General features: G+C 70.1%; 102 protein-coding genes, 2 pseudogenes and 1 riboswitch (1 of these 105 running past the window's edge). Of the genes and pseudogenes, 58 read left to right on the top strand and 46 right to left on the bottom strand.

Annotated elements, in window-relative coordinates; all coding sequences use genetic code 11:
- Nucleotides 1-52 precede the first annotated feature (52 nt).
- Nucleotides 53-457, bottom strand: coding sequence for a YchJ family protein (locus DNK54_RS09190; protein WP_110206673.1), 405 nt, complete (start codon nt 455-457; stop codon nt 53-55).
- A 79-nt stretch (nt 458-536) separates the two neighbouring features.
- Between DNK54_RS09190 and DNK54_RS09185 the strand changes: the two genes are divergently transcribed.
- From DNK54_RS09185 to DNK54_RS09175, 3 genes are all read left to right on the top strand, one after another.
- Nucleotides 537-1,943 (top strand): AAA family ATPase, encoded by a 1,407-nt coding sequence (locus DNK54_RS09185; protein WP_110207030.1) that lies wholly within the window; start codon nt 537-539, stop codon nt 1,941-1,943.
- On the top strand, nt 1,940-4,075 hold the full coding sequence (locus tag DNK54_RS09180; protein ID WP_110206672.1) for a vWA domain-containing protein: 2,136 nt from the start codon (nt 1,940-1,942) through the stop codon (nt 4,073-4,075). The genes DNK54_RS09185 and DNK54_RS09180 overlap by 4 nt, the downstream gene beginning before the upstream one ends.
- Before the next feature lie 175 nt (nt 4,076-4,250).
- Nucleotides 4,251-6,629, top strand: coding sequence for an outer membrane protein assembly factor BamB family protein (locus DNK54_RS09175; RefSeq protein ID WP_162602377.1), 2,379 nt, complete (start codon nt 4,251-4,253; stop codon nt 6,627-6,629).
- 107 nt (nt 6,630-6,736) lie between these two features.
- Here DNK54_RS09175 and DNK54_RS09170 read toward each other — a convergent pair whose 3' ends face one another.
- Nucleotides 6,737-7,285: a hypothetical protein gene (locus tag DNK54_RS09170; RefSeq protein WP_110206670.1), complete on the bottom strand. Its 549-nt coding sequence runs from the start codon at nt 7,283-7,285 to the stop codon at nt 6,737-6,739.
- A gap of 9 nt (nt 7,286-7,294) precedes the next feature.
- Nucleotides 7,295-9,397: a glycosyltransferase family 39 protein gene (locus tag DNK54_RS09165; protein ID WP_110206669.1), complete on the bottom strand. Its 2,103-nt coding sequence runs from the start codon at nt 9,395-9,397 to the stop codon at nt 7,295-7,297.
- Nucleotides 9,398-9,616: 219 nt separating this feature from the next.
- On the opposite strand from DNK54_RS09165, the gene DNK54_RS09160 reads away from it, so the two are divergent.
- Complete coding sequence (locus DNK54_RS09160) at nt 9,617-11,962, top strand: outer membrane protein assembly factor BamB family protein (protein WP_110206668.1); 2,346 nt, start codon at nt 9,617-9,619, stop codon at nt 11,960-11,962.
- A 27-nt stretch (nt 11,963-11,989) separates the two neighbouring features.
- Here DNK54_RS09160 and DNK54_RS09155 read toward each other — a convergent pair whose 3' ends face one another.
- Genes DNK54_RS09155 through DNK54_RS09145 form a run of 3 tightly spaced genes read right to left on the bottom strand, consistent with a single transcriptional unit; the run spans nt 11,990 to nt 15,081 of the window.
- A complete protein-coding gene (locus DNK54_RS09155) occupies nt 11,990-12,499 on the bottom strand; it encodes a nitroreductase family protein (protein WP_110206667.1) in 510 nt (169 codons plus the stop codon).
- A gap of 45 nt (nt 12,500-12,544) precedes the next feature.
- Nucleotides 12,545-13,582: an SMP-30/gluconolactonase/LRE family protein gene (locus tag DNK54_RS09150; protein ID WP_110206666.1), complete on the bottom strand. Its 1,038-nt coding sequence runs from the start codon at nt 13,580-13,582 to the stop codon at nt 12,545-12,547.
- On the bottom strand, nt 13,579-15,081 hold the full coding sequence (locus DNK54_RS09145; RefSeq protein WP_110206665.1) for a flavin monoamine oxidase family protein: 1,503 nt from the start codon (nt 15,079-15,081) through the stop codon (nt 13,579-13,581). The genes DNK54_RS09150 and DNK54_RS09145 overlap by 4 nt, the downstream gene beginning before the upstream one ends.
- 64 nt (nt 15,082-15,145) lie before the next feature.
- Between DNK54_RS09145 and DNK54_RS09140 the strand changes: the two genes are divergently transcribed.
- Genes DNK54_RS09140 through DNK54_RS09130 form a run of 3 tightly spaced genes read left to right on the top strand, consistent with a single transcriptional unit; the run spans nt 15,146 to nt 17,402 of the window.
- Nucleotides 15,146-15,811 (top strand): TetR/AcrR family transcriptional regulator, encoded by a 666-nt coding sequence (locus DNK54_RS09140; protein WP_162602376.1) that lies wholly within the window; start codon nt 15,146-15,148, stop codon nt 15,809-15,811.
- Nucleotides 15,808-16,467, top strand: a complete 660-nt coding sequence (locus tag DNK54_RS09135; protein WP_110206663.1) for a class II aldolase/adducin family protein — start codon at nt 15,808-15,810, stop codon at nt 16,465-16,467. Before DNK54_RS09140 ends, DNK54_RS09135 begins: the two co-directional genes overlap by 4 nt.
- On the top strand, nt 16,464-17,402 hold the full coding sequence (locus tag DNK54_RS09130; RefSeq protein ID WP_239460008.1) for a carbohydrate kinase family protein: 939 nt from the start codon (nt 16,464-16,466) through the stop codon (nt 17,400-17,402). Before DNK54_RS09135 ends, DNK54_RS09130 begins: the two co-directional genes overlap by 4 nt.
- 9 nt (nt 17,403-17,411) lie before the next feature.
- Here DNK54_RS09130 and msrA read toward each other — a convergent pair whose 3' ends face one another.
- Nucleotides 17,412-18,050: a peptide-methionine (S)-S-oxide reductase MsrA gene (msrA, locus tag DNK54_RS09125; RefSeq protein ID WP_110206662.1), complete on the bottom strand. Its 639-nt coding sequence runs from the start codon at nt 18,048-18,050 to the stop codon at nt 17,412-17,414.
- A gap of 244 nt (nt 18,051-18,294) precedes the next feature.
- Here msrA and DNK54_RS09120 point away from each other — a divergent pair, with 244 nt between their 5' ends.
- A complete protein-coding gene (locus tag DNK54_RS09120) occupies nt 18,295-19,623 on the top strand; it encodes a hypothetical protein (RefSeq protein WP_110206661.1) in 1,329 nt (442 codons plus the stop codon).
- A 9-nt stretch (nt 19,624-19,632) separates the two neighbouring features.
- Here DNK54_RS09120 and DNK54_RS09115 read toward each other — a convergent pair whose 3' ends face one another.
- Nucleotides 19,633-20,550 (bottom strand): DUF5995 family protein, encoded by a 918-nt coding sequence (locus DNK54_RS09115; protein WP_162602375.1) that lies wholly within the window; start codon nt 20,548-20,550, stop codon nt 19,633-19,635.
- Nucleotides 20,551-20,641: 91 nt separating this feature from the next.
- Here DNK54_RS09115 and DNK54_RS09110 point away from each other — a divergent pair, with 91 nt between their 5' ends.
- From DNK54_RS09110 to DNK54_RS09100, 3 genes are read left to right on the top strand one after another with little or no spacing between them, the layout of a single operon-like run.
- Entirely contained in the window at nt 20,642-20,842 is a 201-nt protein-coding gene (locus DNK54_RS09110) for a ribbon-helix-helix protein, CopG family (protein WP_204164491.1), read from the top strand.
- Nucleotides 20,839-21,195 carry a type II toxin-antitoxin system death-on-curing family toxin gene (locus DNK54_RS09105; RefSeq protein WP_110206659.1) on the top strand — a complete coding sequence of 119 codons (357 nt, stop codon included), beginning with the start codon at nt 20,839-20,841 and terminating at the stop codon, nt 21,193-21,195. Before DNK54_RS09110 ends, DNK54_RS09105 begins: the two co-directional genes overlap by 4 nt.
- A gap of 46 nt (nt 21,196-21,241) precedes the next feature.
- On the top strand, nt 21,242-22,405 hold the full coding sequence (locus tag DNK54_RS09100) for a cystathionine gamma-synthase (protein ID WP_110206658.1): 1,164 nt from the start codon (nt 21,242-21,244) through the stop codon (nt 22,403-22,405).
- A gap of 154 nt (nt 22,406-22,559) precedes the next feature.
- Here the strand turns inward: DNK54_RS09100 and DNK54_RS09095 are convergent, their stop codons facing one another.
- Both DNK54_RS09095 and DNK54_RS09090 read right to left on the bottom strand, forming a co-directional pair.
- Nucleotides 22,560-24,212 carry a dolichyl-phosphate-mannose--protein mannosyltransferase gene (locus DNK54_RS09095; protein WP_239460007.1) on the bottom strand — a complete coding sequence of 551 codons (1,653 nt, stop codon included), beginning with the start codon at nt 24,210-24,212 and terminating at the stop codon, nt 22,560-22,562.
- A gap of 61 nt (nt 24,213-24,273) precedes the next feature.
- Nucleotides 24,274-25,404, bottom strand: a complete 1,131-nt coding sequence (locus DNK54_RS09090; protein ID WP_162602374.1) for a ScyD/ScyE family protein — start codon at nt 25,402-25,404, stop codon at nt 24,274-24,276.
- A gap of 229 nt (nt 25,405-25,633) precedes the next feature.
- Here DNK54_RS09090 and rsmI point away from each other — a divergent pair, with 229 nt between their 5' ends.
- From rsmI to DNK54_RS09050, 8 genes are all read left to right on the top strand, one after another.
- Nucleotides 25,634-26,482: a 16S rRNA (cytidine(1402)-2'-O)-methyltransferase gene (gene rsmI / locus DNK54_RS09085; RefSeq protein ID WP_110207026.1), complete on the top strand. Its 849-nt coding sequence runs from the start codon at nt 25,634-25,636 to the stop codon at nt 26,480-26,482.
- Between the two features lie 7 nt (nt 26,483-26,489).
- The gene (locus DNK54_RS09080; RefSeq protein WP_110206656.1) at nt 26,490-27,329 is read left to right on the top strand and encodes an alpha/beta fold hydrolase; all 840 of its coding nucleotides are present in this window, start codon (nt 26,490-26,492) and stop codon (nt 27,327-27,329) included.
- Nucleotides 27,326-28,204, top strand: coding sequence for a TatD family hydrolase (locus tag DNK54_RS09075; protein WP_110206655.1), 879 nt, complete (start codon nt 27,326-27,328; stop codon nt 28,202-28,204). The genes DNK54_RS09080 and DNK54_RS09075 overlap by 4 nt, the downstream gene beginning before the upstream one ends.
- Nucleotides 28,205-28,624: 420 nt before the next feature.
- Nucleotides 28,625-29,752, top strand: coding sequence for a resuscitation-promoting factor (locus DNK54_RS21690; protein ID WP_110206654.1), 1,128 nt, complete (start codon nt 28,625-28,627; stop codon nt 29,750-29,752).
- Nucleotides 29,753-29,877: 125 nt separating this feature from the next.
- Entirely contained in the window at nt 29,878-30,765 is an 888-nt protein-coding gene (gene rsmA / locus DNK54_RS09065) for a 16S rRNA (adenine(1518)-N(6)/adenine(1519)-N(6))-dimethyltransferase RsmA (protein ID WP_110206653.1), read from the top strand.
- Nucleotides 30,758-31,654 (top strand): 4-(cytidine 5'-diphospho)-2-C-methyl-D-erythritol kinase, encoded by an 897-nt coding sequence (locus DNK54_RS09060; RefSeq protein ID WP_110207025.1) that lies wholly within the window; start codon nt 30,758-30,760, stop codon nt 31,652-31,654. Before rsmA ends, DNK54_RS09060 begins: the two co-directional genes overlap by 8 nt.
- Nucleotides 31,654-33,468, top strand: coding sequence for an ABC-F family ATP-binding cassette domain-containing protein (locus tag DNK54_RS09055; RefSeq protein ID WP_110206652.1), 1,815 nt, complete (start codon nt 31,654-31,656; stop codon nt 33,466-33,468). The genes DNK54_RS09060 and DNK54_RS09055 overlap by 1 nt, the downstream gene beginning before the upstream one ends.
- Nucleotides 33,469-33,626: 158 nt before the next feature.
- Nucleotides 33,627-34,316 (top strand): hypothetical protein, encoded by a 690-nt coding sequence (locus tag DNK54_RS09050; RefSeq protein ID WP_110206651.1) that lies wholly within the window; start codon nt 33,627-33,629, stop codon nt 34,314-34,316.
- Between the two features lie 27 nt (nt 34,317-34,343).
- Here DNK54_RS09050 and DNK54_RS09045 read toward each other — a convergent pair whose 3' ends face one another.
- Both DNK54_RS09045 and DNK54_RS09040 read right to left on the bottom strand, forming a co-directional pair.
- Complete coding sequence (locus DNK54_RS09045; protein ID WP_162602373.1) at nt 34,344-35,168, bottom strand: NPCBM/NEW2 domain-containing protein; 825 nt, start codon at nt 35,166-35,168, stop codon at nt 34,344-34,346.
- Nucleotides 35,169-35,230: 62 nt separating this feature from the next.
- Entirely contained in the window at nt 35,231-35,716 is a 486-nt protein-coding gene (locus DNK54_RS09040; protein ID WP_110206649.1) for a MarR family winged helix-turn-helix transcriptional regulator, read from the bottom strand.
- A 90-nt stretch (nt 35,717-35,806) separates the two neighbouring features.
- Here DNK54_RS09040 and DNK54_RS09035 point away from each other — a divergent pair, with 90 nt between their 5' ends.
- Both DNK54_RS09035 and DNK54_RS09030 read left to right on the top strand, forming a co-directional pair.
- A complete protein-coding gene (locus DNK54_RS09035) occupies nt 35,807-36,577 on the top strand; it encodes a methyltransferase domain-containing protein (protein ID WP_338036275.1) in 771 nt (256 codons plus the stop codon).
- Nucleotides 36,577-36,951 carry a VOC family protein gene (locus DNK54_RS09030; RefSeq protein ID WP_110206648.1) on the top strand — a complete coding sequence of 125 codons (375 nt, stop codon included), beginning with the start codon at nt 36,577-36,579 and terminating at the stop codon, nt 36,949-36,951. The genes DNK54_RS09035 and DNK54_RS09030 overlap by 1 nt, the downstream gene beginning before the upstream one ends.
- A 47-nt stretch (nt 36,952-36,998) precedes the next feature.
- Here the strand turns inward: DNK54_RS09030 and DNK54_RS09025 are convergent, their stop codons facing one another.
- Nucleotides 36,999-37,625 (bottom strand): TetR/AcrR family transcriptional regulator, encoded by a 627-nt coding sequence (locus DNK54_RS09025; protein ID WP_338036274.1) that lies wholly within the window; start codon nt 37,623-37,625, stop codon nt 36,999-37,001.
- Nucleotides 37,626-37,648: 23 nt separating this feature from the next.
- On the bottom strand, nt 37,649-38,596 hold the full coding sequence (locus tag DNK54_RS09020; RefSeq protein WP_110206647.1) for an acyl-CoA desaturase: 948 nt from the start codon (nt 38,594-38,596) through the stop codon (nt 37,649-37,651).
- 139 nt (nt 38,597-38,735) lie between these two features.
- On the opposite strand from DNK54_RS09020, the gene DNK54_RS09015 reads away from it, so the two are divergent.
- From DNK54_RS09015 to DNK54_RS09000, 4 genes are all read left to right on the top strand, one after another.
- Nucleotides 38,736-39,206, top strand: coding sequence for a hotdog fold domain-containing protein (locus DNK54_RS09015; RefSeq protein ID WP_110206646.1), 471 nt, complete (start codon nt 38,736-38,738; stop codon nt 39,204-39,206).
- Between the two features lie 65 nt (nt 39,207-39,271).
- The gene (locus tag DNK54_RS09010; protein ID WP_204164490.1) at nt 39,272-39,733 is read left to right on the top strand and encodes a MarR family winged helix-turn-helix transcriptional regulator; all 462 of its coding nucleotides are present in this window, start codon (nt 39,272-39,274) and stop codon (nt 39,731-39,733) included.
- A 213-nt stretch (nt 39,734-39,946) separates the two neighbouring features.
- Entirely contained in the window at nt 39,947-40,327 is a 381-nt protein-coding gene (locus DNK54_RS09005) for a Fur family transcriptional regulator (RefSeq protein WP_275426255.1), read from the top strand.
- 49 nt (nt 40,328-40,376) lie between these two features.
- Complete coding sequence (locus DNK54_RS09000) at nt 40,377-41,000, top strand: heme-binding beta-barrel domain-containing protein (RefSeq protein WP_110206643.1); 624 nt, start codon at nt 40,377-40,379, stop codon at nt 40,998-41,000.
- 28 nt (nt 41,001-41,028) lie between these two features.
- Here DNK54_RS09000 and DNK54_RS08995 read toward each other — a convergent pair whose 3' ends face one another.
- A complete protein-coding gene (locus DNK54_RS08995) occupies nt 41,029-42,219 on the bottom strand; it encodes a lipase family protein (protein WP_110206642.1) in 1,191 nt (396 codons plus the stop codon).
- The gene (locus tag DNK54_RS08990) at nt 42,219-43,790 is read right to left on the bottom strand and encodes a M28 family peptidase (protein ID WP_110206641.1); all 1,572 of its coding nucleotides are present in this window, start codon (nt 43,788-43,790) and stop codon (nt 42,219-42,221) included. The genes DNK54_RS08995 and DNK54_RS08990 overlap by 1 nt, the downstream gene beginning before the upstream one ends.
- A 72-nt stretch (nt 43,791-43,862) precedes the next feature.
- Between DNK54_RS08990 and DNK54_RS08985 the strand changes: the two genes are divergently transcribed.
- Nucleotides 43,863-44,531 (top strand): TetR/AcrR family transcriptional regulator, encoded by a 669-nt coding sequence (locus tag DNK54_RS08985; RefSeq protein ID WP_110206640.1) that lies wholly within the window; start codon nt 43,863-43,865, stop codon nt 44,529-44,531.
- Here the strand turns inward: DNK54_RS08985 and DNK54_RS08980 are convergent.
- Nucleotides 44,482-45,417 carry an EamA family transporter gene (locus DNK54_RS08980; protein WP_110206639.1) on the bottom strand — a complete coding sequence of 312 codons (936 nt, stop codon included), beginning with the start codon at nt 45,415-45,417 and terminating at the stop codon, nt 44,482-44,484. The genes DNK54_RS08985 and DNK54_RS08980 overlap by 50 nt on opposite strands.
- A 78-nt stretch (nt 45,418-45,495) precedes the next feature.
- Between DNK54_RS08980 and DNK54_RS08975 the strand changes: the two genes are divergently transcribed.
- The gene (locus DNK54_RS08975; protein ID WP_110206638.1) at nt 45,496-46,419 is read left to right on the top strand and encodes a LysR family transcriptional regulator; all 924 of its coding nucleotides are present in this window, start codon (nt 45,496-45,498) and stop codon (nt 46,417-46,419) included.
- A gap of 65 nt (nt 46,420-46,484) precedes the next feature.
- Nucleotides 46,485-47,978, top strand: a complete 1,494-nt coding sequence (gene miaB / locus DNK54_RS08970; protein WP_110207022.1) for a tRNA (N6-isopentenyl adenosine(37)-C2)-methylthiotransferase MiaB — start codon at nt 46,485-46,487, stop codon at nt 47,976-47,978.
- 145 nt (nt 47,979-48,123) lie between these two features.
- Here the strand turns inward: miaB and DNK54_RS08965 are convergent, their stop codons facing one another.
- Nucleotides 48,124-48,666 (bottom strand): TIGR03086 family metal-binding protein, encoded by a 543-nt coding sequence (locus DNK54_RS08965; RefSeq protein WP_110206637.1) that lies wholly within the window; start codon nt 48,664-48,666, stop codon nt 48,124-48,126.
- 60 nt (nt 48,667-48,726) lie between these two features.
- On the opposite strand from DNK54_RS08965, the gene DNK54_RS08960 reads away from it, so the two are divergent.
- From DNK54_RS08960 to lhgO, 4 genes are all read left to right on the top strand, one after another.
- Nucleotides 48,727-49,560, top strand: coding sequence for a helix-turn-helix domain-containing protein (locus DNK54_RS08960; protein ID WP_204164488.1), 834 nt, complete (start codon nt 48,727-48,729; stop codon nt 49,558-49,560).
- 69 nt (nt 49,561-49,629) lie between these two features.
- Nucleotides 49,630-50,808, top strand: a complete 1,179-nt coding sequence (locus DNK54_RS08955; RefSeq protein ID WP_110206636.1) for a thiolase family protein — start codon at nt 49,630-49,632, stop codon at nt 50,806-50,808.
- Between the two features lie 2 nt (nt 50,809-50,810).
- Nucleotides 50,811-51,566, top strand: coding sequence for an enoyl-CoA hydratase/isomerase family protein (locus DNK54_RS08950; RefSeq protein ID WP_110206635.1), 756 nt, complete (start codon nt 50,811-50,813; stop codon nt 51,564-51,566).
- 10 nt (nt 51,567-51,576) lie between these two features.
- Nucleotides 51,577-52,788 (top strand): L-2-hydroxyglutarate oxidase, encoded by a 1,212-nt coding sequence (lhgO, locus tag DNK54_RS08945; protein WP_239460006.1) that lies wholly within the window; start codon nt 51,577-51,579, stop codon nt 52,786-52,788.
- Nucleotides 52,789-52,942: 154 nt separating this feature from the next.
- Here the strand turns inward: lhgO and DNK54_RS08940 are convergent, their stop codons facing one another.
- Together DNK54_RS08940 and DNK54_RS08935 are read right to left on the bottom strand one after the other, a co-directional pair.
- The gene (locus DNK54_RS08940) at nt 52,943-53,221 is read right to left on the bottom strand and encodes a hypothetical protein (protein ID WP_110206633.1); all 279 of its coding nucleotides are present in this window, start codon (nt 53,219-53,221) and stop codon (nt 52,943-52,945) included.
- Nucleotides 53,222-53,279: 58 nt separating this feature from the next.
- Entirely contained in the window at nt 53,280-53,498 is a 219-nt protein-coding gene (locus DNK54_RS08935) for an antitoxin (protein ID WP_110206632.1), read from the bottom strand.
- Nucleotides 53,499-53,563: 65 nt separating this feature from the next.
- On the opposite strand from DNK54_RS08935, the gene miaA reads away from it, so the two are divergent.
- The 3 genes from miaA (at nt 53,564) to DNK54_RS08920 (ending at nt 56,046) form a co-directional block, all read left to right on the top strand.
- Nucleotides 53,564-54,496, top strand: coding sequence for a tRNA (adenosine(37)-N6)-dimethylallyltransferase MiaA (gene miaA / locus DNK54_RS08930; RefSeq protein ID WP_110206631.1), 933 nt, complete (start codon nt 53,564-53,566; stop codon nt 54,494-54,496).
- Between the two features lie 66 nt (nt 54,497-54,562).
- Nucleotides 54,563-55,516 carry a helix-turn-helix domain-containing protein gene (locus tag DNK54_RS08925; RefSeq protein WP_110206630.1) on the top strand — a complete coding sequence of 318 codons (954 nt, stop codon included), beginning with the start codon at nt 54,563-54,565 and terminating at the stop codon, nt 55,514-55,516.
- Nucleotides 55,513-56,046: a dihydrofolate reductase family protein gene (locus tag DNK54_RS08920; RefSeq protein WP_110206629.1), complete on the top strand. Its 534-nt coding sequence runs from the start codon at nt 55,513-55,515 to the stop codon at nt 56,044-56,046. The genes DNK54_RS08925 and DNK54_RS08920 overlap by 4 nt, the downstream gene beginning before the upstream one ends.
- Nucleotides 56,047-56,067: 21 nt before the next feature.
- On the opposite strand, the gene DNK54_RS08915 is transcribed toward DNK54_RS08920, so the two are convergent.
- On the bottom strand, nt 56,068-56,583 hold the full coding sequence (locus tag DNK54_RS08915; RefSeq protein WP_110206628.1) for a gamma carbonic anhydrase family protein: 516 nt from the start codon (nt 56,581-56,583) through the stop codon (nt 56,068-56,070).
- Nucleotides 56,584-56,693: 110 nt separating this feature from the next.
- Here DNK54_RS08915 and dapF point away from each other — a divergent pair, with 110 nt between their 5' ends.
- The 3 genes from dapF to DNK54_RS08900 all read left to right on the top strand — a co-directional run bounded on the left by dapF (nt 56,694) and on the right by DNK54_RS08900 (nt 60,133).
- Nucleotides 56,694-57,551: a diaminopimelate epimerase gene (gene dapF, locus DNK54_RS08910; protein ID WP_110206627.1), complete on the top strand. Its 858-nt coding sequence runs from the start codon at nt 56,694-56,696 to the stop codon at nt 57,549-57,551.
- 98 nt (nt 57,552-57,649) lie between these two features.
- Nucleotides 57,650-59,236 (top strand): hypothetical protein, encoded by a 1,587-nt coding sequence (locus DNK54_RS08905; RefSeq protein WP_162602372.1) that lies wholly within the window; start codon nt 57,650-57,652, stop codon nt 59,234-59,236.
- 120 nt (nt 59,237-59,356) lie between these two features.
- Nucleotides 59,357-60,133, top strand: coding sequence for an SDR family NAD(P)-dependent oxidoreductase (locus tag DNK54_RS08900; RefSeq protein WP_110207020.1), 777 nt, complete (start codon nt 59,357-59,359; stop codon nt 60,131-60,133).
- 103 nt (nt 60,134-60,236) lie between these two features.
- Here the strand turns inward: DNK54_RS08900 and DNK54_RS08895 are convergent, their stop codons facing one another.
- Nucleotides 60,237-60,803 (bottom strand): hypothetical protein, encoded by a 567-nt coding sequence (locus DNK54_RS08895; RefSeq protein WP_110206625.1) that lies wholly within the window; start codon nt 60,801-60,803, stop codon nt 60,237-60,239.
- Between the two features lie 105 nt (nt 60,804-60,908).
- Here DNK54_RS08895 and hflX point away from each other — a divergent pair, with 105 nt between their 5' ends.
- Nucleotides 60,909-62,423 (top strand): GTPase HflX, encoded by a 1,515-nt coding sequence (hflX, locus tag DNK54_RS08890; protein ID WP_110206624.1) that lies wholly within the window; start codon nt 60,909-60,911, stop codon nt 62,421-62,423.
- Between the two features lie 14 nt (nt 62,424-62,437).
- Here hflX and DNK54_RS08885 read toward each other — a convergent pair whose 3' ends face one another.
- Nucleotides 62,438-63,895 carry an MFS transporter gene (locus DNK54_RS08885; protein WP_204164487.1) on the bottom strand — a complete coding sequence of 486 codons (1,458 nt, stop codon included), beginning with the start codon at nt 63,893-63,895 and terminating at the stop codon, nt 62,438-62,440.
- A 166-nt stretch (nt 63,896-64,061) separates the two neighbouring features.
- On the opposite strand from DNK54_RS08885, the gene secD reads away from it, so the two are divergent.
- Nucleotides 64,062-66,395 carry a protein translocase subunit SecD gene (gene secD / locus DNK54_RS08880; RefSeq protein WP_110206622.1) on the top strand — a complete coding sequence of 778 codons (2,334 nt, stop codon included), beginning with the start codon at nt 64,062-64,064 and terminating at the stop codon, nt 66,393-66,395.
- A 185-nt stretch (nt 66,396-66,580) separates the two neighbouring features.
- A complete protein-coding gene (locus DNK54_RS08875; RefSeq protein WP_420846375.1) occupies nt 66,581-68,569 on the top strand; it encodes an ATP-dependent DNA helicase in 1,989 nt (662 codons plus the stop codon).
- Between the two features lie 47 nt (nt 68,570-68,616).
- On the opposite strand, the gene DNK54_RS08870 is transcribed toward DNK54_RS08875, so the two are convergent.
- From DNK54_RS08870 to DNK54_RS08830, 10 genes and pseudogenes are all read right to left on the bottom strand, one after another.
- The gene (locus DNK54_RS08870; RefSeq protein WP_110206621.1) at nt 68,617-69,990 is read right to left on the bottom strand and encodes a hypothetical protein; all 1,374 of its coding nucleotides are present in this window, start codon (nt 69,988-69,990) and stop codon (nt 68,617-68,619) included.
- Between the two features lie 38 nt (nt 69,991-70,028).
- The gene (gene lexA, locus DNK54_RS08865) at nt 70,029-70,754 is read right to left on the bottom strand and encodes a transcriptional repressor LexA (RefSeq protein ID WP_110206620.1); all 726 of its coding nucleotides are present in this window, start codon (nt 70,752-70,754) and stop codon (nt 70,029-70,031) included.
- A 117-nt stretch (nt 70,755-70,871) separates the two neighbouring features.
- Complete coding sequence (locus tag DNK54_RS08860; RefSeq protein WP_110206619.1) at nt 70,872-71,192, bottom strand: LysM peptidoglycan-binding domain-containing protein; 321 nt, start codon at nt 71,190-71,192, stop codon at nt 70,872-70,874.
- Between the two features lie 202 nt (nt 71,193-71,394).
- A pseudogene (locus tag DNK54_RS21770) lies at nt 71,395-71,901 on the bottom strand (thrombospondin type 3 repeat-containing protein); the annotation flags it as partial.
- A 21-nt stretch (nt 71,902-71,922) separates the two neighbouring features.
- Nucleotides 71,923-72,357 (bottom strand): annotated as a pseudogene (locus DNK54_RS21765) (hypothetical protein); the annotation flags it as partial.
- 301 nt (nt 72,358-72,658) lie between these two features.
- Nucleotides 72,659-74,389: an ABC transporter ATP-binding protein gene (locus DNK54_RS08850; protein WP_110206617.1), complete on the bottom strand. Its 1,731-nt coding sequence runs from the start codon at nt 74,387-74,389 to the stop codon at nt 72,659-72,661.
- Nucleotides 74,386-76,059 carry an ABC transporter transmembrane domain-containing protein gene (locus DNK54_RS08845; protein ID WP_110206616.1) on the bottom strand — a complete coding sequence of 558 codons (1,674 nt, stop codon included), beginning with the start codon at nt 76,057-76,059 and terminating at the stop codon, nt 74,386-74,388. Before DNK54_RS08845 ends, DNK54_RS08850 begins: the two co-directional genes overlap by 4 nt.
- Nucleotides 76,052-76,864, bottom strand: a complete 813-nt coding sequence (locus DNK54_RS08840) for an ABC transporter ATP-binding protein (RefSeq protein ID WP_110206615.1) — start codon at nt 76,862-76,864, stop codon at nt 76,052-76,054. Before DNK54_RS08840 ends, DNK54_RS08845 begins: the two co-directional genes overlap by 8 nt.
- Entirely contained in the window at nt 76,857-77,936 is a 1,080-nt protein-coding gene (locus tag DNK54_RS08835; protein WP_110206614.1) for a FecCD family ABC transporter permease, read from the bottom strand. Before DNK54_RS08835 ends, DNK54_RS08840 begins: the two co-directional genes overlap by 8 nt.
- Nucleotides 77,933-78,949: a FecCD family ABC transporter permease gene (locus tag DNK54_RS08830; protein WP_110206613.1), complete on the bottom strand. Its 1,017-nt coding sequence runs from the start codon at nt 78,947-78,949 to the stop codon at nt 77,933-77,935. The genes DNK54_RS08835 and DNK54_RS08830 overlap by 4 nt, the downstream gene beginning before the upstream one ends.
- Before the next feature lie 70 nt (nt 78,950-79,019).
- Between DNK54_RS08830 and DNK54_RS08825 the strand changes: the two genes are divergently transcribed.
- Together DNK54_RS08825 and DNK54_RS08820 are read left to right on the top strand one after the other, a co-directional pair.
- On the top strand, nt 79,020-80,039 hold the full coding sequence (locus tag DNK54_RS08825) for an ABC transporter substrate-binding protein (protein WP_110206612.1): 1,020 nt from the start codon (nt 79,020-79,022) through the stop codon (nt 80,037-80,039).
- On the top strand, nt 80,039-80,905 hold the full coding sequence (locus tag DNK54_RS08820; protein ID WP_110206611.1) for a siderophore-interacting protein: 867 nt from the start codon (nt 80,039-80,041) through the stop codon (nt 80,903-80,905). The genes DNK54_RS08825 and DNK54_RS08820 overlap by 1 nt, the downstream gene beginning before the upstream one ends.
- Before the next feature lie 118 nt (nt 80,906-81,023).
- Here DNK54_RS08820 and DNK54_RS08815 read toward each other — a convergent pair whose 3' ends face one another.
- On the bottom strand, nt 81,024-81,431 hold the full coding sequence (locus DNK54_RS08815; protein ID WP_110206610.1) for a hypothetical protein: 408 nt from the start codon (nt 81,429-81,431) through the stop codon (nt 81,024-81,026).
- 412 nt (nt 81,432-81,843) lie between these two features.
- On the opposite strand from DNK54_RS08815, the gene nrdR reads away from it, so the two are divergent.
- From nrdR to DNK54_RS08800, 3 genes are all read left to right on the top strand, one after another.
- Nucleotides 81,844-82,314 carry a transcriptional regulator NrdR gene (nrdR, locus tag DNK54_RS08810; RefSeq protein WP_110206609.1) on the top strand — a complete coding sequence of 157 codons (471 nt, stop codon included), beginning with the start codon at nt 81,844-81,846 and terminating at the stop codon, nt 82,312-82,314.
- A 151-nt stretch (nt 82,315-82,465) separates the two neighbouring features.
- Nucleotides 82,466-85,324: a vitamin B12-dependent ribonucleotide reductase gene (locus DNK54_RS08805; RefSeq protein WP_110206608.1), complete on the top strand. Its 2,859-nt coding sequence runs from the start codon at nt 82,466-82,468 to the stop codon at nt 85,322-85,324.
- A gap of 199 nt (nt 85,325-85,523) precedes the next feature.
- Nucleotides 85,524-86,594 carry a GNAT family N-acetyltransferase gene (locus tag DNK54_RS08800; RefSeq protein ID WP_110206607.1) on the top strand — a complete coding sequence of 357 codons (1,071 nt, stop codon included), beginning with the start codon at nt 85,524-85,526 and terminating at the stop codon, nt 86,592-86,594.
- Here DNK54_RS08800 and DNK54_RS08795 read toward each other — a convergent pair.
- On the bottom strand, nt 86,584-87,297 hold the full coding sequence (locus DNK54_RS08795; protein WP_162602371.1) for a hypothetical protein: 714 nt from the start codon (nt 87,295-87,297) through the stop codon (nt 86,584-86,586). The genes DNK54_RS08800 and DNK54_RS08795 overlap by 11 nt on opposite strands.
- Before the next feature lie 93 nt (nt 87,298-87,390).
- Between DNK54_RS08795 and DNK54_RS21070 the strand changes: the two genes are divergently transcribed.
- Nucleotides 87,391-87,837, top strand: a complete 447-nt coding sequence (locus tag DNK54_RS21070; RefSeq protein ID WP_162602370.1) for a hypothetical protein — start codon at nt 87,391-87,393, stop codon at nt 87,835-87,837.
- 36 nt (nt 87,838-87,873) lie between these two features.
- On the opposite strand, the gene DNK54_RS08785 is transcribed toward DNK54_RS21070, so the two are convergent.
- Nucleotides 87,874-89,724 (bottom strand): carboxypeptidase-like regulatory domain-containing protein, encoded by a 1,851-nt coding sequence (locus DNK54_RS08785; protein ID WP_110206604.1) that lies wholly within the window; start codon nt 89,722-89,724, stop codon nt 87,874-87,876.
- A gap of 213 nt (nt 89,725-89,937) precedes the next feature.
- Between DNK54_RS08785 and DNK54_RS08780 the strand changes: the two genes are divergently transcribed.
- The gene (locus DNK54_RS08780; RefSeq protein ID WP_110206603.1) at nt 89,938-91,611 is read left to right on the top strand and encodes an alkaline phosphatase; all 1,674 of its coding nucleotides are present in this window, start codon (nt 89,938-89,940) and stop codon (nt 91,609-91,611) included.
- A gap of 79 nt (nt 91,612-91,690) precedes the next feature.
- Here DNK54_RS08780 and DNK54_RS08775 read toward each other — a convergent pair whose 3' ends face one another.
- On the bottom strand, nt 91,691-93,109 hold the full coding sequence (locus DNK54_RS08775) for a hypothetical protein (protein WP_110206602.1): 1,419 nt from the start codon (nt 93,107-93,109) through the stop codon (nt 91,691-91,693).
- Nucleotides 93,110-93,212: 103 nt separating this feature from the next.
- On the opposite strand from DNK54_RS08775, the gene DNK54_RS08770 reads away from it, so the two are divergent.
- The 3 genes from DNK54_RS08770 (at nt 93,213) to DNK54_RS08760 (ending at nt 97,581) form a co-directional block, all read left to right on the top strand.
- On the top strand, nt 93,213-93,719 hold the full coding sequence (locus DNK54_RS08770; protein ID WP_110206601.1) for a nucleoside deaminase: 507 nt from the start codon (nt 93,213-93,215) through the stop codon (nt 93,717-93,719).
- Between the two features lie 305 nt (nt 93,720-94,024).
- Nucleotides 94,025-96,157, top strand: a complete 2,133-nt coding sequence (locus DNK54_RS08765) for a DEAD/DEAH box helicase (protein WP_204164486.1) — start codon at nt 94,025-94,027, stop codon at nt 96,155-96,157.
- Between the two features lie 83 nt (nt 96,158-96,240).
- On the top strand, nt 96,241-97,581 hold the full coding sequence (locus tag DNK54_RS08760) for an FAD-dependent oxidoreductase (RefSeq protein ID WP_110206600.1): 1,341 nt from the start codon (nt 96,241-96,243) through the stop codon (nt 97,579-97,581).
- Between the two features lie 5 nt (nt 97,582-97,586).
- Here the strand turns inward: DNK54_RS08760 and DNK54_RS08755 are convergent, their stop codons facing one another.
- From DNK54_RS08755 to DNK54_RS08745, 3 genes are all read right to left on the bottom strand, one after another.
- Entirely contained in the window at nt 97,587-98,045 is a 459-nt protein-coding gene (locus DNK54_RS08755; RefSeq protein ID WP_162602369.1) for a DedA family protein, read from the bottom strand.
- A gap of 152 nt (nt 98,046-98,197) precedes the next feature.
- Complete coding sequence (locus DNK54_RS08750; RefSeq protein WP_110206598.1) at nt 98,198-99,337, bottom strand: acyl-CoA dehydrogenase family protein; 1,140 nt, start codon at nt 99,335-99,337, stop codon at nt 98,198-98,200.
- 11 nt (nt 99,338-99,348) lie between these two features.
- On the bottom strand, nt 99,349-100,506 hold the full coding sequence (locus DNK54_RS08745) for an acyl-CoA dehydrogenase family protein (RefSeq protein ID WP_110206597.1): 1,158 nt from the start codon (nt 100,504-100,506) through the stop codon (nt 99,349-99,351).
- Nucleotides 100,507-100,562: 56 nt separating this feature from the next.
- Between DNK54_RS08745 and rlmC the strand changes: the two genes are divergently transcribed.
- Both rlmC and DNK54_RS08735 read left to right on the top strand, forming a co-directional pair.
- Nucleotides 100,563-101,675 (top strand): 23S rRNA (uracil(747)-C(5))-methyltransferase RlmC, encoded by a 1,113-nt coding sequence (gene rlmC, locus DNK54_RS08740; RefSeq protein WP_110206596.1) that lies wholly within the window; start codon nt 100,563-100,565, stop codon nt 101,673-101,675.
- A gap of 83 nt (nt 101,676-101,758) precedes the next feature.
- Nucleotides 101,759-102,706: an alpha/beta fold hydrolase gene (locus tag DNK54_RS08735; RefSeq protein ID WP_110206595.1), complete on the top strand. Its 948-nt coding sequence runs from the start codon at nt 101,759-101,761 to the stop codon at nt 102,704-102,706.
- Nucleotides 102,707-103,238: 532 nt separating this feature from the next.
- Here DNK54_RS08735 and DNK54_RS08730 read toward each other — a convergent pair.
- The 3 genes from DNK54_RS08730 to DNK54_RS08720 are packed head-to-tail and all read right to left on the bottom strand — an operon-like array spanning nt 103,239 to nt 106,086.
- Complete coding sequence (locus DNK54_RS08730; RefSeq protein ID WP_110206594.1) at nt 103,239-104,645, bottom strand: alpha,alpha-trehalose-phosphate synthase (UDP-forming); 1,407 nt, start codon at nt 104,643-104,645, stop codon at nt 103,239-103,241.
- A complete protein-coding gene (locus DNK54_RS08725; protein WP_110206593.1) occupies nt 104,642-105,664 on the bottom strand; it encodes an adenylate/guanylate cyclase domain-containing protein in 1,023 nt (340 codons plus the stop codon). Before DNK54_RS08725 ends, DNK54_RS08730 begins: the two co-directional genes overlap by 4 nt.
- Nucleotides 105,665-105,681: 17 nt before the next feature.
- A complete protein-coding gene (locus tag DNK54_RS08720) occupies nt 105,682-106,086 on the bottom strand; it encodes a Crp/Fnr family transcriptional regulator (protein WP_110206592.1) in 405 nt (134 codons plus the stop codon).
- A 205-nt stretch (nt 106,087-106,291) separates the two neighbouring features.
- Between DNK54_RS08720 and DNK54_RS08715 the strand changes: the two genes are divergently transcribed.
- A complete protein-coding gene (locus DNK54_RS08715; RefSeq protein ID WP_110206591.1) occupies nt 106,292-106,588 on the top strand; it encodes a DUF3263 domain-containing protein in 297 nt (98 codons plus the stop codon).
- A gap of 8 nt (nt 106,589-106,596) precedes the next feature.
- Entirely contained in the window at nt 106,597-107,064 is a 468-nt protein-coding gene (locus tag DNK54_RS08710; RefSeq protein ID WP_110206590.1) for a LytR C-terminal domain-containing protein, read from the top strand.
- Between the two features lie 226 nt (nt 107,065-107,290).
- Here DNK54_RS08710 and otsB read toward each other — a convergent pair whose 3' ends face one another.
- Nucleotides 107,291-108,115, bottom strand: coding sequence for a trehalose-phosphatase (gene otsB, locus DNK54_RS08705; RefSeq protein WP_110206589.1), 825 nt, complete (start codon nt 108,113-108,115; stop codon nt 107,291-107,293).
- 111 nt (nt 108,116-108,226) lie between these two features.
- Nucleotides 108,227-108,364: riboswitch (SAM riboswitch) on the top strand.
- Nucleotides 108,365-108,375: 11 nt separating this feature from the next.
- On the opposite strand from otsB, the gene thrC reads away from it, so the two are divergent.
- A complete protein-coding gene (thrC, locus tag DNK54_RS08700; RefSeq protein WP_110206588.1) occupies nt 108,376-109,659 on the top strand; it encodes a threonine synthase in 1,284 nt (427 codons plus the stop codon).
- Nucleotides 109,660-109,666: 7 nt separating this feature from the next.
- On the opposite strand, the gene DNK54_RS08695 is transcribed toward thrC, so the two are convergent.
- Nucleotides 109,667-110,074 carry a BCD family MFS transporter gene (locus DNK54_RS08695; protein WP_162602368.1) on the bottom strand — a complete coding sequence of 136 codons (408 nt, stop codon included), beginning with the start codon at nt 110,072-110,074 and terminating at the stop codon, nt 109,667-109,669.
- Nucleotides 110,075-110,077: 3 nt separating this feature from the next.
- Entirely contained in the window at nt 110,078-110,977 is a 900-nt protein-coding gene (locus DNK54_RS08690; RefSeq protein WP_239460005.1) for an AraC family transcriptional regulator, read from the bottom strand.
- 89 nt (nt 110,978-111,066) lie between these two features.
- Between DNK54_RS08690 and DNK54_RS08685 the strand changes: the two genes are divergently transcribed.
- Both DNK54_RS08685 and DNK54_RS08680 read left to right on the top strand, forming a co-directional pair.
- Entirely contained in the window at nt 111,067-112,086 is a 1,020-nt protein-coding gene (locus DNK54_RS08685) for an ABC transporter substrate-binding protein (protein ID WP_204164485.1), read from the top strand.
- Nucleotides 112,083-112,633, top strand: the 5' portion of a protein-coding gene (locus DNK54_RS08680; RefSeq protein WP_110206585.1) for a siderophore-interacting protein. It continues 337 nt past the right edge of the window; the window shows 551 of its 888 coding nt (coding positions 1-551); its start codon is at nt 112,083-112,085; its stop codon lies off the right edge, out of view. The genes DNK54_RS08685 and DNK54_RS08680 overlap by 4 nt, the downstream gene beginning before the upstream one ends.

Here is a 112,633-nt window from a genome sequence, read left to right as displayed (position 1 = left end):
CCGCTGGAGACCCGAGACTCCGGCGGTTCTTCCATTTCTCCGCGCCGCGCTGCTAGCCCACGTCGCCATCGACGTAGAGCCAGCGGCCGGCCCGCCGCGCGAAACGACTGCGCTCACGAAGGACGCCGTGCTCCGGCGTACTGCCGACGGTCAGCTCCCAGGAGGCGGCGAACTCGACCACCCCCGTGTCGTCCTCCGGCCCGCCGGCCCCGCGATCCAGGATCGTCAATCCGGTCCACTGCAGGGCCGGGTCCGGTGCGACGTCGGTCGGCCGGGTGCGCGGGTGCCAGGTGCGGAAGAGGTGGTCGGCGTCGCCGACCGCATGGGCGGTGTAGCGCGAGCGCATCAGCTCCTCGGCCGTGCTTGCCGGCTCGCCGCGCAGCAGCCGGCCACAGCAGGCGTCGAGCGTCGCGCCGCTGCCGCAGGGGCACGGGCGTGAGAAGACGGGCGAGGTCACGGGCCGAGAGTACGTCGCCGGCGGATCGAGAGCGGAGGCGCCGTTGTCGTACCCCAGCGCTAGCGTGTGTCTCGTGACCCTGACTGATCGCCCCGCCCCCACCACCGTCGGCGCGCTCCGCGCCTCCGGCCACGAGTTCCGCACGCTGCGCGAGGAGCTGCGCGCCAACCTGCTCACGGCGCTGGCCGAGGGCCGCGACCCGTGGCCCGGCCTGCACGGCTTCGAGTCGACGGTGTTGCCGCAGTTCGAGCGCGCGCTCATCGCCGGCCACGACGTCGTCCTGCTCGGGGAGCGAGGGCAGGGCAAGACCCGGTTGCTGCGCACCCTGGTCGGGCTCCTCGACGAGTGGACCCCGGTGATCGACGGCTCCGAGCTCGGCGAGCATCCCTACCAGCCGGTGATCCCCGCGTCGGTGCGGCGAGCGGCGGAGCTCGGCGACGGGCTGCCCGTCGCCTGGCGGCACCGCTCGGAGCGCTACGCCGAGAAGCTGGCCACCCCCGACACCTCGGTGGCCGACCTGATCGGTGACGTCGACCCGATGAAGGTGGCCGAGGGCCGCAGCCTCGGTGACCCGGAGACGATCCACTTCGGCCTGATCCCTCGCTCCCACCGGGGAATCGTGGCGATCAACGAGCTGCCCGACCTCGCCGAGCGGATCCAGGTGGCGATGCTCAACGTGATGGAGGAGCGCGACATCCAGATCCGCGGCTACGTGCTGCGGCTCGACCTCGACCTGCTGGTGCTGGCCTCGGCCAACCCCGAGGACTACACGAACCGGGGTCGCATCATCACGCCGCTCAAGGACCGGTTCGGCGCCGAGATCCGCACCCACTATCCCCTGGAGCTCGACGCCGAGGTCGCCGTCATCCGGCAGGAGGCGCATCTCACCGCCGAGGTGCCCGACTTCCTGGTCGAGATCCTGGCCCGCTTCACGCGGGCCTTGCGCGAGTCGCAGTCGGTCGACCAGCGCTCCGGTGTCTCCGCGCGCTTCTCGATCGCCGGAGCCGAGACCGTCGCGGCCGCCGCGCTGCACCGCGCGACCGTACGTGGCGAGGCGGAGGCGGTAGCGCGGGTCGTCGATCTGGCGACGGCCGTCGACGTCCTCGGCGGCAAGATCGAGTTCGAGACCGGTGAGGAGGGCCGCGAGAGTCAGATCCTCGAGCACCTGCTGCGCACGGCGACTGCCGAGACGGTCCGCACTCATCTGCGCGGCATCGACTTCGCGCCGCTGATCGACGCCATCGACGCCGGCGGGTCGGTCACGACCGGTGAACAGGTCTCGGCAGCCGACCTCACCGCCGCTCTGCCCGAGCTGCCTCCCAGCGAGCGTGGCGAGGCCGACCTCTACGACCTCATCGCCGACCGGCTCTCCGCACGGACACCGGGAGAGCGGGCCAGCGCGATCGAGCTCGCGCTCGAAGGCCTCTTCCTGGCGCGCAAGATCTCCAAGGAGACGGCCGAGACCGGAGAGACCGTCTACTCGTGACCCGCCGCCCCGACCGCCACCGCGCCCGCTACGGCAGCTACGTCGACGGGCCGGACCCGCTTGCGCCCCCGGTCGACCTGGCCGAGGCGTTGGACGCGATCGGCGAAGACGTGATGGCCGGCTACAGCCCGGAGCGAGCGATGCGCGAGTTCCTGCGCCGGGGCAGCAGCGAGCGGGAGGGGTTGGAGGACCTGGCTCGCCGGGTGGCGGAGAAGCGCCGGGAGATCCTGCAGCGACACAACCTCGACGGCACCATGCAGGAGGTCCGGGAGCTGCTCGACCGTGCGGTCCTGGAGGAGCGCAAGCAGCTAGCCCGAGACGTCGAGCTGGACGACACCGATCGGGCGTTCGCCGAGATGCAGTTGGAGAACCTGCCGGCCTCCACGGCTGCCGCGGTCTCCGAGCTGGGCGGCTACGACTGGAAGTCCCGGCAGGCACGGGAGGACTTCGAGAAGATCAAGGACCTCCTCGGCCGCGAGCTCCTCGACCAGCGCTTCCAGGGCATGAAGCAGGCCATGGAGGGCGCCACCGACGAAGACAAGACGCGCATCAACGAGATGCTCTCCGACCTCAACGAGCTGCTGGAGAAGCGCAACCGAGGGGAAGACACCGACGTGGACTTCGCCGACTTCATGGAGAAGCACGGCGACTTCTTCCCCGAGAACCCCAGGGATCTCGACGAGCTCCTCGACGCACTCGCCCAGCGCTCCGCGGCCGCCCAGCGGATGCTGAACTCGATGACCCCCGAGCAGCGCAGGGAGCTGATGGAGCTCTCCGCGCAGGCATTCGGCTCGCCGGAGCTCGCGCAGCAGCTCGACCGGCTCGACGGCAACCTCCAGGCCGCCCGGCCCGACCTCGACTGGGGCGGCTCCGCTGAGTTCTCCGGTGAGGAAGGGCTCGGACTCGGCGACGGCACCGGCGCGCTCCAGGATCTGGCCGACCTCGACCAGCTGGCCGAGCAGCTGCAGCAGTCCTACAACGGCGCGCGGATGGACGACGTCGACCTCGACAAGCTGGCTCGGCAGCTTGGCGACCAGGCCGCCGTCGATGCACGCAAGCTGGCCGAGCTCGAGAAGGCGCTGCGCGAGTCCGGCTACCTCAAGCGCGGCTCCGACGGGCAGTTCCGGCTCTCACCCAAGGCGATGCGTCAGCTCGGCCGCGCCCTGCTGCGCGACGTGGCCGACCGCATCTCGGGCCGGCGGGGGAACCGCGACGTACGTCGCTCCGGCGCCGGCGGGGAGCTCTCCGGAGCGACCCGCCCCTGGGAGTACGGCGACACCGAGCCCTGGGACGTCACGCGCAGCGTCCTCAACGCGGTGATCCGCGAGTCCGGCTCGTCGGTGCTGGGTCCGTCGTCCTCGGTGGTCGAGCCGTCGTCCTCGGTGGTCGAGCCTGTCGAGACCCGCCCTCGCGTCCGCCTCACGATCGACGACGTGGAGGTCAGCGAGACGGAGTCGCGCACCCAGGCGGCTGTCGCGCTGTTGGTCGACACCTCGTTCTCCATGGCGATGGACGGCCGTTGGGTGCCGATGAAGAAGACCGCTCTGGCTCTCCACCAGCTCGTCCGTACCCGCTTCCGGGGCGACCACCTGCAGCTGATCTCCTTCGGCCGCTACGCCGAGGTGATGGAGATCGAGGAGCTCACCGCGCTCGATGCGATGTGGTCGAAGGGCACCAACCTGCATCACGGGCTGCTGCTGGCCAACCGACACTTCCGCAAGCACCCGAACGCGCAGCCGGTGTTGCTCATCGTCACCGACGGTGAGCCGACCGCCCACCTCGCGCCCGACGGCGAGGTGTGGTTCTCCTACCCGCCGCATCCGCTGACGTTGGCGAGCACGGTGCAGGAGCTCGACAACGCTCGGCGGCTCGGCGCCCACACGTCGATCTTCCGCCTGGGGGACGACCCGGGGCTGGCGCGTTTCGTCGACTCGCTCGCCAAGCGCGTCGACGGCACCGTGATGGCACCGGAGCTCGAGGACCTCGGTGTCGAGGTCGTCGAGTCCTATCTCGGCACCCGCAACGCCCGCCGGGGAGCGAGCGACGGCGGTTCGACGCCGGGGCAGAACCCTTCGCGAGGCGGCGGCATGGGCGGTTGGTTCGGCAGCCGAGGATTCTGGGTCGACGGCTGACCTGGTCGAGGCAAGACCGCGCTACCGCAATGCAGCTCCGGTGTACGTGGGCAGTTGCGACGGGAACATCGGGGTCCCTCGCTGCTGGAGTGGTGCACGTGTGCGGCGGGGTCGGCACGAGCGAGGGGGATTGAGGTCGTGGCGTCTGGGGGAGAGGGATCCCGTGAAGCGGTGGATGAGCGGGATCGCGGCGGTCGCCCTGGCGGCGACGTTGTTGGCGGCATGTAGCAACGATGAGCCGTCGGCGAAGCCGAGCGGTGACGCGTCGACAACCGTTGAGCCGGCGTTCCCGCCGCTCCAGGAGGTGTGGCGGCAGCGCCTCTCCGATCGCCCGCAGCTCACCGCCGCTCCACTCCGCGTGGACGGTGTCCTCGTGCTGCAGTCCGGTCCCACGCTCGTCGGTGTCGACGAGACGACCGGGGAGGAGGTCTGGCGCAAGCGGCTCCGTGAGATCTGCAGTGTGGCCGAAGGCGTCCATGACCAGAAGCTGGTGCTGACCCGTTCTGTTCGAGGCCGCGACGGTGCTTGCGCCGAGTTGCTGGCGCTCGACCCGGCCACCGGCAAGGTCGCATGGCGTCGGGCGGTCCCCGGGGGTCTCGGTAGCGGAGATCCCGACGACATCGACTATCTCGCCGTCGGCGAGCGGGTGATCACCGGCCGCCACCATATCTGCGGCGGTGTCGAGCGCTTCCGGCTCAGCGACGGCAAACGCCTCCCGGGCATCCGGCCGATGGGCAGTGACGATATCGCCTGCGACGACTTCGCGCTGAAAGGTCGCTGGATCGCCCAGGTCGCGAGTGACGACAACCAGGACTCCGTCGCCTTCCGCCTGATCAACGGGGACACCGGTAGGACGGTCTTCGACCGACCGATCCGCCTGATGAGCCTCTCCGGCATCGTGAGCATCGCCCCGCTGGTGATGGACCTGACCGTCAAGGGGCATCGACTGCTGTGGGCGGTCGATCCCAAGACCGGTGAACTGGAGACTCCGATCAGTCGGCAGGTGTCGTCGTACGGCGGTGGCTCGATCCTCGCCGAACCCCACGGTGACACGCTCGCCGTCAGCTCGGCGCGCGGTGCCGGCCTCATGACCGGACGGCTCACCGGTCTCTCCGGCTACGGCCTCGACGGCACCGAGCGCTGGAGCGACTTCCCGAAGTTCGGGGTGCTCCTCGGCGGCGACGACCGAGGTGCGGTAGTCGCCACCTACGGGGTGGTCGGCGACCGCTACCGCGAACAGGGGGTGCCGATCACCCGCCACTCCTGGGCGGATGTCGACGACTACGAGGTCCTCGGCACGATCCCGTCCGGTCCCCAGGCGCAGCAGGTCGTGGGTGATCTGATGCTCGCCATGCTGGACGGCCTGGTCGTCGCCTATCGACTGCCTGAGGCCGGCCAGGAGTCGACGGTCGAACTGACCACGTTCGAAGGGCTCTACGGCATGCCGACACCCGAGGAGGCCTGGGCACCCGAGGACATCCGGCCAGAGGCGGACCCGGGGTGCGTGGTCTCCGACAAGACGCTGAAGTCGCTGGGCTTCCATCAGCTCGACCTTCCGCGTCCGGTCGGATGCTTCTGGCAGGAGGGGGCGGAGCCGGAGAACTTCCGGCGCGAACTCGACGTCCAGACGTTCGTCGGCACGCCCGTCGCGGCGCCGACCACGTCGAGTGAGGACCCCGACGCTGCGGTCACGCCGGCGTCCGTCGCCGCCGAGGAACGGTTGGACGCCGTGCGCAAGGCCTGGGCTAGCGACGCCGGGCTCGATGGACTCCAGGCAAAGGTGCGGGACCTGCCCGGAGTCGGCGATGAGGCCATCATCGTCGAGGCAGTCGGCGTCGGGGCGCGTCAGGCCCGGATCGGGATCGCGGTCCGCGTCCGCAACGTCGTGGTCTGGGCCTCGATGGAGGGCATCGCCGCCTCCGGTGAAGCGACCGCGCTGGCCTCGCCCAACAGCTACGGCGAGGGGGTCTGGTCGGCGGTGCGCGAGACGTTGGCCGCGTTGGGTGCGCCGGTCACTGCACCTACCGTCGCGGGCAGGTCAGTGCCGCGACTGCGGAAGGGGACCGATCTGTGTGCCGCGGTCGACGCGCAACTGAGCCAGTTGGTGCCGGGCAGCGTCGGAGTGCCGCGGCGTGCGCTGGCCGAGCCGGCCTCCGCGAGTTGTGCCTGGCGCCCTCGTCCCGGTGACCATGACGGCGCTCAGGTCAGCTTGGTGCGGATGGCCGACAGCACCTTCAGCGGGCGGAGCGGCAAGCAGCTGGCCGCCGACGGCATGGCCGGTGTGCGGGCCGACCTCCGTGAGTCGTCGTACGAGCCGGAGACGCGTCCCGTCGCGGTGCCGGGCCTGGGCGACGAGGCGTGGGCGCGGGTGGCCCGCGGCTGGTTCCATCGCAGCCCGGAGCAGACCATCACGTGGTGGGTCGCGACCGTCGTGGTCCGTCAGGGAGACCTCAGCGTTGCGGTGCACGTGCAGGTCGACGGCTGGGATCCGGTCGCGCTGCGTGAACGCGCAGTCGAGATCGCCCGAGTCACCCTCGCGACCCAGGACGGCTAGGGAAGTGCTGATCGATGGCGCCGTAGGCGGGATTGATCAGCGGTTTCCCTAGGAGCAGCGGAGCGCCGCCTCGATCAGGTGGTCGGGGCGCGGTGCCGTCGACCGACCTACTCGGCGTCCTGCTGGCGCAGCGCGGCGGTCCGGTTGGCACGGCGGACCAGGGCGCCGCCGAGATAGATGAGACCGCCGAGAAGGGTGACGAGCCCGCCCCGGAACGTCCAGGGGTCGAGTCCGGCGAAGAGGATCAGTCGTGGCGCCGGCTCGGCGTAGACGACCAGCTCGTCGCTGCCGCCGGCGCTCGGCTGACAGGTGACCAGAGCGGTGTCCTCATAGCTGTTGAACTCCATCCGGGACACGTAGTCGCCGAGCTTGCCGGGCCGCTTGACCCGTTCGCGGAGTGCCTGGACGCGGATCGGGGAGCCGTCGGTCATCGTGGCAGTGCACGTCGAGGCGTCGGCGCCATCGGCCTCGTTGCTCCAGATCCACACCGAGCCATTGGTCGTGCGCACCTCGTGCGGCTTTCCGTCGGCGGTCACCGACGTGTCGTCGGGCCACGCATACTCTCCCGCGGAGCGTGAGATCCCGAAGCCGATCATCGTGATCCCCACCAACGCGACCAACAACGCGACAACGATGCTCCCAGGCGGCTTCCGCATACCCCGACCCTACTGGGCGAGGCGCTCCGTCCCCGTCCCCCGGGGCCCCACGGAACCGCTGATCGAGCTTGCCTCCTGCGCGTCGCGCAGCGGGGCGAGGTCGTAGAGGACGATGCCGTCGATGGTGCGGGACTCCGCGTGGAGCGCGACCCAGGTGGTGATCTGCTCGGCGGCGTCCGAGCCGCCGCGGCGTGGGCCGAGGAGACCGCCGCCGATGAACCAACGCACCTGGCCAGTGGCGACCAGGTCTCGGAACTCGGTGAGGGTCGGGGTCGGATCGGTGCCGTTGAACCCGCCGATCGCCATCACCGGCAGGCGCGTCGCAAGCTGGAAGCCGGCAGCCGCGTTGGCCCCCACCGTCGCAGCCGCCCAGCGTGCCCGTGCCGACGTCTCCCGAAGCAGCGCGACGACCCGACGCGACGGCAGGCTGGCGTAGAGCAGGCTGCCTGCCGGCCCATAGGTCGGGCGGAGCACGTCGAGACGCAGCGCCCGGGCTACCTCGACGAACTCCACCCTGAGCGGGTCCTCGGGGGAGCCACGTTCAGGGAAGGACCCGTGCATCCGTGTCGTCGCCGGACGGGCCGGATCCGGTACGACGCCGGGCGGCATCAGCAGCCTGAGGAGCGGGTGCGGGGGCTCAGACAGCGTGACGATCCGGGTGCCCCGCCCCTCCGGCCCCGCAGTGATCACCGCACCCTGGTGCGGAAGGGCTGCCGTCGCGACCGAGTACGCCGCCGGTCCGGCCAGCGCGACCAGCAGGGTGAGTACCAGGGCCACCGGGGAGGTGCGGCGTACCCACCGGGGGTGCTGCTTGGTGCCGAGCAGGAGGGTGAGCCCGGCGACCAGACCGGCGGCGGCGACGAGCCAGCGCAGCCACGGCACGAAGTCGGAGGTACGGGCCAGAAGAGCGAACGACCAGAGTCCGGTGCCGAGGACGGTGGCACCCAGCACCAGGTTGGAGAGCGGCTCCTGTCGTGACCGCCAGAGGAGCGCGCCCGCGACCGCGAAGACGACCGCGATCGCCGGTGCCAACGCCACGGCGTAGTAGGCGTGGAAGATGCCGCGCATCAGACTGAAGACGATGGTGGTGACGACCAGCCAGGTGCCGAAGAGCGTGAGGACCGCGCGCAGCTCCGTCGAGCGTTCCGCTCGCCGGGCCGCCAACAGGAGACCAGCCACCAGCAGGACCAGGGAGGTCGGCAGCAGCCAGCCGGCCTGGCCGCCGTTGCTCGGAGTGAGCAGGCGCACGAGTGAGGCGCCTCCCCAGTGCCCGGAGCCGATCGATCCCTCCTCGTCTCCGTTCAACCGGCCCAGGCCGTTGTAGCCGAGTGTCAGGTCGAGCACCGAGTTGTGCTGGGAACCGCCGATGAACGGGCGGGAGTCCACTGGCCACAGTGCCACCGCGACCACCCACCACCCGGCTGCCGCGACCAGCGCACCCGCCGCGGCCAGGAGGTGCAGCAGCCTGCGTGAGAGCGGAACGGCGGCGAAGAGCAGGTAGGTCAGCCCCAGGGCAGGCAGCACGAGAAAGGCCTGCAGCATCTTCGCGAGGTAGGCGAGCCCGACCAGTACGCCGCCCAGCACCACCCAACGCAGCGGCCTTCCCTCCCCTCGGTGACTCTCCTCGACCGCCCTCAAGGTCGCGCCGGCGGCCGCGGTGAGCAGGAGCACCAGGAGGGCGTCAGGGTTGTTGAAGCGGAACATCAGCGCGGCGACCGGGGTGAGCGCCAAGGTGGCGCCGGCCAGCAGTGCCACGGGGTGCGAGCCGGTGCTCCGCCGTACGATCCGGACCGTCAGCCAGACCGTGGCCACGCCGAAGAGAGCTTGCGGGACCAGGATGCTCCAGCTCGAGAGCCCGAAGAGCCGCACGGAGAGCGCCATAGGCCAGAGCGCCAGCGGCGTCTTGTCGACGGTGATCGCGTTGGCCGCGTCGAGACTGCCGAAGAAGAAAGCCTTCCACGACTCTGCCCCCGCCTGGGCAGCCGCGGAGTAGTAGGCGTTGGCCCAGCCGGACCGGTCGAGACCCCAGGTGTAGAGCAGCAGGGTCAGCGCCAGCAGCATGCCGGTGCCGAGGCCGTCTCGGCGGAACCAGGGGGGAACAGCTCGCTCCATGGTGGCACCGTGGCCCGGGTGGACGACCCGGGGTTGAACGAAGGGCGATCGTCGACCGCACCGCCGGGAAACGTTGATCGACCCGTCGATGCCGGGCCACGACGCCGGCGGCCCCGGGAGGTCCCGCCAGGAGGGCGGAGGTCGGCGGCAGCCCCTACGGGCGGGAACCTCTGAGGGCACGCGGGGTTGAGATGCCTCGCCGCGGGGGATCTCAACCCTATGAAACGTTGGCTGAGTCTCCTGCTGGCCGTCCTGGTGGCCGCGACGATGCTGTCGGCATGCACGGACGACGACGCCTCGGACTCGCAGTCCTCCACGGGTGACGCCGCCACGGTGCCGGCGCTCGCCAAGGCGTGGAGCACCCCTGTCGAGCCCTTGGACGTGGACCGGGACCCGCTCGTCGGCGACGGCGTCGTGGTGCTGGACTCCGATGGCCAGATCAGCGGGATCGACCAGGCCACCGGGAGACTGCTCTGGGAGCGCCGGCTCCGCGGGGTCTGCAACGTGGCCGAGGAGGTCCACGACGGGCTGCTCGTCGTCAGCCGCAGGAAGCGGCGCGACGCCTGCAACGAGCTGCTCGCGGTCGAGGTGTCGACCGGTGAGGTGCGCTGGCGCCGCGATGTGCCTGACGGGGTAGGCAGCGACCTGCCGGAGTGGCGGCGCTACATCGCCGTGGGGGAGCGTGCCGTCTCCACGCGACCGGATGTGTGCGGCGGCGTACGACGCTTCCGGCTGCGCGACGGCAAGCCGCTCGGGGAGATCTCCCCTGTGGAGCGCGACGCCATTGACTGCGACGAGTTCGCCCTTGCCGGCCACTGGATCGCGCAGTTGGAGTCCACCGACACCGGCGTAGGCAACCACCTCACGCTCTTCGACGCCGACACCGGCAAGGTGGCCTTTCGCCGTGCCGCCGACGGAATCGACCTCCACCAGATCCACTCGGTGGATCCGTTGGTGATGGAGCTCAGCGTGCGGGGGCACCGCCTACTGTGGTCGGTCGATCCCGAGACCGGCGAGCTCGGTGCACCGACCGGCGCGCAGTGGCAGGCGGACTCGCGCGACCGGTTCCCGATGGGGGAGCGCAACGGCACGTTGGTGGTGGGGGAGAACCGCGCGGCGGCGTACCGCCCCGGCACCGCGGGCATGAGCGGCTACTCCCTCGATGGCAGCACGCTCTGGCGCGACTTCCCGCAGCGGGGCGCGTACGCCGGCGACGACGGCCGCGGAGCAGTGGTGGTCGTCGACGACCTGCCCGCGGAGATCGCCGACGGGCTGCCGGAGCACGCTCGGCTGGTCGTCAGGCACGACTGGGCGGACGTCGACCGTCGGGTGGTCCTGGGCACCGTGGGCTGGGGGCCGCGCTACCTCGGGGTGGCCGGTGACCTGCTGCTGGTCGGCGGCGATGGGGAGGTCTCCGCCTACCGGCTGCCGGCCGAGGCACCCGAGACCGAGCTTGACCTGCCGGAGGGGGCGATCCCCCTGGGAAGCGAGCCGCCGCTGGCGTGGGCGGAGAACGAGGTCCGTCCCGGCGAGGTCGCTGACTGCCCGATCAGCGACGAGACGTTGACGTCGCTCGGCTTCCACCGACTGGCGTTGCCCGGCCCCGACGACTGCACCTGGTTGGAGCGGCAGGAGCCGGTGAACCTCACCCGCGAGCTGAGCGTCAGCACCGACGTGGCGGAGCCGAGCCCCTTCGAGGAGATGACCGCGACCGAGGTCGCTCAGCGCCGGATGAAGGACCGTCGGCGTGCGCTGAGGAGCGACCGGCTCGACACCGGACGCAGCACGCGGGTCATCGAGCTCGACGGCGTGGGCGATGAGGCGTATCTGACCCAGACGTCCGGGGTCGGTGGCCGACACGGGGTCGTCGACCTCGCCGTGCGTGTGCGCAACGTGGTCGTCTCGGTGACGATGTCGGGTGCGGTCCGTTTCGGCGAGCCGTCGGGTCTGGTCGCTCCGCACGCGTTCGAGGCCGGCGCGTGGGCGGCGCTCGAGGAGACCCTTGCGGGCGCGGGTCTGAGCGTCGAGAAGCCGGCTCCCCGGGTGCGTCGTACGCCGGCACTGCGGAAGGGGACGGATCTCTGCGCTGCCGTCGAGGCACAGGTCGCGGTCCTGGTTCCGGAGAGTCGGCCCCAGCGGCAGGCACCCGACCCCGAGCGAGTCGTCGGCTGCACCTGGGCTCCACAGCCGGGCGACCACGACGGGGTCCAGGTGGGTATCCAGGCGACCCCGGACAGCACGCTGACCGGGGTCGCCGGGGAGCGGCTCGCTCGTGACGGACTGGCCGGGATGCTGCGCGTCGAGCGACGGTACGCCGACTACGGGGAGCGCGGGCCGGCGCGTGTCGAGGGGCTCGGCGACGAGGCGTGGGTCTCCAGCGGGGACGGCTGGCTCTATCGCTCGCAGGAGGCCTCGATCACCTGGAAGCGCGCGACGGTCCTGGTCCGGCGCGGCAACGTCACAGTCGCCGTGCTCCTGCAGCTCAAGAACGTCGACGAGGCAGGTATGCGGGACCGCGCGATCGCCATCGCCCGTGCCGTCCTGGCGACCCAGCCGAGGAGCTGAGACCAAGCGCCTGCTGTGCGTGCCGGTTCAGTGGAAGGTGAGGAGCTCCTCCAGCGGCAGTCGTCCGGCCGGGACGGCGAGGGTCCCGCCGGTCGGTCGAGGGCCGGGACGGCCGAGCGCGATCGCATGGCGCGCCGTCCAGCCGTCGTCCGCGTCCACGAGGTCGGCGGCGTCCCGGGAGTGCTCCTCGGGGTAGAGGCTCACCACGCCGCAGCCGAGACCGGCGTCGGTCGCTGCGAGGAAGATCGACTGGACGACGCGGCCGACGTCGAACTCCGTATCCAGCCGGCGCTCCACCGGGCTGAGCACCAGCAGGACGACGGGTGCGGTGGCCAGGTGACCGGCGTACGCGCCGAGGCGCGCAAGCGCCTGTTTCGTCGGGGCGTCTCGCACCGCGACGAAGCGCCACGGTTGCCGATTGCGGGCCGAGCCGGTCCAACGGGCGACGTCGACGACCTGCCTGAGGGAGTCGTCGGTGACGGGGTCGTCGAGGTACGTGCGCACGGTGCGGTGAGCGATCAGCCGGGGGAGGTCCACGGGGTCACTCTGGCACCTCCGTCGCCTGCCGGGGACCGCCGCTCCTCAGTCGAGTCGGGCCCGGCGGGGGAGGAAGGTCGGTGCGCCGCGCTCGCCCACGGCGACGTCGAGGATCGCGTGGTGTGAGGTGTCGCCGAAGATCGCCGACTGGTTCGCGACCAGCACCCGACGCCCGAGGAAGGTGGCGTTCGAGGGCGAGTCGAACGGGATCGGCGAGCCGTTGCTGCCGAGCACGGCGGTGCCGTACCTGCGCAGCACCCGACCCGACGGTGAGAGCTTCACCAGTTGGTTGGTGCCGAGCAGCGAGACGTAGAGGTTGCCCGAGCGGGCCAGGCCGAAGCCGTCGGGGAGATCCATCACGCCCGAGGTCCACACGGTCGCCAAGCGCCCGGGCCGCCCGTCGCGACGGATCGGCAGGCGGTAGAGGTGACCGCGCATCAGGTCGGCGGGATCGGCGGTGGTCTGCTGGGTGATGAGCAGGGAACGGTCCGTACGTCGGTAGACGAGCCCGGTCGTGCCGAACCCGGCGCCGGCCAGCGCGGGTGAGGTGTACCAGGCGCGCGGGGTACCTCCTCCGGCCGGGATCCGCCACAGCACTGCCTGCCCGTAGTCGGTCACGTACAGGTCGCCGCCGGGGCCCCACGCTGCGTAGTTCGGGATCGCGTGCTTGCCGCCGCGGTCGGGGATGCGGGCCTGGGTGCGGAAGCGCCCGGTCCGTACGTCGAGTGTGAGCACCCGCGCGGTCGACTTCTCCAGGAGCACCAGGCGACCGTCGGCGTCCGAGGTCGCCACCTGGACGCCGTGTGGTTTCGCCAGGTCTTGACCTGGCACGGTCCAGGAGCGGAGCAGGGTCCCCGAGCGGGTCCACTCGAAGACCCGGGACGGTGTCGAGTCGCCGTTCGGGTTCGTGTACGTGCCGGCGTACACCCGGCCGTTGGGATGCGCGTAGACGTAGGCCGGGAAGCCGGGGCTGGGCACGTGGGCGAAGACGCGCGTCTCGCCGGCCGGTCGGCCGGGGGCGCCGTCGGCGGTGGGCAGGGTCAAGAAGGTCAGGGCGAGCAGCGCCGCCAGGAAGCGCGTCACAGCAGCTCCTGCACCTCGAGGGCGGCTCGCTCGCCGGCCCGGACCGCGCCGTCCATGTAGCCGGTCCAGTACGTCGACGTCTCGGTGCCGGCCCAATGCACGCGCCGGTACGGCGTGCGGATGTGCTGCCCGAACCGCGCCATCACGCCGGGGCCGTAGATCGCGACCGGACCGCCGCCGGTCCAGCGCTCCTTGGTCCAGTCCTGCTCGGTGTACTCGATCGGTCGCAGGGCCTGGTCGCCGAACATCGCGGCGAAGCCCTGCAGCACCGCCTTGCGGCGGCGGGCCCGGCTCATCGGGCCGAACTCGCGCCAGGTGGAGCCGCCGACGAAGGCGAGCAGGATGCCGTGGTCGGTGCCGGGAACGCCGTTGTCGAAGGCTGCGCGGACGGCGCCGGAGTCGGCGATGCCGAAGCCGGAGAGGCCTGCCTCGCGCCAGAACGGCTTCTCGTAGACGGCGTCGCACTTCATCAACTGACCCATCTCGAGCCTGCGCAGCAAGGCACGACGCCCCGTGGGCAGGCCGGGGGAGAAGTCGATCCCGAGCACCTGCTCGGGAGGTGCGGCCACAATGACGCGGCGGGCGCTGACGGTGCCACGGGCGGTGTGCACCCGCACCCGGCTGCCGTGATGCTCGATGCGGCGCACCGCGGCGCCCAAGGCGACACGACGTCCCAGCTGTTTGGCGAGCAGCAGCGGGATCCGTTGCGACCCGCCGACGAAGCGACTCTCCTGTGCCCCGCCTGCAGTGTCGGAGCTTCGTGCGAAGGTGCCCGGAGTGCGTTCGTCGCCGGAGCAGGCGAGGTAGTGGATCACGAAGAGGAAGGAGAGCTGGTCGGGGTCCGCGCCGAAGGTCGGTTGGGTCCAGGCCTTGATCAGGTTGCTGATCCCGGCCTTGTTGATCGTGTTGCGGCGGATCCAGTCGCCCAGAGTCATCGCATCCCAGGCTGCCGCCTGCGGGTGCGTCCAGGGTGCATCGACGGGCATCGAAGCCGCGTACTGGTCGAGCTGCCCCAGCGCGATCGCGGCGTCGAGCAGGATCGTCGGGTCGGGCGGGATGGTGCCGGTGAACTCGTTGCGGCCGAGCGTGGAGGAGAGGTAGACGTTCTTGCCGGCCACGTACTCGTCGAAGGTACGGACGCCGAGTTGCGCAGCGAGCCTCTTGATGTGGTTCTGCGTCGGCCCCACGAAGGCGCCTCCGGCCTCAATGGTGCCGCCGGTGCGGAGGTCATGGTTGAGCAGCCGTCCGCCGACCCGCTTGCGTGCCTCGACGACGAGGACCGAGTGCTTCGTTCGCGCGAGCCTGCGGGCCGCGACCAGGCCGGAGAGGCCGCCGCCGACGACCACCACGTCGACCTTCGCAGGCAGTGCTCCCTGCCGGGTCGCAGCGGTCGCCTCGGCCTCCAACGCGTCGGTCGTCATCGCCGCCAGCAGGCCGGCGCCGCCGAGCAGGAGACCGCGCCGACCGAGGCCGTGCGTGTCGAGGTCGTGTGGGTGCATCGATCTCCCCTGAGCAGAACATGAACATGTGTCAGATTCAGGATCGGAGGCTACTATGCGCCTCATGCCTTCCGCTACCGTCGACGACCCGACTTCTCCCCTCGCGGTGGTCGGCGGTCGCGGACGGCGAACCCCGACCCAGGCCCGATCCCGGGCGCGGGTGGCGCGCATCCTCGACGCCGCCTCACGCCTGGTCGCGGAGTTGGGCGTCGACGGACTCACCACGCGCTCGATCGCCGACGAAGCCGAGCTCCCCGTCGCGTCGCTCTACCAGTACTTCTCCGACAAGGAGGACGTGCTGCTGGCGATCTGCGAACGCGACATGGCCGAGATGGACGAGCAGGTCGCCAGCGACCTGGCGAACATCGACGACCTGACGATCCCGGAGCTGGTCCGCGTCGCCATGGGTGCCTTCGTCAGCGTCTACCACCGGCGCCCGGCGTTCATGCAGGTCTGGATGCGCGGACGGGCCAACCCGGCGATCGAGGGCTACGGCCGCCACCACAATCGGCGCATCGCCGAGAACCTGCTGGCGGTCGCCCTCGACGCCGACCTGGTCGACAGCGCGACGCACTCGCCCGCCGAGCTGAAAGTGATCGCCGAGCTCGCCGTCGAGGTCGGCGACCGTGCCTTCCAGCTCGCGTTCGAGCAGGATCCGCGCGGTGACGCCTTCCTCCTGGAGCAGGCGGTCCTGCTGGTCACCGGCTACCTCCAGCGGATCGCGCGGTGACCGACCCGCTCCGGGCCGCGGTCGCCGACGCCGCCCGACGCCTCGCGGCCGCCGGTCTGCTGATCGGCACGGCCGGCAACGTCAGCGCGCGCGAGGGGGATCGCATCGCGGTCACCGCGACCGGGGTGACCCTGGCGGACGCCACACCGGGTGAGGTGACCGTCGTCGGCATCGACGGCCGGTTGATCGAGGGGGAGCTGGAGCCGACCTCCGAGATCGAGCTCCATCTCGGCATCTATGCCGACCAGCCCGCCTGCGCGGTCGTGCATACCCACGCCCCCTATGCGACCGCGCTCGCCTGCGTGCTCGACGAGCTGCCGGTCCTGCACTATCAGCAACTGGCGTTGGGCGGCGAGATCCGCGTGGCGCCGTACGCGACCTTCGGCTCCGCCGAGCTCGCTGCCGGGGTGCGCACCGCCCTGGCCGGCCGGCAAGCGGCGCTGCTCGCGAACCACGGCTCGGTGACCGTGGGCGGCACTCTGGCGCAGGCCGTCGACCACGCCCTGCTTCTGGAGTGGCTCTGTCAGCTCCACCACCGGGCCAGCCGGCTCGGCACCCCGCGGGTGCTCAGCGCCCAGCAGCAGGAGGAGGTCGTGCTCGCCGCGCTCTCGCGCGGGTACGGCGCCACCCGACCGATCCGTGAGGAGCAACCGTGACCCAGTCCATGCAGGTCGCCGTCGTCGGCGTCCACGTCCTCGACACCCACGTCGTCGGGATCGAGTCGATCCCGGAGGGATCGGCAGGACAGCTGGTCGACACGATCCGGATGTCGGCTGCCGGCACCGCGGGCGGCACCGGCCTGGTGCTGAGTCGGCTCGGTGCTCAGGTGCACAGCTACGGCGCGATCGGCTCCGACCCGATCGGCGACGTGCTGTTGCGCCTCCTCGAGAAGGAGGGTGTCGATACCCGGGGCCTGGTGCGCCGCGACGACGTCGCCTCGTCCGCCTCCGTGCTTCCGGTGCGACCGAACGGTGATCGGCCGGCGTGGCACTGCATCGGCGCCAACGGCACCTTCACCGTCGCCGACCTGCCCGAGCAAGCGCTCGACGGCCTCACCCACCTGCACCTCGGCGGCCCGGAGTTCCTCGGCGGCGACGCGGCCGGCGAACTGCTGGCCCGTGCGCGGGAACGCGGGATCACCACGTCGATGGACATCCTCGCGCCGGGTGATCCGGACCTGCTGGCGTGGATCGCCGCGGCGCTGCCGCACACCGACTACCTGCTGCCCAACGACGAGCAGGTGCTCGGCTTCACCGGTGCCACCGATCTCGCCGACGGGGCGCGCGCGCTGCTCGAGCACGGCACCGGGTGCGTGGCGGTGACGCAGGGGAGTCGTGGCGCCCTCGTCGCGGATGCCGACGGCGTCACGGAGGTGCCGGCGTACGCCATCGAGGTGGTGGACACGACCGGTTGCGGCGACGCCTTCTCGGCCGGCTTCCTGCGTGGTCTGGCGCTGGGCGCGACCCCTCCCGAAGCGGCTGCGCTCGGCTGTGCGACTGCCGCTCAGGTGGCGCAGGGCCTCGGCACCGACGCGGGCCGCTACGACCTGCCGGACGTGCTCGAGTTCATGGTGACTGCCGCCAAGCGCTGAGCCGAGGGCTCAGGCGGGGAAGGGCACCCCGGTGTTGGCGTGGCAGCGGTAGCCGTTGGGGTTCTTCGCCAGGTACTGCTGGTGCACGTCCTCCGCGTACCAGTAGTCGCCGACAGGCTTGATCTCCGTGGTGATCGTGCCCAGTCCGCGGCGCTCGAGCTCCGCGCCGTAGCGTGCGGTGAGCTCGGCGGCGATCTCTGCCTGTTCGGGGGTCGTCGTGTAGATGCCGGAGCGGTACTGGGTGCCGATGTCGTTGCCCTGACGCATCCCCTGCGTCGGATCGTGCACCTCGAAGAAGGTCTTCACGAGGTCGGCGTAGTCGATCGTTGCGGGGTCGAAGACGATCCGCACGGCCTCGGTGTGCCCGGTCATCCCGCTGCACACCTCCTCGTAGGACGGGTGCGGTGTCGAGCCGCCGGTGTAGCCCACCGACGTCGACCAGACGCCCGGCTTCTGCCAGTAGATCTCCTCGGCGCCCCAGAAGCAGCCGAGTCCGAAGACCGCCGCCTCGAGCCCGTCGGGCACCTCGTCGGTCACCACCGGCGCATCCAGCACGAGGTGCCGGTCTCGCAGCTGGAACCACGCTGCCTCGCGGCCCGGCAGGGCCTGGTCGGCTGTGGGGACGGTGGCGGGCTTGCGACCGAACACGACTACCTCCTGATGCTGGGTTCGACTCCATCCAACACCTGCCTTCAACACGCGTCCCCCCGCATTCCTTCCCGTTGAGACGCCAGCTTCAACCGGTTGAGACGCCAACTTCAACCGGTTGAGACGCCAGCTCCAGCGGGTCGAGACGCTGCCTTCACCCCCACCGGGGTACGCCGCCCCGAGAGTCGTGTCCAAACTTCCGGTTCCCGCACCGCGTGGCTCGTCGCGCGCCTACGATGCCGCTATGTCTCGGGTGGTGCGGCTGCTTGCTGTCGTGTTGGCGCTGGGTCTCGTCGGGTGCTCCGACGATCCGCAGCCGAAGGACACGGTTATCGAAGGCCTGACGCAGGAGGAGTTCGGGCCCCAGGTCCGGAATGCGACGTTGGCTGCGGAGACCGCCGCGCTGGCTTTCGCTGCGATGGGGCGGCACGCGACCGGACAGGTGCGCTTCGGCTCCGAGAGGGCGCTCCACATCGCCTCCGGAAATGGGCTGGCCCGCAGCGAGATCGTGATCGTCGGCGAGGCCGGGTACCGGCGGAAGGGGTACGCGAAGTTCGACCCGATGGGTGCCGACGAGGTGAAATCAGTGGCGGAGGCGATGCCCTCGGCGATCCTCATGCGCTTGCTCGACGCCGGCGCGGATGAGATCGAGCGGTTCCGCCACGTCGGCGAGGACTGGATCGGGCAGACCCGCTTTCAGCGCTACGACCTCGTGTATCAGCGCAGTTTCGTGGCGAAGGCTCTTGAGTTGCAGGAGAAGCGCACGCCCTTGATGAGCTTCCGTTACTGGCTCGACGATGAGCTACGGGTGCGACGGCTCGCCTTCACTATGGCCGGCGAGGAGAGCGTCCTGGATCTGACCGCCTGGGGCGACCCGGTCAGCCTGGCCGAGCCTGCGGCATCCGAGATCTATGGCATGACGGCAGGCGAGAAGCCTGGGACGGGCGCGTACGTGCCGCTCACCCGCGTAGAGCTACCGGATCGCATGAACGCCGCCTACGGGCGTGAGCGCACCGTCCACACGGTGATGGCCATCAACGGTGAGACCACGATGGATGCAGACATGCAGTTCAACGAGATCGGCGACCTCGTGGCGGTGCGCGGCGAGCTCAGTGAGGGGGGCGATGCCTACGAGATGGTCTACGTCGACGGCGCTGCCTACTTCCGCTTCGAGGGTGAGCGAAAGTACGTCGCTCTCACCGGAGCCGACGCGGAGCGCCTCGTTGACGAGATGTCGAAGAGCAACCCACGAGAGCTCGCAGCGATGCTCAGAGAGAGCTCGAAGGCCGTCGACTATCGGGGAGTCGAGACGATCGACGGCGCGAAGTTCCATCGCTACGACCTCTCCATCGATCCGAAATGGCTGGTGGAGCAGGGCGGGGTCAAGCCCGGCGTGGCGGAGGAGGTCGCGACGTTCACCTACCGCCTCTTCCTCGACGATCTGCATCGCTTGCGGCGGATGACTCTGGACGCCGACGGTCAGTCGATGCAGGCCGACCTCACCGCCTGGGGGAAGCCGGCCTCCATCGAGGCGCCTAGCGGCAAGGAGTTGCAGAGCCGCCGCCGCACCTGAGGACTACTCTCAGCCCTGCCCGTGTACGGCGCACCACGCGTCGCGCTTGCGTCCCCTGTCGCCGGCTACGAAGGTGGAGCGGATCAGCTGGGCCTGGGTGGCGGCGTACCCCTCGATGAGTGTCTGGACCGCCCGGCGTTGCGCGGGCGTCTTCGCGGCGACCAGCAGCTCCGCGTTGCGCCAGACCATCTCGCGCCAGCCGCGCATGATCGCGCCGACGCCGAGCTCGTCGAGCATCGCGACGTCCAGGTCGTCGAAGGTCGGGTCGAAGCGCGCGGCCTCCTCGGCGAAGACCGGGTGGTAGAGGCCGTCGAGCCGCGGGTTGTAGGCGTTGTGGTCGGCCTTGTGCGAGCGCCCGGAGGCGTCGGTGAGCCCTGCCTCGGCGAGCACGTAGGAAAAGTCGCGGTTGATGTGGGCGTTCATGGCGAGCAGGAAGTTCCCGAGCCCGGTCATCCGCTTCTCGTCGGCGGCCTGCAACGCGATCCGCCACGCCTTCGGCACCTGTGCGGTGCGCCCGGCATGCCAGTCGTCCATCGTCTCGAAGTAGTAGCGAGCGAAGATCGCATCGACCTGGCCGAGCCAGACCCGGTCGGAGAAGTGCCCGGCGTCGACGGCGCGCCGTACGTCCTCGGTCACGCGCAGGTAGGCCAGGTCGAAGATCGCGTCGTGGTCGCACCGGGCTGCGGAGTCGGCCAGGCGTCGCTCCATCTCCGCGATCGTGGCATCGATGCAGCTGGGCGCTCCGTCGGGGCAGGTGCTTCCGGTGTACGGCGTGTGCTTGGTGGGAAGCGGGCCCAGCAGGTTGATCACCGGGTCGAGTGCGCCCGGGCCCAGGTCAGCGCTCGCCGGACTCGCTGGGCCGAAGGTCAGCAAGGTGGCGGCCGCGACGGCGCTGGCCAGCAAACTGCGAGGCGAAGAAAGCTTCATAGGAAGGTCAACGGAGATCGGTGACGGGGGTCACGAAAACACCTCGAAGAAGCGGTACCACACTGGTATCGACCACGTCGTAGTCGTGGCCATGACCTTGCGCACCGACGCTGAACTTGATGAGGCCCTTGCAGCTCTGGCTGCCGAAGAGGGGATCTCCAAGCAAGAGGCCGTGCGACGGGCGGTCATGGAGAAGCGGGATCGTCAGGTGCGTCGGCAGCGAGTGGACCTGATCGCTAGCGAGTTGATTGTCGAGTACGACGACGCCCTACGCCGGCTGGGCACCGTGTGAACATCGAGTTCCTCGACGTCGAGGATCTGCTTCGACTGACCGAGTTGCTCGGCGCCGGTCCCGTCCGTGATCTCGGTCTGCTCGACTCGGCTGCAGCGCGCGCTCGCTCCACCGTCTTCGGGCAGGACGTCTACCCGACGCTGCAGGAGAAGGCGGCAGCGCTTCTGCACTCGTTGGTGAGTAACCGCGCTCTCGTCGATGGCAACAAGCGGCTGAGTCTGCTCGCGACCTCGACTTTCCTGCGCCTTAGCGGTGCGCCCTTCACCCTCAGTCAAGATGAGGCTTTCGATCTGGTGATGTCGGTGGCAGAGGGACGGCTCGAACTCCGACAGATCGCGTTGCTGTTGCACTAGTTGGTGGCCTCTCAACGGGCAGCGGCGGACGAGTAGGCTCGGCCTCGTGAGCACTCAGGAGCACCGCAACAAGTCGGGTTTCGAGACCCGGGCGATCCACGCCGGCTATGAGCCGGACCCGACCACGGGCGCGGTGATCCCCCCGATCTATGCCACCAGCACCTACAAGCAGGATGGCGTCGGCGGGCTGCGCGGCGGCTACGAGTACAGCCGTTCCGCCAACCCGACCCGCACCGCCTTCGAAGGCGCGATCGCGGCACTTGAGGAGGGCGAGCGAGGGTTCGCCTTCGCCTCCGGGCTGGCGGCCGAGGACACCCTGATCCGAGCGCTCTGCCGTCCGGGCCAGCACGCGGTGATCCCCGACGACGCGTACGGCGGCACGTTCCGGCTCTTCGACAAGGTCGAGAAGGTCTGGGGCCTGGACCACTCGCCGGCCGCCGTCTCCGACCCGGAGGCTGTTCGGGCCGCCGTCCGCCCGGGGGAGACGAAGCTGGTCTGGGTCGAGACACCGACCAACCCGCTGCTCAACATCGCCGACATCGAGGCGCTGGCGAGCGTCGCCCACGAGGCGGGTGCGTTGCTGGTGGTCGACAACACCTTCGCGTCGCCGTACCTGCAGCAGCCGTTGACGCTGGGCGCCGACGTGGTGGTGCACTCCACCACCAAGTACGTCGGCGGCCACTCCGACGTGGTCGGCGGTGCCTTGGTCGTGCGCGACCTGGAGCTGGCCGAGCAGATCACCTTCCACCAGAACTCGATGGGCGCGGTCGCGGGTCCCTTCGACTCCTTCCTCGCCCACCGCGGGCTGAAGACCCTGGCGGTGAGGATGGACCGGCACTGCGACAACGCTGAGCGGCTCGTGGCCTTCCTGCAGGCCCACCCCGCGGTCAGCCAGGTGATCTATCCGGGTCTCCCGGAGCACCCGGGGCACGACGTGGCCGCTCGCCAGATGCGTCGCTACGGAGGCATGCTCTCCTTCCGGGTCGCGGGTGGCGAGGCGAAGGCGCTCGACGTCTGCGCCCGCGCCGAGGTCTTCACCCTCGGTGAGTCCCTGGGCGGCGTCGAGTCGCTGATCGAGCACCCGGGCCGGATGACCCATGCCTCCGTCGCCGGCACCGAGCTCGAGGTCCCCGCCGACCTCATCCGTCTCAGCGTGGGCATCGAGAGCGCCGAGGACCTCATCGCCGACCTGGAGCGCGCCCTCTCCTGACCGTCGAGTAGCCACTTCCAGCACGTCGAAACGCCAACTTCAGCACCGCGAGTAGCCACTTTCGTGCCGGCGTACCCAGGAGAATCGGCTGGAAGTGGCGCCTCAACGTGCTGGAAGTGGCGTCTCAACGTGCTGGAAGTGGCGCCTCGGCGCGCTAGATCCAGCGGGAGAACCAGATCCGGTCGAGCCACTCGGAGTGGGTGAGGAGGCCGTTGGTCCAGATCGGCCAGAACCAGGCGAAGTTCAAGGTGACCAGCACCAGGAACGAGCCGGCGACGATGGTGCCGATCGTCCGCCGGGTCGAGGGCTCGCGGTCCGGGCCCAGCAGGGCGCCGGCGAGGAGCGTCAGCGCGATCACCAGGAACGGCAGGATCGCGGAGGCATAGAAGCTGAAGATGGGTCGCGTGTCGTTGAGCTCCCAGGGCCACCACATCGCGAGTGCTCCCACCACGGCCAACCCGTAGCGCCAGTCCCGGCGGCCGATCCACAGCACTACGGCGGCGATAAGCGCAATCGCCCCTCCCCACCAGAGCAGCGGGGTGCCGATCAACAGCACCTCGCGCAGGCAGTGTGAGTCGGGGTCTGCCTGGCACCCCTGCGTGCCCGGCTTGATGTCGTTCTCGACGTTGACGCCGACCGGACGGTTCACCAGCAGCCACCCCCGCGGGTCGGACTGGTAGGTGTGCGTCGAGCAGTTCAGGTAGTGGGTGTGGAACGTGTAGAGGTCCTGGTGGTAGTACCAGAGCGACCTCAGGGACTGCACGATCTCGGCCGGCCCGTGCGCATCCGGCTCCTTCGCCGTCGGCCAGGTCGCATCGTCGTCGGTCACGTGCTTGCAGTCCGGCGCCTCCTTCACGAAGCCCGTGTACTGCGTGGAGGAGAGGTGTTTCTCGTACTGTCCGACGTTGGCCAGCCACCCTCCCCACGACGCCACGTAGACGAGCGCCGCGACCACCACGAGATGGACGAACGCGGGCGCCGCGTCCACCAGCGCCGACCGCCAGACGGCGTTCCGCACGCCCAGCCGGCGGCGCGCGCCGGCGTCCCAGAACCAGACCAGCAGCCCGAAGGCCGCGAGCGGGTACGCCGCGCTCCACTTCGTCGCGATGGCCAGCCCGAAGCAGATCCCGGCCACCAGCCGCCAGGGCCGGAACCACAGCCCCCGCAGCGGCCCCCACGCCCCGTCGTACGCCGCCCCCGCCATCCGCCGCCTGGTCCAGTCCCGGTCGCTCACCAGAGCGGCCACCGCGCAGACCAGCCAGAACGCCACGAAGATGTCGAGCAACGCGAGCCGGGAGAGCACCAGCTGCATGCCGTCGAAGGTCAGCAGCAGCGAGCCGAAGATCGCCAGCAGCAGTGAGCCGGTCAGGCGCAGCAGCAGCCGGAACATCACCAGCACCATCAGTGAGCCGACCACCGCGGCGGAGATCCGCCACCCGAAGGGCGTCATCCCGAAGAAGTGCTCGCCGAGCGCGATCAGCCACTTGCCGGCCTCGGGGTGGACGACCATCGACGGGTCGTCGGTCCAGATCCCGGTGACCTTGCCGTCGAGGATCTTGTCGTTGGCGTCCTCGACGTACTTGCGGACGTAGCCGTGGTTGAGCATCGACCAGGCGTCCTTGGCGTAGTACGTCTCGTCGAACTCGAACTCGGCGGGCCTGCCGAGCTTCCACACCCGCAGGAAGAACGCGAAGAGGGTGAGGCCGATGCCGACGCCCCAGGCGACGAGGGCGTCACGTGGCGCGGCCCGGTCAGGATCGACTCCCAGCCGGGCCGCGCGCTCGCGTGTCCTCAGGTCCGCTCCCACGTCGGCACCCTATAGAAGGAGGCCAACGGGGCTGTGGGCACGTCGCTGCCCGACGACGTTGCTACCGGAAGATCCGCCAGATCTGGCCGGAGGCGCTCGCCTCGCCCGCGAACCCGGTGGAGGGAGAGACCGAGAACGCGTTGACGTAGACCTTCTTGCCCTGCACAGCGACGCCGGCCGGGAACGGCACCGCGATGCTGGTGCGCTTGCCGTTGGGCTTGACCCGGACCACGCGTCCCGGGAAGCAGGTGGGGATCTGATCGAAGCTGCAGTCCCCGCCGAAGAGCTCGGAGACATACAGCGTGCCGTCCTTGGCCACCGCGACACCAGTGACGGTGGTGAACCCCTTCCAGGACCTCAGCGGCTTGCCCGTGCGGCTGTAACGCCAGACCCGGGCCTTGCCGGGCAGCTCCGAGTGCAGCTCGCCGACGTAGACCTTCCCGTCCGGGCCCTCGGTGAGCGTGGTGGGTACGGCGTCGACCTTCTTTCCGTACTCCTTCATCTTCGCCCAGACCCGCACTTTGCCCTTGCGGTCGACCTTGGCGATGTAGTCGCCGGCAGCGTCGGCCACCAGGAGCCTGTCCTTGCCGAGGGCGAGCACGGCGTAGGGGTTGCTCTCGACGCCCTCGCCGTCGACGTCGTGCGCGAACTCGTAGGCGGAGACGTCGGCCAGGACCTTCGTGCCTCCGCTCCTGGTCGTGCGCAGCAGCTTGCCGGACTGCTTGCCCGAGACGCCGTCGGGGAACATCTCCGGCGGGCCCCAGGTGATGATCGAGTAGACGGTCGAGCCGACCTTCGCCGCACCGTCGCTGCCGACGGCGAACGAGCCGTCAGGCCCGGCCGCGGAGAGCAGGTCGCTCATCACGGTGCGCCGCCTGCCCCGGGCGTCCACCACGCTGACCCGTCCGGTGTTGCCCACGCACTGCACCTCCTCGCCCTCGCCGACGCAGGCCGAGGGGTCGCTCGCGCCGTGGCCAGCTTCGGCGACCAGCAGCTTGCCGCCGGGCAGCGCCGTGAGCTGGCGCGGGTTGTCGAGCCCGGACACCACCACGCTGTGCCGGGGTCGCGCCGCGGATGCTGCCGACGGATCGCCGGGTGCCGCCGTACTCTGGGTCGACAGGGCGAGCGCACCGGCCAAGCCGACGGCCACGACGCCCACAGGACCGCTGCGGGTCCACTGCTTCTTCTTCACTTCTCCACCTCCAACCGGGCCCGGATCGGCCCTGCCCGTCGACGCTAGGCGCGCGGGCCGGCGGCCAACATGCCCTCTCTTGGGGATCCTGCGTCGGGACCGCGCCCAACCATGCCGGGGCACGTGTCCCAGGCTGTCCTGGCCGTCACGGCCCGGAGTTCGGGCCGTCCGGTCCGCCTCGGCTGCGGTAGCCGGCTCGACCCACCGTGCGTTCTGCGATGATCGGCGGGTGACTACCACCGAGCCCGGCGTCCTGGTGTTGGCCGCCACCCCGATCGGGCGGGTCGAGGACGCCTCCGCGCGTCTGGCCGCGGAGCTTGCGTCGGCCGACCTGGTGGCCGCGGAGGACACCCGCCGCCTCCGCCGGCTCTGCGGTGAGCTGGGGGTGACCCCGACTGGTCGCGTGGTCTCCTACTTCGAGGGCAACGAGTCCGCCCGTACGCCGTCGCTCGTCGAGGCGCTCCTGGAGGGCGAGCGGGTGCTGCTGGTCACCGATGCGGGGATGCCCAGCGTCTCGGACCCGGGCTTCAGGCTGGTCGCGGCCGCGGTCGTCCACGACATCACGGTCACCTCGGTGCCCGGTCCCAGCGCGGTGCTGTCTGCCCTGGCTGTCAGTGGCCTTCCGGTCGACCGCTTCTGCTTCGAGGGCTTCTTGCCGCGCAAGCAGGGTGAGCGGGCCCGCCGGCTCGCGGAGCTGGTGAAGGAGCTGCGCACGATGGTCTTCTTCGAGGCGCCGCACCGCACGGAGGCGACGCTCGCCGCGATGGCGGAGGCGTTCGGCGGCGGGCGCCAGGGCGCCGTCTGCCGCGAGCTCACGAAGACCCACGAAGAGGTACGCCGCGGCACGCTGAGCGAGCTCACCGCGTGGGCGGGCGACGGCGTACGCGGTGAGGTCACCCTCGTTGTCAGCGGCGCCGAGCCCGTCGCGGAGGTGGGAGACGACCCTGAGGAGTGGCGCCGCCTGGTCGCCGAGCTCACCGAGGACGGCCTGCGCAGCAAGGACGCGATCGCCGAGGTGGCACGTCGCGCGGGTGTGCCCAAGCGCGAGGTCTACGACGCCGTACACAAGGATAGGTAGTGACGACATGACTGATCGGATCGACAGCTTCACCCGTGCCGGCCTCACGTTCGGCGTGATCGACGCGGGTCCGGTCGACGGCGCCCCGGTGGTGCTCCTGCACGGCTTCCCGCAGCGGGCGACCTCGTGGAGCAAGGTCTCCGAGCACCTGCACGCGGCCGGGATGCGCACCTATGCCCCCGACCAGCGCGGCTACTCGCCCGGAGCCAGGCCTCGGGGACGGCGTCCTTACCGCGTCGAGGAACTGCGCGACGACATCGTCGCACTGGTGGAGCGGATCGGCAGCCCCGTCCACCTCGTCGGGCACGACTGGGGATCGGTGGTCGCCTGGGCGGTCGCGGCCGAGCGCCCTGACCTCGTCAGCTCGCTGACCGCCGTCTCGGTGCCGCATCCCGGTGCCTTCCTGGCTTCGATGGTGCGCAGCACCCAGGCGCTGAAGTCCTGGTACATGCTGCTCTTCAACGTCCCCAAGGTCGTCGAGACGGCGGCGGTGCGACGCCCCGCGCTCATGGAGGGGGCGTTGCGCCGTGCCGGGATGACGCGCGAGATGGTTGCCACCTTCCGTGAGGAGATCGTCGCGGACGGAGCGCTGCGCGGTGGGCTGGGGTGGTATCGCGCACTGCCGCTCAGCGATCTGCGGACCGGCAGCCGGAAGGTGAAGGTGCCGACCACCCTGGTCTGGAGCACGGGGGACATCGCGCTGGGCCGCAAGGGCGCCGAGCTCACGGAGCGCTACGTCACCGGTCCTTACCGGCTGGAGGTCCTGGAGGGAGTCAGCCACTGGATCCCCGACGAGGAGCCGGCGCGACTCGCACAGGCCATCATCGCCCGGGCCGGCGGCGCGTGACCGCTCCACGGCGGCGCTCGGAGGTGGCGGAGAACGGCGGCCGGCGCGACCTGTCCCGACCCCCCACGCCCGAGCCGCTTCCGCATCCGGTGACCGACAACCACTGCCACCTCGACATCGGCGACGGTGACGGCGAGGTCGGTGTCGCTGAAGCCCTCGCCGCCGCGACGGCAGTGGGCGTGCACCGGATCGTGCAGGTCGGATGTGACCTGCCCGGTGCCCGCTGGGCGGTGCAGGCGGCCGAGCGGCATCCGGAGCTTGTCGCCGCCGTTGCGCTGCACCCCAACGAGGCGCCGCGCCTCGCCGCTACCGGCGAGCTGGATGCGGCACTGGCCGAGATCGAGGAGCTCGCCGGACGGGACGTCGTACGCGCGGTGGGGGAGACCGGCCTCGACTACTTCAGGACCGGCCCCGAGGGTCGTGGCGTGCAGGAGGAGTCGTTCCGCGAGCACATCGGGATCGCGAAGAGGCTGGGCAAGACGCTGACCATCCACGACCGCGACGCGCATGAGGACGTGCTGCGGATCGTGCTCGACGAAGGCGCCCCGGAGCACTGGGTGATGCACTGCTTCAGCGGCGACGCCGACTTCGCGCGCCGGTGTCTCGACGCTGGAGCCCACCTGAGCTTCGCCGGCACCGTCACCTTCAAGAACGCCGCCCCGTTGCGGGAGGCGCTGGCGATCACCCCGGTCGACCGGATGCTGGTCGAGACCGATGCGCCGTTCCTGACTCCGCACCCTTTCCGCGGCCGCCCCAACGCGCCCTACCTGGTGCCGCTGACCGTGCGGGTGATGAGCGACGTCGCCGGGGTCGACCTGGCCGAGCTCTGTCGGGCGATCGAGGCGAACACCACGCGCGTCTACGGCAACTGGTAGCCGCCCCGCCGCCGAGTTCGCGCAAACGAAGGGTCGAGTTCGCGCAAACGACAGGTTGAGTTGCGCTCGAGGTGCAATATGCGCGCACTCGGGGTGCAATATGCGCGCACTCGGGGTGCAATATGCGCGCACTCGGGGTGCAATATGCGCGTACTCGAGGTGTGAAACGCGCGTAGTCGACGGGGTGGGGCTCGTGCCTGCTTGCGGGCGCTCACCAACCCCGATCTGCTTGCTTTTGCAAGCAGATTAGCTAGCAAGTGAGCGTGAGCCCGATCTCGTCGGCTTGCACGGAGCAAGCAGGCCCGCCTAGGGTCGACGACTGTTGGCCGGGATCGGCATGCTTCACCTGCCTCCAGCACCGCCCCTACCGGGGTGCCGCTGAAGGCCCCGAGGCCCGGGAATTTCTACGTCTGGAGACTTGTGCGCGCACAACTCGCACGCCTCACCAAGAGCAAGCCCCTTCTCTTCACCCTCGTCGCAGCAGTCCTGCTGGCCGTGGTCGGCACGACCGCCGGGTACGCCTCGCTCAACAAAGAGGTCAACCTGAGCGTTGACGGCGAGTCGCGCACGGTCTCGACGATGGGATCCACGGTCGGCGACGTGCTGGAGAGCGAAGGCATCGATGTCACGGAGCGTGACATCGTCCTCCCGGGCCTGGACGAGAAGATCAGCGACGGCACCAGGATCGCCGTGAAGTTCGCGCGTCCCCTGGAGTTGACGGTCGACGGCAAGCAGGCCACCTACTGGGTGACCTCGACCGACGTGAACAGTGCGCTCGCCGAGGTGGGCCGCCGTTACGCCGGTGCCGACCTCTCCACGAGCCGCAGCACGAGCATCGGTCGTGACGGCCTGGCGCTCGAGGTGGCCACTCCGAAGAAGCTGACCATCAAGTTCGGCGCCCGCGACAAGGTGGTCAAGGAGGTCGCGGGTCTCACCGTGGCCGACGTGCTCGAGAAGCTCGAGCTGGAGGTCGACAAGGACGACATCGTCAAGCCCAGGCTCGGCGCCACTCTCGAAGAGGGCGACAGCATCACCGTCACGAAGGTGCGGATCGTGAAGCGGGATGTTGCCGGCGAGCAGGTCCCGTTCCAGACGGTCGAGCGGAAGGACGCGTCGATGTACACCGATGAGTCCACGACGCTCACCGAGGGACGCACGGGCCTGCGCGATGTGACCTACCGCCTCGTCTTCCACAACGGCGAGCTGCAGGTGCGCAAGGTCGTCGACCAGACGGTGCGGCGCAAGTCGGTCGACAAGGTCGTCAAGGTAGGCACCAAGGAGCGTCCGGCGACGACCAACTACGCACCGGGCAACACCGTGTGGGACCGGCTCGCACAGTGCGAGTCCGGCGGCAACTGGGCAGCCAACACCGGCAACGGCTACTACGGCGGTCTCCAGTTCAGTGCCTCCACCTGGCGCGCGGTCGGCGGCAGTGGGCTGCCGCACCAGGCGAGCCGCGCCGAGCAGATCAAGCGTGGCTCGATCCTGCAGCAGCGCTCGGGCTGGGGCCAGTGGCCTGCTTGCTCCGCGGCCCTCGGCCTGCGCTGACCTCTCACCCCTCGCGACGTCCTGCCACTTGGCTGCTCCGGCAGCCAGTTGGCAGGACGTCGTGCGTTGGGGAGGTGAGCGCCACCGAATCGGGGCAGTCGGCGTCGGCCCGATACCCTGAGCCCATGCCCGAGACGTCTGCCGAGCCCCGACTCCTGGGGCCGGCAGACGTCCGTGCCCTGGCAGCCGAGCTCGACCTGCGTCCCACCAAGCAGCGGGGGCAGAACTTCGTCATCGATCCCAACACCGTCCGCCGCATCGTGCGCGACTCGGGAATCGGCCCGGCGGACGTCGTGGTCGAGGTGGGGCCGGGGCTCGGCTCGCTCACGCTGGCGCTGCTGGGGGCGGCCGCACAGGTGGTGGCGATCGAGATCGACGAGACCCTTGCCTCGCGCTTGCCGCGCACCATCGGCGAGTACGCCGGCGCCCGGGCCGACCAATTCTCTCTCGTTCGTGCCGACGCGCTGCGCGTCACCGAGGTCCCCGGCCCGCCGCCGACCGCCCTGGTCGCCAACCTGCCCTACAACGTCTCGGTCCCGGTGCTGTTGCACCTGCTCGCCCTGCTGCCCTCGCTGGAGCGGGGACTGGTGATGGTGCAGGCCGAGGTCGCCGACCGGCTCGCCGCCCGCCCCGGCTCCAAGGTGTACGGCGTCCCTTCGGTCAAGGCTGCCTGGTTCGCCGACGTGCGCCGCGCGGGCGCGGTCGGTCGCAACGTCTTCTGGCCGGCGCCCAACGTCGACTCGGGGCTGGTGGCGTGGACACGGCGTACCTCCGTGCCGTCGGAGCGGGTGAGCCGGGAGCAGGTGTTCGCCGTGGTCGACGCGGCCTTCGCGCAGCGGCGCAAGACGCTGCGAGCCACGCTCAGGCCGCTGGCCGGCGGCACCGAGGCGATCGAGTCGGCGCTGAGCGCGGCCGGCGTGGATCCGCAGCTGCGTGGCGAGGCCCTGGGTCTGGACGCGTTCGTGGCGATCACCGAGGGGCTCGTCGCCGGTGGCTGGGGTGCCGATGGCTGAGGTGACCGTGCAGGCGCCCGCCAAGATCAATCTGCACCTCGGGGTCGGTCCGGTGCGCGCCGACGGCTTCCACCCGCTGGCGACCGCCTATCAGGCGATCTCGCTGACCTCGCGGGTCACCGCGCGCGATGCCTCGGCATGGAGCCTGACCTGCGTCGGACACGACGGGGTCGACGTCGCCGAGGTGCCGCTCGACGACTCTAACCTGGCACTGCGCGCCGCCCGCCTGTTGGGGGAGCGGGTCGGTACGGGCCGGCCGGTCGCCCTCCACCTCGACAAGGGCATTCCGGTGGCCGGTGGCTTGGCCGGCGGTTCGGCCGATGCCGCTGCGACCCTGCTTGCCTGCGCCACGCTGTGGCAGGTCGACGCCGATGCCGCGGACCTGATCGGCCTGGCCGGTGAGCTGGGCTCCGATGTGCCCTTCGGGCTCGTCGGCGGTACGGCGGCTGGCCATGGGCGCGGCGAGCTGGTGACGCCGATCCACGACACGGGTCGCTATGACTGGGTGGTGCTCACCTTCGACTTCGGTGTGTCGACACCGGCCGCCTACGCCGAGTTCGACCGGGTCCATGCCGGGGCCGAGATCGCCGATCCGGAGATCCCGGCTGCCCTCACCCGGGCCCTGGAGCATGGATCGGCTCCCGAGCTGGCTGCGGCGTTGGGCAACGATCTGCACCCGGCAACGCTGCGGTTGCGGCCCGAACTGGGCGAGCCACTGCGGGCCGGGCTCGACGCCTCCGCCCTGGCGGCCCTCATCTCCGGCTCCGGACCCACCTGTCTCTTCCTGGCCGAGGACCCCGACCATGCCGAGCGGGTGGCGGCCGCACTGACGTCGTACGGTCGGGCCCGCATCGCCTATGGCCCCGTCCCTGGAGCTGAACTGATCTGATGGTCAACCTGGTCAACCTGGAGAAGGTGTCGAAGTCCTACGGCATCCGTCCGTTGCTCAGCGAGGTGTCGTTGGGCATCGCGGTGGGGGAGCGGATCGGCATCGTCGGGCGTAACGGCGACGGCAAGACGACCCTGCTGGAGGTGCTGACCGGCATCGAGGAGCCCGACAGCGGGCGGGTCTCGCGCACCCGCGACCTGCGGGTCGGCTACCTGCACCAGGGCGACGAGCTGGTCGACAGTCACTCGGTGCGCGAGGCCGTGCTGCGCGGCAAGGCCGACCACGAGTGGGCCGGTGAGCAGTCCACGCGTGAGATCGTCGAGGAGCTGCTGACCGGGATCGACCTCGACCGTCCGGTGCTCGGTCTCTCCGGCGGCGAGCGGCGGCGCTGCTCACTGGCCGCACTGCTGCTCGACGAGCACGATCTGGTGATCCTCGATGAGCCCACGAACCACCTCGATGTGGAGGCGGTCACCTGGCTGGCGAGCCACCTGGTCGGGCTCTCGTCCGCGCTGGTCGTGGTGACCCACGATCGCTGGTTCCTCGATGCGGTCTGCCATCGCACGTGGGAGGTGCACGACGGACTCGTGGACTCCTACGACGGCGGCTACGCGGCGTTCGTGCTGGCCAAGGCCGAGCGGCAGCGCCAGGCAGCCGCCTCGGAGGTACGCCGCCAGAACCTGGTGCGCAAGGAGCTCGCCTGGCTCCGCCGCGGTGCTCCGGCGCGGACGTCGAAACCCAAGTTCCGCATCGACGCCGCCAACGCCTTGATCGAGGACGTGCCGCCGCCGCGAGACCGGATGGAGCTGCAGAAGTTCGCCACTCAGCGTCTGGGCAAGGACGTGCTCGATGTCGAGGACGTCGACCTGAGCCGTGGCGAGCGGCAGCTGCTCGATCACGCCACCTGGCGGATCGGCCCGGGCGATCGGATCGGGATCGTCGGTGTCAACGGGGCCGGCAAGTCCTCGGTGCTCAACCTGCTCGCCCATCGGATCGAGCCCGACCACGGGCGGGTCAAGCACGGCCGCACGGTCGCTCTCGCCCACCTGACGCAGCAGATCGACGAGGTGGACCCGCAAGCACGGGTGCTGGCCACGATCGAGTCGATCAGCCGGATCACCCGCACCGCGGACGGCGACATCAGCGCCACGTCGATGCTGGAGCGGTTCGGCTTCACGGGTGACCGACTGACCGCCCGACTCGGTGACCTCTCCGGTGGCGAGCGGCGACGATTCCAGCTGCTGAAGCTGTTGCTGGAGGAGCCGAACGTGCTCCTCCTCGACGAGCCCACCAACGACCTCGACATCGAGACGCTCAACGTGCTCGAGGACTTCCTCGATGCCTGGCCCGGCACCCTGATCGTGGTCTCGCACGACCGCTACTTCCTGGAGCGGGTCACCGACTCGGTGTGGGCGCTGCTCGGCGACGGGCAGATCTCCATGCTCCCCGGCGGCGTCGACGAGTACCTCGTCCGGCGGGAGCGCTCGAGGAGCGAGCCGGAGCCTGTCTCCGGGTCAGGTGGTCCGGGCCTCCCTGCGCCCGATGCCGACTCGCGCGACGCCGGTGCGCCCGCACAGGCCACGAGGGCCAAGCCTGGCTCCGCCGAGGAGCGCGCGGCGAAGAAGGCGGTCAACCGCATCGACAAGCGTCTGGCGAAGATCGCCGAGCAGGTCGAGGCGATCAATGCCGAGATCGCCCTCCACGCCCAGGACTACGAGCGGCTCGCCGAGCTGTCGGCACGGCTCGAACCGCTGCAGGCCGAGCGTGACGAGCTGGAGCTGGAGTGGCTCGAGGCCGCCGAGCTCCTGGAGTAAGCGCTCGCTCCAGGGGCGGCGGGCCGCCGGGGTGGTCGCGCTCCGCGCGTGCCGGCGTACGGCGCCAGGTCAGGTCGAGCCGCGGCTGCGAAGACCAAGACGGCCACGAGCGGGAAAACTCGCTGGCCCCGTCGCGGCGCGCGGCGGAGACTGGAGAGGTGAAGCTGACCGAGGACTCGTTCCGCGCCCTGGCCCGATCGTCGCCGTGGCGTTGGCGGAGCGTGCACTTCACCCGTAGGGGAGGCGAGGAGGAGACGGTCGAGGCATGGGTCACCCGCCCGGGACGGATGGTGGTGGTCGATGCCGGCGGTCGGCGCCACGAGGTCGTCGAGAACGCCGGTGAGGGGCGAGCGATCTTCGTCAGCGGACCGGGTCCGGTGCCGCAGCCGCAGTGGCTGACCCCCCAGCAGACCGAGCCCGTACGCCGCCTCGATGGCCTGGTCGCCCACCGCCCGGACGACCTGACGGTCTGCTACGACGATCCGATGTGGCAGGACTACCAATGGGTGGCGATGCTCGATCCGGTCGAGCTCAGCGAGCACACGATCGTCACGGACCTGCGCGACGGCGAGCATCGTGGCCGCCCGGCCTGGCGCGCCGTGGTGGCGGCGGCCGACGGCTACGAACCTCGCTGTGGCTGCTGCCCTCTGCTCTGGGGCGAGATCTCCGAGCGTGACGAGGCAGCGGGGGGTGGGACGACCTGGCGTGACCACGATCCGCAGGTCGTCTACCCGATCGCCTACGAGGTCGCCCTCGACCTGCAGACCGGGATCGTCGTCGAGCTCACGCCGATCGGCGGCTCGCGCTCCTCCCACACGCTTGACGTGGAGGTGCACGACGCGCGCTGATGACGCCCGTTCGAGCGGGTCAGCGACTCACCGCGTGCACAGGAAGCGCGGCGAGAGCAGGGCGGGCCGCGCATCGACCGTGGTGTCGGTGCGGCTCAGCTCGACCCGCATCCGCTGGACGTTCCTGAGACTCAGGTTGACCTTTGCCGTGGTGAACAACGCGGAGAGGTCTCTCGTGTAGGCGACAGCGCCATCGAGCGTGATCCGCACCTGACCCGTGGCACCGGTTGCGGACTCGTCGTCCAAGCCGACGCGTCCCTCGAGCTTCCGGCACTGGCGGTAGAGGTTGAACTCGCCAACGGTGGTCACGTAGTCGGAGTAGAACCGCGAGCTGAGCATCGAGCCCGGGTAGGCCACGTTGTCGACCTTGGCGGAGGTGTTGCGCCAGCGGTAGTCGGTCGAGGCGACCCGGCCCTTCGAGAAGGTGGTGAAGTCCTCCCATGCGTTCACCGCCACCGCCACCTTGGGCGAGGTGATCGTGCCGTGCTTCTTCGTCTTCTTGATCACGGCACGGTAGGTGCGGGCGGTGGCCGTGGTGGGCTTGTCCTTGAAGGCGAAGGCACCCTTCTTGGTGACCTTCGTCGTCGCTTCGGTCTTCCAAGCCCTTGTGCCGATCCGCTTCTGAAGGGCGACGGTGTCGCCCTTGGCGACCTTCGCCGGCTTCACCTTGCCCTTGAAGGTGATCTTCTTGCCGAGGTTGACGTCGCTCTTGTCCACCTTGAGGGTGAGTGCAGGCTTCGCTCGCTCTTGCGCGGGTGCGCCGGGCGGGGCGGTCGCCGCTGGACCGGCGCTCACCAGGATCGGTGCGGCGAGCACCGAGAAACTGACCAGGAACGTTCCGAGGCGACGCATGCGGATCCCCCTGACGATGAAGTCGACGCCAACCTTCAGTGTCACATGGCCGGGTGAGAACGTCAGGAGAACGGCGTCATCAGCCGGCGCAGGAGGCCTGCCAGCTGCCGGCGGTCCTTGGCGGGAAGCTCGGCAAGGAGGTCACGCTCCGCGGCGACCAGGGCCTCGAACGCGCCGTCGACAGCCTCGCGGCCGTCGGGGGTCAGGCGCACGAGCACGCCTCGCCGGTCGTTCGGGTCGGGGAGGCGCTCCACGAAGCCACGGCCGGTGAGCCGGTCGACTCGGTTGGTCATCGTGCCCGAGGTCACCAGCGTCTCCCTGATCAGCCGGCCGGGGGAGAGCTCGTAGTCTCCGCCGGCCCGGCGCAGGGCGGCCAGCACGTCGAACTCCCACAGCTCGATGTCGTGGTCGGCGAAGGCCTTGCGGCGGGCAAGGTCGAGCAGCCGGGCAAGGCGGGAGATCCTGCTGAACACCTCGACCGGGGCGAGGTCGAGGTCGGAACGTTCCCGGGTCCATGCCTCGACGAGATCATCGACTTCGTCACGCACAGGCACATGCTAGCGGATCCGTCGAGAATCTTGACATCGAGACAATGCCTTGAGACCGTTATCTTGATATCAAGATAATTAGGGAGAGTGATGAAGATGCACACCTGGGACCCCCGTCACTACCTCGGCTACGCGGACGAGCGCGGCCGCCCCTTCTTCGACCTTCTGGCCCGGGTCGGCTGCGAGGCGCCGGAGCGGATCGCCGATCTCGGCTGCGGTCCGGGCAACCTCACGGTGGCGCTCGCCGAGCGGTGGCCCCGAGCGGAGGTGCTCGGCGTGGACAGCAGCGCCGAGATGATCGCCGCTGCGCCGAGCCACCCACGTGTCCGCTTCGAGGTCGGCGACCTCCGGGCGTGGGCCGCGGCGTCCGACTCGGTCGACCTCCTGGTGAGCAACGCGACCCTGCAATGGGTGCCGGGCCACCTCGCCCTCCTGCCCGAGTTGGCGCGGCGGGTGCGCGCCGGCGGATGGCTTGCGATGCAGGTGCCGGGCAACTTCTCCGAACCCAGCCATGCGCTGCGCAGTGAGCTGGCCGCGGAGGCGCCGTACGCCGAGCACGTGAGGGAGGTCGCCGTGCCGAGCGCGCACGATCCGGTGGACTACCTGAGGGTGTTGGCGCCGCTCGGCTTCGAGGTCGATGCCTGGGAGACCACCTACCTGCATGTGCTGCGCGGCCGTGACGCGGTCTTCGACTGGGTGACCGGCACGGGGGCCCGGCCCACTCTCCAGGCGCTTCCGGAGGGCTTGCGCGAGCAGTTCGCAGCCGAGTTCCGCGTGCGGTTGGCGCAGGCCTACCCGGAGACCGACCTCGGGGTGCTGCTGCCGTTCCGCCGCGTCTTCGTCGTCGCGAGGAGGGGCTGATGCGGCTCCACCACGTGCAGGTCTCCTGCCCTCCTGGCGGTGAGGAGATCGCCCGACGCTTCTGGGTCGACGGGATGGGGCTCGTCGAGGTCACCAAGCCGGCGGCGCTCGCGTCCCGAGGCGGGGTGTGGTTCCGCGCTTCCGATGGTGCGGAGATCCATGTAGGGGTCGAGGCCGACTTCCGGCCGGCAACCAAGGCGCACCCGGCGCTGGTGGTGGACGACCGCGCGACGCTCGCCGCGATCGCGGATCGACTGGAGTCGCTGGGCTTCTCGCCGGATCAGCGAGAGCGGCGCACCTTCGAGGGGCACCTGCGCTTCCATGTCGCAGACGGTCACGGCAACCGGGTCGAGGTGCTCGCTCCGGCCGGTTGAGCGACTTCTGCGGTGGTGTTGTCGGAAGCCTGCGTCACCGCACGTCCCTAGAGCTGCGGCTTCTGCTCCAGACCGGAGAGGCCGTTCCAGGCGAGGTTGACGATGTGGGCCGCGACCATCTCGCGCGCCGGCCGGCGGTTGGCGCTGAGCCACCACTGGCCCGTGGTGCCGACCATGCCTACCAGCATCTGGGCATACATCGGCGCGGCCTTCGGGTCGAAGCCGCGTGACTTGAACTGGTCGACCAGGATGCCCTCGACGCGGCGGGTGGTGTCTCCGATGATCGACTGGAAGCTGGCGCCCTGGCTGCCGATCGGGGAGTCGCGCACCAGGATCCGGAAGCCCTCGGGGTGCTCCTCGATGTAGCCCAGGAGGGCCAGTGCGGCCTGCTCGAGCAGCTGACGTGAGGTCCCCTCGGTGAGCGCCCCGCGGATGAGGGAGAGCAGGAGGGTGACCTCGCGGTCGACCACGACGGCGTACAGGCCCTCCTTGCCGCCGAAGTGCTCGTAGACGACGGGCTTGGAGACCTCTGCGCGATTGGCGATCTCCTCGACCGCCGTGCCGTCGAAGCCGCGCTCGGCGAAGAGATGGCGCGCGATCTCGATCAGCTGCTCGCGGCGCTCGGCCGCGGTCATCCGGCTGCGTCCGGGGCTCCGCTTCTGGTTGCTGGCCACGGCGCGACCCTCTCCGGTCCTGGTCAGGAGCCGGGCTGGTTGGCGACCAGTCGGCTCTGGATCCGCTCCTGCACGGGCCAGCGGACGTCCTTGGCCCACCCGGCCTTCTCGAAGAGCCAGATCAGGCGTGCCGAGGTGTCCAGCTGCCCGCGGAGTACGCCGTGGCGTGCGCAGGTGGGGTCGGCGTGGTGGAGGTTGTGCCAGGACTCGCCCATCGACGGGATCGCCAGCCACCAGACGTTGGAGGACTTGTCGCGCGAGACGAAGGGCCGCTCGCCGATGGTGTGGCAGATCGAGTTGATCGACCAGGTCACGTGGTGCAGCAGGCCGATCCGCACGATCGAGCCCCAGAAGAAGGCCGTCAAAGCGCCCTGCCACGACCAGGTGACGAGCGCGCCGAGCACGGCCGGGAGGAGCAGGGAGATCAGCGTCCACAGCCAGAAGAGCCGGCTGATCCGCACGATGTCCTTGTCCTTGAGCAGGTCGGGGGCGTACTTGTGCTGAGGGGTCTGCTCCGGGTCGAAGAGCCACATCATGTGGGCGTGCAGCATCCCCTTGGCCAGGTCGCGCATGCGCGTGCCGTACTTCCAGGGCGAATGCGGGTCGCCGTCGCGGTCGGAGAACTTGTGGTGCTTGCGATGGTCGGCGACCCAGCGCACGACCGGGCCCTCGATCGCCATCGATCCGGCGATCGCGAGACCGATCTTCACGCCGCGGTTCGGCTTGAACGACTTGTGCGTGAAGAGCCGGTGGTAGCCGACGGTGATGCCGTGGCCGGTGAGGAAGTACATGACCGTCGCGATGACGACATCGCTCCAACCGAGCCAGCCGCCCCAGGCGATCGGGATCGCGGCGAAGAAGGCCAGGAACGGCACCAGGATGAAGAGAGCGAGCGCGAAGCGTTCCATCCCCGACTGGGTCTCCCCGCCGCGGGTTCCGCTCAGCACCGGCTCGTCCAGGGTCGCTGTCATCAGGCTCCTTGCCACTCGATCCGGCGCCGTACTCCACCGGGTTCCTACCGAACCGTAGGTTACGGCACCGTAGGTGGGCCAGTCCGTGATGCCGGACACGTGGGTGGGCAACGTGGTTACTCGCCGGTAGCATCTACCCATGTCAACGATCCTGAACCTCTGGACCAAGGCCAACCTGGTGCCCTTCGGCAACAAGGCCTTCTCGCTGGCGTTCTCGCAGAAGGCGCCGTACTTCGCCACGATCCGCCCCACCTTCACCGAGCTGCGGCCCAACTACGCCGAGCTGGTCATCCCGAAGCGACGTGCGGTTCACAACCACATCGGCACCGTGCATGCGATCGCGCTCTGCAACGGGCTCGAGGCCGCGATGGGTGCCCTGGCCGAAGTGACGATCCCGTCCGACAAGCGGTGGATCCCCAAGGGGATGGACATCTCCTACACCGCCAAGGCCACTAGTGACATCACCTGCATAGCCGAGACCGACCAGGCGCAGTGGGACGGCGACGATCCCGATCTGCACGTGCGGGTGAAGGGCGTCCGTGATGACGGCACCGTCGTCATCGAGGGTGTCATCAAGCTGTGGGTGACGCCGAAGCCCGCTCGCTCCTGACGGCCGTCACCCGGCGCGTGCTCCAAGCGCAGCTGTTGTGCTGAGCTGCGTGCGATACTCGCGCCGTGGTGCGCAGGCGAGCAGGGTCGACGGTGCGGGAGGTCGCTGCTGTCGAGCTCGTCACGCGCGACCTCGTCGGGGTGGCTCTGCGCAGCGTCGAGGACCTTGAGGTCTCGCTGCCGCAGCTCCGGTTGCTGCGTCTGCTGTACGAGGCCGGCGAGCTCGGTGCGACCAGATGTGCCCAGGAGCTCGGCATCGCTGCCTCGTCGGTGACGCGCCTGGCCGACCGCCTTGCCGCTTCCGGGCATCTTGCCCGCGAGACCGACCCGGGCAACCGGAGTGCGGTCGTGTTGTCGCTGACCGAAGCCGGCCGGACGCTTGTGCGCGAGGTTGCCGAGCGGCGTCGCGGCCTGCTTGGCGACGCCCTCGACCGCCTCGACCCTGGGTTGCGCAGCCGGTGCGTGGAGGCGCTGGAGGTGCTGCACGACGTACTCGCCGTCGCCGAGGATCCCCGGGTCCCGTTCTAGGGGGCCGCTGATCGGTCTCGCCTGCCGCGCGCTGCGACGCGGCACGTCGCCTGTGCCGCGACCTCGGGTCCGTCCGATGCGGCGGAGCCCAGAATTGCCAAGGGCAAGACTTGCATTGCGCAAGACAAGGGCGCACCATGTTCTTGACTTTCTCAAGAAACGGGGGCGGCAGTGCGCGACGTGGAGGACCGGTTGCGTGCTGGTGGTCTGCGTGTGACGAAGCCCCGTCTCGCGGTCTGGGAGGAGTTGGTCGAGCGGCCGCACGCGGACGTCGAAGAGCTCGCCACCGGCGTACGACGGCGGATCGGTGCCGTCTCGACGCAGGCGATCTACGACGTCGTGCACGCCCTGACGGACGCTGGGCTGCTGCGCCGCGTCGAGCCAGCCGGTTCTCCGGCCCGCTTCGAGATCGAGACCGGCGACAACCACCACCACCTGGTGTGCCGTGCCTGCGCGGCCATCGTCGACGTGCCCTGCGCCATCGGCACCGCGCCGTGTCTCGAGGCCAGGAGCGATGAGGGCTATGCCATCGATGAGGCAGAGGTCACCTACTGGGGACTCTGCGCCTCCTGTCGGACGACGCCCCCGGGCTGAGTCACGAACCGCCCACGCCACCTGTTGATCGACCAGAAACGGAGCAGATATGTCCATCGCCACGCCCGACCGCGCCAGCATCCAGGGCCCGCAGAAGCTCGGCCCGCTGACCTGGCTCGTCGGCGACTGGGAGGGTGACCTCGGAGTCGACCTCTCGTACCACAACCAGGACGACGAGACGGGTCATACGACCTACTTCGAGAAGGCCAGCTTCAAGCCGATCCCGGTGCAGGAGAACGGTCAGCAGACGCTGTGGGGGCTCAACTACTCGATGACCGCCTGGCGCCACGGTGAGGAGGCGATGGACCCCTTCCACGACGAGATCGGCTTCCTGCTCTGGGACAAGATCAACAGCCAGGTCATCCGCACCGTGGTCTTCGGTCGCGGCATCGCCATCCAGGCCGGCAGCACCGCGAGCATCGGCGACCGCACCCTGCACTTCAACGCGAGGCCCGGTGACCCGTGCTACGGCATCCTGCAGAACAAGTACTTGATGGAGCGGGCCGAGATCAAGGACTTCACCAGCAGTTTCACCCTCAACGACGACGGCACCCTCGGCTACACCTCCGACCTGCTGCTGCGACTTGCCGCCACCGGTACCGAGATGCACCACACCGACATCAACACGCTGAGCCGGGTCAAGCGGTACCACCCCGGCGCCGAGCACGCCTGAGACGTCGGTCGCGGGGAGCGACGCCTGCTCAGCGCCCCAGCTGCCGGACCATCCACGCGGCAGCGGCCGTGCTGGCGAAGGCCGCGGAGTTGGTCGGGGAGTGGTTGGCCGGCCAGCGTCCGACCGTCACCGGGTTGCCCTGCCGGCGGTACGTCGTCGCCAGCTCCTCCGTGAACGGGAACGGAGCGACGGTGTCCAGCACGCCGAGGTCCAGTCGGACCGGGAGTGCCGGGCGGAGATGGAGCCGTCGTACGTCGTGCTGGGCCAGCCAGGTCGCCAGCTCTCGCACCGTACGCCGCCCCGCCGCGCCGGGCGCCGTCACCTGAGCGGGCGCCAGGCCGCCCCAGGAGTCGGTTCGGGAGAGCTCGGCGAGGCAGCGCCGCTCGAGATGCGGCCAGAGGGCGCGGGCGGCCGGGGAGAGACCCTCGGTCAGGAGGCGCTTCTCGAACTCCGGATCGGTCGCGCTCATCCCTTTGAGCATCAGTGCGGCCAGTGCCACGAGCTCGCCGATCACCGGGCCGCCCAGGGGAGTCGGCGACAGCAGGTTCAGCAGCGTCTCCATCCGGGTCACCGGTGTGAAGGCGGAGACGCCCATCAACCGCATGCCCGGGACCAGGCGTGACTGTGCTGCCACGTGCAGGGCGCCTACCGCACCCTCGCTGTGACCGGAGACGACCCAGCGGTCGCCGACGAGGCGGGGGCGGTCGGTGCGCAGGGCGCGCAGCATGTCGACCATGGCACGTGCCAGCGACGGGCCGTGCAGGTAGGGATGTGGCCCGGGTGCGCCCAGTCCCTCGTAGTCCGGCCGCAGCACGAGCACGCCCGCGGCGAGAAGCGCGCGGGTGGTGTCGTCGCCCTGCTCCAGCTTCTGCTTCTCGGGATGATCCGGCGTGCCTCGCGTCGGGGCGCAGCTGTCGGCCGCGCCGGTGGTCATGTGGCCGTAGACCACCACGGGCCAGCCGCCTTGCGGACGCCTTCCCTTCGGGACCAGCACCAGGCCGGTCGCGGGCCGGACGCGAGCGTCGACGGTTCGGGTGCTGTAGCGCAGCACGAACGCCCGCCGGGCGCCCGCCAGCTGGCTGGTCTCGCCGGCGGCGGAGATCTTGATGGTGCGCCCCGGCTGCTTCGGCCGGGCCGCGTCCGCCGGGTCGATCGCGGTGACGCTGACGGTGAGGGAGGCGACCAGTGCGGCCGCGACCAGGCGGGCGACGGTGCCCATCACAGCAGTCCGGGCAGCGGAGGTAGGAAGCCGATGCCGGAGGACCGGGTGGCCTCGAAGGCGTCGATGAGGTCGCGCTGGGCGAGCAACATCGGTCGCAGCTCGGGACGGTCGATGGCGCGCAGGTCGTCGATCTCGTCGTACAGGTAGACGGGGCCTGCGATCAGACTGATCGTCGGAACGCCCGCGCTCTGGACGAACGAGGCGTCGGTAGGCAGCGTGAGCGGCTGGAAGAGGGTGCCGTTGAGGATCGTCGTCCCTCGCAGGTCTCGGGCGAGGATGATCCGGGCCAGCTCGGCCTTGAGTGGCAGCGAGACGTTCTCGAAGAAGCCCCGCGGCTCGGTCTGCTTGGTGAAGACCAGCTCGCCGTTCTTCACCACCGCCTTCTTGGCGATGTGCTCGATCGTGGTGTTGGCGACGATCCGGTAGGGCGACCTCGGGTTCTTGACGTACTTGTCGACGAAGCCCATATGGGCCTGGTAGCCGGTGAAGTGGGTGTCGAAGGTGGTGAACATCAGTGTCTTGCTGCGTCGCTGACCGGTCCGGGCGAGGGCGCCGTAGTAGTCGGCGAGTGCGACTACCTCGGCGACGCCGCTGGCATCCTCGACCGCACCCGGGCCGAGCGAGTCGTGGTGGCTCTGGACCTGGATCGTGTCCGGGGACCGGCCGTTCAGGACGCCCATGGGGGTCCGCGCGACCACCTTCTTGCGGACTGTCGTGAGTCGCATCGTGGCGCGCGGGGTGCGCGCCAGCAGCGTACGCAAGCGGACCGCCTCGCGCTTGGTGATCCACATGCCCGGGATCTTCATCGGCGTCCGGCGGTAGTACTCGTTGTAGTACTTGTTGGAGTCGAAGTAGTCGGCCAGTACGCCGATCATGCCGACCGCACCCTTGGCCTGCAGTGACTTGATGCTGCTCGACAGCGACGTGATGTAGGGGTTCTTCGTCAACATGGTCTGAGCGTCGAGCGTCTCCCGATCGGGATCGTGGACGAACTCGATGAACGGCACCATCGCTGCCAGCGGCATCTGGAACTTCAGGTCGACGACCGCGATCTTGCCGCGGACGTCGGCGTTCGGGTCCTTGGTGAGGTCGACGACCGGAGCGGTGAGCCCTTGGGTGCCCAGCGTCCGGGTGCCGGTGGCGGTCGGCCCGTCGATCATCGAGAAGCCGATCGGATGGACGTCGAGCGCGGTCCCCGCTACGGAGAGCCCGTGTCCCTTGGCGCGCCACGAGTACGAGACGTTCTTCTCGATCCAGACCTTGTCGAGCCCGGCCGCGCGGAAGCGTCGAGCGACGTACCGGGCCGCTCGCTTGCCGCCCTTGGTGCCGGTGGCGCGTGGCGCCATGCCGACGAGATCCTTGATCGTGCGCATCATCTGCCCGCGGCTCTGCAGCAGGTCGTCGCGGGCGTTGACGGAGCCGGCGATGCGCGTCGAGCCCGGTGTGATCTGGGGAGACGTCTCCAGGGAGCGGGCGGCACCGAGGGCGCCGGGACCGAGCGTGCAGAGCAGGCCGAGGGCAAGGGCGGCGGCCACGCGGCCGAGGTGGGGGGAGCGGGTGTGCGGCATCGGTGACCTCCTCGAGTCATAGAAGTAACGTTCGTTACGGGGATCGGTTACGCCGCCCGCTAGGCTGCCGCCGTGAAGCGCGGTGGGCAGGTGGCGAGGGTCCGCGAGGGCGTCTTCTTCGCGACTCCGGAGCCGTTGCCGCGCGGTCGCCACGGCCTCACCCGCGACCAGGTGAGGGAGTCGCAGCGAGAGCGCCTGCTTATCGCGATGACCGAGCTGCTTGCCGACGCCGGCGTCGGAGGAGTGGGGCCGGCGGAGGTGGCACGCCGGGCCGGCGTCTCCCTGGCTGCCTTCTACGACTGCTTCCCGGGCAAGGAGGACTGCGTCTTCGCCGGCTACGACCGCTTCATCGCGGTCCTGCTCCAGCAGATGCTGGCGGTCGACGCAAGCGGCCTTGATCGGCCGGCGCTGGTCCGGTCGATGCTGGGCGCCTATCTCGACACCTTGCGCTCGGACCTGGTCGTCGCTCGTGCCTATCAGGTGGAGATCGACGGGCTCGGCGCGCGTGCCCGCGCGCAGCGCAGGGAGTCGCTCCTGCTCTTCGCCCGCCACATCCGTGAGGTCGCCGATGGCTTGGAGGGCGGCTCCGCACGCGCGCTTCCCGAGAGTGCCTACATCGGCATGGTGTACGCCGCCCGCCAGCTCGCCTCCGACGCGCTCGACGTGGAGCCAGCCCCGGACTTCGCCACCCTCACGGCTGAGCTGACGGTCTGGCTCGCCGATACCTTCCGGGAGCAATGAGTCCGGGGGTCAGCTGGCCGGCGGCCAGCGCGGTCAGCGCCAGGGCGAAGCCGGTGACCTGCAGTGCGTCGAGCCGCTCGCCCGCGAAGGCGACGCCCAGGATCGCGGCGACCAGGGGTGAGAGGAGCACCAGGAGCGCGGTCGCGGTGACCGGTAGACGCCGGAGGCCGTCGAACCAGAGCGTGTAGGCCACCAAGCCGCCCGCCAGCCCCAGCCAGGTGTATCCGGCCAGCGCTGCCGTGTCGACGCGCCCCGGCGCTCCCTCGAAGAGCAGGGCGAGCGGAAGAAGGAAGAGCCCGCCGGCGGTGAGCTGCCAGCCGGCGAAGCCGACCGGCCCGACCTCGGCCGGCCGGCCCCAGCGCTTGGTGAGCACGATGCCGAGGCCGACCACCGAGGTGCCGAGCACGCCTGTGGCGAGGCCGACGGCGTCGAAGCCTGCGCCCGGGCCGAGGGTGACCAGGCCGACGCCGACCACGCCGACCAGTCCCCAGGCGAGCCGCCAGTGCGAGGGGCGCTCGGCCAGCAGCGCGACGGCGAGGAGGGCAACGACGATCGGCTGGACGGCGCCCAGCGTCGCGGCCACGCCCCCGGGAAGACGTTGAGCGGTGACGAACAGCAGCGGGAAGAAGAGCCCGATGTTGAGGATCCCCAGCACGGCCGCCTTCCACCACCACCCGCCGCGGGGCAGGGTCCGGGCGATCAGCAGCGCCACGAGACCCGCAGGAAGCGCTCGCAGCAGGGCGGCGAAGAGCGGGTGCCCGGGTGGAAGGAGCTCGGTGGTGACGAGGTACGTCGTCCCCCAGGTCGCCGGCGCCAGGGCGGTGAGCAGCGTGTGCGCCGGCCGATGTGCGGCTGCGCTGGGTCGGAGAGGGCGGTTGATGGTCACGAGTCCACTGTGGGGTCGCGAGAACCATGAGTCCAACGCATGGTTTTCATAGCATTGATCGTGATGCACGATTGATAGATGGAACTGCGACAGCTCAGGTACGTGCTGGCCGTTGCCGAGACCCGGAGCTTCACGCGGGCTGCCGAGCGGTGCTTCGTCGTGCAGTCGGCGCTCAGCCACCAGGTGCAGGCGCTCGAACGGGAGCTGGGCGTCCGGCTCTTCGCCCGCACCAGCAGGCGGGTGGAGCTCACTGCCGCGGGTGCGGCGTTCCTGCCCGCTGCCCGGGCGAGCGTCGAGGCAGCCGCCCGCGCGGCTGCCGACGCGCATGCGGCGGCCGGCCGGATCAGCGGCACCCTGACGATCGGCCTCATCCCCACCGTCACGGCGCTCGACGTGCCCGCCACGCTGAGGAGCTTCCTCCACCGCCATCCGGAGGTCAGGATCTCGGTGCGCAGCGGTGGCAGCCTCGAGTTCACCGAGGCGATCGGTGCCGGGGAGGTCGACGTCGCCGTGCTCGGGTTGCACGAGTCCCAGCCACCCCGGCACGTCGCGACCACCGAGCTGGCCCGCGGCCGCCACGTCGCGGTCCTGGGGCGGCGCCACCGCCTCGCCCGGCGCCGCAGACTGGACCTTGCGGAGCTCGCCGCCGAGCCTTTCGCCGACTTCCCCGCCCGGCTGCCGGGGCGCCTGCAGAGCGATGTCGCCTTCGAAGCGGCCGGTCTCACCCGCGAGGTGCGCTTCGAGGCGATGACCGCGAGCCTGATGCTGGATCTGGTCCGGGCCGGGCTGGCGGTCGCACTCCTGCCCAAGGCCGTCGTGCCGGAGGACCCCGAGCTCGTGACGGTCGCCGTCCGCGGCGGCCCCACGAGGATCGAGTACCTGGCGTGGAGTCCGTTCAACCCCTCGCCGGCGACCACCGCCCTCCTCGAGGTCGTCCACGAGCGGCTGGACGCCCGTCCTCGGCAAGGCGACGGTCCGGGACCGTCCGGCTCGCCGGCGTAGCAGCGGCCCGCCCGTAGCCGCGTGGTTGCGGACAATCCTGCGTGCCGCCGTACTCTTGGGTGGTCATGAGCACCGCACGCACGTATGAAGTCCGCACCCATGGGTGCCAGATGAACGTCCACGACTCCGAGCGCCTGGCCGGGTTGTTGGAAGACGCCGGCTACGTCTCCGCCCCGGAGGGCGAGCAGGCGGACGTCGTGGTCTTCAACACCTGCGCGGTTCGTGAGAACGCCGACAACAAGCTCTACGGCAACCTCGGCCACCTGGCGCCGGTCAAGGCGAAGAAGCCGGATCTGCAGATCGCTGTCGGCGGCTGCATGGCACAGAAGGATCGCGACACCATCGTCAAGAAGGCGCCGTGGGTCGACGTCGTCTTCGGTACCCACAACATCGGCTCGCTGCCGGCGCTCCTGGACCGGGCGCGCTCGCAGGCCGAGGCCCAGGTGGAGATCCTCGAGTCGCTCGAGGTCTTCCCCTCCACGCTGCCCACCCGCCGGGAGTCGGCGTACGCCGCCTGGGTCTCCATCTCGGTCGGCTGCAACAACACGTGCACCTTCTGCATCGTGCCGAGCCTGCGCGGCAAGGAGAAGGACCGCCGCCCCGGCGAGATCCTGGCCGAGATCGAGGCACTGGTCGCCGAGGGCGTCACCGAAGTGACCCTGCTCGGCCAGAACGTCAATGCCTACGGCGTCGAGTTCGGCGACCGGCAGGCGTTCTCCAAACTGCTGCGCGCCTGCGGTGAGATCGACGGCCTGGAGCGGGTCCGCTTCACCAGCCCGCACCCGGCCGAGTTCACCGACGACGTGATCGAGGCGATGGCCGAGACACCCAACGTGATGCCGAGCCTGCACATGCCGCTGCAGTCCGGCTCCGACAAGGTGCTGCGGGACATGCGCCGGTCTTATCGGCAGGCGAAGTTCCTCGGCATCATCGAGCGGGTCCGCGCCGCGATCCCGGACGCGGCGATCACCACCGACATCATCGTCGGCTTCCCCGGCGAGACCGAGGAGGACTTCCTCGAGACGATGCACGTGGTCCGTGAGGCCCGCTTCTCCGGCGCGTTCACCTTCCAATACTCCAAGCGCCCCGGCACCCCCGCGGCTGTCCTGGACGATCAGATCGACCCGGCCGTGGTGAAGGACCGCTACCAGCGGCTCGCCGCGCTGGTCAACGAGATCACCTGGGCGGAGAACCAGAAGCTGGTCGGTCGCACCGTCGAGCTGATGGTCGCCGAGGGCGAGGGGCGCAAGGACGCCGAGACGCACCGCCTCTCCGGTCGCGCTCCCGACAACCGCCTCGTGCACTTCGAGGCGGACTTCTCCCAGGTCGAGGGCGAGCCGCGTCCCGGCGACATGGTCACCGTCGAGGTCACCTACGCCGCCCCGCACCACCTGGTCGCCGACGGTCCCGTCCGGGCGCTGCGGCGTACCCGTGCCGGGGACGCCTGGGAGCGCCGGGTCTCGCCCAGTTCGCCCACCGGCGCAGGCAAGGGTGTCGGCCTCGGCATGCCCGGCGTCGGTGTTCCCGCGCCGCTGCCGGACGCCCCTGCCTGCGGCTGACCTCCGCTCGCAGGCCGGCTGGCGCTGAGGAGCGCCCACACGAACAGGACGCTCACGTCGAGAGCTCGGCGGTCGCGCGTACGTCGTCACGCAGTCGAGCGTGCGTCCTGTCGGGGCGGCAGGGAGGGGCAGTCAGCTGTCACACTCAGCGCCGCGGGTCGCGGCCGGTCCGGGCGAGGATCCGCTCCTGGGGGCTGGCGTCGGAACCGACGGGGAGCGCGGGGCTGCAAGCGCCGTGGGCGTAGAGGTTCTCTCCCAGCTCGTCCAGGCATGCCTCGACGTGCAAGACCTCGTCGGGTGTGAAGGCGGTGTCGCTGCCGAAGGCGCGGGCCAGGTCCCAACGGTGGATGATCAGGTCGAGGTTGTAGAAGGTCGCGATGGTCGCGCCGATGGTGCTGGGGCCGAAGTAGCTCTCGAACTCGCGGTCGAGCACGGTGCCGTCGCCGAGTCGTTCCAGCGCCCCGGAGGCGTGGGCGGCCCAGGCTTCCTCCGGTGAGCCTTCCGGGCGCGGGCCGAGCGAGAGCTCCTGGCGCGCCAGGAAGTCACGCTGCGAGTCGATGACGTGGTCGAGTACGTCGCGCGCCGCCCAGCCCTCGCACGGACTGGACGCGTCCCAATCGGTGGCGGAGCCGACGATCGTGCCGAAGCGCTCGATGAGGGTGGTGAACTGGTCGAGGGTCGTGTTCATGGAGTCCAGTCTGGCGGTGCCGTGACGGAGGCGATTGAAGAAATCCGACAGAATCCAGGTGTGCCCCGAGAACGCATCGATCCCGACGAACCGGCGCACCTGCGCGATGCCGCCGGCACGACTCCGCCGATCGATCGTTATCTTCCTGCCGACGACCTGCGGGGGCTGGTCCGGCGCCACTGGGTGCCGGTCTGGTCCCTCCCGGAGGGAAAGGTCAGCGTGCAGCGGGTGCTGCAGTACCCGGTCTGTCTGCTCACGGTCGACGCCACCCGTGCGATGGTGGTCGGGCCGACCGCGGGCCTGGGCACTCGCGAGCTCAGCGGGAGCGGGTGGACGGTAGGCACGCTGCTGCAGCCAGCAGCCGGGTGGCTGCTCCTCGGTCGCCCCGTCGCCGAGGTCGTCGACGCCGCGGTGCCCTGGGAGGCGTTGGGCGTCGATGCCGGCTTCGTCGGAGAGATAGTCGGCCTGATGGCGCCCGATCCCACCGACGAGGAGGCGCAGCGCGCGGCGATCGTCCTGGTGGAGGAGCAGGTGCGCCGCCTGCTGCCGCTCGACGAGGAAGGGGAGCTGGTGAACCGGATCGTCGACTTCACCGAGACCCGCCCCGACGTACGCCGCGTGGCTCAGGTCTGTGCGGAGTTCGCGCTGAGCGAGCGCACCCTGCAGCGGCTCACCGCCCGCCGCCTGGGTCTCACGCCGAAGTGGCTGATCCAGCGGCGCCGGCTCCACGAGGCAGCCGACCGGCTCCGGAGCCGGTCCACCGCCTACGACCTGGCCGCGGTCGCAACAGACCTCGGCTACGCGGATCAGGCGCACTTCATCCGGGACTTCGCAGCGGTCACCGGCATGACGCCGGGACAGTTCGCCGCCGAGCCCCGGCCTACTGCCGAGTAGGCGAGGTCGGCCTTGTTCACCGCCCGGCCCGCCGTGAACCGGCCGGTCGAGCGCGCCTACGATTTACCCATGAGTGAGCAGAAGATCGTCATCGTCGACGGTGCCCGGACGCCGATCGGCAGTTTCGGCGGGGTGCTGAAGGATGTCCCCGCGCACGAGCTCGGCGCGGTCGCCGTCACCGAGGCGCTCAGCCGAGCCGGTGTGCGCGGCGAGCAGATCCGTGAGGTCGTCATGGGCCAGATCGGTCAGGTCGGCCCCGACGCCTACAACGCCCGCCGGGTCGCGCTTGCCGCCGGGCTGCCGCAGAGCGTTCCCGCCTACACGGTCAACCGGCTCTGCGGGTCCGGACTGCAGGCGATCTGGTCGGCGGCGATGGAGATGCGTTGGAACAACCTCGACTTCGCCATCGGCGGCGGCGACGAGTCGATGAGCCGGATGCCGTTCCTCGACTTCGGTGCCCGCAACGGCTACAAGCTCGGTGACCGCGCCCTGGTCGACGGCACGGTCGGCATGCTCACCGACCCGTTCAGCAACAAGCACATGGGTGTGACCGCCGAGAACGTGGCCGCCAAGTACGGCGTGGACCGGGTCCAGCAGGACGAGTTCGCGGTCGAGTCGCAGCGCCGCGCCGCCACCGACGAGGCGAAGGCCGCGTTCGCCGAGGAGATCGTCCCGGTCGAGGTCGCCGGCCGCAAGCCCTACACCGTCGAGGTCGACGAGCACCCCAAGCCGGGCACCACGATGGAGACGTTGGGCAAGCTTCGTGCCGCGTTCGTCAAGGACGGCTCGGTGACTGCCGGCAACGCTTCCGGCATCAACGACGGCGCTGGCGCTGTCGTGCTGGCGACCGAGGCCGCGGCTGCCGAGCACGGGCTGTCGCCTCTGGTCTCGATCGAGGCCGTCTCGACGGGGGCGATGGAGCCCGAGCTCATGGGCTACGCACCGGTGCTCGCACTCAAGGACCTCTTCGAGCGCACCGGGCTGACCCCGAAGGACATCGGCACCATCGAGCTCAACGAGGCGTTCGCCTCCCAGGCGGTCGCCGTCAGCCGCGATGCTGGGCTGGACCCGGCGCAGGTCAACCCGTACGGCGGCGCCATCGCACTGGGCCACCCCGTCGGCGCAACCGGCGCGATCCTCTCGGTCCGCGCGGCCAAGACGATGGTGCGCAACGACCTCGAGTTCGGCATCGTCACCATGTGCATCGGCGGCGGCCAGGCTCTGGCTGCCCTCTTCAAGAGGATCTGAGCATGACGCTGGTGAACTACTCGGTTGCCGACGGCGTCGCCCATATCGAGATCAACCGTCCAGACGTCTCCAACGCGTTCGACGTGCCGACCTCGCACGCCTTCGACGAGGCGATCGGCCGCGCCGAGGCAGACGACGAGGTGCGCGCGGTGCTGCTGACCGGTGCCGGCAAGCGCTTCTCGGCCGGGGGTGACGTGGCCGCCATGGTGGCTGCCGACGACCCGTCCGGGTTCCTCCTCGAGTTGGCGGAGGCGCTCGACGTCGCCGCCCGCCGTCTGGACGCCCTGGCCAAGCCGGTGGTCTGCGCGGTGCAGGGTGCCGTCGCCGGCGCCGGCAACTCCGTCATGCTGGCTGCCGACGTGATCGTGGCGGCCGAGTCGACCAAGTTCGTGATGGCCTACCCCGGCGTCGGGCTCACCCCCGACATCGGCGTCTCCTGGCTGCTGCCGCGTGCGGTCGGCCAGGTCCGTGCTCTGGAGTACGCGCTCACCGGCCGGACCCTGAGTGCCGCGGAGGCCCGCGACTGGGGCCTGGTGACCACGGTCGTCGCCGACGAGGAGGTGCAGACCGCTGCCCGGGAGCTGGCGGTGCGCATCGCCGCGGGGCCGGTCTTCGCACTCGGCCAGGCGCGCCGCCTGATCCGTGACTCCTGGGACCGCACCCGTGAGGAGTCCGGGGCGGTCGAGTCGCGCACCATCGCAGAGGCCGTGCGGACCGCCGACGCGCAGCAGCGCCTGGCGGCCTTCACCAAGAAGTGAGCTGAGCCGCGTGCCCGCTCCGACCCGGTCCATGACGTACGACGTCGCGGTGGTCGGGGCGGGCATCGTCGGTCTCGCGGTGGCCCGTGAGGTGCTGCTCCGCCGCCCGGGCGCTCGCGTCGTCGTGGTCGAGCAGGAGCAGGAGGTGGCAGCCCACCAGACCGGCCACAACTCCGGTGTCATCCACGGAGGCATCTACTACCAGCCCGGGTCACTGAAGGCCCGGCTGTGCGTCGAAGGTGCTCGGCTCATGTATGACTACTGCGCCGAGCACGCCATCCCCCATGAGCGCTCCGGCAAGCTCATCGTGGCGCGACACGACGGTGAGCTGGGCCGGCTCGACGAGCTGCATCGGCGCGGCATCGTCAACCAGGTGCCGGGACTGCGCCGGCTGCGGGCCGAGGAGATCGCCGAGATCGAGCCGCACGCCGTCGGCGTCGCGGCCCTGCACGCGCCGAACACCGGCGTCGTCGACTACGCCCGGGTCGCTCGCGCTGTCCGAGACGAGCTGACGGCCCAGGGGGTGGTGTTCCGCTTCGGCGAACGGGTCGAGGCGATCGACCAGCACGGCGGTGTGAGCACCTCGCGCGAACGGTTCCGGGCCCGTCAGGTGATCGCCTGCGCCGGGCTCTGGTCGGATCGCCTGGCCCGAGTGGCGGGTGCCGGCGCGGACCCGCGGATCGTGCCGTTCCGCGGCGGGTACCTGACGCTGCGGCCGTCGGCAGAGCCGTGGGTGCGCGGGATGATCTACCCGGTGCCGGATCCCCGGCTGCCGTTCCTCGGCGTGCATCTGACCCGGCATGTCGACGGCGAGGTATCGCTCGGCCCGACGGCCCTCCTGGTCGGAGCCCGCGATGCCTACCGCATCCGACGCGTCCGAGCTCGGGATCTCGGCGAGACCCTGGCCTGGCCCGGGACCTGGCGGGTGGCGCGCGCCCACTGGCGTGCCGGCGTCAACGAGCTCCGCACCGCCGTCAGCCGTCGCCGCTTCGTGGCCCTGGCTGCCGACTACGTGCCTGGGCTCACCGTCGCGGACCTGTCTCCCGGGACGCACGCCGGTGTGCGGGCACAGGCGGTCGGTCGCGACGGCACGCTCGTCGACGACTTCGTCATCTCCCGCTCTGGGGTCACCAGCTTCGTGCGCAACGCGCCCTCGCCGGCGGCGACCTCGGCCTTCGCGCTGGCCCGGGAGCTGGTCGACCGGGTAGGTCCTGTCACGTAGGCCCATGGCCTGCTGCGCGTCGCCGCGACCTTCGCAACAGGACCTAGCCACCACCCTCAGGCGCCACCACGCTCAGGCGGGACGTCGTGCCTCTCGGGGCTCCGGCCCTGGCGGCGCATGACTGGGAACCGCGGCGATCTTGATCGGCACTTCCCTAGGCAGGCGGCTCGTCCGGGAGGTCGTCCTCGCCCGAGACGCCCTGACTCGGCTCCTGGTCCTTGTCGTCGGGCTCCTTGACCTCTTCCGGCGCCTCGTCGTCGACCGCAGGGTTGTCGTCGGGGTCGAGATCGCGGGGCACCGGATCACCCGGGGTGTCGCCGTACTTGGGGTCATCGAGGGAGTCCGCGCCGCCGGGCAGCAGCTGGGGCTCTTGGGTGGCCGGCGGCGGTGCCGGTGCATCCACGCCGTCGGGTCGGGACTGTTCGTCGCTCATCTGTGCCTGCCTCCCGCGAAGAGAGGGGCCGCGTGCGCAGGCCCGCGGCCCCCATGACTCACTTGATGTCGTCGTTCTTTCCGTCGAGCTTGTCGAGCGCGTCCTTCGCCTTGTCTGCGGCCGACTTCGCCTGGTCGCCGAACTTCGTCTTGTCGCCGACGAAGTCCGCGGCCTTGTCGATGCCGGAGGCGATCTTGTCTCCGTGCTTGTCGACGGCGTCGGAGGCCTTCTCCTTGAACTCGTCGCCCTTGCCCTTCAGCTTGTCCATGAAGCTCATCAGGTACCCCTTGCTAGGCGGGGTCGCGTCCGATCGCGACCCGTGACGTTTGAAACACTAACCCCATGGCCCGATCCGACCACGACGCGAAGACGCCGCCGGTGGTGGCGGTGGTCGGGGCGACGGCGGCGGGGAAGACCGGACTCTCCCTCGAGCTCGCAGAGCGATGGGGCGGCGAGATCGTCAACACCGATGCGATGCAGGTCTACCGAGGGATGGACATCGGCACCGCGAAGCTCCCGCTCGACCAGCGCCGCGGGATCCCGCACCACCTGCTCGATCTGCTCGACATCCACGAGACGGCCAGCGTCGCCGAGTTCCAGGGCCTGGCGCGGGCCCAGATCGACCGCCTGCGGTCGCGGGGCCGGGTGCCTGTGCTCGTCGGCGGCTCCGCGCTCTACACCCGGGCGGTCCTCGACCGCTTCGAGTTCCCGGGCACCGACCCCGTCCTCCGCGCCCGCATCGAGGCCGAGCTGGAGCAGCAGGGCTCGGCCGCCCTGCACCGCCGTCTCGCCGATCTCGACCCTCAGGCGGCTAGGGGCATCCTGACGTCGAACGGCCGCCGGATCGTGCGGGCGCTGGAGGTCATCGAGCTCACCGGGCGCCCGTTCTCCGCCAGCCTGCCGACCCTGGAGTACGCCGTCCCCCGGGCGATACAGATCGGCGTCAGCATCGACCGGGAGGAGCTGCTCGCCCGCATCGAGATCCGCGTCGGGCAGATGTTCGACGACGGGTTCGTCGATGAGGTGCGCGCGCTGGCGGCCCGCGGGCTGGCCGAGACGCGGACGGCCTCACGCGCGATCGGCTACCCCGAGGTGCTGGCCCACCTCGACGGTCGGCTGACGGAGGCGCAGGCCCGGGAGCGCACGGTGATCGCGACCCGACGGTTCGCCCGGCGTCAGGAGCAGTGGTTCCGTCGGGATCCGCGGATCCACTGGTTCGAGGCGGGTGCCCACGATCTGGTCGAGCAGGTCCTGGCGCTCGTCGAGCGCTCCTGATCCGTCCGGCGCAGGTGAGCAAGAACGGTCGGGCGCCCAGGTGCTGGTCGCGGGCAGACTGGGGTCATGGGCAGGGATCGACTCCGGGAGCTGCTGGAGGCCGCACTCGGGGAGCAGCACGACTCCCTGGAGGCGATGGCGCAGGAGGCCCACAGCTCGCCCTTCCACTTCAGCCGGCAGATCCGCCGTGGTGCGGGAGAGGCGCCCGTGGCGCTGCGTCGCCGGGTGCTCCTCGAGCGAGCCGCCTGGCGGCTGGCAGGTGGCGCGACCGTCACCGTGGTCGCTCACGAGGCCGGCTACGAGTCGGTCGACGGATTCGCGCGTGCGTTCGCCCGGGCGTGGGGTCATCCGCCCTCCGCGACCCCGCGGCACGCCGGCGACCTCACCCGGCACTGGCTGCCGGCCCCCAACGGCATCCACTTCCACCCGCCCACCAACCTGTGGGTCGACGAGCGCCGACGGGAGGCCCCGGGGATGCAGCTCACCTTGCACCTGGTCCATCACGACCTGGACGACACCCGCCTGCTGCTGAGGGCGGCCGCCGAGCTGCCACCCGACCGGATCGACGCCGTCGAGCTGCCCGGGATGCAGGTGCTCGGCTTCAACGGGCCGGAGGAGTCGCTGGCCGCCGTACTGACCCATCTGGTGCACGGCAAGGAGGTCTGGCTCGCTGCCCTGATCGGGCGTGACTCCCCGCCCCTGGGCACGACGACGCCGCGTTCGCTGCTCGCCCGTCACGAGGCGGTGGCCGAGGAGTGGGCAGCGTTGATCCGCGACATCGAGCGCAGGGGAGCGTGGGACGACCAGGTGATCGACGCGCTCTGCGACCCGCCGGAGAGCTTCGTGCTGAGCAGCGTCGTCGCGCATGTGCTCACCTACTCCGCCCAGCGCCGCCTGCTGGCCCGTCACCTGCTGCGGCGCCAAGGCGTCGACGTCGACGACGGCGACCCGATTCTCTGGCTCCGCCAACCCCCGGCTGATACGTCTCAGCCGGTCGATACGTCTCAGGAGGGACGATGACCCGCACCCGCTACTTCACCGCTATGACCCTGGACGGCTTCCTTGCCACCGAGGATCACTCGCTCGACTGGCTGTTGACCCGTGATGCGGGCGATCAGTCCGGTCCACTGGGCATCGACGCCTTCCTGACCGAGATCGGAGCCATCGCGATGGGAGCCTCCACCTACGAGTGGATCCTGCGCCACCACCCCGACGATCCCTGGTTCTACTCCCAGCCGTGCTGGGTCTTCACCCATCGCGACCTGCCCGCGAAGGAGGGCGCCGACCTCACCTTCACCCAGGCGCCGGTCGACGAGGTGTGGCAGGAGATGGCTGCGGCGGCGGGTGAGGCGGACATCTGGCTGGTCGGCGGCGGTGACCTGGTCGGCCAGTTCCATGACGCCGGCCACCTCGACGAGCTGCTCGTGTCGATCGCCCCGGTCACCATCGGGGCGGGCAGGCCGTTGCTGCCCCGGCACGTCGAGCTGAGACTCACCGAGCTCGACCGTCTCGGGGAGCTTGCGGTCGCGCGCTACGCCGTCCTGCGTTGACGCGCCTCCGGGGGCAGGGGCTCAGCCCGCCAGTGCCTCCGCGTGCATCGCGCTGATCCGTTCGTAGCCCAGGCCGTTGAGGCGCAGGCCCTCGATCTCGCTCTCCGTGAGCTCGCGTCGTACCTTCGCGGGTACGCCGGCCACGAGGCTTCGCGGCGGCACCTGCATGCCCTCGGGCACCACGGCGCCGCCGGCGACGAGCGTCTCGGAGCCGATCCGGGCGCCGTTCATCACGGTGGCGTTCATGCCGACCAGCGCGTGGTCCTCGACGGTGGCGCCGTGCACGACGGCGGCGTGGCCGATGGTGACGCCCTCGCCGAGCACGATCGGGAAGCCGCGGTCGACGTGGAAGACCGCGTTGTCCTGCACGTTGCTTCCGGCGCCGATAGTGATCGAGTCGAACTCGGCACGCAGCACCGCACCGTAGAAGACCGAGCACCGCTCGGCGATCCGCACGTCTCCGACCAGGGTCGCGTTGGGTGCCACCCAGGCCGAGTCGTGTACGTCGGGGATGAGGTCTCCCAGGCTGATCCGCATGACTGCAGAGCCTAGGAGGTCCGGTCGGCGGCCTGGGTCGTGGGTGCCGCTCAGTGCGGCGCCTCACTCGTCGGGACGACCGGTCACGTGGGGGATGGGAGAATGGTTTCGTGAGCTATCCCTTCCTGGTCGGCCATGGCACCGAGAACGACTTCGTGCTGCTCCCCGACCATGACGGCGCCCGCCACGGCGCGCTGGCCGCGGAGCGGGTTGCCGCGCTCTGCGACCGGCGAGCCGGGATCGGGGGCGACGGCGTGATGCGGGTGATCCGCACGGTGGCTGCACGGTCGCTCGGGCTGATCGGCGGGGGCCAGGGGGAGGACACCGAGGCGGAGTGGTTCATGGACTACCGCAACTCCGACGGCTCGGTCTCCGAGATGTGTGGCAACGGCGTGCGGGTCTTCGGTCGTCATCTCGCGGAGGCCGGGCTCGTCGACCCGTCAGCGCCGGTTCCGGTGCTGACCCGCGGCGGTGTGAAGGTGCTGACCTTCGAGGAGGACGACACCATCACCGTCGACATGGGACGCCCGGAGGTGCTCGGCGAGAGCGTGGTCACCGTCGGGCACCGCGGCTGGTCGGCCCGCCACGTCGACATGGGCAACCCACACGCGGTCGCGTTCGTCGACTCGCTGGACGACGCCGGCCCCCTCCTCAAGTCACCGGGGCACGACGCCGGCGTCTATCCCCACGGGGTCAACGTCGAGTTCGTCGTCGACCGGGGTCCCCGCCACGTAGGCATGCGGGTGCACGAACGCGGCTCGGGGGAGACGCGCAGCTGCGGCACCGGCGCCTGCGCGGTGATGGTCGCCGCAGCGCTCCGCGATGGCGCCGCCCGCCCACCGGGCAGCGACCTCACCTATCGGGTCGACGTACCGGGAGGGACCCTGTGGGTCACCTGGACCGCCGCCGACCGCAGCCTGCTTCGGGGGCCCGCGGTCCTCGTCGCCGAAGGTGTCACCGACCTCTGAGGCGACGTTGCCGTCCGATCGACGGCCTGCCCAGGTTTGGCGAGGTCCGGATCGGGTGAAACGACAGGGAGTCAGCCGTATCTCGAGGAGTCGCACCCATGTCTGAGCAGTTCCCACCCTCCGACGAACCCACGCGCATGGGGCCTCCGCAGGGGCAGGACGTGCCGCCCACGGCTCCCGGCTCCTGGCCCGCGCCGCAGCCGACGCAGCCGCCGGCGCAGGCCCCCGGGTGGGCGCCGCCACAGCCGTCGCCCTACGGCGACCCCTACGGTCAGCCGCCCGCTGGTGACCCCTACGGTCAGCCGCCCGCCGGCGGTCCCTCGTGGGGAGCGCCCGCGCCTCAGCCCGGCTACGGCGGTCCGGGCGGCCCTGGGGGTCCCGGATACGGCGGACCTGGCGGACCTGGCGGACCGCAGGGTCCGTGGGACCAGGGCCCGACCCCACCCGGTGGGGGTGGTCGCAAGGGCCTGATCATCGGGGCAGTCGTCCTCACGCTGGCTCTCGTCGGTGGCGGCATCGCTGCGGCCGTGGCGTTGAGCGGCGACGACGGGGACGACGACGCGAAGGGGAAGGACGACACCAGCCAGGCCGCGCAGCCGACCGAGTCGACGGCCGCCCCGACCGAGTCGACGACCGCCGCGCCGACTTTCGAGGCCGCGAACTTCGACGAGGTCAGCCGGGTCTGTCAGGGCGAGGCGATGAGCAACGCCGCTGCCTGGGATCCAGCGAGCCCCGTCGGGATGCCCTTCATGACGCCGTACGCCGGCTCCTCCGGCTGGGGCTTCATGCCCGGCGCCTCCACGAAGTCGTGGAACCTCAGCGACTACGGCGCGTTCGAGACCGTCAACTTCGTGGTCTGCGTCGAGGGCACGCCGGCTGCCGCAGCCTCTCCCCAGCAGTGCACCACCGACGGTGAGAGCTATGAGTGGACCCCGCTGGACTATGCGGTGACGATCCGCGAGGCGGCGACGTCCGAGGTGCTCAAGGAGTTCGAGGCCGACCCGGAGACCAGCACGGGGTGCCCGTCGTTCGCTGCCGTGCGGGACGGCAAGGCCAGTACCCTGCCCGACACCGACGCGATCACCGGCTCCGTCGACGCCTGGCTGGTTGAGGCGGGAGCGGGCGGCAGCGGCGACGGGTCGGACGACGGTACTGGCGACAGTGGTGACACCGGCACGGGAGGCGCGTCGTTCGAGGCGACCTCCTACTTCGACCTGCCCCGGGTCTGCATGGGCGGCGCGGCCACCAACCTCCCCGCGTTCGACGCCGCGTCGGCCAAGGGCATCGGAGCGCTGACCAGCCCGAAGGAGCCCAACTACGGCGGCAACCTCACGGTCGGACTCAACGAGAAGTGGGGGATCGACGTGCCGCAGTGGGCGAAGACCTCCTTCGTCGTCTGTGCCGAGGGGACACCGAGTGCCTCCGTGAAGCCGCGCAAGTGCAAGGCCTCCCAGGAGAAGAAGAAGGGCCCGTTCATGCTCGTCCAGTACGACTACGCGCTCACCGTGCGCGAAGCATCGACCGGGAAGGTGCTCACCGAGCTCGAGACACTGAAGCCGGAGTTCGACACCTGCCCGATGTTCGCCTTCATCGACGAGTCGGGCGAGTACACCCCGACTCCGGACACCCGTGAGATCGACGACCGGGTGAACGCGTGGCTCGCCAAGGAGGCAGGGAAGAAGTGACGCCCGCGCACACCTGAGCGCGACACACGCGGGGCCACGATCCGATCGTGGTCCCGCGCGGTGTTCCATGGGGAGAGCGCCGTGACCGCGGCTCCGGACACACCTCTTATGCTGCGCTGCATGGACATCACAGGAGCAAGTGCAATCGTCACCGGCGGTGCCTCGGGCATCGGTGCCGCGGCGGCGCGCCAGCTGGCGGCCAAGGGCGCCAAGGTGGTCGTGGCCGACCTCAACGCGGAGAAGGGCGAGGCCCTCGCCCAGGAGATCGGCGGCGTGTTCGTCGCGGTCGACGTCACCCAGACCGAGCAGATCCAGGCCGCCGTCGACAAGGCCGGCGAGCTCGGGCCGCTGCGGGTACTGATCAACTCGGCCGGCATCGGCTGGGCGCAGCGGACCATCGGCAAGGACGGCGACCCCGCCTCGGCCCACGACCTGGGCGCCTACTCCAAGGTGATTGCGATCAACCTGATCGGCACCTTCGACGCCATTCGCCTTGCCGCCACGGCGATGAGCCGCAGCGAGCCCACCGAGTCCGGCGACCGCGGCGCCATCGTCAACATGGCCTCCGTGGCCGCGTTCGACGGCCAGATCGGCCAGGCGGCGTACTCCTCCTCCAAGGGCGGCGTCGTCGGCATGACCCTGCCGGTCGCCCGTGACCTGTCGGCTGCGGCGATCCGCGTCAACACCGTGGCCCCCGGGCTCATCGACACCCCCATCTACGGCGAGGGCGAGGCCTCGGAGCAGTTCAAGGCCCACCTCGGCCAGAACGTGCTCTTCCCCAAGCGCCTCGGTCAGCCCGACGAGCTCGCCTCGATGGCGGTGGAACTGGTCACCAACTCCTACATGAACGCCGAGGTCGTGCGTGTCGACGGCGGCATCCGGATGCCCCCGAAGTGAGCTGACTCGGTCTGCGCCACGCTTCTCGCGTCAAGCGGACGTCCTGCCACCTGGTTGCTCCAGCGACCGGAGGGCAGGACGTTCTGCGTTGGGTCGTCGCGGCTCAGCCCTGGCACATGAGCCGGCCGTACGGACCGACCGTGGCACGACGCTCGGTGACCTTGCCCTCGACGCTGATCGTGCAGGTGATGGGATCGCCCGTGGCGCCGGCCTGCAGGAAGACGCGCGCGTAGTCCGGTCGGCCGTAGACGACCGTCGACAGGGACCAGGAGCCGCCGGAGACGGTCGTGCGCCCCGATGAGTTGTTCGGGCTGGTCGGGATGGTCCAGCCGACGATGCCGATGGGGGAGCGAGAGGTGAGGGTGATCCGGAGGTCGAGCGGCGGTACGTCGCCACTCAGGCTGCCGCCCGGCAGGCCCGGGATGTCGAGGCTGGTCAGCTCGCGCGGCAGGTCGGTGTGCTTGCGGCTGTTGAAGGTGCGCGGCTTCTTCTTCGGCTTCTTCGTCTTCTCCTTGACGGGCGTGGCCGGATCGCTGGTCGTGACGGGTGCGCGGCTCTGCGGTCGATCTGTCCCCGCGTCGGGGCGAGTGACCCACCACATGCCTGCTACCAGCACCGCCGCGATGACGGCGGCGACGAGGTAACGGCGGCGGTCTCGGCGGCGAGGCATGCCTCCTCAACGACCGGGGCCGGTGGGGGTGACGCGGCGACCGTCCGGCGAGGTGCCTGATAACGGTTCGCCCGGGTGGCGCTCCCGGCCTACGCTGGTAGCCATATGACGAACCATGCTGAGCGCTTCTCCCTCGACGCCGCCCTCGAGGAGACCCAGGGGTGGGACGACCCCGACGCTGATCTCGAGGCCGATGACTTCGAGTCCGGCTATGCCGACGAACTGGTCTCGGCAGACGGCCCCGATCCCGAGGAGCTGACCACGGGTGATCAGGACCTGGCCGCGCGACATGCGCTGCGCCGGGTGGCCGGTCTGCGTACCGAGCTCGAGGACATCACCGAGGTCGAGTACCGCCAGCTTCGCCTGGAGCGGGTGGTGTTGGTCGGGGTCTGGCTTGAAGGCACCATCGAGGACGCCGAGAACTCGATGGCCGAGCTCGCCCTGCTGGCCGAGACCGCCGGGTCCGAGGTGCTCGAGGCCATCTACCAACGGCGTTCCAAGCCCGACCCGGCGACCTACATCGGGCGCGGCAAGGTCGATGGCGTGCGCGAGATCGTGCAGGCGACCGGTGCGGACACCGTGATCCTGGACGGTGACCTGGCCCCGTCGCAGCTGCGTAACCTGGAAGACAAGCTCAAGGTCAAGGCGGTCGACCGGACCGCGCTGATCCTCGACATCTTCGCGCAGCACGCGAAGTCCAAGGAGGGGCAGGCGCAGGTCGAGCTCGCCCAGCTGCAGTACATGAAGCAACGGCTCCGCGGCTGGGGTGGGAACCTCTCCCGCCAGGCCGGTGGCCGGGTCGCCGGCGGCGAGGGCATCGGCGGCCGCGGTCCTGGAGAGACCAAGATCGAGACCGATCGGCGGCGGATCAACACCAAGATCGCCAAGCTCCGCCGCGAGCTCAAGGCGATGAAGGGGACCCGTGACACGAAGCGGGCGGAGCGGCGCCGCAACGCGGTGCCCTCGGTGGCGATCGCGGGCTACACCAACGCCGGCAAGTCCTCGCTGCTGAACCGACTCACCGATGCCGGCGTGCTGGTCGAGAACGCCCTGTTCGCGACGCTCGACCCGACCACGCGGCGTACCACGGCGGCCGACGGGCGTGTCTACACGATGAGCGACACGGTCGGGTTCGTGCGGCACCTGCCGCACCAGCTGGTCGAGGCGTTCCGCTCGACCTTGGAGGAGGTCGCCGACGCCGACCTGATCCTGCATGTCGTCGACGGCTCGCACCCCGACCCCGAGGGCCAGATCTCCGCGGTCCGCGAGGTCTTCGCCGAGATCGAGGCGACCCACGTGCCCGAGCTGATCGTGATCAACAAGGCCGACGCGGCCGATCCGATGGTGCTAGCCCGGCTGCGCGCCCGCGAACCGCACTCCGTGGTCGTCTCGGCGCGCACCGGGGAGGGTATCGCCGAGGCGCGTGCGCTGATCGAGGCAGAGCTGCCCCGCCCCGCCGTCGAGTTCGACGCGCTGGTGCCCTACGCCCGTGGGGACCTGCTCGATCGACTGCACCGCGCCGGCGAGATCCTCAGCCTCGAGCACACCGCCGAAGGCACCCGCGTGCACGGTCGCGCCGACGAGTCGCTCGCTGGCGAGCTGGCGGCGTACGCCGTCTGACCGGTCGTCTGCTCTCAGTCGGCGACGGCGGGCACGGGCTCGGTCGCGGCGCCGACCGCTGCGCGGGCCGGGATGGCCAGCGAGATAGCTGCTCCGACGAAGGCGGCGATGGCGCCGATCACGAAGCACCAGCGGAAGGTGCCCTCCGTCGGGATCGCGGCAGTGCCGGGGGCAAGGGTGAAGGTGTGGCTGGTGAGTACGGCCGCCATCGCCGCGCCGGCCAGGGTGGTGCCGACCGAGCGCATCAGGTTGTTGAAGCCGACGCTGGATCCGGCCTCGTACATCGGCACGTTCTCCAGGATCAGGGTGGGCATAGCGGCGTAGCCGATGCCGACTCCGATCGAGCAGACACACATGACGACGAGCATCTGCCATGGCTCGGTCATGAGGAACAGGCCGACCAGGTAGCCGAGGCCCAGGAAGACCGCGCCGACCGCGAGTGTGATCCGGGCGCCGATCCCTTGGATGAGTCGGCTCGACACCGGCGCCAGGAGCATCATGACGATGCCGCCAGGAGCCATCCACAGGCCGGCTTGGAGCAGGGTCTGGTCGAGTCCGAAGCCGGTCGCAGCCGGCATGGTCAGCAGCTGCGGCACCACGATCGACTGCGCCATCATCCCGAAGCCGATGAGGACGGCGGCCAGGTTGGTGAGCAGCACGGGGCGCGCCGCAGTGGTCCGCAGATCGACCAGTGGGTTGGCGTGGGCGAGCTGGTGGCGCCCCCAGAGCGCGAAGGCGACGACTCCGACGCCGAGGAAGAGCCAGGTGCGCCCGGCCATCCAGCCCCAGTCGGACCCCTTGGAGATGCCCACGAGCGTGCCGACCAGGCCGGCGGCGAGGCCGAGTGCGCCGACGCCGTCGAAGCGGCCGGGGTTGAGAGCGGGTCGGGACGGCACCAGCAGCGCCGTGGAGACGAGCACGACCAGTCCGAGCGCCGCAGAGATCCAGAAGAGGGCGTGCCAGTCGTGCTCCTGCGCGATCCAAGCAGCCAGCGGCATGCCGATGGCGCCGCCGACGCCGAGCGTGGCGCTGAGGGTCGCGATGGCCGACGTGGCCATGGCCGGAGGGGTGACCTCGCGCACCAGGGCGATCGCCACGGGGAGGTACCCCATCGCCATGCCCTGGAGGACGCGGCCGACGAGCATCGGCCCGATGCTGTCGGCGAGCGCGCAGACCATGGAGCCGAGCAGGAGGACGCCGGCGCTGACGATCAGGACCCGCTTCTTCCCGAAGAGGTCGCCGAGCCGGCCGGCGACCGGCATGGCCACCGCGGCACCCAGCAGGGTCGCGGTCACCACCCAGGAGGCGTTGCTGATGGACGTGTCCAACAGTGCGGGGAGATCCCGCTGGATCGGCATGACGAGGGTCTGCATCAGGGCGCCGCTGAGGCCGCCGAGGCAGAGGACGACGACCACCAGGCGCGCCGCGAGAGGGGAGAGATCGGCGGGAGCCGAGTGGCCGGGGGACTGCACGGACGGTGCCTTTCGGATCGGGTGTCCGCACGGTGTGCGCACCGGGGACCGCAGCAGTTTGCCGGGTGAATGTGTAGGACGCAACCAAATCCGGCAGTGACCCGGAGCACGTTCGCGGGGCGGGTCAGTTTCGGTGAGGTTGGGTCCGTGGTGGATGATTCCTCTCATGTCCCGTGGTGCATTTGTTCGCCTGCTGCTGGTCCTCGGACTGCTGGCCGGCTGTCTCTGGCTCTCTCTCGAGAAGAAGCCGACGCTGGGAATCGACCTCAAGGGCGGTTCTCAACTCATGTACCAGGCGCAGGATCCCAACAATCCTGACCGGGACGTCACCGCTGCACAGGTCGACAAGACCATCGAGGTCATGCGGGACCGCGTCGACGCGATCGGCGTCTCCGAGCCGACCCTGGTCCGGGTCGGCACCGACCGGGTGCTGGTCGAGCTCCCGGACGTGCAGGACCCCGATCAGGCCAAGGAGGTCATCGGCAAGACCGCGCAGCTCTCGGTGCACCCGGTCGTCGCGGCAGCCGCAGGTCCCGACGCCAAGCCCTCCAAGGAGGGCAACGTCATCGTCCCGGACGAGGACGGCACGTCGTTCCTCGAGCTCGGTCCGTCGGTCATCTCCGGCAACGAGATCAAGAGCGCCGACGCGGTGCAGCCCCAGCAGAGCATCGGCTGGTCGGTGCAGATCGAGTTCGACGGCAAGGCCGGCGACGCCTACCAGAAGATCACGGCAGACGCAGCCTGTTTCCCCACCGGTGACCCCCAGCGGCGTACGGCCTTCGTCCTCGACGACAAGGTCATCTCGTCGCCGCAGGCAGCTGAGAACGTCCAGTGCAACGTAGGTATCGGCGGAGGCTCGACCGAGATCACCGGCAACTTCACCCAGCGGTCCGCCAAGGATCTCGCACTGCTGATCGAAGCCGGTGCGCTGCCGCTGGCCCTCGGCTCGTTCGATGACGACGGCAAGTTCGTCAACGGCGTCCCGATGCAGGACTCGGTCATCGGGCCCACCCTCGGTGACGCGGCCATCAAGGCCTCCGCCGAGGCCGCGGTCATCGGTGTGATCCTCACCGGACTGTTCATCATCATCGTCTACCGACTCGTCGGTGCCCTGGCGGCGGTGGCGCTGACGTCGTACGCGCTGCTCGCCTATGCCATGACCGTGGGGGTGGGAGCGACGCTCACCTTGCCGGGTCTGGCCGGCTTCGTGCTGGCCATCGGTCTTGCCATCGACGCCAACGTGCTCGTCTTCGAAAGAGCGAGAGAGGAGTACGCCGACAATCCGAAGGCAGGGATGCGGCGCGCGCTCCAGATCGGCTTCAACAAGGCGTGGACCGCGATCATCGACTCCAACGTCACCACGCTCCTCGCCGCCCTGCTGCTCTTCCTCTTCGCCTCGGGCACGGTCAAGGGCTTCGGCGTCACGCTCTCCATCGGTGTCGTGGCCTCGATGATCTCCGCGCTGGTGATTGCGCGCGTCCTCACCGAGATCGGCGTCAGCACCAAGTTCATCGCCCGCCGACCGGCGATCACCGGCCTGTCCAACGTCGGGCGCGTGCGCACGTGGCTGATGCGCAAGAACCCGCAGATCATGAAGCGCAGCAAGATCTGGCTCGGAGCCGCCGGCGCCCTGACCGTCTTCTCGTTGCTCGGGATCTTCGTCCACGGCATGAACCTCGGTCTCGAGTTCACCGGTGGCCGCACCCTGGTCTACGAGACCACGAAGGTGATCAAGGCGGACGACGCCCGCGAGATCGTCTCCGACATCGGCATCCCCGAGGCGGTCGTGCAGAACGTCAAGGGCAGTGACGGGACCGAGCGGATCTCTATCCGGGCCGGCAAGATCTCGGACGACGAGCGCGACCAGATCGAGAACGCGCTCGACGACAAGGTCGGCATCGAGGAGAAGATCTCCGACGACACCGTGGCGCCCAGCCTCGGTGACGAGCTGAAGCGGAAGGCGATGATCGCCTTCGGCATCGCCCTGATCGCTCAGATGCTCTACCTGGCGTTCCGGTTCCACTGGACCTTCGCGCTCTCTGCCGTCGTCTCGATGTTCCACGACGTGCTGCTAGTGACCGGTATCTACGCCTGGCTCGACAAGCCGATCGACGGCGTGTTCCTGGCGGCTGCCCTGACGATCGTCGGTCTCTCCGCCAACGACACCGTGGTCGTCTTCGACCGCATCCGAGAACGCTGGCTGGGGACCAAGACCGGCACCTTCGACGAGGTCTCCAACACGGCGATCCTCGAGACGATGCCGCGTACGGTCAATACCGGTCTCGGTGCGATGTTCATCCTGGCCGCTCTGGTCTTCATGGCCGGCGACTCGCTCACCGACTTCGCGCTGGCCCTGCTGCTCGGCCTCATCATCGGTACGGCGTCGACCGTCTTCGTCGCCAGCCCGATGGCGAGCTTCCTGCAGCGCTTCCAGGCGTTCCCGCGAGATGCGAAGGTCAAGAAGGTGCGCGACCCGGAGGACTCTGGCGCCGTCGTCTGACACCTTCATGGGCGCGAACCATTTGCGCGAACCATTTGCGCCATCTCAACGCGCCGTTTGCGCGAACTCAACGCTTACTTTGCGCGCACTCGCCGTCGAAGTAGCGCGTATGAGCCGTCGAGTTCGCGCAAAGGACGCGTTGAGATGCCAAGAACAGGGCGGGCGGTGCCCCCGGATAGGGTGCTCTGGTGTCTGACTCCGCTGCTGCCGATCGCCCGGTGACCCGCCTGCTGGCTGAGGCGGTGGCGGCGCTCGGTGGCCAGGAGCGTGCCGGTCAGGTGCTGATGGCGGAGGCGGTCGGCGACGCTCTCGCGGGCGAGCAGCACCTGCTCGTCCAGGCCGGCACCGGCACTGGAAAGTCGCTTGCCTATCTGGTCCCGTCGCTGCTCCACCGGGAACGCGTGGTGATCGCGACGGCCACCTTGGCGCTCCAGCATCAGCTCGTCGAGCGCGACATCCCCCGTCTGGTCAAGGCGGTCGAGAGGCCCGGACTCGACACGTCGTACGCCGTGCTGAAGGGACGTTCCAACTATGCGTGCCTGCACCGGGTTCGCGAGGGTGCGCCGGACGACCAGGGCGTCCTGATCGAGGCCCCGACCGGATCGATGGGCGCCGAGGTGCTCAAGCTCCGCGAGTGGGTCGAGGAGGAGGCAGAGTCGGGCGGCACGGGAGAGAAGGACAACGCTCCCCGCCACACCGAGAAGGTCTGGCGTCAGGTCTCGGTCAGCGCTCGTGAATGCCTGGGTCGTGCCCGCTGCGTCTACGGCGAGGAGTGCTTCGCCGAGCAGGCAAAGGAGAAGGCCGCCCGGTCCAAGCTGGTGATCACCAACCACAGCCTGCTTGCGATCGACGCCATCGAGGGCATCCCGATGATCCCGGAGTACGACGCGGTGGTGATCGACGAGGCACACGAGCTCACCGCGCGGATCACCCAGGCGGCGACCGACGAGCTCAGCGTGAGTGAGGTAGAGCGGGCCGCTCGACGGGCTCAGCGCTACGTCGACGGTGACCAGGCGACCGAGTTGGCCGACGCAGCGGACGCCTTGAGTGACGCGATCGCTGCGGCACCCGAGGGCCGCATCGACCAGGTGCCGGCGCAGCTTGCCGAGGCGCTGGTGCTGGTCCGTGATGCCGCCCGGGCCGCGCTGGGCGCGTTCCCGAAGGAGTCTGACGGCGATGTCGATCCCGGCCGTACGCAGGCGAAGGGTGGGGTTCAGGAAGTCTTCAACACCAGCGAGCGGATGGCAGCCGGCTCCGACGCCGATGTGCTTTGGCTCAACGGCCGGGAGGTGTCGCGCGGCGGTCCGCAGCTGTGCATCGCGCCCCTGCAGGTCTGGGGTCAGATGCGCGACAAGCTGCTCACGGACAAGACGGTCATCTTCACCTCCGCGACGCTGATGCTCGGCGGCAACTTCGACTCCGTCGCGGGGAGCCTCGGGCTCAAGCCGGCAGAGCGAGCCGCCGACGACCTGCCCACGCCCAGCGACGCTCCGAGCGACGCTCTCCCGTGGCGAGCAGTGGATGTCGGCTCGCCGTTCGACTATCGCAAGCAGGCGATCCTGTACGTCGCCCGGCACCTTCCGCCGCCAGGTCGCGACGGGCTTGGCAAGGCGCAGCTCGATGAGATCGTCGACCTGGTGGATGCCGCTGGCGGCCGCACTCTCGGCCTCTTCTCGTCGCGTCGTGCGGCGGAGGCTGCCGCGGAGGAGGTGCGTGCCCGGTTGCCGCATCTGACCACGCTGGCGCAGGGGGAGGCGCAGCTCCCCGAGCTGGCTCGCCAGTTCGTCGAGGACCCCTACACCTGCCTCTTCGGCACCCTCACGCTCTGGCAGGGGCTTGACGTCCCCGGCGACACCTGTCAGTTGGTGCTCATCGACCGGATCCCTTTCCCGCGTCCTGACGATCCCCTGATGTCGGCGCGCCAGCGGGCCGCCGACCAGGCCGGTGGCAACGGCTTCATGCAGGTCGCCGCCACCCACGCCGCCCTGCTGATGGCGCAGGGGGCCGGCCGGCTGATCCGCACCACCAGCGACAAGGGCGTGGTCGCGGTGTTGGACCCACGCCTGGCGACGGCCCGCTACGGCGGGTTCCTACGCGCCAGCCTCCCGCCCATGTGGCCGACCGAGGACCGCGAACTGGTCAGGGGTGCCCTCAAGCGGCTGGCGGCCGGCTGAGGGCACCGGTGAGGGGCCGGCAGCCGCTGAGACGTCCCGACTCGCCCTCAGCGGCGTACGCACCTACCGGAGGCCTTCAGCGTGAACTGCCCGAGACTGCCGTAGCGGGAGTAGCCCGTGCTGCCCGGGTCTCGGGCCCCGGTACCGGCCAGGGTGACCAACCAGGTGCCGGGTCGTGCCTTGCCGCGCCAGGTGGCGTCGAGGCCTCCGGCCTTGCCCGAGGCGGAGGAGAGTGGGTCGATGACCTGGGCGCGGCGGGCACCGGGGCGCCGGATGGTCATGCGGATGTCGAGGTTCGGGCCGAGGGCGGCGTTGCGTGCGCGCAGGACGACCCGGGACCGACAGGTGGTGCGCAGGGTGAAGGCGTCGGTGTCGGTCGAACTCGTGATCACGCCATGTGCCGTCTGGCCGCGCTTGAGGCGGGAGGCGCCGCGGCGTCCGTCGGCGTGGTCGTCGCGGATCCGCTGCACTCCGTGCTTGGCGATGACCGCGAGATCGTCCTGACGCTGGGACGCTCCGGCGTACTCGCCTCGGCTCCACTGGGTCAGGTGGCGATCGCCGGAGCCCATGATCGGCCCCCAGATGCCATGTCCGCCGTAGTACTCGCCATCGCCCCCGCCACCGTCGTGCAGGAGGCCGAGGGTGTGGCCCGCCTCATGAGAGAGGACGTCGGCCAGCCGACGCGGGTTGTTGCCGATCTCTTCGGAGAAGGCCCAGAGGATCCGCTGGTCGTTGGCGTGAGCGTCGGGGAAGACTCCGACGTAGGCGACGCCGGCGCAGCCTGGGCCGCCGCAGGTGGCGTTGCGGGCTCGCGTGCTCGCCGTGACTACGGCGTGGACGCCGAAGCGGTCGTCGCCGGAGCCGGCGCGCTCGATCGCGCTGTGCTTCGGCCGCTGTGTGGTGACATCGATGTCGAAAGGTGCGAAATCCTCACTGACCCGCGCCCAGACCTCTTGGATCGCCTTCAGGTCGGCGGAGGGGAGCCGGTGCGAGGTGGCGCCTTTGAATCCTTCGTAGTCGCCGCACGGCAGTGTCGGGGTCAGCAGGCCGCCGAGGATGCCTCCGTCGCCGCGGTTCCATCCGGTGTTGCAGACCCGCTCGCCGTCGAAGTCGAGGTAGAGGACCCGCTTCGACCGCGGCCGACTGTGGAGGGAGAAGGTCTCGTTCAACGGCGCGACGGCGCGGGCAGGTGCCTCGGGGCCAACGAGTCGCGCCGTGTGCCGGTCGGCGAAGAAGAGCCGGCCGGCAGCATCGAGGCGCGCCGTCGGGTCGCTCTGGAGAAGCCGTTGCACCACGTCTCGGGAGAGGTCGGGCGGGTCGGCGGCGACGGGTGCTGCCCCGACCGTCGTCGCGGCGAGGCAGCAGGCGGTCAGGGCGAGGAACGGACCCTGCAGGTGCCGTGCCCAGGCGGAGATCCACATGCACCCTCAACGACCGGTCGGGGCAAGGGACACGCCTCTCAGACGCGTCGCAGTACGGCAGTGACGACGCCGAGGATGGTGGCGTGGGTGCCGTCGATCGGCTCGAAGACCGGGTTGTGGGGGAGCAGCCAGACGTGGCCGTCCTTGCGCTGGAAGGTCTTGACGGTGGCCTCGCCGTCGATCATCGCGGCGACGATCTCGCCGTTGTTGGCCGTCGGCTGCTGGCGCACGACGACGTAGTCACCGTCGCAGATGGCGGCTTCGATCATCGACTCGCCCGAGACCTCGAGCATGAAGAGGGTGCCGTCGCCGACGAGGGACTTCGGAAGCGGGAAGACCTCCTCGACGCGCTCCTCGGCGAGGATCGGGCCACCGGCTGCGATGCGGCCGACCATCGGCACGTAGGTGGCCGGGGGAGCGGTGTCGCCGATCCCGGTCACGTCGATCCCGGAGTCGTCGGCCGAGCTGATCGCTCGGCGCGCGGCGAGCACCTCAGGCAGGAAGACCTCGATCGCGCGCGGCCGGTTGGGGTCGCGCTTGATGAAGCCCTTCGACTCGAGCACCTTGAGCTGATGGGCCACCGAGGAGGACGAGGTGAGCCCGACGATCTCTCCGATCTCACGCATGCTCGGCGGGTAACCCCGCTGTTCGAGGGCGTCGCGGATCGCGGTGAGGATGCGCTGCTGTCGTGGAGTGAGCCCGGTCGCATCAGGCGGTCCGTCGGGCAGTTCGGAGACCTTGCCGGACTCGTTGCGGGGTGTCATCGGCGCTCTGCCTTTCCGGGCTGGCACGGGTGGTGAGGACGTCGTCGCTGTGCACTGTCACTGTGCCTCACCGTGCGCCTGCTCTCAAACATTTGTTCGATTGGCGTGTCGGTCGCGTCAGGCCGGAACGTGCAGCTCCTGGCCCACCTGGAGCGCCGCGGAGTCGAGGGCGTTGAGTCGCTTGATGGCGTCGATCATCTGCTGCACCTTGCCGTCGTCAGCCAGATCGGAGGCGATCGCCCACAAGGTGTCGCCCTCGTCGACCATGATGACGCGGGTCTGCGTGACCGAACCGGCGTCATCGGTCGCGACCGAGGCGGCGCCCAGGAAGATCGCAGCCAGCAGCACCAGGGCGGTGGCGGCCAGGAAGACGACCACGCGACCACGGCGGGTCAGCTGCAGCGCGGGACGGACGGGGTGCAGGGCGACAGTGCTCATCGGGAACCTCCGAGGGGGAAGGAGAGGCGGGTGTGTCGACCGAGTTCTATCGACACCCTCCGACACAACCTCTCGGCCCGGCGTCGATCACCTGTTCGATCGAGCACGTGTTCGAAGATAGAGCATGTGTTCGAACAACGCAAGACCCCGGTCGAAGAGATGTTCGACCGGGGTCTTGCGGGGGTAGGTGGCGCCGCGGGTGCTACTTGAGCTTGAAGTTCTTCGACTTCTTCTCGGCGCAGGCATAGCCCTGGACGCTGTTCGGCTTCTGCACGAGCAGCGGGACGATCACGCGCAGCTTGCCGGAGTACTTTCCGCGGCGGATCGTGAACTTGCCCTTCTTGTTGGTGAAGGCGCCGGCGACGTGCTTCGTCCCCCGGTAGAGGCGCACCGGGGTGCCGGCCTGGCAGGTGCTCTTGTTGGAGCTCGCCTTGACCTTGCCGACGAAGACCCGCTTGCCGGGCTTGTACTTGACGGTCAGTTTCCGCTTGACCTCCGGGCACCCCGAGTCGGTGTCTCCCGCCGACAGCGGGCACTTGTCGCCCTTGTAGAAGCCGTCGTTGTCGGCGTCGGGGTCGCAGGCGTCGCCGATCCCGTCCCCGTCCAGGTCCTCCTGGCCCGGGTTCGCGGCCGTCGGGCAGTTGTCGGTCGCGTTGGGGATGCCGTCATTGTCGGCGTCGGGGTCGCAGGCGTCGCCGATCCCGTCCCGATCGGCGTCGGCCTGGTCGCGGTTCGGGGTGGTCGGGCAGTTGTCCTTCAGGTTCGGGACGAAGTCCTTGTCGAGATCGCAGTCGTAGGTGACCTCGATGCTCCAGGCGACGACGGAGCCGGTCTCGGTGGTGAGGCCGTTCGCGTTGCTGACGGTGAGGGTCCACGCTCCGGTGGCGTCCCGCCCGTCGAAGGTGGAGAGCTTGGAGGAGGGCTTGTACGCGCCCGGTCCGGCGGCGCTGAGGACGTCCGCCGTCGCCTCGTCGTCGAGGACGAGGCCGGCCAGCGGGATGTGCTTGGCGCCGATTCCCAACAGCCCGGGAGCGGCGTCCTTCAACGTCGAGGACCTGCCGTCGTGGCCCAGCGAGATCTTCCAGTTGCCACTCTTGTTCTTGGCCGCGGTCGCATCGAGACGCACGTTGACGTCGGTGATGGGAGCCGCCTCCGGGGTCGCCATGGTGGCGGTGAAGGAGGCGGGCGCCGCGCCGGTGGTACCGGTCGCCTTCAGGCTGCAGGTCGCGCCGGGAGCGGGCGCTGCTGCGCCCTGGGCGGTCGTGCTGGTGGCCACGGTGAGGCCGACGGTGGTCAGTGCCGTTGCCAGGCCGACGAGCCCGACCATGGTCGTTCGCAAACGTGCATGCATGGTGCTGAATTCCCCTCCGAGGTTCCTCCGGCGGGCACCAGCGCGCGCTGCTGACTCCGCCCCCTTGTCGGTATAACGGCGCCAGCACTCGAAAGTGACGCCGCGCCGCGCCCGTTCAGGCGCCTGTCCACGCCGCCCAGAACTCAGCGTACCGTCCGCCGGCGGCGGCCAGCTCCTCGTGGGTGCCGGTCTCGACGACCGCGCCGTCGGCCATCACTACGACGCGGTCGGCCTGGGCCGACTGGCTCAGGCGGTGTGCGATGACGAGGGCGCCGCGGCCCTGGGTGACGGCCGTGGCGGCCGCGTCGAGGTCGCGGGCCCCGGCGGAGCCTGCCTCTGCGGTGGCCTCGTCGAGCACGACGAACCACGGCGCGAGCAACTCGACCCGGGCCAGGGCAAGCTGCTGGGCGCGGGCCGGCGTGAGAGTCATGCCGCCGTCGCCGACGACGGTGTCGAGGCGGTCGGGAAGGGTGTCGAGCCAGGCCTTCAGCCCCACCGTCTCCAATGCCGCTTCCACCTCCGGCAGGGAGGCGTCGGGACGACCGAGGGTGAGGTTCTCCAACACGGTGCCGGCGAAGACGTGTCCTTCCTGGCTGACCATCACGACGCGGGAGCGGACACCGCGGCGCCCGAGATCCTCGTAGGAGTGACCTGCCAGGAAGGCCTGGCCGGTGGTCGGCGGCAGCAGTCCCGCGGCGATCCGGCCCAGCGTGGACTTGCCGGCGCCGGTGGCGCCGACGACGGCCACGCGTTCGCCGGGCGCGACCCGGAGATCGGTGGGCTGGAGGACCGGGCGCCCCGCGACGTACGCGTGGCTGATCCCGCGGAGCTCGAGTGCCCCGTGTTGCTCGGGTGGTACGGCCGGTGCGGCCGGCGCGGTCTCGGCCAGACCGACCAGGCGAGCCAGGGAGGCGCCGGCCGACTGCAACTTGTCGAAGACGAACAGCAGCGCGCTGACCGGGTCGAAGAGCCGGTGGAAGTAGAGCGCCGCGGCGGTCACCGCGCCGACGGTGACCTGACCCTCGTGGACCAGCCAGAAGCCGGTGCCGAGCACCGCGCAGAGGCCGACGACCTCGGCTCGGTTGGCGGCGGCGAAGAACTTGGTGAGCAGGACGAACACGCCGAGGGTGATGTCGCGGGCGCGGCCCGAGCGCTGATCCACCCGCTCCAGCTGCTGCTCCTGCAGGCCGAGAGCGCGTACGGTCTCCGCTCCGTTGAGCGCTCCGACCATGGCCTGGGCCCGCTGGCCCTGGGCGATCCTCTCTTCGCGGTAGCGCGGACCCGAGCGGGGGAGGTACCACCACAGGCCGCGGGCGTAGAAGGGCGCGGCCAGCAGGCCGGCCAGTGCCAGGCGCCAATCGAGGGCCGCGAGTCCGCCGAGCGTGAAGCAGATCAGCACGACGGAGTTGATCAGTGACGGCACGAAGTCCCGGACCGAGTCGGCGACGAGACGCGCGTCGTCACCGACCCGGGCGAGCAGGTCGCCGGTACCGGATGCCTCGAGCGCCGAGGCTTCGACGTGAAGTGCGCGGTCGAGCACCTCCTCCCGCAGCTCGGCCACCGCCGGCTCGGCTGCGCGGGCCAGGAGCGCGACAGACAGGGCCGTGAAGAGTGCGCTGCCGACCGCAGCGAGGACGATCGCCACGATGGGCCGTGTGATCGAGGAGCCGCCCTCGGTCACGATGTCGACGATGCGTCCCAGCATCCAGGGCGGCACGAGAGCGCAGGCTCCCACGCACAGGAAGGAGAGCGCGGCGCCGAGGAGCGGCCAGCGTCGCGTGGCGACCAGGCGTAGCGACGCGCGGGTCGTCGTCCGCAGGTCGGCGGTGGGAAAGAGCGGGGTCATCGCAGGACCGCCTCACGATAGGTGGGGTGCTCGGCCAGCTCGTGGTGCGTGCCGGTCGCGACCGTGCCCTCCGCATCGACCAGCACCACCCGGTCGGCGACCGCCAGCAGCGCGGGCGAGGTGGTGACCAGCCACGTCGTACGGTCGCTTCCCCGGGCGTGCCGGTGGGCTCGCAGTCCTTCGGCGATCCGGTGCTCGGTGACGGCGTCGACGGCGCTGGTCGGCTCGTGCAGCACCAGGAGCGGAGGGTCGGCCAGCAGGGCTCGCGCGAGGCCGATGCGCTGGCGTTGGCCACCGGAGTGGGTGGCGCCGTCCGGGTGCACGCGCTGCGCCAGGCCGTCGGGGGAGAGTGCCACCACATCGGTTGCGGCCGACGCCTCGAGGGCGGCGGAGAGGGCCTCCGCCGAGGATCCTCCCGGCGGGCTGATCGCCTCCGCGAGGGTGCCTTCGAAGAGGTCGACCCGGTGCGGGTTGACGACGAGCAGGTCGCGCCGCGCCTCGTGGCTCAGCCGATCCAGCGGTACGCCGCCGGCGAGGATGTCGGGATCGCCCTCAGCCAGCCGTGCGATCAGGGCGTCGGCCCGGCCCGCATCGGCGACCACGATGCCGAGCAGCTCTCCGGGCTCGGACTGCAGCTCGGGGGTGGTGCAGCGCCAGGTGAGGGCGCCGTGCGCCTGCGCTTCGCCGGTGGCTACCCGGCGCTCGGACTGCAGGTGGTCGACGATGCGCTGCGCTGAGGCCAGGGCCTGGGCGACCTGGGCGCTGATCGCACCGATCACCTGGATCGGGCCCGTCAGATAGGTGCTGAGGCCCACGACCACCACCAGCTCGCCGATGGTGATCCGGCCTTCCAGCGCCAGGTTGCCTGCCAGCAGCGCGACCAGGGCGAGGAAGAGACCCCCGGCGAGCGAGGTCACCGCGACCATCGCCCCGAACGCCTCGGCGTTGCGTACCCCCGCGACCCACGCGTGCCGGCTGGTGCGGCGGTAGCGAGTGCTGGCCTCGTCCTCGGCGGAGAGCCCCTGCACGACCCGGATCCCGCGCACCAGGTCGGTGGCCACGCCCGAGGCGGCCGCGACCGCCTGCTCCTGCCGGGTGGTACGCCGTGCGATGACGGGGGTGAGCGCCTGGAGTGCCACCAGCACGAGGGGGACGCCGAAGAGCACCGTCAGGCCGAGGGCGATGTCGATGCGCAGCAGCACCACGGCGCTGATGGCCAACGAGGCGACGGCGGAGAGGCTGTAGCCCAGTGAGCGCAGGGCGAAGCCCACGTTGTCGGTGTCGGAGGTGGCCAGCGAGAGCGTCTCGCCGGTGCGGGCGGCGTCGACGACGCCGCCGGGATCCAGGGAGCGAGCGGTGATCTCCAGTCGCAGCCGGTGGGTCTCCCACTGCACGGCGGCGAACCCCAGCCGGGCGCCGAAGCGGTAGGAGCAGGAGAGGACGAGGAAGAGGACGCAGATGCCGACTCCCGACCAGAGCAGAGCGTCGAGGTCGGAGGTGGCGACCGCCTTGTCGATGACCAGTCCGATCGCCACCGGCACGAGCGTCTCGCACACCTGCCACAGCGAGAGCAGGAACAGGAAGCCGCTCATCCGGCCAGGGTTGCGGCGTACGCCGCGCCGAAGGAGAGCCCAGGCGGTGCGCGGAGCCGCGCTCGCGACCTCAGCCATGACCGACCGGCACTACGACCGGACGACCCTCGACCGGATCGTCGAAGACGTGGGCGCGCAGCCCGAAGGTGTCCAGCAGCAGTTCGGGGGTCAGCACCTCGCGCGGTGCGCCTGCGGTGACCAGGCGTCCGTCCTTGAGCACGACGAGATGATCGCTGTAGCGGGCGGCAAGACTGAGGTCGTGGAGCACGGCGACCACGGTCCTGCCGGTGTCGTCGCGCAGTCGGCACACCAGGTCGAGCACCTCGACGGCGTGGGCGAGATCGAGGTGGGTCGTGGGCTCGTCGAGCAGCAGCAGTTCGGTCTGCTGTGCCAGGGTCATGGCGATCCAGGCACGCTGGCGCTGTCCTCCGGAGAGCTCGTCGAGCGGGCGCTCGGCGAGATCGGCGATGGCCGTTGCCGCCATCGCCTCTGCGACGATCCGGTCGTCCTCGGCGCTCCAGGCGCGCCACCACGGCTGGTGAGGCTGACGGCCCATGGCGACGAGGTCCTCGACCGTCATCCCCTCCGGCGCGACCGGGACCTGCGGCAGCATCGCGAGTTGCGTCGCCAGCTCCCGCGGCTTGAGGTCCGCGACCGGGCGCCCGTGCCAGAGCACGTCGCCGGAGTCGGGTGAGAGAAGCCGTGCCATGACGCGCAGGGTCGTCGACTTGCCGCAGCCGTTGGGGCCGATCACCGAGGTGAACCGGCCGACGGGCACCTCGATGTCGAGGCCGTGGAGGATCGTGCGCGAGCCGTAGCCGGCGGTCACCTCACGGAGGCGCAGAGGAGTCGAGACGTTCACTGGTGTCAGGGTGTCAGACACGGGTCCTCCGTGTGGTTCGCAGGAGCAGGTTGAGCAGGAAGATCGCGCCGATGATGCCGGTCGGTACGCCGACCGGCAGGTCGCCGGGGAGGCGTTGGACGGCGAGGTCGGCGCCGAGCACCAGGGTCGCGCCGACAAGACCGGCCGCGAGCGGTGGCGGCCCGGCGGTGCCGAAGAGCCGCATCGCACCCTGTGCGGCGACGAAGGCCACGAAGGCGACCGGTCCGGCCACCGCGCAGGCAGCGGCAACCAGTGCCACGGCTACCACCAGGGAGATGCCCTCGGCTGCGGCGGGGCGGCCACCGAGCAGCAGGCTCAGATCACGGCCCATCCGGAGCCGGGCCAGGGCCTGATGCAGTGCGAGGCACACAACGGCGCCGACGACCACGACGGGCAGCAGGCGCTGTACGTCGGGCATCCGGGCGGGCGCCAGGGAGCCGGTCAGCCAGCGCATTGCCAAGGCTGCGTTGTAGTCCTCGGTGCGGGTCAGGGCGAAGCTGACGCCGGCCATGGCGATCGCGTTGATGCTGAGCCCGACCAGGATGAGGCGCAGCCCGTCGAAGCCGGCGCGCCAGGAGAGCGCCAGGATCAGCGCGGTGGTGAGCAGACCGCCGATGAAGGCAGCCAGCGACACCGCCTGACCTGCCGGAAGGCCACCGAAGAGCCGGCGGATGCTGGGCTGGGTGGCAACCAGGACCGCGCACAGGCTGGCGCCCGAGATCACGCCCAGGATGTCGGGGCTTGCGATCGGGTTGCGGGTGATGGACTGGGTCAGGGCGCCGGCGCAGCCGAGGGCGAAGCCGACGAGGATCCCGGCCAGGGCCCGGGAGAGGCGATGGTCGATGAGCACCAGCTCCTCGACCTTGGTGCCGTCGCCGACGAGCGTGGCGAGCACACGTTCCGGGGTGAAGTGGAGGGTGCCGGTGAAGACCGACGCGGCGAGGAGGGCGACCAGCAGCAGCGACGTACCGGCTCCGACCAGCAGCGCCCGCCTACGCACCCGTAGGGCGACCGGCCCGATCGCGATGCCGCGGCGCCGCGGCCGCTCGGCCTGGGCGAGGGCGGCGCTCACAGGCTCACCAGCCTGCGGTGGCGGGTGATCGCGAGCAGCACGGGAGCGCCGACGAGGGCCAAGACGATGCCGACCTGGAGCTCGCCGGTCTCGGGCAGGACGCGGCCGAGCGTGTCGGCCAACAGCACGAGTGCCGCGCCGACGAGGCCCGCACACGGGACCAGCCAGCGCTGGTCATGGCCGGTGACGACGCGGGCCGCATGGGGCGCGACCAGGCCGAGGAAGGCGATCGGCCCGCACAGGGCCGTGACGGGGCCGACCAGGAGCGTGATCGCCAGGATGCCGACCACGCGAGTGGTGCGGACCCGGGTGCCGAGCGACTGCGCGACCTCGTCCCCCAGTCCGAGGGTGTTGAGCGAGAAGGCGTTTGCCATGGCCAGTGCGACGCCGAGCACCAGGAGCGGCGTCAGCCAGAGGGCCAGGTCCTGGTTGCGATTGGCGATCGATCCGACCTCCCAGAAGCGCATCACCTCGAGGGTCTGCCGGTCGAGCAGGATGAGGGCCGAGGTCAGGGAGGTCAGGAGCACGGCGACCGTCGTGCCGATGATCGCCAGCATCGCCAAGCCGTTGGTGTGCTGGCCGCGCAGTCCGAGGACGAAGACCAGGGTGGTCACGACGGCGGCGCCGAGCAGTGCCGCGACGACGTTGGCCGCGCTGCCGGTCACCGAGAGGCCGAAGGAGAGCGCCGCGACCGCGAAGGTGGCGCCGGCGTTGACTCCGAAGAGCCCGGGGTCGGCGAGCGGGTTCCGAGTATGCCCCTGCATCAACGCGCCGGCCATGCCCAGCGCCAGGCCTGCGCCGAGGCCGAGCAGCGTGCGGGGGAGCCGTTGGCTGGTGATCACGGTGGCGTTGTCGGAGTCGACGTCGCGGAAGAGGGCGGCGACCACCTCGGCGAACGGGATGGATCGGCTGCCGAAGGCCAGGCTGATCAGCACCGAGAACGCCAGGGCGGCGAGCAGGGCGAGGAGGAAGGCACCCGAGATGCGGGCCGACCTCGGGTGACCGGTAAGCATGTAGTTAGGTTAGCCTCACCTCTGCCTTTCCCTGATCACAGGGCCCGTCATCGTCCTCGAGGAGTTCCTCATGCATGTCGTTCGCCGTCCCCGTCTGCTCGGGGTCGCCCTCGCCGCCTTCGCCCTGTTCCCCCTCGCCGCCTGCGGAGGCGACGACGGCGAGACTGCCAAGGAGTCCGCGCCGCGGGTGGCCGAGGGGTGCGCGGATGCGCCTGAGGACGTCGCCGAGGACGGCACGCGCACCGTCGCCGACACCTTCCTCGGCGACGTCGAAGGTGTGCCCACGAACCCGAAGCGCATCGTCGCGCTGTGGCGGGTCGGATCGGAGCTGGCGGATCTGTGCGTGGTGCCGGTCGGCCAGCTCGACGCGGAGCTGGTGGAGGAGGAGATCGATCCCGCGATCTGGCCGAGCTATGCGGACGTCCCGACCGTCGGCAACTACGACGGGCTCGATGTGGAGAAGCTGATCGAGCTCGACCCCGATCTGGTGATCGGCATGGACCACGGCGGGCTCGGGCTCAAGTACGACGAGATCGCCGAGCTCTTCCCGACCGTGATCCTTCCTATCGAAGAGCCCACGGACGTCTGGGACAACTACCCGAAGATCGCGGAGCTGGTGGGGCGCAGCACGGACTACGCCACCAAGACGGCGGCCGTCGACGCGCAGCTGGCCGAGATCGCGGAGGAGCACGGCGAGGTGATCGGCGACCTGGAGGTCACCTCGCTCAACGTCGCCGACCAGCTCTACGCGGACACCTCCAAGGCGCTGACCTACCGGCGGCTCGTCGCGGCAGGCTTCGGCTACAACGAGACCTACACCGATGACCCGGAGCGCTACGTGGAGCCGCTGGCGACCGAGAACCTGGCCGACCTCTCCGACCAGGATGTGATCTTCTTCGAGGCCGACGCCGAGGGTGAGCCGATGCCGGAGATCCGGGACATCCTCGACTCGGCGTCGTTCAAGCGGCTGCCCGCGGTGAAGGCGGGCAACGTCTTCCCGCTGGCCTCGGGGACGGTCTACACGTTCGCGGCAGCGCAGGCGCAGGTCGACGACCTGCGCGCCGCAGCCGAGGGATACCGGGCGCCCTGATGGTCGAGCTGTCGAGCCCGCGACCGAAGGCGGAGTACGCCGAGTGGCCGATCAAGATCCGCGAGCTCACCGTCCTGGCACGCGCCATGGTGACGCCGCGGATGCTCCGGCTGACCTTGGGCGGAGCCCAGATGGAGGGCTTCGAGTCCCACCTCCCCGACGAGCACGTGAAGCTGGTCTTTCCGGATCCGGAGACCGGCGTCACCCGTGCTCCGGTGCCCGACGGCGACCACCTCGACTGGCCCAGGCCCTTCCCGCCGGCGCGTGAGTACACGATCCGGCGCTACGACCGCCGCGCCGGGACGGTGGAGCTGGACTTCGTCGTCCATAGCGGTGGACTCGCCTCGACCTGGGCTCAGGAGTGTGCGATCGGCAGCACCATCTGGGTAGCCGGCCCGCGTCCCTCGATCGAGGTGCCCCGCGCGTTCGGCTTCCTGGTGCTGCTGGCCGACGAGACGGGGCTGCCGGCGGTCGGTCGCTGGCTGGAGGAGTGGCCGGCGGGCACCCGCGGGGTCGTTGCGGTCGAGATCGAGGACGCCGACGACGAGCAGGACCTCCCGGTGCCGGACGGGGTCACGCTGACGTGGCTGCACCGCAGTGCCGCGCCGGGTGACACCGAGCTCCTGGCTCGCTTCGCGGAGGCGATCGAGCTACCCTCCGATGTGCACACCTATGTGTGGGCCGGTGCGGAGGCGATCAGCCTCAAGCCGGTGCGCAGGTGGGCTCGCGGGCGCGGGCACACGAAGTACCAGTCCGACATCTCCGGCTACTGGCGCCGCGGTCTCTCCCACGACGACCTGGAGCGACCCTCGCTGCTCGATCACGCCCGGCACGCGATCGACCACCTGCTGCGCCGCGAGCACTAGAGAACCGCTGATCTGTCTCGCCTCGCGACGCTCGCGACGGCGATATCGATCAGCACTTCCCTGGCTCGCGGCGCCGTACGGCGTCCGTCCGCGGCACGGCGCGAGCGGACGCCGGTCCTCAGCGGGCCATCCGCTTGCCCCGGTAGGGAGCCGGGGGCGGAGCGTAGGTCGGGGAGTCCTCCCCGGTGGGGGACGGTCGGGTCTGCTCGGCGACCGCGGGGTCGACCTCAGGCGCCCCGACGGCTGCGCTCTCGGTAAGGATGCCGAGACTGCGCAGCAGGCGGACGCCGATGATCAGGCCGGTGAACAGGCAGGCCGCCGCGCCCACGCAGGCGAGTCCGAGGAACGCCCAGGCGGCATGCTCGCCGTCGCGAGCAGCGGTGCCGAAGTCGATGGCGGCCTTGACCAGGAAGCCCCAGGCGACCACGCAGAGCGTGATGCCCAGACTGTGCAGAAGGCTCGAACGACTGGGCAGGGTGCGCTTGCGCGCAGCCCGCCGCGTCCCGATCCGCTTCCCCTTGGCCATTGCTTCGACATTGTGTCATCCGGATCCAGATCGCGGGGTCGATTCGAGGCCCGGCCGGTCGTGGGCCGGGGTGTCGACGGGCCCGGCCGCGGCGCCGCCGCGCGTGTTCTGTCGGGTCTCTCGGGCAAGATCGGAAACGCCACGCCGAGGGACTTGCACCCGCTCCGCTCGCGACGTACGGTTACCACTACATCTAGTAGTTACACCGTTGTGGTTCTCCACATATAGTTCACAGATCGCCACCCTTTCCTCCACAGGAGGAGGGTGGCGGATACACAGGGATCGACGGGTTCTCCACAGGCTGGCCGGTCTCCTTCACAGATCACCACGTTGGGCTCCTCGGCGAGGAGCCTCTCTCGGGGCGCGCTTCGGCATGCCTTTACGCGATCACCAGGGCCAGGAAGGATCCGGAATGCACTGCCCCTACTGCCGCAGCACCGACACCCGGGTCCTCGACTCGCGCGTCGCGGACGACGGCAGCGCGATCCGGCGGCGGCGCAGCTGCCCGTCCTGCGAGAAGCGCTTCACCACGGTGGAGCAGATGCAGCTGACCGTGTTGAAGCGCTCGGGTGCGACCGAGCCCTTCACTCGCGAGAAGGCGGTGCGCGGCGTACGCAAGGCATGCAAGGGCCGGCCCGTCACCGAAGACCAGCTCGCCTGCCTGGGGCAGGCCGTCGAGGACGCGCTACGCACCGAGGGGTGGGCCGAGGTGCCCGCTCACGAGATCGGACTCGCCATCCTGGGACCGCTGCGTGCGCTGGACGAGGTCGCTTACCTGCGCTTCGCCTCCGTCTATCGCGCGTTCGAGTCGGCCGAGGACTTCGAGTCCGAGATCGCGATGCTCCGGATGGAGCGCGCCAACCAGCCCGCGCCGACGGGCTGACCAGACCACCCGGCACGTAGTGGGGAAGCTGCGTGCCGGGTGCACATCGTCGGGTGACCGGGGTCGAGGTCACCACAGCACCACAGCAACAACGACAACGCAGCACGACACCAGCAGATGAAGTAACGGCCAGAGAAGGGGATTGGGCAGGATGACGGAGACCGTGAACAACGGCCAGCAGACCTCCGGCGGGTTGAAGATCGAGCGGATCTTCAGCACCGAGGGAGTGCACCCCTACGACGAGATCACGTGGGAGCGCCGTGATGTCGTCCAGACGAACTGGAAGACCGGCGAGTCGGTCTTCGAGCAGCGTGGTGTCGAGTTCCCCGACTTCTGGTCGGTCAACGCCTCCACGATCGTCACCACCAAGTACTTCCGTGGTGCGGTCGGCACAGATGTCCGCGAGTGGAGTCTCAAGCAGCTCATCGACCGGGTGGTGAAGACCTACACCGACGCCGGCCAGGAGCACGGCTACTTCGCTACCGAGGCCGACGCCGAGGTCTTCGAGCACGAGCTCACCTGGCTGCTGGTGCACCAGTACTTCTCGTTCAACAGCCCCGTCTGGTTCAACGTCGGCACCCAGTCCCCGCAGCAGGTGTCGGCCTGCTTCATCCTCTCGGTCGACGACTCGATGGACTCGATCCTCAACTGGTACAAGGAAGAGGGCTTCATCTTCAAGGGCGGCTCCGGCGCCGGCCTGAACCTCTCCCGGATCCGCTCCTCCAAGGAGCTGCTGAGCAGCGGCGGCACGGCGTCGGGCCCGGTCTCCTTCATGCGTGGCGCCGACGCCTCGGCGGGCACCATCAAGTCCGGTGGCGCGACCCGCCGGGCCGCGAAGATGGTCGTCCTCGACGTCGACCACCCCGACATCGAGGAGTTCGTGGCGACCAAGGCGCGCGAGGAGGACAAGATCCGCGCCCTGCGCGACGCCGGCTTCGACATGGACCTCGGTGGCGCCGACATCACCTCCGTGCAGTACCAGAACGCCAACAACTCGGTGCGCGTCACCGACGAGTTCATGCGTGCGGTCGAGGACGGCACCGAGTTCGGCCTGCGCTCCCGCGGCACCGGTGAGGTCATCGAGACCGTCGAGGCCCGCGAGCTCTTCAAGAAGATCGCCCAGGCCGCCTGGGAGTGCGCCGACCCGGGTCTGCAGTACGACGACACGATCAACGACTGGCACACCAACCCCGAGACCGGCCGGATCACCGCCTCCAACCCGTGCTCGGAGTACATGTCCCTCGACAACTCCTCGTGCAACCTCGCCTCGCTCAACCTGCTGAAGTTCCTCAGGGACGACGACACCTTCGACGCGGCGCTCTTCGCCAAGGCCGTCGAGCTGATCATCACCGCGATGGACATCTCGATCTGCTTCGCCGACTTCCCGACCGAGGCGATCGGCAAGACCACCGTCGACTACCGCCAGCTCGGTATCGGCTACGCGAACCTCGGTGCGCTGCTCATGGCGATGGGCCTGGGCTACGACTCCGACGGTGGCCGCTCCATGGCTGCCGCGATCACCTCCCTGATGACCGGCACCTCCTACCGCCGCTCGGCCGAGCTCGCTGCGGTGGTCGGGGCCTACGCCGGCTACGCCCGCAATGCCGAGGCCCACAAGCGGGTGATGCGCAAGCACCAGGCCGCCAACGACGCGGTGCGCACCCTGCACACCGAGGACCTCGCGGTGCACAAGCTGGCCACTGTCGAGTGGGCCCGCGTGCAGGAGCTGGGGGCGACCAACGGCTTCCGCAACGCCCAGGCGTCCGTGCTCGCCCCGACCGGCACCATCGGCTTCATGATGGACTGCGACACGACCGGCATCGAGCCGGACTTCTCGCTGGTCAAGTTCAAGAAGCTGGTCGGTGGCGGCTCGATGCAGATCGTCAACCAGACGATCCCGCGGGCGCTGAAGAAGCTCGGCTACCAGCCGGAGCAGGTCGAGGCGATCGTTGCCTACATCGCCGAGCACGGGCACGTCGTCGACGCGCCCGGCCTGCGTGCCGAGCACTACGAGGTCTTCGACACCGCGATGGGCGAGCGCGCCCTGAAGCCGATGGGCCACGTGCGGATGATGGCTGCCGCGCAGCCGTTCCTCTCCGGGGCGATCAGCAAGACCGTCAACCTGCCGGAGTCGGCCACGGTCGAGGAGATCGAGGACATCTACCTGCAGTCGTGGAAGCTGGGCCTCAAGGCCACCGCGATCTACCGCGACAACTGCAAGGTCGGTCAGCCGCTCTCGTCGGGCAAGGGCGACAACAAGGGCACCGACGCCAACGCCTCGGTCGCGGCGGCCCCGGCCGCTGAGGCGGAGAAGGTCGTCGAGAAGATCGTCTACCGGCCGACCCGCAAGCGGCTGCCGAAGAGCCGGGTCTCCCGCACGACGTCCTTCACCGTCGGCGGCGCCGAGGGCTACATGACCTCGGGTGCGCACGAGGACGGCGAGCTCGGCGAGGTGTTCCTCAAGCTCGGCAAGCAGGGCTCCACGCTCGCCGGTGTCATGGACGCCTTCTCGATCGCTGTCTCGATCGGCCTGCAGTACGGCGTTCCGCTGGAGACCTACGTCTCCAAGTTCACCAACCTGCGCTTCGAGCCGGCCGGCATGACCGACGACCCGGACGTGCGGATGGCGCAGTCGATCATGGACTACATCTTCCGCCGCCTGGCCCTGGACTACCTGTCCTTCGAGGACCGCTCGATGCTCGGCATCTATTCAGCCGAGGAGCGGCAGCGTCACCTCGAGACCGGCTCCTACGAGCTGGTGGAGGCCAGTGAGCTGGAGTCGCTGAAGTCCGACCCGGTCGACGCCGCTCCTGTGGTGGCACCGGTCGAGGACGTCGTCGAGGCGACCGTCGTGGACGACAAGCAGGCCCGGACCACCGCTGAGCTGCTGGAGAAGATCTCCGGTACGGCGGTCGACAGCCCGCTCTGCTTCACCTGCGGAACCAAGATGCGCCCCGCCGGCTCCTGCCACGTCTGTGAGGGTTGCGGCAGCACCAGCGGTTGCAGCTGAAACTGAGCGGCAGGCGCGATAGAGCGGCAGGGGTGGCCACCTGGAAGGGTGGCCACCCCTGCCGTATTCAGCCCCGTCCGGTCGACCGGACTCTCGGCAGGGTGACGCACGTCTGCTGAGCCGACCTTTCGGCGGCGGACCGTTGCCGTTCCGTCGTTTTCGGTTTCTGCGGCGGTCTGGGGTGGCAGGCTGCAGGGTGATGATCCCGGACGAGAACAGATTCGAGAGCACGCCCGACCACGCCCTGCAGGAGGGGGTGGACCTGCCTCACGCGTGGCGGGTGGAGCCGCCAGACGGGAGCGACGAGCGCGAGGTCCTGCGGCTCCGGGAGCTGCTGCGAGGTCACCAGGCCGACGGCCGTGGGTGGCCCACGGCATCGATCGAGGACGTCCTGGTCGAGGTAGGTGCGCCGGGGCTGCGGATGCGGGAGAACGTCGTCGTCCGCGACCGCGCGGGCACCATCCGGGCCTGGGGGAGCGTCCACGACCGTGCCGCGGGCCGGATGCTGTTCCAGCCCGTGGTCGATCGAGACCTTGCTGATGCCGACGCCGATGCCTGCGCAGCGATGTTGCTTGCCTGGGCGGAGGCGCAAGCCCAGGTCGTCGGTGTCGCTCGCGGGCTCGAGGTACAGCAGATCGACGTCGAGGCCTACGCCGAGGACCAGCGCCAGCACAAGTGGCTGGAGAACGCCGGCTTCCATCGAGTCCGCCGCTGGTGGCAGATGAGTCGTCCGGTTGCGCCTGCGGAGGTCGAGCTGGTGCCGTCGCCTGCCCTCTGGGAGCGCGACGACATCCGGTTCCGCCTGGTGCGGCGTACCGGAGCCGGGGTGCCGGACGTCGAGGACCTGCGGGCGGTTCACGACGTCTTGGAGGAGGCGTTCACCGATCACTTCAACTCGAAGGCGGAGACCTTCGACGAGTTCCTCTTCCGGCTCCGGGAGGACCCGGGCCATCGCTGGGACCATTGGTGGCTTGCGGAGCTGGAGGACGGCACGCCGGTCGGAGCCCTCGTCGGGAGTGAGCTGCCGGGGGAGACGCCCGGCTCCTACGTCGCCTACATCGGCGTGCGCTCGCTCGCGCGCGGCCGGGGCGTCGCCAAAGGGCTGTTGCACACGATCGTGGCCGACGCGGCCATGCGTGGTCGGGTCAGGGTCGGACTCGAGGTGGACGCGGACTCGCCGACCGGAGCGGAGGGGCTCTACACGTCGTTGGGCTGGGTGACGAAGTACGTCACGGAGTCGTGGCACAAGGACGTGCCTGTCACTCGCTGAGGCGCACCCGATCGAGGCTGACCTCGAAGCCCCGGCCGGCGTCGTCCTGGCAGTGCACACCGACGGCGAGCCCGGTGCAGCTGATCGCTCCGAGCACGATCCTGTTGCCCGGCCCGAGCCCGGCGGCCTGCTGACCCAGGAACTCCACGGTCGGGTTGGCAGCCGGATCGAACCAGTTGATGTCGCCGGTGGCCGTCACGGCATCGGCGGGGTAGAGCACCGGAAGCAGGGCCGCGTCGCCGACGCACGCATAGTCGGCACCGTTCCGGTCGAGGCGGACGACCGGCCCCCAGGCCGCCTGGCACGAGGCTGGCTTCGGCGGTGGGCTGTAGCGCGGCTCGTAGACGTCGCACCGCACCTCGCCCGGGATCAGGTTGCACACCACCTCGCCGTCGGCGGAGACGAAGGCGGCACCGCCGAACGAGCGGACGTCGTACGTCGTCCCGGACGGTGGGCTGGAGGGCGTCGGGTCGGCGGGTGCGGTCGTGGGCGGGCTGGTCGTGCCCGTTCCGGAGGCCGGCGGCTGTGGATCGCCGTCTCCGACGGTCGTCAGCCAGGCCACGCCGGCCCCGACCAGCAGGCCGACCGCGAGCGCCGCGACAGCGGAGAGCACAGCGCGGCGCCGGCCAGGCGGAGGCGTGGGAGTCGGAGCCGATGGCGGCGCGCTGCCCCAGTCGTCCAGTCCCGGCGTCCGGTCCGGCATGAGCCACCTCCGTCGTCTTGAGCAAGCGTGTCCGACAGATCACGAATACCCGAAGCAACGGCGTTCTGAACCCGCGGCGTACAGTTTCGATCGATGAACGGCGATGACTACTGCGAATTGTGTGATCTCCCTCTGAGCCAGTGCCCGCACGGACGCCCCGCGCCCGCGCCGGCACCGCCGCCGGCCAAGAAGGCCCCGGCGCCCCGGACGCGCACTCCGAAGGAGCCCGCGACGCCCCGAGCGCGGAAGTCGCCCGAGCCGCCGGTGCGCACCTCCGCCGCGGTGCGGAAGTGGACCCCGTCGGATCAGCTCGAGCCGGTCATCATCCAGATCCTCGAGCAGGCCGGCGGAGAACTCGACAACGATGGTGCGCTGGCGGCCATCGAGGAGCGTCTGGGCGAGCACTTCCGCTCGGGCGACCGCGACCGTACGCCGACCGGCGAGTTGCGCTGGCAGCTCGCGGCGCGCAAGGCACGGCAGAGCCTGATCCGTCAGGGCCTCATGACGAAGGAGCGCCCCGGGATCTGGACGTTGTCCTGACCCCGAGGCGTCCCTCGCTCTTCGCTGCGATCTGGGTCAGCGCTTGACCTTCTTGCTCTTGGCGCTGGTGACCTTCGCCGTGGCGAAGTCGCCCTTCTTGCCCGTCACGCGCACCTGGATGCGCTTGCCCTTGTCTTTCTTGGTCAAGCGGTAGGACCTGCCGGTGGCGCGCTTGATCACCTTGCCGTTGCGCAGCCACTGGTAGCTCAGCTTGACCTCTCCCGGGCCCCAGGGCCCTGCCTTGACCTTGAGCTTCTTGCCCACCTTGGTCTTCCCGGTGATCCTCGGCTTGCTCGTCGAGAGCACGCCAACAACGGCGCCGGTCTCTGCCGAGGTCGCGACAGCGGTGCGGTCGTCGATCGTGCCGGTCACGCGCACGGAGATGCGCTGGCCCGCTACGGCATTGCTCACCACATACGTCGCTTCCGCGGCCCCGGCGATCACGACGCCGTCGGCCAGCCACGCATAGGTCAGCTCGACCTCGGAGGGTGTCCAGGTGCCAGGGTCGGCGGTCAGGATCTTGCCGGCTCGCGGCGTGCCGGAGATCGTGACCTCGCCCGTCTGGATCTCCTCCACCGGAGCCGCGGTGACCGCGGCGGTCGGCGTCGAGGTGCGGGTGGTGCTGGTGTGGCCGGTCTTGGTGCCGGTGACGGTGACGGTGATCGTCTTGCCGAGGTCGGCGTCGGTGGGCCGATAGGTGGGCTGGTCGCTGCCGACGATGGCGCCGCCGGCCTTCCAGGTGTAGGTGAGGTCGACGTCGCCGGGGCCCCAGGTGCCCGGGATCGCGGTGAGGGTCTGGCCGACCTGCGCGGTGCCGGTGATGGTCGGCGTACTCGCGGTGACGGCGGGAGCCTCCAGCTGCACGGTGAAGCGGCGCATGAGTGGCTCACCCTCCCAGCTCAGAACCGCCGCGTCCTCGGGTGCGGAAGAGCCGGCGCCCTCCGGACCGTCCCAGTATTCGGGGACCGCCGTGCCGACGTACCCCTGCGGGAGCAGGAACCGGATCTTGTAGTTGATGCCTTCGGTGAAGCGGAAGTGACCCTCGTCATCGGTCTCGATCGGGCCGTATTGCGGCGCCTCCCACGGCCCGCCGGGGGTGCGCTGGAGGAGAAGCTCCAGGGGTGCCCGTCGGAGCGGGGAGCCGTCGGTGTCGAGCACGGTGAAGACCGCCGTCTGCAAGGGCTGGATGACCAGGTCTTGGGTCGCACCCTGCTTGGCGCTCACCTGCACCGTCGCGAGCGCGCGGTCGTAGGCCTGCTCGCCTTGCCCAGTGAAGACACTGGCCTCGACCTGGTAGGAGCCGGGGATCGTGTTGCCGGTGTAGTCGCCGGTGCGGCTGTCGTAGCGACCGTTGGCGTCGGTCTGCACGCTGTAGCCACCGCTCATGGCGCTGTCGCTCACCGAGACCCAGATGTTGGGGAGGGGCGTGCCCTGTGCGTCACGCACCGTGCCAGTGATCCAGCCGACCTGCTGCAACGTGATGTCGGGCAGGGCCACCTGGCCACCCGAGACCGTGATCAGGGTCACGTCGTAAGGACTCCACTTGTCGTCGTAGTACTCGTAGCCCAGGCCACCGACCTCGCGCCCCTCGGGGCTCGGGAGGATCCGCGCCCTATAGGTCCCGTTCTCCAGGCCGAGGAGCGAGAAGGTCCCGCCGGTGCCGGTCCAGTCGCCCACTTCGGCGCCGACGGGCTGACCGTCCGCATCGACCGGAGTCAGCCCGACGTAGGCACCCTCGTGTGGCGCGGTGACACCGTCGATGCTGGAGAGCACCTTGCCGATGACACTGCCCGTGCCGGCTGCTTGGGCAGGCGTCGACAGAAACATCCCGCCGAGCAGTGCGAGGACGACGACCAGCGTCGCCCAGGGGCGTGACAGCACGCGCATGGGTGTGAACCTCCCGAGACAGTCCCCGCCCCACGCGGGGTGACCAGGCTCGTCGTACCCGGTGTCGCTGGGCCGAAACCCCTCCCAGCCGGTCGGTGGGTGCGTCACGAGCCCGTTGCCGAGTCGTCACCGACTCGTCGGGCGCGGGCTGCCGCCAGGTCGCTCGACTCCGGTTGCGTCTGGTCCAGACCACCGAAGGAAGGAACAACGTCGATGCATCGACGCAAGCGCTTCATGCTGGCTGCCAGCGCCACGGCCGGCCTCGTCCTCGCCGGGACCATCGCGGCCCAGGCGGAACTCACGCAGTACCCGCAGGGAAACACCCTGGAGAAGTCGGCCGACCTGGCCGCTCAGATCGACTCGTCGAAGCCGCGCAACGTCATCTTGATCATCGGTGACGGCATGGATGACTCCATGATCACGGCTGCTCGCGACTACGAGCACGGAGCCAGCGGCCGCTTTCCGGCCCTCGATGCGCTGCCGTTCACCGGCGCTATGACCACGCACGGCTACAAGGTCGGAGAGGGACCGGACTACCCGATCGCCTACGTCTCCGACTCGGCCCCCACCGCCTCAGCCTGGTCCACCGGCAAGAAGACCGTCGACGGCCGGATCTCGCAGGGGCCGAGCACCGCGGCCACCGTTCCGGGTGAGGACTACGAGACCGTCCTGGAGCAGTACAAGGCCGACGGCAAGCTGGTCGGCAACGTCTCCACCGCGGAGATCACCGACGCCACCCCGGCTGCGGCTGGGGCGCACATCAACGCGCGTGCCTGCCAGGGACCGGCCGACATGAGCAACTGCGTGGCGGCCAAGAAGTCCGAGGGCGGCAAGGGCTCCATCGCCGAGCAGCTGGTCGACAATGAGATCGACGTGCTCCTCGGTGGTGGCCTCAATCGCTTCAACCAGGCGACCGACGCTGGCCCGAGCGTCAAGGACTACGCGACGAGCACCCACGACTACCGGTTGGTGCAGGACAAGGCGGCGCTTGAGGCCGTCACCTCGCTTGAGGACGGACCGGTGCTCGGCCTCTTCAGCGGCGGGAACATGACGCCGATGTACCAGCCGCTGGTGGCCCAGGCCGGCGGCGCAGGTGGCCAGGACACCCGCTGCGAACCGGCGGAGCGGGGCGCGCAGCCCTCGATCGCCGAGATGACGAAGAAGGCCATCGAGCTCCTCGACAACGAGAAGGGCTTCTTCCTCCAGGCCGAGAGCGCCATGATCGACAAGCAGGAGCACGCCTCCGACATCTGCGGGGCGATCGGCGACCTCACCTCGCTCGACGAGACCGTGCAGGTCGCCCTCGACTACCAGGCGCAGCACCCGGACACCCTCATCATCGTGACCGGCGACCACGGGCACTCCACGCAGATCGTCGGCGGTCCGAACGAAGGTCGCCAGACCGCGACCGTGAAGACCGCCGACGGCGACCCGCTGACGGTCGCCTACTCGACCGCGGTCTCCGGCTCCAACCACACCGGCACCCAGATCCGGGTCGCCGCCTCCGGCCCGCAAGCCGCCAACGTCACCGGCGTCATCGACCAGACCGATCTCTACCTGACCATGCTCGGTCGCACGCCCAGCGAGGTCGGCGGCACGCCGACTGCAGCCAAGCCTGCCGCCTCGATCGCGACGGCGAAGAAAGTCGGCCGGAAGGTGCTCGCCACGAAGGGCGTCCAGATCGTCACCGCGGCGTCGGCCGCCGCTACGGTCAAGGTCACGCTCGTCCAGGGAGGCAAGACCCTCGCCAAGAAGTCGGTCACGGCCAAGGGCGGCGTCGTCACTCTCAAGGGCAAGGCCAAGAAGGGGAAGGTGACGGTCGTCGTCACTGCCTCCGGCGCGGGCGGATCGGCCACCGCCAAGCAGAGCGTGAAGGTCGCCAAGTAGCCAGGAGCCGCTGGGGTGCCCACGTCCTCGTGACGTGGGCACGTCGCTCCTGTCGGGCCCGGAGCAGCGGCACCCCGTCTCAGCGGGTCAGCTGGCGCGGGGCAGCGGGGTTCCGCAGGTCGAGTGCGGCGAGCCGCGGGCCGCCCTTGGCATGATCCCCGAGCCGCCGGAACTGGCCGACCCAGACCAGTTGGTCCTCGTGGAGCACCGGCTGAGCAAGAGGGATGTACTGCCCCCGCCAGGTGCGCTTGGCCAACGTGCGCCCGTGACCGTCCAGCAGCCAGTAGGCGGTCTTGTTGCGCCGCCGGTAGTAGTCGGTGTTGCGGTCGGCACTGCCGGTGCTGATGTTGGCCATCAGCACCAGGCGGTCGGCGGAGAGGCGTACCAGCCGCGGCTGGCCGACGATGGCGCTGGTGCGCGCGGGGGACTTGTTGGTGAGCCAGCGGAAGGTGGTGCGCTCGGTACCCAGGTCGGTGACAGCCAGGTAGAGGTTGGGGCGCTGCTTGGTCGAGCGACCGGTCTGACCCTTCACCGCGCGCGCATGCGGCACCGAGACCCCTGCCGCCAGTGCTCGCTCGCCGGCGAGCTCGAAGCCGTTGAGCGTAGTGCCGGTGAAGTTGTCGCCGGCACCACCGCGGGCGCCGAACAGCGTCCACGACGAGCTGTCCCACTCCGGTACGCCGTCCACGACGACCTCGCGCATCCGTTCGACCCCGACCCCGCGCGGGGATCCATCGCCGTGCGATCCCACCACGAGCGCGTCGTCAGTGGCCCGCACGAACTGTGCGAACGAGTGGGAGGCCGGGCTGGTGACGAACCTGGTGCGCATCGTGGCGGTGTCGGTCTCGGTCACGATGCTCCATTGGTGGTGGGTGCCACCCACGTCCGCGTAGCCCTCCTGAGGCAGGTGCACGAACAGGCGTCCCCGCCACACCGCCATGTCGGCGCTGCCCGAGACGCCCGGACGGTAGGTCTGAGCCGTGCCCCCGCTCAGCGAACCCTCGCCGAGGAGCCGCAACCTGTCGTCGTACCGACGGATGCGGAGCACTGCGCGCCCGTCTTGCTCCTTGAGGTTGGCGCGCATCAGCAGCAGGTACCACGCGTCGTCGGAGCCGAAGTGGAAGCCGCCGACGGACCAGCCCCGCGGAGCCTTGATTCCGCTCACGGCTACCGCCGATCGCTTGACCGAAGTGAACCGGCGCAGCGTCACGCCGTCCTCGCGCACCTGGGCGACGACCAGGCGGCCCTGGGAGTCGTCGCCGAGCTCGTAGGGGTCCGGCGAGGTCCAGTTCTCATAGGGATAGCGCTTGCAGAAGAAGCAGAAGCCGGAGAAGTCCTGGTAGCCCCAGCCGAGCCACGGGTCGGCGGGGCCAGCCTTGGCCAGTGCCTCTGGCGGCGGGCGCCATTCCGCTCCTGCCGCGGCGACGCCCACGGGAGCTCCTGCTGCGAGGAGCAGGCCGAGAAGAGCGATGAGCGCGGCGCGGACGAGACTGGGCATGGCGTGACCTTCGGGTCGGGGCGCCCCGAGACGCCGAGCGGACGCTTGATGGTAGGGCGTCGTTTGCCCCTCGCACGCGCTTTTCGGCGCTACCCTCTGGTCCATGTCCGGAACGTCCTCGGCCGGGTTCACCGGCACCGATCTCGTCCACCTCCGGCGTTGCGTGGAACTCGCGCGGGAGGCGCTTGCTGCGGGGGAGGAGCCCTTCGGCTCACTCCTCGTCGACGGTGCCGGGGAGGTGCGTGCCGAGGACATCAACCGCACCTCTGGCGGCGACCACACCCGGCACCCCGAGTTCGAGCTCGCCCGCTGGGCTGCCGCCAACCTCACGACGGCGGAGCGCGCCGGGGCCACGGTCTACACCTCGGGGGAGCACTGCCCGATGTGCGCCGCGGCCCACGGCTGGGTCGGCCTCGGCCGGATCGTGTACGCCGCCTCCGCGGCCCAGCTCACCGCGTGGCGTCGCGAGTTCGGCTGGCCGGACGGCCCGGTCGCCGCGATCCCGGCCCAGGAGGTCGCCCCGCTGGTGGAGGTGCTCGGCCCGGAGCCGGAGCTCGCCGAGGTGATGCGCGGGGTCCATCGCGAGCACGCCCGCTTGGTCCTGGGCTGAGCGCTGGCCCAGGCCAGGACCGCTGAAGCTGGCGACTCGACGTGTTGAAGTTGGCACTTCGACGTGTTGAAGGTGGCGACTCGACGGCACCGAGTCGGCGCAAATCACACCCACGCCGTGTGGTCGGGTAGCATGATTTCGTTGCCGGATCCTGATCGACCTCGCTGGGCTCCTCGTTGAGCCTTCTCGGAGGCGGTCACCGTGATCGCACTGTCGCTAGCGAGCAGTCCTCGCGGGTCCGGGCAGTTCGGTGCTCACCCTCGTGGTGGGCCGCGGTCGCATGAGCGACGTACGAGGAGAGTCGATTGGCACAGCGACGCCAGGCCCGCCAGGGGCAGCGTGGACAGCGCAAGCAGCGAGACAACGAGGGCATCCTGCCCGTGCTCGCCAAAGCCGTCCGCGAGGTCGAGCACGACGTCCAGCGTCGTCAGATCAGCAACGGCACGCACACCAAGTTCCAGGTGATCGCGCTGCTGGCCCGCGACGAGCGCCAGCGGGTCAAGAGCGACGCGGGACTCACCGACGCCCAGCGTGACGGTCAGCTGAAGCGGCTCGACGGCATCGCCACGATCCTCGCTCAGACCGCGGCACGCGAGCCGCAGTTCTTCCACCTGCTCGCCGACGAGGCCGAGATCTCCGACTCCGCGAAGCGGCTGATGCGGGAGATGCAGGTGGCTGGGGGCATGGAGCCGGCTCCCGAGCCGGAGCCGGCCGCGGAGGACCCCGAGCTGGCTGCACGACATGAGCGCCAGGTGACCCCGCGCAGCGTTCTCGCCGCCCAGCTCTCCCGGCCGTTCCAGATGCCGGAGTACGTGCCGCCCGTGGAGATGCCGCAGGAGCGGCGGCTGATCGGCTGGGAGCTGATCGAGCCGTTGCTCAACGCCTTCGAGCAGTCGAAGGCGGGGGCGCGTTCCTCGATGGAGCTGCCCGAGCCGCTCACCACCAAGACCGCAGGCGGCCGCGAGCTGATGCTCCACCAGGCTCAGGTGATCACCTCCGCGGCGAAGGGGCACCGCACCTACCTGCTCGCCGACGAGCCGGGTCTGGGCAAGACCGCCCAGGCGCTGCTGGCGGCCGAGGCGGCCGGTGCCTACCCGCTGCTGTGTGTCGTTCCCAACGTGGTGAAGACCAACTGGGCACGTGAGGCCAAGGCGTGGACGCCGAACCGTTCCGTCACCGTCATCCACGGCGATGGCGAGTCGATGGACGGATTCGCCGACATCGTCGTCATCAACTACGAGGTGCTGGACAGGCACGTCGACTGGATGGGCAACCACGGCTTCCGCGGCATGGTGGTCGACGAGGCCCACTTCATCAAGAACCGCAAGTCGCAGCGCTCGCGCAACGTGCTCGACATCGCCGACCGGATCCGGCGCCGTACCGGCAACCCGTTGATGATGGCGCTGACCGGTACGCCGCTGATCAACGACATCGACGACTTCCGTGCCGTGTGGGAGTTCCTCGGCTGGATCGACCAGAAGGTGCCGACCCGGCCCCTGATGGCGGCCCTCGAGCGCACCGGCCTCACGCCGATCGACCACGCCTTCTATCCGGCGGCCCGTTCGGCGGTGGTCGACATGGGCATCGTGCGTCGCCGCAAGGTCGACGTCGCCTCCGACATCCCGGCCCGCCGGATTGCCGACCTGCCCGTCGAGCTGGAGGGCGCACTCGGCCGTTCGATCCGCGACGCTGAGCGGGAGCTGGCCACCCGCCTCATGCAGCGCTACGACGCCGCAATGGCCACCCGCGCCGCCAAGGCGGGGGAGCAGGTCGACCGGACCGTCGTCGACGTCGACCTGGTCCGCCGGGTGGCGAGCTGGGAGGTCAACGACGCCAACGACGCCAGCAGCGGTGCCAATGTGTTCGCGATGGTTCGCGAGATCGGCCGTGCCAAGGTGACCATGGCAGCCGACTACGCCGCGCAGTTGGCGCACAGCACCGGCAAGGTGGTCTTCTTCGCCAAGCACATCGACGTCATGGACGCCGCCCAGGAGTACTTCGCCCAGCGCGGCATCCGCTACGCGAGTGTGCGCGGTGACCAGTCGAGCACCACGCGCCAGAACCAGATCGACGCCTTCACCTCCGACCCCGACGTCAAGGTGATCGTCTGCTCGCTGACCGCTGCCGGCGTGGGCCTCAACCTGCAGGTCTCCTCCAACGTGGTGCTCGCCGAGCTCTCCTGGACCAACGCCGAGCAGACGCAGGCCATCGACCGGGTGCACCGGATCGGGCAGACCGAGCCGGTCACCGCCTGGCGCTTGATCGCTGCCCAGACGATCGACGCGCGCATCGCCCAGCTGATCGACTCGAAGGCGAGCCTCGCGGCCCGCGCGCTGGACGGATCGGACGAGGAGATCGTCGCCTCCGCCGACATCCAGGTAGAGGCACTGGCTGGCCTGCTGGAGGACGCCCTGAGGCAGCGCGCCGCCCGCAGCTGAGCGAACGTGTCCGGAGTCACGTTGGCTCCGGAGTTAAATTAGGTAAGGCTTACCTTGGTTAGTTCGATCCAAGGGAGTCTCGTATGCGTTCGATCCGCGCTGCCGTCATCGGTGCCGGCCCCGCCGGCATCTATGCCGCCGACATCTTGACCAAGGAGTATGCGGCGGCCGAGGTCGACATCATCGAGCGGCTGCCCGCGCCATACGGGCTGGTCCGTTACGGCGTGGCGCCCGACCACCCCCGGATCAAGGAGATCATCAAGGCTCTCGGGCGGGTGCTCGCCAACCCGCGTATCCGCTTCCTGGGCAACGTCGACTACGGCACCGACCTCAAGCTCGCCGATCTCCAGCACTACTACGACGCGGTGATCGTCGCCACCGGCGCCGTCGCCGACCGGCCTCTCGAGATCCCCGGCATCGACCTGCCCGGGAGCCACGGGGCCGCTGACTTCGTCTCGTGGTATGCCGGACACCCCGACGTTCCACGTGACTGGCCGCTGGAGGCGGAGTCCGTGGCGGTGATCGGCGCCGGCAACGTCGGCCTCGACGTCGCCCGGATGCTGGCCAAGCCGGTCGAGGAGCAGCTCACCACGGAGATCGCCGACAACGTCCGCCGCGGTTTGGCGGCGAACCGGGCGAAGGACGTCCACGTGTTCGCACGGCGCGGACCGGCGCAGGTGAAGTTCTCGCCGATGGAGCTGCGCGAGCTCTCCCACTCCCCGAGCGTGGATGTGCTCGTGGAGGAGGACGGCTTCCAGGTCGACGAGGCCAGTCAGTCCACGATCAGCTCGAACAAGGGCGTTCGGCTGGTCGTGGACACCCTCTTGAAGTACCTCGAGGCGACGCCGACCGAGGCACCGCACCGGATCCACATCCACCTCTGCCACGCGCCGATCGAGCTGCTCGGTGACGGTCGGGTCGAAGCGATCCGGACAGAACGGACGCGGCTCGACGGCACCGGCAACGCCGTCGGCACCGGCGAGTACGTCGTGACGCCGGTCCAGGCCGTCTACCGGGCGGTGGGCTACCTCTCGACGCACCTGCCGGACCTGCCCTTCGACCACGCTGCTGGGGTGGTGCCCAACGAGGCCGGACGGGTGCTCGACCTCGACGGTGTCGCGGTGCCGGGCGTCTACGCGACGGGCTGGATCAAGCGGGGGCCGGTCGGGCTCATCGGTCACACCAAGTCCGACGCGGCCGAGACGATCCGAAGCCTGCTCGACGACCTCGACGGCATCCCGGCACCGGAGCACCCGAGTCGCGACGGCATCATCGACCACTTGGTCTCACGCGGCGTCGACGTGGTGACCTACGAGGACTGGCTGCGCCTCGACGCCCACGAGCTCGGCCTGGGCGAGGCCGAGGGACGCGAGCGGATCAAGGTCGTGCCGCGTGGCGAGATGCTTCGCGCTGCTCGCGGCTGAGGCAGTCAGGGAGTATCGCCTTCGGAGGCGGTGAAGCGGCGCCGAGCACGGGCCCCGAGCCAGGCGAGAAGAAGCAGGCCGGCGGCGACGGCGACGGGCACCCAGGCCCGGCCGCCCCAGATCGCCTCGACGACGGCGAAGCCGATGGTCACGTAGATCGTCGCCCACGCCACCGCTCCGATCGCCAACACTGGAAGGAAGCGGCGCAGCGGCATGCGCAGCGACCCTGCGGCGGCCAGCACCGCCGTCTGTAGCCCGACGGTCAGGAAGCAGACGGCGACCGCGGGCGCGCCGTACCTGCGCACGATGACCTCGCCGCGCAGCACCTTCGGGTTCTCGGCTAGGTGGGTGCGGCGGTCGGCGGCCCCCCGGACCCCGCGGCCGACGGCGTACGTCGCTCCTCCCCGCACGCACGCGAGTGCGAACAGGAAGCCGAAGAGCGGGACAACGGGCCAGTCAGGCACGCACCTATCGTCCAGGGTCCAGCCAAGGCATCAGGACCCGGGGTTGCCCTACTGGGTGCGGTGCCGTCGTCGGAGCTCGACGTCACAACGCTGCCGAATCGACCACGACCCCGCGCTACAGCAGGCTGGCGCGGGGTCGTGGTCGGTTCGGGTCAGCGGATCGGGTCCACCTCGGCGTGGTCGGCGACGGTGACGGCCAGAGCGCCGAGGTGGTGGGAGCCGGTGCCCAGCCACTGCTCGAGCGCCACCAGGTGGGCAGTGTGTGCGCCGATCGCGTACTCCGCCGTCATGCCGATGCCACCGTGCAGCTGGATCGCCTCCTGGCCGATCAGGCGCCCGGCGCGGCAGACCTGGAGCGAGGCACGGGTGGCGGCGTCAGCCAGGCTGTCGGGATCCTCCGCCTCGACCATCGTGGCCCACCCGACCAGGCTCTTGGTCAGTTCGAGTGCCACATAGAGGTCGGCAGCCCGGAAGGTCAGCGCCTGGAAGGTGTTGAGGGTGACTCCGAACTGCTTGCGGCTCGTCAGGTAGCCGGCGGTGATCCGCAGCGCGGACTCCATGGTGCCGACCGCCTGGTTGCCGGCTGCGACCCGCGTCGCGTGCAGGGCCCGCTCGATCGCGGCAGTGGCGTCACCGCCTGCACCCAGCGGCTGAGCCGGGCACCGCTCGAGGTCGACCCGAGCGCTGCGCCCGCCGTCGATCGTGCGGCTTGTGGTGCGGCTCAGTCCTTCGGCGTCCCCGGTCACCCAGAAGAGTCCGGTGCCGCCGTCCGGGAGCGCGGCGGAGACCAGGAGCTGGTCGGCTCGGACACCGTGCGGCACCGGCTCCTTGGTGCCGGTCAGCCGCCAGCCGTCGCCGTCGCGCTCGGCGCGCACGGCCTGCGCGGTCGGCTGCCAACGGCTACCGGCCTCGGCATGCGCGAAGGTGAGCAGCGTCTCGCCCGCGGCGAGCGGGCCGATCAGCGCGGACCGCTGCTCCGGCGTACCGAGCTCGGCGGCCAGGCCACCGGCGAGCACCACCGCCGCCACGTAGGGCTCGGGCGCGAGCACGCGGCCCAGCTCCTCGGCGACGATGCCGACCTCGACCGGACCGGCTCCGACGCCACCGTCCTCCTCGGCGAAGGGAAGGCCGAGCACGCCCATCTCCGCGAGCCGCTGCCAGAGCTCCTCGTCGAAGCCGGGCTCCCCAGCGACGGTGCGGCGCCGCGTCTCGTAGTCGCCGTACCGCTTGCCCACCAGTCCTCGCACGGCCTCGCGCAGGGCCTGCTGCTCGTCATCGAATGTGAAGTCCATGTCGTCGCCTTTCAGAGTCCGAGGATCGTGCGGGCGATGATCTGCCTCTGCACTTCGTTGGAGCCGCCGTAGATGGAGGCCTTGCGGAGGTTGAGGTAGACCGGCGTCGAGCGACGCGACCATTCCGGCGCCAGGGCGCCCTCACCGGCGAAGCAGGAGAGTCCTGCCGGCCCGGCGAGATCGAGCGCGAGCTCGCTGACCGCCTGCTGCAACTCGGTGCCGCGCAGCTTGAGCACCGAGGAGGCGGGGTGCGGCTTGCCGTCGGCCGAGTTGGCGGCGACCCGCACCGCGGTGAGCTCCAGGGCGAGCAGGTCGTTCTCCAGCTCGGCGATCCGGGCCGCCGTCAGCGGATCGTCCAGCTGCCCCACCTCGGCTGCCCACTTCTTCGCCTCGGCCAGCACTCGCTTGGTGGCGCCGACGGGCGCCACGCCCACGCGTTCGTTGCCGAGGAGGAACTTCGCGTAGTCCCAGCCCTTGTTGAGTTCGCCCACGAGGTTCTCCGCCGGCACCCGGACGTCGGTGAACCACACCTCGTTGACCTCGTGGCCGCCGTCGATCAGCTCGATGGGGCGCACTTCCAGCCCCGGACTGGTCATGTCGATGAGCAGGAAGGAGATGCCAGCCTGCTTGCGGACTTCCGCGTCGGTGCGCACCAGGCAGAAGATCCAGTCGCCGTACTGTCCCAGCGTGGTCCAGGTCTTCTGGCCGTTCACCACGAAGTGGTCGCCGTCGCGGACCGCGGTGGTGCGCAACGAGGCCAGGTCGGAGCCGGCGTCGGGCTCGGAGAAGCCCTGACTCCACCAGATGTCGAGGTTGGCGGTCGCTGGCAGGAAGCGCTCCTTGATCTCCTGGCTGCCGAAGGCAGCGATCACCGGCCCGACCATCGAGGCGTTGAACGCCAACGGCGCCGGTACGCCGGCTCGCTGCATCTCCTCGTGCCACAGATGGCGCTGCAGCTCGGTCCAGTTGCGGCCACCCCACTCGACAGGCCAGTGCGGCACGGCGTAGCCGGCGGCGTTGAGGATCCGCTGACTCTGCACGAACTGGTCCTTGGTCAGTTCTCTGCGGGCCAGCACCGCCTCCCGGATCTCCGCAGGGACCTGCGTGGTGAAGAACGTGCGGAGCTCCTCGCGGAACGCCGCGTCCTCTGCCGACAGCTTCAGTTGCATGGGGCACCTTTCCTGGTCGCGTGTGCCCATCTTGGCGGATATACGCTGTGCCCGAAATGGACTGCGTGCATTACTTCTCCGGCCGGTGCCGCTCCTGCGCCCTCATGGGTCAGCCGTACGCCGCCCAGGTCAGCGAGAAGGAACGGTCGGTGCGCGCGCTGCTTCCCGCGAGCGTCACTTGGGCGCCGAGCATCACCGGCCCCGAACACGGCTTCCGCAACAAGGCGAAGATGGTCGTCACCGGCACCGTCGCCGCCCCGGTGCTGGGCATCGCGGACCGCGCGGGGGTCGGCGTCGACCTGCGCGACTGCGGTCTCTACGAGCCCGACCTCGGCAACTCCTTCGATGTGCTGGCCCGCTTCGTGACGCTCGCCGGAGTGACGCCGTACGACGTGGGGGAGCGCCGGGGCGAGCTCAAGTACCTGCTGGTGACCGTGGCGCCCGGCGGGGCGCTGATGGCCCGGTTCGTGCTGCGCTCGACTGAGTCGCTGCTCCGGATCCGCAAGCACCTGCCCGCGCTGCTGGCCTGGCTGCCGCAGCTCGCCGTGGTGTCGGTCAACCTGCAGCCCGAGCACAAGGCGGTGCTGGAGGGCCCGGAGGAGATCGTCCTGCACGGGGAGTCGCTCACGATGCGCGTCAACGGGCTCGACCTGCATCTGCGACCGCAGAGCTTCTTCCAGACCAACACCGAGATTGCGGCCGCTCTCTACCGCCAGGTGGCGGACTGGGTCGCCGAGGCCGCGCCCAATCGGATGTGGGACCTCTACTGCGGGGTGGGCGGCTTCGCTCTGCACTGCGCTGCTCCCGACCGCGAGGTGGTCGGCGTGGAGGTGAGTGCCGAGGCGATCGCCTCTGCGCGGCTCTCGGCCGCTGCGTTGCCGGGCGCCCTCGAGTTCGTGGCCGCTGACGCCACGGCGTGGGCACAGAGGCAGGTCACGGCGGCTGAGCTGGTCGTGGTGAACCCGCCTCGACGAGGGACCGGGACGGAGTTGGCGGGCTGGCTCGAGTGCTCCGGCGTCGAGACCGTCGTCTACTCCTCCTGCAACGCCACCACCCTGGCCCGCGACCTCGAGCAGATGCCTTCGCTCGTGCCGATGAGGGCGCGGCTGCTCGACATGTTTCCGCAGACCCCGCACTACGAGGTCGTCACGCTGCTGCGCCGGCGCTGAGCTCTGCAGGTGCGGGACCGCCGAGCTGGCGATGGGGCGAGAGCAGGGCAGACAACGCTGTCGATATCCGTCACAGTGACGCCATGGTCGAGACACGCGAGATTGCGCTCCCCACAGGCGTCCAGGTCAGCGCCCAAGTCGCCGGCGAAGGTCCGCTCTGCCTGCTGGTGCACGGCTTCCCGGGATCATCGTGGAGCTGGCGCCACCAGATGGCGCCGCTGGCTGCCGCGGGCTGGACCGTCGTCGCCCTCGACACCCGCGGCTACGGTGGCTCCGATCGCCCAAGCGGGCCCTACACGACCGAGGCGATCGAGCAGGACCTGCTGGCGGTCATCGACGCCCTCGCCAGTGAGCCGGCGGTCGTGATCGGGCAGGACTTCGGCGCGAAGTACGCCTGGAACCTCGCGCGACACCACCCCGACCGGGTGCGCGCGGTGGCTGGCACCGTGCCCTTCGCCGATCTCCCTCAGGAAGCGCCGCCGTCACGAGTGTGGGCGAGCCTGGGCTCGCAGCACTTCCTGCACCTGCACTACTTCCAGGCCCCCGGTGTGGCCGAGCGCGACCTCGGCGGCGGGAACGCCGAGGAGTTCCTCCGGCGCCTGCTCTGGGCGCTCTCGGCCGAGGGTGACTACTTCTCCGTCTTCGGCGCCGCTGGCACAGCCAGCTACCTCGAAGCGCTCGCCCCGGCGCCGCCGCTGCCCTGGCGGTGGCTCGGCGAGGCCGACTTCGCGGCGTACGTCGAGGGGTTCCGGCGCGGCGGCGTCGGCCGGGAGTTCGCGGGCGGCTTCGGTGCCTACCGGGCCGCCGATGCCGACTGGGCGTTCGAGGCACGATGGCTGGGGGTGCCGATCACGCAACCGGCGCTGCTGTTCATCGGCGAGCACGACCCGGTGCGCAAGTTCACCCAGGTCGATCGCGCCCTGTTTGCGCAGCTCACCGAGGTGGTGGTTCCCGGGGCCGGTCACCACGTGCAGCAGGAGCAGCCCGACGTCACCAACCAGGTGCTGCTGGACTGGCTCGGTCGCCTCTAGCGGGGCAAGGCCACGGAGGCCTCCGCGCCCTGTCGCCTTGCTGAAGTTCAGGCGAAGATCTCCTGGCCGCGACCCCTGAACGCTACTCTGCGTTGACATGGCCACGCCTGACTGGTTCATGGGGTCGACAGATGTCTCGCTCAGCGACTCGCGGCCAGCGCCCGTGCTTCCACCGGGCACCTCCCTACGGCTCACGATTCACGCTGGTGGCTCGCTGCCGGCGTGGCCGCGGCACCTCCGTGTTTTGACCGACGGCACCCGACTTCGTGTGTCGACTGCTGCTGGCCTGCTCTATCTCCAGACCGCGAGCACGGTCCACCATCACCGGACCCCATGGTGAACAGGCGGTTGCCATGATTGATCCTGAACTTGGATTCACCAGGAGCGCTTCGGGAACGCTGAGGACGGGCGGACGCTTCGCGCTAACAACGACCAGCGCAAAGACGGTGCCGTTCAACGTCGGTGACTACGCAGGCGATTGACACCGTGTGGGGCCGCGCGCGTTGAGCGCGGCGGCTCCGGACGCCGATCTCTAGGCATCCCGAGTCTCGGCCAACGCCCCGAGGAAGGTGGAGGCCCACTGCGACACATCGTTGTCGCGCAAGGTGCGGCGCAGCGCCCGCATCCGTCGCGACCGTTCCTTCTCGTCGGCGCCGGCTGCCTCCAGGATCGTCGCCTTCATCCCGTTGATGTCGTAGGGATTGACCAGCCAGGCCTGTTTGAACTCGTCGGCGGCGCCGGCGAACTCGGAGAGCACCAGGGCGCCGTCCCCCTCGAGCCGGCAGGCGACGTACTCCTTCGCGACCAGGTTCATGCCGTCGCGGAACGGGGTCACAACCATGATGTCGGCGGCCCGGTAGAGCGCTGCCATCTCGTGTTGGGGGAAGGAGGCGTGCAGGTAGGAGATGGCCGGACGGCCGATCACTCCCAGGTCGCCGTTGACCCTGCCGACGAGCTGGTCGACCCGGTCGCGCAGCACCTGGTACTGCTGCACCCGTTCGCGGGAGGGCGTCGCGACCTGCACGAAGATGCTCTCCCCGATCCGGAAGTGTCCCTCGGCGACGAGCTCGGCGTACGCGCGGAGCCGGGGGTGGATCCCCTTGGTGTAGTCGAGCCGGTCGATGCCCAGCAGGATCCGCTCCGGGTTGCCGAGCGCCTGGCGGATCTGCGCGGCTCGCTGCACGACCGAGTCGCTGCCGGCGAGCGTCTCGAAGTGCTGCACGTCGATCGAGATCGGGAAGGCGGCGGCCCGCACGAACCGTCCGTCGTCGGTCTGCACCAGGGTCCGGTGGGTGCGCAGGCCGACCAGGGACTTGACCATGCGGACGAAGTTGGCGGCGGCACCGGCGCGCTGGAAGCCGACGAGGTCGGCCCCGAGCAGGCCCTCCAGCAGCTCTCGACGCCAGGGCAGCTGGCTGAAGAGCTCCTGCGGTGGGAACGGGATGTGCAGGAAGAAGCCGATTGCCACGTCCGGCCGCAGCTCGCGCAGCATCTGGGGTACCAGCTGCAGTTGGTAGTCGTGTACCCAGACCGTGGCTCCCGGGGCGGCGATCTCTGCGGCGCGCTCGGCGAACCGCCGGTTGACCTGCCGGTAACTGTCCCACCATTCGCGGTGGAACTCCGGTGGCGCCACGACGTCGTGGTAGAGCGGCCACAGGGTGGCGTTGCAGAAGCCCTCGTAGAACTCCTCGACCTCCTGCTCGCTGAGCCCGACAGGTACGAGAGTCAGTCCGTCCTCGACGAACGGCGCCAGCGGCGTCCCGTTGTCAGCGACACCGGGCCAGCCGATCCAGGCACCGTCGTGGGTGCGCATCACCGGGTCCAGCGCGCTGACCAGGCCGCCGGGGGAGCGGCGCCAGCCGATCTCGCCGGTCGACGTCTGCACCTGGTCGACCGGGAGACGATTGGCGAGGATGACGAGGTCCGCGGCTCCGGTCACACCTGTGAGCGTAGCGACTCGATCAGGCCGTGCTCCCGCGGCGCCTTCGGCCGCTTCACGGCCCAGGCCTCCAGTCGCGAGTACCCCTTGACCGGAACGATGCGCCACCAGCGCACCCGGAACTCCTCGGAGTGCCGCAACACGTCGGCAAGGCCGCGATCGCACAGCACCCGGCCGGGGCGGGCGAGGGAGGTGAGCCGGGAGGCGATGTTGACCGGCTCGCCGAAGACGTCGCCGAAGCGGCTCAGCACCTCGCCATGGCCGAGCCCTACCCGGACCTTGGGGAACTCCTCGTCGAGGCCGTGCATCTCGGCCAGGGTGAGGGCGATCCGCGCGGCTGCCGCGGGGTCGTCGGCGACGAAGAGCACTTCGTCGCCGATCGTCTTGATGATGCGCCCGCCCGCATCGGCGACGGTCGTGGTGGCGACCTGCTCGAAACGCTCGACCATCGCGGCGAGCTCCTCGGTGGTCATGCTCCGGGTCCGGCGGGTCCAGCCCACCACGTCGGCGAAGCCGACCGTCAGGCCGACCGTCTCCTCGTTCTCGACCCGCAGCAGCAGCCGGCCCGCTGCGCTCGCCAGATGCCGCCGCCAGACGTAGTTCTGCAGCTGTTCCATCGCCGGGAGCGCCTGGTCGGCGACCGTGTCGACCAGGGCCGGGTCGACATCGCCCAGCTCGCTGAGCACGTTGTCGGCGATCTCGGCGACCTCCCACTCGGCCAGCCGGGCGAAGCTGCGGCCCATGCTGCGGCTCAGGGCGATCTCCTTCTGCTCATCGAGCAGGCCGCTGTCGACCAGTAACTGCAGTGTCTGCAGCGCTTCGACATCGGTGTCTACGAAGGCGATCTCGTCGTCGGTGGTGGGCGGGAAGCCGAGCGAGCGCCACAGCTCGTGTGCGCGCTCCATGCTGACGCCACTGCGCTCTGCGACCTGCACCCGAGTCAGGTACGGGCGCTGACCGAGCAGGTTGACCTCCAAGGCGCTGTAGAGATCCTCGTCCCCGGCCAGGCGCTCCGTCATGTGCTCAGCCGATCGGCTCAGCCGTTGCCGAGGCGCTCACGCGTGGTCTCCTCGAGCGCGTCGCGGAACTTGGGTACGCCGTCGAGCAGCTCGCGGACCGCCTCCGAGGTGAAGTGCAGCACCTTCAACGGGGTGAGGGAGACGACGGACGCGCTCCGCAGCTTGTGGCCCACGATCGCGGCCTCGCCCACGGTGTCGCCGGCGCCGAGCCGAGCGATCTCCTCGCCCTGCCGGCGTACCGACACCTCGCCCTCGAGGATCAGGTAGGCCTTGTCGGCCGGCGTCTTCTCCCAGATCAACGACCAGTCCGCCGGGATGTTCACGGCAGTGCCGCGCTCCGCGATCAGGCGCACCTCGTCGTCGGTCAGCGTGGCGAACCGGTCGATGCTGCGCAAACGCTCCGTGTTCGTCTTGTCACTCATGTACGGATCCTTCCGATGGGGCCCTGGTGGCCCGGCTGATCCTCCCGGGGGAATCTTCGTCCGGGCCTGCGCAGGTGTCCAGTGATTCCAGGGATCGGCCGGCGCGATCTGGGACACGCCAGCGTCGAATCACATCGATGTGGTTCGACGTCGTAGACTGCCGGGCGGAAGCCAATTGCCGCGCAGTGTTTGAGGGGTCGAACAGATGGACGCCGCAGAGTCGATCGCCACCGGTGACGCCGCCTTCGAGGGCGAGCTCTCCGCTCGTGACGCCGAGATCCTGGAGTTCGAGCGCCACTGGTGGAAGTACGCCGGCGCCAAGGAGCAGGCTGTCCGGGAGAAGTTCGACATGTCCTCCACGCGCTACTACCAGGTGCTGAACGCCCTGATCGACAAGCCCGAGGCCCTCGCGGCCGACCCGCTCCTGGTGCGCCGGCTGCGTCGACTGCGCTCGGCTCGCCAGCGGCAGCGCTCGGCGCGCCGACTCGGCTTCGAGATCTGAGTCCTCCGATGGCCCTGCCTTCCCCGCTGGTCATGCTGAGCGTCGCGGCTGTCGCGATCGCCGGTGTGGCGTTCGTGGCCACCCACGACGACGAGCCGCAGGGGCGTGCGGAGACGGTTGGCCAGACGGTGGAGACGCCGCCTGCCACGCCGGACCCCGAGCCCACGCAGAAGCCGCGCAAGACCAAGCCGCCGGTGAAGCGTGGCTCGATCTATGTCGAGGTCTACAACAACTCCAACGTCGCCGGCCTCGCCGGGCGCACCGCCAAGACCGCGACCGATGCCGGGTGGCAGGTCGTCGGCTCCGACAACTGGCGCGGGACCATCCCCGCCTCCACGGTCTACTTCCCGCCGCGCCTCGAGCGCGCCGCCCGCCTTCTCGGCAAGGACCTCGGCATCACGCGCCTGATGCCTGCGGTCGCGCCCATGCGCTTCGACCGCCTCACGGTCATCCTCACTCCCGACTTCACCAGCTAGCCGGCGAGACGCCAGCTTCAGCACGTCGAGTAGCCAGTTTCGGCAGGTCGAGTAGCCAGTTTCGGTGTGTCGAGACGCCAGTTTCGGTTGTAGGCCCGGCGAGGATGCGCGGCTGCCCTCGTGACGCCGTACGAGGTGGGCTGCGTCGTGCGCGTGGGAGTGCGACCCTCGCTGTTCAACGTGTTGAAAGTGGCTACTCAACGTGTTGAAAGTGGCTACTCGACGGCTAGGACGTGAGGGAGCGGAGGAAGGCGATGACGCCGGGGACGCCGGGGACGGCGACGTCGGAGACGGAGCGGAGACGGTCCTCCTCGGTGGAGGCGGCGCAGACGATCAAGGTGGGGAGGCCGGCGGCGCGGAGCTCGGCGACGGCGGCGGCTGCGGCGAGATCCCCGAGATCGTCGCCGGCGAAGAGGTAGCCGGCGGCGGCGCTCTCAACCGCATGCCGACGTACGGCGTCACCCTTGTCGAGCCCGGGGGCGCGGACCTCGATGACCTGCCGGCCGGGAGTGACGTCGAGGCCGTGGTCGGCCGCTAGATCGGCGAGTGGGTCCAGCAGGCGCTCGAAGGCAGCCTCCGGATCTGCCGAGCGGCGGGTGTGCACCGCGATTCCCAGCGGCTTCGTCTCCACGTGGGCGTCGGAGACCGACGCTGCGTCGAGTGCCTCCGGCAACTCCTGCACGAACTCCCCGAGCGAGGCGGGCGGCACGGGGCGGCGCAGGTGCCCTCCGGTGGAGGTCCAGTGCTCGTTGCCGTACTGACCGTAGACCTCCAGCACGCGGCCCTCCTCGGCGAGCCGTGCGCCCAGCGCGACCAGGTCGCCCAGGCCCAGCACCTGCTCGACCGGTCGACCCGTGACCAGCGCCAGGCTGCGCACCCGGCCGGCGAGCGCGGCCAGTGCCGCAGGCGCGTCGGGATGGATGCGAGCCTGCGCCGGATCCGCGACGATCGGTGCCAGCGTGCCGTCGAAGTCCAGCCCGACCGCCACCTCGGGCAGGGCCCGGACCAGGGCGGCGTACCGCGCGGAGGCTTCAGGGGAGAGGAACTCCATGCACCCACCCTGTCACGTCACCTGGCGATGCCCCGCTGCACCCGCCCCTCCTGCGTCCCGTATGGCGGACCCGATGTGCGCATCGTGAGACGCAGGTCGTAAAGTGGGCGCTGCTCATCGAGAGGGACAGAGGGAACGGCCCTGTGAAGTCCCGGCAACCGCCACGAGTCTCCTGACGGCCCCGGCCGCCAGTCGTGGAAACGGTGCCAATTCCGGCCCGAGGCGACAGTCGCCCGGGGAAGATGAGGAGGAGGGTACTCATGAGCATTTTGTCCGAGCCCACGGCCGTCGAGGCCAGCACCGGTCTTCGCGAAGGCGCCTTCGGCAACGCCGTCGCCCTCTCCTGTCGCGAATGCGGTCACCAGCTCGCCCTGGGTCCGCACTACGCGTGTCCGGAGTGCTTCGGTCCGCTCGAGATCGCCTACGACTTCCCGGCGATCACTCGTGCGCAGATCGAGGCCGGCCCCGCGAACATCTGGCGCTACCAGGCGCTGCTGCCGGTGCCTGCCGACATCGCAGCCAGCCCCAACATGGAGCCCGGCTTCACCCGGCTGCTGCAGGCCGACAACCTCGCTGCGGCGCTGGGGATCGAGAGGCTCTGGGTCAAGGACGACTCCACCAACCCGACCAACTCCTTCAAGGACCGGGTCGTGGCGTGCGCGCTGAGCGCGGCACGTGAGTTCGGCTCCCGGGTCTTCGCCTGCCCCTCCACCGGCAACCTCGCCAACGCGGTCGCGGCGGCCGGTGCTCGCGCCGGGATGAAGACCGTCGTCTTCATCCCGAGCAACCTGGAGAAGCCGAAGCAGGTCAACTCCGCCGTCTACACCGACTCACTGGTCGCCGTCGACGGCAACTACGACGACGTCAACAAGCTCGCCCAGGAGATCGCTGCCGAGGAGGAGGGCTGGGCGTTCGTCAACGTCAACGTGCGGCCCTACTACGCCGAGGGCTCCAAGACGCTGGGCTACGAGATCGCTGAGCAGCTCGGCTGGCGGCTGCCGGACCAGGTGGTCATCCCGGTCGCCTCGGGCTCGCAGCTGACCAAGGTGCACAAGGCGTTCCAGGAGCTGGTCAAGCTTGGCCTCGTCGAGGACAAGCCGGTGAAGATCTTCGGTGCGCAGGCAACCGGCTGCTCGCCGGTCTCGGTCGCCTACAAGGCGGGCGTGGACGCGATCCGGCCGGTCAAGCCCGACACCATCGCCAAGAGCCTCGCGATCGGCAACCCCGCCGACGGCATCTATGTGCTCGACATCTGCCGGGCCACCGGCGGTGCCGTCGAGGACATCACCGACGACGAGGTCCGGGAGGGCATCCTGCTGCTCGCTCGCACCGAGGGCATCTTCACCGAGACCGCGGGCGGTACGACGGTCGGCGTGCTCAAGAAGCTCGTCGAGACCGGGCAGCTCGACCCCACGCTCGAGACGGTGGTCATCAACACGGGCATGGGCCTGAAGACCCTCGACGCGGTCTCAGACCAGGTCGGTCCGGCGGCGACGATCGCGCCGTCGTACGACGCCTTCGCGGCCTCGGGGCTCGGAAGCTGAAATCCCGCTAGTCGACCCGATGCCACCCCTGTGGCATCGGGTCGCCCTTGCGGAGACAGTCGGTCTCGCGTCGGTCCGGATGCGGGTCATCGGCTCGGACCTCCGTCCATCCCCACCTGTCCTCGCAGACGAATGGGCGGTTGCCGAGCGGGTCCCACCGGTGGCCCGGTGGCAGCTCGCTGTCGTCCTCGTCCTGGCAGTAGCTCCCGCCCTCGGGGGTGAGCACGGGACGCTCTCCGTCGACGCACTGCCACTCGTCGATGAGCGGGGTTCCGCTGAGCCAGAGGTAGGCGACGGGGGAGAGCATGCCGAGGACGATGAGGGCGGCGAGGCCGCCCCAGAGCCAGGGCATGCGCCGGCCGGGGCGGTCCTTGGGGTTACGGGTCTGAGCGGGGAACGGGTCCATAGAGGCCATGGCTCATATGCTCGCCGCCGCGGGCTCAGAAGCGCATGAGTCGGCGTACTCAGACGTGGCGGGGTCGGCGAGACTGCCCGGGGTGCGGCCGAGTTCGCGTGTGAACGCCGCCACGAACGAGGATGCGCTCGCATAGCCCACCAGGTGCGCCGTCTCGGTGACCGACCGGTCGTGAAGCAGAGCGACCGCTGCCTTCAGCCGGATCTGGGTGCGCAGCGCGGTGAAGGTGAGGTCGAACTCGCGTTGCAGATCGCGTTGGAGGGTCTTGGGGCTCACGTGCAGCCGTTCGGCCCAGGCGGAGAGCCCGGTGGCATCGGCGGGATCGGCTAGAAGAGCCCGCGCGACGGTCTGAGCGCGGGTGTCGCCGACCGCTTCGTGCTCGATCCCCACGGCCGGTGCTTCGGTGAGCAGGTCCAGGATGTCGGCGCGGGCTCGGAGCCCGGCCGCCTCGTCCACCCCGGGCTGTGCGATCGCCAGCAGCCGTGCCCCCGCCGTGCCCTCGGGAGTGAGCGCTGCGGCAGGCAGCGAGGTCAGTGCGGGTGGCGCGCTGCGCAGGCACATCCGGAGCACCGTCTGGGAGCCGAGTCCCTGCACCTCGGCGACGACGCCGCGGCGTATCCACAACATCTCGCCGGAGGAGACGAAGCGGGAGGCGCCGCCGCGGCGCACTCGCAGTACGCCGTCGGGCGACCAGAGCACCTGGTGCAGGAAGTCGTCGCGGCTCTCCGGGAAGTCGGGGGTGGTGCGGGCGCGCGGATAGCGCAAGACCAGCAGCCCGCTCGGCGGACCGAGGCCGTAGCCATAGCTCTCCACCGTGATCTCGCCCACGGTGCTTGCCCGTGGCGGGGCGAGCGTCGGCGTCGACGGACCTCTCAGCGACACCATCTGACTTCTGCGCGACACAGCAGGCAGTGTAACTAAGGCTAGCCTCACCTAGGGGATGTGCGGGTCGACCGCTTCCCCCTGCTCATTCGTCTAGGGAAAGAACCTCCATGTCTTCACGCCTCCGTGCCCGTCGCATCGCCGCAGCGATGGTGACTGCTTGTCTCGGGCTCTCGCTCACGGCCTGCTGGGCCGACGACAGCGAAGCCAAGCCCGAGGGAGAGACGATCACCTTCACCGCCGACAACGGCGAGGTGGAGATCCCCGCGAAGCCGGAGCGCGTGGTCGCCACCGGCTATGCCGTGCCGGTCCTGTTGGAGGCCGACGCGCCGCTCGTGGGCATCTCGGAGTGGGGCCGCGGCACCGCGATGATGACCGAGGAGGACCTCGCCGCCTACGAGAAGACCCAGAAGATCATGGGAGAGACGGCCGCCTCCATCAACTACGACGCCGTCGAGAAGGTCGACCCCGACGTCATCATTCTCGGTGTGCCGCTGCCGGTGCTCGGTGATGTGAACCTGGACCGCCTCGGCAAGATCGCGCCGGTCGTCGTCCTCGGCCCCAGCGTCCCGGACTCCTGGAAGGAGCTCAGCGCACGCCAGGCGGAGGCCGCCGGTGTGCAGGGCAGCCTGGAGAAGCAGCGGGACGCCTACTACGCCCGGGCCGATGAGCTGAAGGCGAAGTACGCCGGGGTCCTCGACGGGGTCTCCTTCGGTCACGTGGGCGCGTACGGCGACCTGTCGGCCGGTGAGTTCCAGCGCGAGTTCGCCGGATCGTGGGGCACGAACATCGCCGGCGACGTCGGCGTGAACTACCCGGGCGAGGTCAAGGACGCCAGCGCGGGCGGCTCCAGCACGGTGAGCGAGTACCCGTCGATCGAGGAGCTTCCGGCCAGCTTCGCCGACTCCGACTACATCACCTACACCGTCGGCCCGGACGGCAAGGTCGCGCCGTCGGTGCAGTACGTCTTCGACTCGCCGTTGTGGAAGAACCTGGCGCCGGTCAAGGCGGGCAAGGTGATCCCGATCCGCTACAGCGAGGCCGCCACCTACTCCTCGGCGATGACCACCCTGGACGCCATCGATGAGGCCTTCGAGAAGGCCTTCGCCGAGGAGCTCGAGCAAGGATGATCGACCGCAGCAACCCCGGTCCTCGCGTCCATGCCCATCAGGCCACCGGTCGGGGAACCGCCCGGATCCCGTACCCGACGGAGATCCGGACGGTCCGGATCACCGCGCGCACCGAAGTGACGCCGTACCTGTTGCGGCTGACGGTGGCCGGGCCCGAGCTGGCCGACCTGCACTCCTACGCCTGCGACGACCACGTCGGCATCGTCTTCCCGCTGCCCGACGGCACCCGCAGCGACCCGGTCTTCAACCCGGAGCGGCAGGCACTCGACTGGCCGTCGCCGAGTCCGTCGATGCGCAAGTACACCATCCGGCGGCACGATCGCGGGGCCGCCGAGCTCGACCTCGACATCGTGCTGCACCCTGGCGGTCTCGCCTCGGACTGGGCCACCACGGCGCAGGTGGGCGACGAGGCGGTGCTGGCTGGACCGCCCGGATCGCTGGTGTTCAGCCACACCTACGCTCGCTATCTCTTCGCGCTCGACAGCACCGCGGTGCCTGCCTTCGCCCGCTGGCTCGACGAGGGCGACTGGATCGAAGAACGCGGAGT

Origin of the sequence: Nocardioides daejeonensis (assembly GCF_003194585.1) — a bacterium.
GTDB classification, from domain to species: domain Bacteria; phylum Actinomycetota; class Actinomycetes; order Propionibacteriales; family Nocardioidaceae; genus Nocardioides; species Nocardioides daejeonensis.
This window is presented reverse-complemented; position numbering and strand designations above follow the sequence as displayed.

Excerpts from the sequence above, each read along its gene's own strand:
- DNK54_RS09175 (WP_162602377.1), top strand. The coding sequence starts at position 4,251 with ATGAGCGGGATCGCGGCGGTCGCCCTGGCGGCGACGTTGTTGGCGGCA.
- DNK54_RS09170 (WP_110206670.1), bottom strand. The coding sequence starts at position 7,285 with ATGCGGAAGCCGCCTGGGAGCATCGTTGTCGCGTTGTTGGTCGCGTTG.
- DNK54_RS09165 (WP_110206669.1), bottom strand. The coding sequence starts at position 9,397 with ATGGAGCGAGCTGTTCCCCCCTGGTTCCGCCGAGACGGCCTCGGCACC.
- DNK54_RS09160 (WP_110206668.1), top strand. The coding sequence starts at position 9,617 with ATGAAACGTTGGCTGAGTCTCCTGCTGGCCGTCCTGGTGGCCGCGACG.
- DNK54_RS09145 (WP_110206665.1), bottom strand. The coding sequence starts at position 15,081 with ATGCACCCACACGACCTCGACACGCACGGCCTCGGTCGGCGCGGTCTC.
- DNK54_RS09140 (WP_162602376.1), top strand. The coding sequence starts at position 15,146 with ATGCCTTCCGCTACCGTCGACGACCCGACTTCTCCCCTCGCGGTGGTC.
- DNK54_RS09120 (WP_110206661.1), top strand. The coding sequence starts at position 18,295 with ATGTCTCGGGTGGTGCGGCTGCTTGCTGTCGTGTTGGCGCTGGGTCTC.
- DNK54_RS09115 (WP_162602375.1), bottom strand. The coding sequence starts at position 20,550 with ATGAAGCTTTCTTCGCCTCGCAGTTTGCTGGCCAGCGCCGTCGCGGCC.
- DNK54_RS09110 (WP_204164491.1), top strand. The coding sequence starts at position 20,642 with ATGACCTTGCGCACCGACGCTGAACTTGATGAGGCCCTTGCAGCTCTG.
- DNK54_RS09080 (WP_110206656.1), top strand. The coding sequence starts at position 26,490 with ATGACTGATCGGATCGACAGCTTCACCCGTGCCGGCCTCACGTTCGGC.
- rsmA (WP_110206653.1), top strand. The coding sequence starts at position 29,878 with ATGCCCGAGACGTCTGCCGAGCCCCGACTCCTGGGGCCGGCAGACGTC.
- DNK54_RS09060 (WP_110207025.1), top strand. The coding sequence starts at position 30,758 with ATGGCTGAGGTGACCGTGCAGGCGCCCGCCAAGATCAATCTGCACCTC.
- DNK54_RS09055 (WP_110206652.1), top strand. The coding sequence starts at position 31,654 with ATGGTCAACCTGGTCAACCTGGAGAAGGTGTCGAAGTCCTACGGCATC.
- DNK54_RS09045 (WP_162602373.1), bottom strand. The coding sequence starts at position 35,168 with ATGCGTCGCCTCGGAACGTTCCTGGTCAGTTTCTCGGTGCTCGCCGCA.
- DNK54_RS09035 (WP_338036275.1), top strand. The coding sequence starts at position 35,807 with ATGAAGATGCACACCTGGGACCCCCGTCACTACCTCGGCTACGCGGAC.
- DNK54_RS09030 (WP_110206648.1), top strand. The coding sequence starts at position 36,577 with ATGCGGCTCCACCACGTGCAGGTCTCCTGCCCTCCTGGCGGTGAGGAG.
- DNK54_RS09020 (WP_110206647.1), bottom strand. The coding sequence starts at position 38,596 with ATGACAGCGACCCTGGACGAGCCGGTGCTGAGCGGAACCCGCGGCGGG.
- DNK54_RS09015 (WP_110206646.1), top strand. The coding sequence starts at position 38,736 with ATGTCAACGATCCTGAACCTCTGGACCAAGGCCAACCTGGTGCCCTTC.
- DNK54_RS09000 (WP_110206643.1), top strand. The coding sequence starts at position 40,377 with ATGTCCATCGCCACGCCCGACCGCGCCAGCATCCAGGGCCCGCAGAAG.
- DNK54_RS08995 (WP_110206642.1), bottom strand. The coding sequence starts at position 42,219 with ATGGGCACCGTCGCCCGCCTGGTCGCGGCCGCACTGGTCGCCTCCCTC.
- DNK54_RS08990 (WP_110206641.1), bottom strand. The coding sequence starts at position 43,790 with ATGCCGCACACCCGCTCCCCCCACCTCGGCCGCGTGGCCGCCGCCCTT.
- DNK54_RS08975 (WP_110206638.1), top strand. The coding sequence starts at position 45,496 with ATGGAACTGCGACAGCTCAGGTACGTGCTGGCCGTTGCCGAGACCCGG.
- miaB (WP_110207022.1), top strand. The coding sequence starts at position 46,485 with ATGAGCACCGCACGCACGTATGAAGTCCGCACCCATGGGTGCCAGATG.
- DNK54_RS08965 (WP_110206637.1), bottom strand. The coding sequence starts at position 48,666 with ATGAACACGACCCTCGACCAGTTCACCACCCTCATCGAGCGCTTCGGC.
- DNK54_RS08955 (WP_110206636.1), top strand. The coding sequence starts at position 49,630 with ATGAGTGAGCAGAAGATCGTCATCGTCGACGGTGCCCGGACGCCGATC.
- DNK54_RS08950 (WP_110206635.1), top strand. The coding sequence starts at position 50,811 with ATGACGCTGGTGAACTACTCGGTTGCCGACGGCGTCGCCCATATCGAG.
- DNK54_RS08940 (WP_110206633.1), bottom strand. The coding sequence starts at position 53,221 with ATGAGCGACGAACAGTCCCGACCCGACGGCGTGGATGCACCGGCACCG.
- DNK54_RS08935 (WP_110206632.1), bottom strand. The coding sequence starts at position 53,498 with ATGAGCTTCATGGACAAGCTGAAGGGCAAGGGCGACGAGTTCAAGGAG.
- miaA (WP_110206631.1), top strand. The coding sequence starts at position 53,564 with ATGGCCCGATCCGACCACGACGCGAAGACGCCGCCGGTGGTGGCGGTG.
- DNK54_RS08925 (WP_110206630.1), top strand. The coding sequence starts at position 54,563 with ATGGGCAGGGATCGACTCCGGGAGCTGCTGGAGGCCGCACTCGGGGAG.
- DNK54_RS08920 (WP_110206629.1), top strand. The coding sequence starts at position 55,513 with ATGACCCGCACCCGCTACTTCACCGCTATGACCCTGGACGGCTTCCTT.
- DNK54_RS08915 (WP_110206628.1), bottom strand. The coding sequence starts at position 56,583 with ATGCGGATCAGCCTGGGAGACCTCATCCCCGACGTACACGACTCGGCC.
- DNK54_RS08905 (WP_162602372.1), top strand. The coding sequence starts at position 57,650 with ATGTCTGAGCAGTTCCCACCCTCCGACGAACCCACGCGCATGGGGCCT.
- DNK54_RS08900 (WP_110207020.1), top strand. The coding sequence starts at position 59,357 with ATGGACATCACAGGAGCAAGTGCAATCGTCACCGGCGGTGCCTCGGGC.
- DNK54_RS08895 (WP_110206625.1), bottom strand. The coding sequence starts at position 60,803 with ATGCCTCGCCGCCGAGACCGCCGCCGTTACCTCGTCGCCGCCGTCATC.
- hflX (WP_110206624.1), top strand. The coding sequence starts at position 60,909 with ATGACGAACCATGCTGAGCGCTTCTCCCTCGACGCCGCCCTCGAGGAG.
- secD (WP_110206622.1), top strand. The coding sequence starts at position 64,062 with ATGTCCCGTGGTGCATTTGTTCGCCTGCTGCTGGTCCTCGGACTGCTG.
- DNK54_RS08870 (WP_110206621.1), bottom strand. The coding sequence starts at position 69,990 with ATGTGGATCTCCGCCTGGGCACGGCACCTGCAGGGTCCGTTCCTCGCC.
- lexA (WP_110206620.1), bottom strand. The coding sequence starts at position 70,754 with ATGACACCCCGCAACGAGTCCGGCAAGGTCTCCGAACTGCCCGACGGA.
- DNK54_RS08860 (WP_110206619.1), bottom strand. The coding sequence starts at position 71,192 with ATGAGCACTGTCGCCCTGCACCCCGTCCGTCCCGCGCTGCAGCTGACC.
- DNK54_RS08850 (WP_110206617.1), bottom strand. The coding sequence starts at position 74,389 with ATGACCCCGCTCTTTCCCACCGCCGACCTGCGGACGACGACCCGCGCG.
- DNK54_RS08845 (WP_110206616.1), bottom strand. The coding sequence starts at position 76,059 with ATGGCTGAGGTCGCGAGCGCGGCTCCGCGCACCGCCTGGGCTCTCCTT.
- DNK54_RS08830 (WP_110206613.1), bottom strand. The coding sequence starts at position 78,949 with ATGCTTACCGGTCACCCGAGGTCGGCCCGCATCTCGGGTGCCTTCCTC.
- DNK54_RS08825 (WP_110206612.1), top strand. The coding sequence starts at position 79,020 with ATGCATGTCGTTCGCCGTCCCCGTCTGCTCGGGGTCGCCCTCGCCGCC.
- DNK54_RS08820 (WP_110206611.1), top strand. The coding sequence starts at position 80,039 with ATGGTCGAGCTGTCGAGCCCGCGACCGAAGGCGGAGTACGCCGAGTGG.
- DNK54_RS08815 (WP_110206610.1), bottom strand. The coding sequence starts at position 81,431 with ATGGCCAAGGGGAAGCGGATCGGGACGCGGCGGGCTGCGCGCAAGCGC.
- nrdR (WP_110206609.1), top strand. The coding sequence starts at position 81,844 with ATGCACTGCCCCTACTGCCGCAGCACCGACACCCGGGTCCTCGACTCG.
- DNK54_RS08805 (WP_110206608.1), top strand. The coding sequence starts at position 82,466 with ATGACGGAGACCGTGAACAACGGCCAGCAGACCTCCGGCGGGTTGAAG.
- DNK54_RS08800 (WP_110206607.1), top strand. The coding sequence starts at position 85,524 with ATGATCCCGGACGAGAACAGATTCGAGAGCACGCCCGACCACGCCCTG.
- DNK54_RS08795 (WP_162602371.1), bottom strand. The coding sequence starts at position 87,297 with ATGCCGGACCGGACGCCGGGACTGGACGACTGGGGCAGCGCGCCGCCA.
- DNK54_RS21070 (WP_162602370.1), top strand. The coding sequence starts at position 87,391 with ATGAACGGCGATGACTACTGCGAATTGTGTGATCTCCCTCTGAGCCAG.
- DNK54_RS08785 (WP_110206604.1), bottom strand. The coding sequence starts at position 89,724 with ATGCGCGTGCTGTCACGCCCCTGGGCGACGCTGGTCGTCGTCCTCGCA.
- DNK54_RS08780 (WP_110206603.1), top strand. The coding sequence starts at position 89,938 with ATGCATCGACGCAAGCGCTTCATGCTGGCTGCCAGCGCCACGGCCGGC.
- DNK54_RS08775 (WP_110206602.1), bottom strand. The coding sequence starts at position 93,109 with ATGCCCAGTCTCGTCCGCGCCGCGCTCATCGCTCTTCTCGGCCTGCTC.
- DNK54_RS08770 (WP_110206601.1), top strand. The coding sequence starts at position 93,213 with ATGTCCGGAACGTCCTCGGCCGGGTTCACCGGCACCGATCTCGTCCAC.
- DNK54_RS08760 (WP_110206600.1), top strand. The coding sequence starts at position 96,241 with ATGCGTTCGATCCGCGCTGCCGTCATCGGTGCCGGCCCCGCCGGCATC.
- DNK54_RS08750 (WP_110206598.1), bottom strand. The coding sequence starts at position 99,337 with ATGGACTTCACATTCGATGACGAGCAGCAGGCCCTGCGCGAGGCCGTG.
- DNK54_RS08745 (WP_110206597.1), bottom strand. The coding sequence starts at position 100,506 with ATGCAACTGAAGCTGTCGGCAGAGGACGCGGCGTTCCGCGAGGAGCTC.
- rlmC (WP_110206596.1), top strand. The coding sequence starts at position 100,563 with ATGGACTGCGTGCATTACTTCTCCGGCCGGTGCCGCTCCTGCGCCCTC.
- DNK54_RS08735 (WP_110206595.1), top strand. The coding sequence starts at position 101,759 with ATGGTCGAGACACGCGAGATTGCGCTCCCCACAGGCGTCCAGGTCAGC.
- DNK54_RS08725 (WP_110206593.1), bottom strand. The coding sequence starts at position 105,664 with ATGACGGAGCGCCTGGCCGGGGACGAGGATCTCTACAGCGCCTTGGAG.
- DNK54_RS08720 (WP_110206592.1), bottom strand. The coding sequence starts at position 106,086 with ATGAGTGACAAGACGAACACGGAGCGTTTGCGCAGCATCGACCGGTTC.
- DNK54_RS08715 (WP_110206591.1), top strand. The coding sequence starts at position 106,292 with ATGGACGCCGCAGAGTCGATCGCCACCGGTGACGCCGCCTTCGAGGGC.
- DNK54_RS08710 (WP_110206590.1), top strand. The coding sequence starts at position 106,597 with ATGGCCCTGCCTTCCCCGCTGGTCATGCTGAGCGTCGCGGCTGTCGCG.
- otsB (WP_110206589.1), bottom strand. The coding sequence starts at position 108,115 with ATGGAGTTCCTCTCCCCTGAAGCCTCCGCGCGGTACGCCGCCCTGGTC.
- thrC (WP_110206588.1), top strand. The coding sequence starts at position 108,376 with ATGAGCATTTTGTCCGAGCCCACGGCCGTCGAGGCCAGCACCGGTCTT.
- DNK54_RS08695 (WP_162602368.1), bottom strand. The coding sequence starts at position 110,074 with ATGGCCTCTATGGACCCGTTCCCCGCTCAGACCCGTAACCCCAAGGAC.
- DNK54_RS08685 (WP_204164485.1), top strand. The coding sequence starts at position 111,067 with ATGTCTTCACGCCTCCGTGCCCGTCGCATCGCCGCAGCGATGGTGACT.